Here is an 81,381-nt window from a genome sequence, read left to right as displayed (position 1 = left end):
CAAAACCCCGTGTCCGGGATCCTCGCTCGGAGGCGTTCATTTCGTTGTGTCTTAACTCTTTCAGCCGTTCAAGTCCCTGTCAAATTGACCGGACCTGCACAACCTGCGGGAATTAAGCGCCGCCCCCGTTCGGAGACAACCCCTCTAACTTACCAGCCCTTCAGAGTGGACGCGAACATCCACAAGGTTGGTCAGTGTCTGGAGGTGGCCCCCGAGTGAGATCGGCGATCAACGCCGCTCTCGTGGGACTGCTGAACTCTATGTACGCCTCCCGGAACCGTCAAATCGGCGGTGCTCCCGCCGGGTACGGGTAGGTAGGGGGCGTGCCAGATCAACCCGTCCCCAGGGCGCTCATCATCATGGTGGGAATCGCCGCCGCGGTGGTCGCCCTCTTCGGAATCCGCGAGGTCGCCTCGATCGTGGGCCCCGTCGTGCTGGCGCTCGTGCTCGTCATCGCCGTCTCGCCGGTGCGCACGTGGCTGGCCGCCAGGGGGGCGCCCACGTGGCTGCAGGTCGCCGTGCCCTTCCTCATCGTCGTGCTGGCGCTGCTGGGCATGGTCGGCATCCTGACGATCTCGATAACCCAGCTCGTCTCTCTGCTGCCGGCGTACGCCGCCCAGTTCGACCGGCTCCTCGCCGACACGCTGGCCTGGGCCGCCGCGCACGGCGTCAGCAACGACGTGCTCGACAAAATGCTGCAGGCGTTCGACGCGGGGTCGATTCTCGGCTTGGCGCAGAGCCTGCTCGGCAGCCTGATCGGCGTTCTTTCCGCGCTCTTCCTCATCATCGTGCTGCTGCTGGCGATGTGTCTCGACGCGCCGGTGACATCGAAGGTCCTGACGACCGGTGAAGGGTATCGGCCGCAGCTGGTGACGGCGCTGGCCACGTTCGCGCACAAGACGCGGCGCTATCTGATCGTCTCGACCGTCTTCGGGCTGATCTGCGCGACCCTCGACGTGCTCGCCCTGTCGGTGCTGGACGTGCCGCTGCCGCTGCTCTGGGGTGTGCTGGCGCTCATCGCCAACTACATCCCGAACATCGGCTTCGTCATCGGGCTGGTGCCGCCGGCCATGCTCGCCCTGCTGGACGGCGGCGTGCAGACGATGGTGCTGGTCATCGTCGCCTACAGCGTCATCAACGTGGTGGTGCAGTCGTTCATCCTGCCCAAGTTCCTCGGGGACGCGGTGGGGCTCTCGACCACGATGACGTTCCTGTCGCTGATCGTGTGGACGTTCGTGCTGGGGCCGCTGGGTGCGATCCTCGCCATCCCGCTGAGCCTGCTGACCCGGGCGTTGCTGATCGACAGCGATCCGCGCGCCAGGTGGGCGCAGAGCCTCGTGTCAGGCGGACCGTCCCGCAGGTGAGAGCAGTCTGCGCATGGACCCGCCGCTCAGCCGCCTGACGTCGTGGGACAGGTGGCTCTGGTCGGCATAACCGGCCGTGACGGCCGCCTGCGCCAGCGGGACGCCGGCGCGGGCCAGGCCGAGTGCGCGCTGGAAACGCACGATGCGCTGAAGGGTCTTCGGCGCGTAGCCGAAGGAGGCCAGGCTGCGGCGGTGGAGCTGGCGCTCGCTGAAGCCCAGCTGCCAGGCCACCTCCGCGACCGTGCGGCCCTCGCGGAGCGCCCCCGTGATGGCGGCACCGGCGGGGTCGGCGCCCGTGGTGGCGGCCAGCCGCCGCCTCACCTCGGTGCGCATGGCGGCCGGCCGCGCGCCGACTCGCGGGGCGGCCTCCTCGATGCGCTCGGCCGGGAAGGGCAGGTCGGACAGGGGGACGCGCCGGTCACGCAGCTCGTGGAGCGGCACGCCGAAGAAGTCGCCCACCGCGCCGGGACGGAACCGCACACCCGTGAACGTGTCGCCCGCCGCCATGGACGTCGGCATGGGCCCGGTGTCGGGGCCCGCCACGAACAGCCCGCGGGGGCCCCAGATGAGGTCGACGCAGGCGTCGGGCACGACGAGCTGGATCTGCTCCGTCTCGCTGACCAGGTGCCACACGCAGGCGACACGGCCGGCGAGATCGGGGTCGGGAGGCCGTTCCGCGTACATGCCCCCAACGTACGCGGCCTCACCGACAGAACGGCCTCACCCCTTCAGCCGTCCGTACGCGCGCAGCGTCTTCAGCCGATGGACGGTGATGTAGCCGCCCCATTCGTGCGCCACCAGCGGCGTCCACATCAGCCAGTTGCCGTTCCATCCGCCTTCCTCGGACTGGGCGGCGGCGAGCGCGTCGAGGTGGGTGTCGAGGACGTCGTGCGTGAACAGCGGCAGCCGCAACGGCTCCGGCGCGAAGTCCAGCGGGAAGTGCGCCTCCCCCGTGGCGTGGGGGTCGAGGGCGACCGTCGCGAGGATGGCCTCCTTGATCCGGGCGAACTCGGCCTCCGCCCTGTCCCGGTCGGGCACCAGGTTGAGGAAGGGCACGACGGCGCGGGCTTCGTACGGATTCGTCTCGTCGATCTCGGCGATCCGCGACCAGCAGAACGCGGTCGCGGCGGCGAGCCACGGGTGGGTGCTGCCGTGCTTGTGGAGCAGCGCGGCGATCGACGCGGTGGGCACGAGACTTCCTGGAGGGTCGTCGGCCGTTTCCCACCACGGGGCTCTCGGCGTGTTCCTGACCGACGGCAGCACGAACGGCACACCGCCGTCCTCGGCGCTGACCTGGGCGAGGTAGTCGCAGGCCGCGGGCACCATCGGGGAGTCGAAGGCGTCGAGTTCGTCGAGGATCCAGAAAGCCACCTCGACCGGCTCGGGCTGGCTGCCCTGGCCCCTCAGATCGGGCTCCAGCGCGTTGCCGAAGCCGCCGTCGGCGTTCTGGTAGCAGCGCAGCACGTCGAGCACCCGCTCACGTGGTCCGTCGCCGAACAGCGCCTCGAAACGCAGTCGGTCGATCAGCCTGGCGTTCAGGTCCAGGTAGCGTCGTGCGCGGTCGAGCATGTCCATCTCGGCTGGTCCTTCAGGGGTGGGACGTCAATCGTCACGGCGAAGCTATCCAGGGTGAGGGCGGGAGTCTTGTCGTAATCGGACACGGGCCCGCGCGGGAGCGACGGCGGCACGCCTGTTTCACGAAGAGGACCGGGCGCGCGCGGTGAACGGCACCACGCGGGCGCCGATGACCGTTGGTTGCACACGCTCCAAGCTGGTCCGGCCCTCGCCGGCGCGGCCGATTAAATGTTTTGCCCGGTCGACGGGGGTCGGCTTAGGGTCGGCCTCATGTCATGCATGTTCACCTGCCAGGTTTTCATCCGCATCCGCCACGGCCGGGCTCTGGCCCGCTAGCGGACGCGAGCACCTGACGCTGGGCGTCCGCGCGCGTGCCCAGGGCCCTTCGAGCAACCCGTTGTCTCGAGGACCCGGAAGGGCAGTGCTGTGGCGCAGAATTACGCGCACGGAAACTATTCACACACTCAGAAGAAGGCCAGGAACAGCGGTGGCGGCCGCACACCCGTGGATCGGGCGCGGCGCACGCTCTCGCAGAACTTCCTGGTCGACCGGCATGCCGTCGACCTGATGGTCAAGGCCGCCGGCCCGGAAGGGCTGGTGCTGGAGCCCGGCCCCGGCGAGGGCGCGCTCACCCTGGCGCTGGCCGAGGCGGGCGCCCAGGTGGTCGGCTACGAAGTCGATCCCCGGCTGGCCGGGCGGCTGGCCTCGCGCACCCGCAGCGACCCGCGGATCGACATCGTCAGGCGCGACTTCACCACCGTGAGGGCGCCGCGGGAGCCGTTCGCGGTCGTGGGGAACATCCCCTACTCGATCACGTCGAAGATCGTCGACTGGTGCCTGCGGGCACCGGCCCTGACCTCGGCGACGCTGCTCACGCAGCGGGAGTACGCCCGCAAGCGCGCGGGCGGCTACGGCCGCTGGAGCCTGGTCACGGTGGAGTCGTGGCCGTGGTTCAGCTGGAAGCTCGGCGACACGATCGGCAGGGAGAGCTTCCGGCCCGTCCCGTCGGTCGACTCGGCGATCCTGCGCATCCAGCGCAGGCCCGAGCCGCTCGTGGGCGGCGGCCGCTCCTACCAGGAGCTGGTCGAGGTGGGGTTCGGCGGCGTGGGCGGATCGGTGCGCGCGTCGCTGAAGGCGAGGTATGACGGGGTGGACACCGCGCTGGCGGCGGCCGGCGTGTCCCGCGACGCCGTCGTGGGACACGTGCACCCCGACCAGTGGATCACGTTGTGGGGGCGCCTATGCCGGTGACGTGATCCTCGAGTCGTCAGAACACCCCTGAGACGGAACCGGTCCCGGGGCTGTCGCCACGCGGCGGCGGCCCCAGGGCATGGCCAGGGCCAGGATCGGCAGCAGCAGGATCGAGGCCCGCGACCAGTCGGCGTGCTGCAGCCACCACCCGTTGAAGTCGAACTGCGTCATGTAGAGGTAGCCGTAGCCGGCCCAGAGCGAGGCGCCGATGATGGCCGGCCAGGCGAACCTCGTGGGCCTGGCGACCAGGAACGGCATGAACCACATGAGGTATTGGGCGCCGAGCCGGGGCGTCATGACCATGAAGACCAGCAGCACGGCGATCGTCATGTCGACCGGGTCGGCCCGCCGCCAGTAGAGCACGGCGGCGACGACGCTCACGTAGATCAGCTTCGTGCCGAACGAGGCCAGGTCGGGCCGGAGCGCCCACTGCCCCTCGGTCAGCCACGGCGTCCAGCCCCATTCGCCGACGATGGGCCGGATGTCCTGGATGGTGTGGATGACCGCCGGGATCTGGTCGAGCGACGTGCCCGCGAAGACCGGCAGCGTCACCAGGAAGAAGACGGGCACCAGCCCGGTCGCGAACAGGGCGGCGACGCGGGCGCGCAGATGGGGCAGGAGCAGCAGCATTCCGGGGATCAGCCAGATGGGCCAGCTCTTGGCGCACAGCGCCAGGCCCATGAGCAGCCCCGCCAGCGCGCCCCGCCTGAGGTCGGCGCGGTCGTCCTCGCCCGGCAGCAGCGAGCGGTGCAGCATGCCGCCGCGGCCGATCACCCGCGGGACGGAGGCCCGGACGCCGTGCGCGGCCAGGCCCGCGCGCACCCGCGCGACCACGTCGGTGGTCATCCCGGGGCGCTCGGGCGCGCCCGGCCCTCTGGCCACCACGAACGCGGCGACGCCGAACACCAGCGCGACCGGCTCGACCTGGCCGTGGATGCAGGCGACCATCAGGGCGAGCGGGTTGAGCGCGTACTGGAAGGCCCGCAGCGACGCCCTGGGGCCGCCGGCCAGCTTGGCCACCAGCGGGATGAGCACGATGTCGGCGACCACGGTGACCAGGCGCCCGGCGTATTCCCACGGGATGCCGAGCCACAGCAGGATGCCGTACGCGTAGGGGATCGTCGGCAGGAAGTGCCAGCCGCCCTCGCTGGCCAGCACCGGGTCCTCGCCCCGCAGCACGGCCTCGCCAGCGGGCTTGAAGCTCTCCACGAAGTCGACGGGCTGCCACGAATCGATCGCCGACGTGTACATGATCAGCACGCGTACGGCGATGCCCACGGCAACGGCGACGAGGAGCGGCGGCCGCCAGTCGCGCCACTGGGCGACGAGGGCGAGCACGACACCGGAGACGAGGACGATGCCTGTGAGAACTGCGTAATCCATGGCGGGATATAGCCTGCCGCACCCGGAGCGCAGCCGCCACCAGGGGTTCCGATTCTTATCCCCGACATGCCGACACGTATAGCGATACGGCATCACTCTTTGTGTTGAACTCTTCGCATGGGGGGATCGCAGGTCAACCAGGCACTGGTCAGGCTCTATTTCGAGGTGAGGAACGGGCTGCGCGACCCGGTCGCGGCCTGGGCGAAACTCACAGCCAATTCACAGGAGTACCAGCAGGCCAGGGGTGAGCGGCGGGTGCCGCTCGACGACGCGACGGCCGCCGAGCTGGTGGCGGCGGCGATCGTGCACACCGCCGACGAGCACGGGCCCGAGCGGGTGGCCGCGCTGGCCAGCTCCCCGCTGGCGCGTCTCGTCGGCCGGCTCGGCGGTGCGGTGCTGACCGAGCACCCGTGCGCCCCCGAGCAGGTGCTGGGGCCGCGCTTCGCCGGTCCGTCACGCGCCGAGGACTGGGCGCGGGCGGCATACGTGCTGCTGTGGGGCGAGAACAACCGGCTCGTACGCTCGGCGGACACGCCCTGGGTGATCGCCGGCCGCTACAAGGGCCAGAAGGTGGTCGCGATCGGCACGCATCCGACGCGGTTGTCCGACGAGACGCTGGTCGTGCGGCCCGGCACGGACGGCGCGCTGGCCATGGCCATGGGACACGTGCTGCTCAAGGAGTTCTTCCTCGACCGCACGCCGTTCGCCGGGCAGGCGATGGAGCACACCGATCTGCCGCTCCTGGTGCGACTGCGGGATCGCGAAGAGGCGTACGTGCCGGCCGGGCTGACGGGCGGCGCCTGCGACCGGCTCAGCGTGTACGGCGGCGAGGCGGTGGAAGTGCTGCTGCCGCGCTTCGACGACGGCCCGGGGGTGCTGCGGCGCGGCGTGCCCGTGCTGCGCGACGGCGGCGACCTGGTGACGACCGTGTTCGACCTGCTGCTGGCCGTCTACGGGGTGGCCAGGCCCCGGTTGCCGGGCGTGTGGCCGCGCGGCTACGACGACCGGGCGGAACCGTACACGCCGGCCTGGCAGGAGGCCTGCACCGGGGTGGCCGCGTCGCGGACGGTGAAGATCGCGCGGGAGCTGGGCGTGACGGCGGAGAAGACGGGCGGCGAGTGCGTGATCGTGCCCGGGCGGCTGGAGACGCCGCACGCCGACACCGCCTACCGGGCGATGCTGGCGCTGCTGGTGCTCACCGGGTGCGGTGGCGGCTGGGCGCAGGCGGGCGGTGCGGGGGTTCCGCTGGTGCCGTACCTGTGCCTGCACGCCTGCGGCGAGGACCGCTCCGACGTGGGGGCGCTGAGCTGGGCGCTGGCCGATGGGTTGTTCGCGCACAAGACGTCGCGCTCGGTGCTGCTGGAGGCGGTGCGCGACGGCTGGCCGATGGCCCCGCCGCCGCGCGTGCTCGCCCTGCCGCGCCCGATCTATCCGCTGCCTCCCGACGTCGACCTGCTCATCGGGCCTGACGACCACTGCGACCTGTCCGCGCCGGACACGGAACTCGTGGTGGCGGCCGTGACGAGGATGATCGGCCGGATCGACCCCGCCAGGCCCGGCCGGGTGCCGCCAGCCGGGCGGATGCGGCTGCTGGTGGACCACGCCTGGATGCACGAGTACGGCGAGGCCCTGCCCACTTACCGGCCGCCCGGCCTCGGCGTCCCGCTCAAGCCCACCCAGCTCGTCCGCGTCAGGTGAGCCCGTCCAGGTACGCCCGGTGGCTCCGGGAGAACTCGAACCCGTTGTGCCGGCCCCAGTTGATCGACCAGGCCATCAGGCCCCGCAGCCCCGGATAGACGCCGCGCGGCCGGTACGTCCCGCAGCCGGCGCCCGTGGCCAGGCAGCCGGGGCCAGCGTGGTGAGTCCCAGGACGAGCGCGGCCGTCGCCGCTCGGAGATTCATGACGTTCCTCCTGGCCCGGCCCGCCCCGGTGGAGGGGCGGGCCGGATTCGCGCGGGGTCAGAAGCCGGCGGTGGTTCTGGTGAACTCCCATTCGGACTGGGCGATGCCGCTGCAGTTGGAGGTCACGCCGCCACCCGGGCAGGGCCGGTCACGGTTGACCGCCCAGTACGCGAGCCTGGTCAGGCCCTTGGACCTGGCCCAGTCGCGGATCTGTGTCCAGGTGCCGGGCGAGGTCAGCTCCTGCTGGTCGGACAGGCCGTTCATGCCGGAGATGCCCATGTGCGCGTACGCCTGGGCGTCGGACCAGCCGTACGCGTTCTTGAGCACGTTCTTCAGGCCCTCGGACGCGTTGACGGTGTCCTGGTAGATGTTGGGGCTGCCGAAGTCGAAGGGCATGATCGTGAAGTTGTCGATCGGCACGCCGAGGGCCCTGGCCTGGTTGACGAGGCGGACGCCGTGGGCGTTCGGGCCGGTCCTGGTGGTGCCGAAGGTGACGACGATCTTGACGTTCGGGTTGTTCCGCCTGACGATCTTGAGGCCGTTCAGGATGCGGTCCTGGACGGTGTAGTTCTCGAACTCGTCGGTGTTCTCGATGTCGAAGTCGACGACGGCCGGGCCGACCGCGTTGATGACCTGCTGCACCGCGCCCGCGAACGCCTGCGGCGAGGAGCAGTTGGGGCCGAGCTTGTTGCCCTGCCAGCCGCCGAAGGAGATCTGGACGCTGCCGCCCTTCGACTTGATCGTGTTGATCGCCTGCTGGTCGGCGCCGCCGGTCAGCGGGCGCTGCCCGTCCCACGCCGGGGTGCAGCCGCCACTGGACAGGATGAATGCCATCGTGAACGACTTCACGCCGGTGGCGTCCATGACGGCGCCCGGGTTGGGCGGGTTGCCCCAGCCCATGTAGAGGTAGGGGGCGCCGGGCATCTTGCTGGGGTTGTTACCGGTGCAGCCTGACGTGGTGGCGGTGGCGTCGCGGCCGGCCGACTCGCCCGCCGCGTTGTACGCCTTCACGGTGTAGGTGTGGGTCGTGCACGAGCCGAGCCCCGAGATGGTGGCGCTGGTGCCGGTGACCTGGGCGCGCCGGGTCGAGCCCTCGTACACGCGGTAGCCCGTCACGGTGCCGCCGGCGGCGCCCCAGCGCAGCGTGATGCTGGAGTTGGTGACCGACGTGCTCACCGTGCCCGGCGCGCCGGGGGCTCCGGGGCCGGGATCGCCGCCGGAGGTGGGCTTCCAGAGCGCCGGCACGGCGGGGGGCTCCCAGCCGGTCTGTGAGGTGTGGCCCTGCAGGCAGACGTAGTCGACGCCGTTGTAGGTGACGACCGCGCCGGTGGCGTACGCGGTTCCCGGGGCCCAGGCGGCGGCCATGTGCCGCACCGTGCCGGTGGCGTGGGCGGCGGGCCCGCTGGTGGCCAGGCCGGTCAGGGCGAGGGCGACTCCGGTCGCTAACGCAAGAATTTTGCGACGAAATTTCATGACATTCCCTGAAGGTGAGGCTTGACGGTCTTGGAGAAGGACCAGTTGTTGCTCGCGTCCCAGTTGATGGACCACGTCATCGCGCCCCTGATGTCCGGGTAGGCGCGCGGCGGCACGAAGGTCCCGCAGCCGGTCCGCTTGGCCAGGCAGTCGAGCGCCCTGGTGACGACCGAGGGGGACACGACACCGCCGTTCGCGGCGCCCGGCCCGGCCGGCAGGCCCAGCGCCACCTGGTCCGGACGGAGCCCGTTCTCGAGCTGGATGCAGGCCAGCGCGGTGATGAAGTCGACCGTGCCCTGCGAGTACGCGAAGGCCTGGTCGCAGCCGAGCATCGAGCCGGAGTTGTAGAACTGCGTGTGGACGACGGTGAGGATGTCCTTGATGGACAGGGCGAGCTTGAAGTACTCCATCCCGGTCGACTGCATGTCGATGGTCTGCGGGGCCATGGTGATGATCAGCCCGGAACCGGCCTTGGCGCGCAGCGATCTCAGCGCCTGACCCATGTAGGTGGCGTTGAGACCGTTCTCCAAGTCGATGTCCACGCCGTCGAAGCCGTAGCTCCGCATCAGCGCGTACACCGAGTCGGCGAACCGCGTGGCGGCCGCGGCGCTCGCGACCTGCACGCGCCCGGCCTCGCCGCCGACCGACAGGATCACCTTCTTACCGCGCTGCTGTAGCGCCTGGACGTCCGCCCTGAACTGGGCGTCGGTGTAGCCGCCCAGCGCCGTGGCCAGTTCGGGGTCGACCCCGAACACGACCTCGCCCGGGGTGGCGGTGGCCTCGCCGAACGCCACCGCGATCAGGTCGTACTCGTCGGGCACGGCCGACAGCTTGAGCTCGACGGCGGGATTGACGAAGTTGTGCCAGTAGCCGGTGAGGAAGTGCCTGGGCAGCGTGCCGCTCTGGCAGCCGGCCGTGGTGAAGCCGAAGGGATCACCGGCGGGGCCGTCGCCCGAGGCGTCCGTCGCGGTGATCGTGACCGTGTGCGAGGAGCAGGGGTCCAGGCCGGTGAGGGTGTGCGAGGTGCCGGTGACGGTGACGGCCGCCGCGCCGTCGAGCCGGACCTTGTAGCCGGTGGCGCCGGGGACGGCGCTCCAGCTCAGCGCGGCGCTGGTCGCGGTGGCGGAGGTCAGCCTGATGCCGCCGACCTTGCCGAGCCCGCCGGGGTCCTCACCGGAGTCGCCGCAGGGAGCGCCGTTCAGTGTGCAGCCGGAGACGCCGGGGAAGTTGCCCGGGCTGCCGTTGAAGCCGAAGCTCACGCTCGCCCCTGCGGCCAGCGGCGACGCCCAGGACGGGGTGGTGAACGTGTAGTGCTGTCCGCTCCTCGACATGACCGCGTCCCACGCGGACGGGATGGAGAAGCCTGCCGGGACGTCGAACTGGACGTTCCAGCCGTTCATGGGGGTGGAGGTGCCGTTGGTGACGGTGACCTTGCCCTCGAAACCCGAGCCCCAGTCGGAGACCTTGACGAAGGTCGCGGTGGCGGAGGCGGCGTGGGCGGGCGGGGCGGTCAGGCTGAGTGCGAGGGTCGCGAGCGCCAGGAGAATCGGCCGAAGTCTCACGGTTCTTCCTTGGGGGGTGTGCGTGCCGTACGCCTTGCGCCGGGGGGTGAGAGCGCAAGGCGTACGGCACGGCCCGTGGGGGAGGTGGCACGGGCGTTGGAGGTGTCAGCGCGGACCGGTGGTGTCCATCTTTTAGGAAACTTTCCTAAGCATTCGCGGCGATCGTAACCTTGACTCCGGAGCCTTACAAGACCCAAACAACGTCCCCGCCACCTGCGGGTGGGGCAAACCAGGCGATATCGTGATGTGTCACCAGCAAGCGTTCGCGGAGGGCAGTCCGCATGTTCTTCGGCATCACCGATTTCTGGGCCTACGTCATCGGCGCCTTCCTGATCATTCTGCTGCCGGGCCCGAACTCGCTGTACGTGCTCAGCCTCGCCGCCCGCCGCGGTGTCCGGCAGGGTTACCGGGCCGCCGCGGGCGTGTTCGTCGGCGACACCGTGCTGATGGTCCTGGCGGCTGCCGGCGCCGCGTCCCTGCTCCGCTCCACCCCGCTGCTCTTCACGATCGTCAAGTACGCGGGCGCCGGCTACCTGGCCTGGATCGGCTTCCAGATGATCCGCGGCGCGGTGCGGGCCTGGCGGGCCGGGCCTGACGGGGACGCCGCCACGCGACCCCAGGAGGAGCGGGAACGCCGCCTTCGCCCGTTCCGCAAGGCCCTGGGCATCAGCCTGCTCAACCCGAAGGCGATCCTGTTCTTCGTCTCGTTCTTCATCCAGTTCGTGGACCCCGCCTATCCGGCCCCCGCGCTGTCGTTCGCCATCCTGGGCGCGATCATCCAGGTGTTCAGCGTGCTCTACCTGACGGCCCTGATCTTCGGCGGCACGTTCCTGGCCGGCCAGTTCCGCCGGCACAGGAGGCTCGGCGCGGGGCTGACCTCGGGGGTCGGCGTCGTCTTCGTCGGGTTCGGCGCGAAGCTCGCCACCGCGTCACTCGGATGAGAGCCGGGTTCAATACCCAGCCGATTCCGTATGGAACAGCGGGAACGTGCCGAAGGAGGCCGTCGCATCAGCCGGCCTCGGGTACGGTAGGCCACCGGCCCGCTTCCCGGGACGGCGCTGATGACGCTCTGGTTACCACGAGCGGTCCATCTGGAGCGCCTGGTCCTGCGGGGCCCCGGTAGTCGCTGATCGTCGGCCCATCTGCGGAGCAGCCTTGAATCACCCTCAGGTCACCCTTCCACGCCTCACGGCGCTCGCCCGGCAGGCGGCACCCCAGCTGCTCGAAAGCGTGGTGGCGCCGCTGGTGGTGTTCTACCTGGCCATGGTCGTCCTCGGATTCCAGTGGGCGCTCGTCATGACCGTCGCCTGGGTCTATTTCGGGGTGGCGTGGCGGCTGGTCAGGCGGATCAGGGTGCCCGCGACCATGTATCTGGCGGCGTTCGCGATCACCATCCGCGCGATCGTGGCCTTCTGGACCGGCACCTGGGTGTGGTTCTTCATCCAGCCGGAGATGGGCACCATCTGCATCAGCATGGTCTTCCTCGCGTCCGTGCGGCTGAACAGGCCGCTCGTGCAGAAGCTCACGCTCGACTACATCCACCTGCCGTCGGCGGTGCTCAAGCACGAGCGGGTGCGCAGGTTCTTCGCCCGGATCACGCTGCTGTGGGCGTTCGTGCTGCTGATGAACTCGTCTCTGAGCATCTGCCTGGCCGTCTACGAATATGTCGCGGGCTCGCTCGGCTCGTACATGGTGCTGCGGACGTCAGCGGTGGCCGTGATAAGCGGCCTGGCGATCACCATCTCGATCGTCGCCTTCAAGCGGCTCCTCAAGAGGCTGCACGTCGCCCACGCCTGACCGCTCGGCCAGCACGTACGCCCCGCTCATCCCCATGACCAGCCCGGTCAGCATGCCGAACAGCTCCACGAGGCCGACCGCTCCCGAGCCCCCGCCGGCGAGCGGCCCTCCGACGGAGCTGACGATCATCGTGTAGAGGCCCCAGCCGAACAACGAGCCGGAGCCGAGCCAGACCGGCACGAGCAGTCGCCAGAACGGGATGTCCCCGCGCCGCCGGACGACGGCCACGAACGCGACGGCCCCGGCGAGAGCGAGCAGCGCCTTGAACCCGTCCATGACGACCGCCACGGCGGGCGCGCCGAACGTCCACGACAGGCGCACCCCGGCGACCGCCGTGGTGACCAGCAGCGCTCCCCAGGCCACGACCCTCTGGAACGACTCGGCAGGGCCGGCGAAGGCGTGTCGGAGCCGGGCAGTGAAGATCGCGGGCCACCGGTCGCGGGCGTAGAGGACGAAGGTCGTCATCAGGCCGATGCCCTGCCCGACGAAACCGCCGTAGACCATCATGTAGACCCACGCCTCGATGGCGCCGCCGCTGAACACCGCGATCCCGTCGGTCGCCACCAGGACCGGCGCCGTGACGGTCACCACCGACAGCAGTCCCGTGCCCACCCACAGCGGCAGCAGCACGAGCCAGGCCGGCAGCCGCATGCCCCAGCGCGTGGTGAAGGCCACCGCCAGCAGCAGCCCGACGGCGTCCATGCCGAAGGTCATGGCGTTGAGCCCGACCATCGCCGAGTCGTTCATCAGCTCCGGCTCGGTGACCCCGACGGAGCTCCCGGTCAGCCAGAGGATCTTCAGCGTGAGGTACGGGAGCATCGCGGCGACCGTCACGATCGCCGCGGTGACGCGGCCTATCGCCGGTCCCTGTTCAGTGGTCATGGATCGAGCGTCGCGCGGCGGGCCGTTCGTCACCTCCCGAGCGGCGGGGATCCCCCTCCCCCGCGTGGGGGAGGGTCACAGCCAGTTCGTAGCCACCGCCCTCGCCCATCGGGCCCGCGGTGAGGGCGCCGCCGGCCAGCCGTACGCGCTCGCGCAGGCCCGCCAGCCCGAGACCGCCGGGCTGCGCGGTGGGCCGGGAGCGCGGCGGCCCATTGCGTACGGTGACGCGCTCCGGCGAGACCTCGACCTGGACGGCCGCCCCCGGCGCGTGCTTGGCGGCGTTGGTGATCCCTTCCTGGACCACCGCGCGTGCCAGGCCGGGCACCGGCCCGTGGATCAGGTCGAGGCCGACCGTCATGCCGGAGTCCCTGGCCCGGTGTACGAGCTCGGCCACGTCCTCGTCCGCGGGTGTCAGCGGCGGCGCGTCGGCCTCCTCCCGCAGCAGCCCGATGATCTGGCGCAGCCGCTCGGTGGCGTCGGCGGCGGCGACCCGCAACTCGCCTGCGGCCCTGACCCCGGCGGGGCCCAGCCCGGGAGCCAGCTCCAGCCCGGCCGCCCTGACCGCGATCAGCGCCAGGTCGTGGCCGAGCGAGTCGTGCATGTCGCGGGCGATCCTGGCCCGCTCGCGCAGCCTGGCCTGGGCCTCGACCGACAGCCTGGCCACCCGCCGCTGCTGGAGCAGCCTCCTCCTGAGCAGCCCGAGCAGGTAGGGCACCAGGTAGGTGCCGATGAGCGCGGTGGTCATGGAGACCCACAGGGCCAGGTCACCGCCCCTGGCCAGGATGACGCCCACGCCCACGATCGTGACCAGGCAGAACGCCGCCGGCGCGGGCCACGCCCTGGTCATGCGCCGCCCGGTGAGGTAGGCGTACCACACGATGAAGGGCGACGTGGGCAGCAACGGGAGGATCTTCACGTTGCGCCGGGGCAGCAGCCAGCTCAGGTCAACGGTCGCGAATCCCTCGGTGAACTGCCACGGCCCGAGCGGCAGCAGCAGCACCAGGGCGGCCAGCGGCCAGCGCCGGCCGACCAGCACGGCCGCGGCGGCGAGCACCAACCTGGGCACAGTGATCATCGCGAACCCCGCGGGGTCCAGGAACGGGTCGGGCCCCATGGCGGACACGAAGACGCTGAGAACGGCCCACAGCAGCAGGTCGTAGACCAGCTTGCGGCGGGTCTCGCGGCGGAGCGGGCGCAGGTGCTTCACGGCGTCGACGTTATCCGCCGCGTGCCGGCCGGCGCCCTCCCCGGACGGCAGGTGACACCCCTGACGAAAGTCAGGGTGGGGCTCGGGTCACCGCCGGAGTAGAGCTAACCCCACCGTGAAAGCGCCTATCTGCACTGGTGTCCGAGAAGACCGATCCGGGTTGGATCGATGGTGTCATCGGAAGGTCGCACCGCGACCCTGACGAAAGTAGGGGGCGGTGTGTGCCGATCGTCCGATGTGCCGTGACCTGCGGAGTTTCTAGCTTCATGGGGTACAGGCCCTGACCCGTATCGGGGATGGGCCCGCGTTCGACCGGGGGCATCCCCGATGTTCCCCACGGTCCAGCGCCGACACGCTATGTGAGTGCCCTGACGATCGGAGCCCCTGTTATGTCGCACGCCATTCTCGACCTGGTCCAGCAGGCCATGGCGTCACCATGGTTGTACGCCGTGCTCTTCGGCCTGGCGTTGCTCGACGGGTTCTTCCCCATCGTGCCCGCCGAGACGTCGGTGATCACCGCCGGGGTGTTCGCGGCGTCCGGCGAGACGAACCTGGCGCTGGTGATCATCGTCGCGGCTCTGGGCGCCTTCGCGGGCGACCACATCTCCTACCTGATCGGGAAGACGTCAGGCGGGAGGCTGCGGAACAAGAAGGCGTTCGTCTGGGCGCGCGGCGCCCTGGAAGAGCGGGGCGGGCTCGTGCTCGTCGTGGCCAGGTACATCCCCGGCGGGCGCACCGCGACCACGCTGACCATGGGCGCGGTCCGGCACCCGCTGCGCTCGTTCACCTTCTTCGACACGATCGCGGCGATCTCGTGGGCGGTGTACTCCGGCCTGATCGGCTTCTTCGGCGGGATGGCGTTCGAGAACGACCCCATCAAGGGCCTGCTGCTCGGGCTGGGCATCGCGGTGTCCGTCACCGCGGCCGTCGAGATCGTGCGGTGGATCAGGAAGCGCCGCGCCATCCAGCCTTCCCCTGAACGTCTTCCCACGGACACACCCGTTTGACCCTGCCCGGCGACCATCCGTCTGAAAGGAGTGCGCATGACTGTGCTGGCCGCGGTGATAGCCCTGGTCGGTTCGCTGTTCTTCGCGCTCGGAGCCGCCCTCCAGCAGTTCGAGGCGGTCGGCACCGCCAAGCCCGGGCTGCTCGCGCTGCTGCGCAGGCCGCGCTGGCTGATCGGCGGCGTCTCCATTCTCGCGGGTGGTGGCCTGCACATCGTCGCGCTCGGGCTGGGCCCCCTGACCATCGTCCAGCCGATGGGCGTGGCCAGCCTGCTGTTCGCCCTGCCGATCGCCGCCACGCTGCACGGCCGCAGGCCGTCACGCAAGGAACTGGCGGCGGCCGGCGTGGTGGCGGCCGGGCTGATCGGCCTGGTCCTGCTCGTTCCCGAGTCGCACGGCCCCACCTACCTCAGCCCGACGGGCGTGCTCACGCTCCTGGGTGTGGCCGGCGTCGCCGCTGTCCTGTTGTGGGCCGGTTCGCGGGCGGTCTCGCCGGCGGGCCGGGCGGCGCTGCTGGCGACCAGCTCGGGCGTCCTGTACGGCGCCACCGCCACGCTCGTGCGCGTGCTGGTGGACGGCGCGTGGAACTGGTGGTACCTGCTGGCGCTGCCGATCCCCGCCCTGCTCGCGCTGATGATGCTCCAGCGCGCCTACGCCGTCGGGCACTTCGGCGTCTCGTTCGCCTCGCTGCAGATCGCCGACCCGCTGACCGCGGTGGCGTTCGGCGCGCTGCTGCTCGGCGAGCCGCTGCCGACAGGAGTCCTCCCGGTCGCGGCCGCCGCGCTCACCGCCGCCGGCACCGTCGCCCTGGCACGGACCAGCCCGCTGGAGGCACACCGCGACCTTGCCTGATCTGTCCCGTACGTTTCACCGGCCCTCCCCTGGCCTCTCATCATCGGAGTCACTCGCATGGCCATGCCCCTGCACACCGTCACCGAGCAGCCGGCCCTCGCCCCGGCCGCCGAACGCCCCCGCCGGATCCTGATCTCGAGCGACACCTACCCGCCCGACGTCAACGGCGCCGCCTACTTCACCCACCGCCTCGCCACCGGCCTGGCCGCGCGCGGCAACGAGGTGCACGTGGTCTGCCAGTCGGAGGTGGGCCCCGCCAGCGCCGACGTGGAGGACGGCGTGGTGGTCCACCGGCTGCGCTCCGCGCCGCTGCTGGTCCACCCCACGATGCGGGTCACCGTGCCGACCAGGCTCGACCGCCTGATCGCCTCGATCGCCCCCGACGTGCTGCACACGCAGGGCCACTTCGTGGTGGGCCGGGCCGCCATCGCCGCCGCCCGCCGCGCGGGCGTGCCCGTGGTCGCCACCAACCACTTCATGCCCGACAACCTCTTCCAGTTCGGCCACATCCCCGAGCGGCTGCGGGCCAAGGCGGGCAAGCTGGCCTGGAGCGACTTCAGCCGGATCTTCAACCGCGCCGACCACATCACCACGCCCACCCCGCTGGCCGCCCAGCTCCTGTCCGAGCAGGGCTTCGGCCGCGAGGTGGAGCCGGTCTCCTGCGGCATCGACCTGGCCAGGTTCCGCCCGCACTCCGAGCCCAAGGCGTGGGCGCGCAAGATGTTCGACCTCCCCGACCGGCCCACCGTCATGTTCGTCGGCCGCCTGGACGAGGAGAAGCGCATCGACGAGATCGTACGCGCGCTGCCGATCGTGCTGAACGACACCGACGCGCAGGCGGTGCTGGTCGGCCGGGGCAACCAGCGCATGGAGCTGGAGCGGCTGGCCAAGCGCATCGGCGTGGGCGATCGGGTGTTCTTCCTCGGCTTCGTGCCCGACGAGATCATGCCCCAGGCGTACGCGTCCGCCGACGTGTTCGCCATGCCGGGCATCGCCGAGCTGCAGAGCATCGCCACGCTGGAGGCCATGGCCACCGGGCTGCCCGTGGTGGCCGCCGACGCGATGGCGCTGCCGCACCTGGTGGACGGCAACGGCTACTTGTTCCAGCCGGGTGACGTGGCCACGCTGGCCAGGCACCTGACGAGCATCCTCACCGACGACGGCCTGCGCGCCAGGCTCGGCAAGGCCAGCCGCGAGCTGGCGCTCACCCACGACGACCAGACGTCGCTGGCCCGGTTCGAGACGATCTATGACGAGGTGGCGCGATGACCCGAAAGCAGACCGTGTGGGGCACCGTCATCGGCACGGTGGTGTCCTTCTGCGCCCTCGCCTACGCGGAGATCGCCTTGCCCGTGCAGCCGCTGATCAGCGACTACGCGCTGGTCTCCGGCGGGCTGGCGCCCGTGCTGATCGGGATGCTGGCACTCGCGGGGGCGTGCCTGAGTCTCGCGTACGGGCTGGCGGCCGCGGAGCCGGCGCGCACCGCGGCCACCCGTGTCCTGCTGCTGGCCGGGGCGGCGGGGCTGATGATGAGCGCGATCTTCCCCACCGACCCCGGGTCGTCGCAGATCGGCACGCTCTCCGGGGAGATCCACCGCTGGGCGGCGGCCGTGGTCTTCACCTCGCTGCCGGTCGCCGGCTGGAGCCTGGCCAGGGGCCGCGCGGCGGCGCCCGGCTGGAACGCGGTCAAGGCCCTGAGCGTGACCTCCGCACTGTCGCTGGCGTTCTACCTGGCGGCGCACCCGGCCTCCATCACCTCGCCGCTGATCGACGGCGCCGCCTACTACGGGCTGCTGGAGCGGGGGCTCGTGGTGGCCGAGATGCTGCTCATCGTGGTGATGGCGCTGGCCTTCGCCGGAAGGCGGAGCGCCGCCAGGACCGCTGGGCAGACCGCTGGGCCCGCGAGCCCCGCCGAGGCCGGGCCGCCGGAGCGCCAGGAACGGCTGGCCGCCTGACGGCATGCTTCGAGCGCCGGCGAAACGATCCCGTTCTAGCGTGACGGCATGCTCATCACCCGTCATGCCGAGGCCCGTGCCGTGCTCGACGACGCCGCGTACGTGCCGCCTCCCGTACGCCAGGACGGCGCGGAGGGGACGCTCGCCTGGCTGCGCGCCCGCGTGTCGCGCTTCAGCACCGGCGAGATCCACGCCGGGCGACGCCGCGTCCTGGTCGAGCTGCTGGCCGGGCTGGAGCCCGCCGAGCTGAGGCGGGCGGCCGCCGCCATGACCGAGGAGCGGGACGGCGACTGGCGGGGCGTCCCCACGGCCGTGCTCGCGTCCGCGCTCGGCGTCGAGGACACCGCCGCCGTACCCGCCGCGGCGTCCGGCTACCTGTCCGGTGAGCAGACCCCGCAGGCCGACGCCGCCGTCGCGCGGTTGCTCACACTGGCCGGCGTTCCCGTGATCACCCTGCTGCTGCAGGGCCACGCCGCCACGGTAGGGCTGATCGAGAACGCGCTCCGGCACGCCGGGCCCGGCGACGACCCCGAGGCGGTGCTGGACGAGACGCTCAGGCGGGACCCGCCGCTCAGGGCCACCCGCAGGCTCGACACGAGGACCGGTGAGACGGTGACGATCGATGTGGTGGCCGCCAACCGCGACTCCGACGTGTTCGCCGACGCCGAGCGGTTCGACCCCGCCCGCGGCCCGAGCCCGCACCTGACCTTCGGCTCCGGCATCCGCCCCTGCCCCGCGCCCGGCCATGCCCTCGCACTCGCCGCCGGTGTGCTCGACGCGCTGCTCGCGACATCCCGGCCGCCGCGCCCGCGATAATCGGGGTATGCGCTTCCAGATCCTCGGGCCCACCGCTGTGCTGGGCGAGGACGGCGAGCAGGTCGCGCTCGGGGGTCCCCGCGTGCGCGCCCTGCTGACCCTGCTCGCCCTGCACGCCGGCCGCATCGTCGGCGCGGAGCAACTCGTGGCCGGCATGTACGGCCCCCGGCCTCCCGAGGGCGAGGCCAACGCGCTGCAGTCGCAGGTGTCCCGGCTGCGCAGGGCGCTGGGCCGGAATCTGGTGGAGTTCCATCCGGCCGGATACCGGCTGGTGGCCGATCCGCAGGACGTCGACGCGTGCAGGTTCGAGCAGCTGGCGCGGGCGGGCGGGCAGGCCCTGGCCGGCGGCGACCCCGAGCGGGCGGCGGCGCTGCTGCGCGAGGCGCTGAACCTGTGGCGCGGCACCCCGCTCGCCGACGCTCCGCACGCGGTGGCCGCCGCGACGGCGCTGGAGGAGCTGCGCCTGTCGGCCACGGAAGACCGGGTGCAGGCCGACCTCGACCTGGGCAGGCATCGCGAGCTGGTCGCCGAGCTGAGCCGGCTCGCCGCCGCCCACCCGCTGCGCGAGCGGCTGCGGGCCCAGCTCATGCGCGCGCTCTACGGCAGCGGCCGCCAGGCGGAGGCGCTGGCCGCCTACGACGAGGCCAGGAAGTTGCTGGACGACGAGCTGGGCGTCGAGCCGGGAGCCGAGCTGGCCGCCGCGCATCTGGCCGTGCTCAGGGCCGACCCGGCGCTCGGGGCCTCGGCCGCCCCCGCGGCCGGGCAGAGCTCGCGGCAGGGGCTGCGCGCCCAGCTCACCAGCTTCGTCGGCCGCGCCGACGAGCTCCGGCAGGTGGCGGCGAGACTACGCGAGCACCGGCTCGTCACGCTGATCGGGCCGGGCGGCGCGGGCAAGACGCGCCTCGCGATCGAGGTGGCCGGCCAGGAGGCGGGAGACGTGTGCTTCGTGCCGCTCGCGCAGGTCTCCGACGGGGCCGACGTTCCGGCGGCCGTCCTCGCCGCGCTCGACATCCGCGACGCCGTGACGCACGCCTCCGACCGTCCCGCCGTGGACCCCGCCGCCAGGCTCGTCACCGCGCTGGCCGGCCGCAGGCTGCTGCTGGTCCTCGACAACTGCGAGCACCTCATCGCGGCCGCCGCCGAGCTGACGGACCTGCTGCTGGCCTCCGCCCCCTCGCTGCGGGTGCTGGTGACCGGGCGGGAGGCGCTCGGCATCACCGGCGAGTCGATCCTGCCGGTCGCGCCGCTGCGGTTGCCTCCGCCGGAATCGGGCGACCCGCTCAGCTATCCCGCCGTCCGGCTGTTCGCCGACCGCGCCGCCGCCGTGGCGCCCGGCTTCGCCGTCGACGCGGGCAACGCCGCCCAGGTGGCGAGCATCTGCCGGGCTCTCGACGGGTTACCGCTGGCCATTGAGCTGGCCGCGGCGCGGCTGCGCACACTCCCGCTGGCCGACATCGCCGCGCGGCTCGACGACCGGTTCCGGCTGCTGACCCGGGGCAGCCGCACGGCGCTGCCCCGGCACCAGACGCTGCGCGCGGTCGTCGCGTGGAGCTGGGACCTGCTCGACGAGGACGAGCAGCGGCTGGCCAGGAGACTGACCGTGTTCGTGGGCGGCGCGCGGCCCGCGGCGGCCGAGCGGGTGTGCGGGCTGCCGGAGGAGGTGCTGTTCTCGCTCGCGGAGAAGTCGCTGGTGCAGGTGGTCGACGGGCGCTACCGCATGCTCGACACGATCCGGGCGTACTGCGCCGAGAGGCTGGCCGAGTCCGGCGAGGTCGAGGCGATCCGCGACGCGCACGCCGGCTACTGCCTCGACCTCGTCATGGAGGCCGACCCGTGGCTGCGCACGAGCGAGCAGCTGGAGTGGCTTGCCAAGCTCGACGAGGAGAGCGACGACGTCAACGCCGCCGTGCGCTGGACCACCGAGGCAGGGCGGCTGGAGGTCGCGTTGCGGCTGCTGGCCCACAGCGCCTGCTACTGGTGGATGCGCGGTCACCGCGCCACCAGCGCCGACCTGGCCGCCGGGCTGCTGGCGGCGCTCGGCCCGCGGCGCCCGCCCGACCTGGACGAGGAATACGTCATGTGCGTGCTCGTCACGGCCTGGGCGGGAGGCGCGGACGACGAGCTGCGCGAGCGGATGGCCGAGGTGCGCCGGCTGGTGCGCTGGGACCACATGCCGGTGCGGGTCGAGTTCATGATGTTGCTGCTGTCCATGTTCACCGGGCCTCCCGGCGACTTCCAGGATGCCTTCGACGAGATCAGACGGATCGTGCGGGACCTGCCGCCCTGGCAGCAGGCGCTGTCCTACGGCGGCGCCGCCTTCGTCCTGCAGGCCCTCGACAGGCCCGAGGAGGCGCTGGCCCACTTCGAGCAGAGCCTGGCCTCGTTCAAGGCCATCGGCGAGCGCTGGGGCATGACGCTCGTGTTGTCCGGGCTCTGCGAGTTCCACTACGAGCGCGGCGACTACGACACCGCGTACACGCTGGCCGACGAGTCCCTGGCGATGGCGCGCGAGCTGGGCGCCACGACCGAGATCGCCGAGGGCCTGTGCCGCCGCGGCGACGCGCTGATCTGCAGGCAGGCCACGGACTCCGCGCAGGCCGACTACGTGCTCGCGGCCGATCTGTCGCGCAGGAACGGTTCCATGGAGACCCTCGCGTGGGCGCACCTGGGCCTCGGCGAGGTGGCGCTGCGCCGCGGCGACCTCGACGAGGCGCAGGCGCTGCTCACCCAGGCGCGGGCCGAATGCCCCGACGGCTGGTACAGCGCCGAGGCCACCCGCATGCGCATCGCGGCCGGGCTGAGCGAGATCAGCCGGTTGGTCAGCGAGCGGTAGGCCGGCCGTCAGCCGCTTCCGCGACCGTGAGCGGCATGACGAACAAATGGGCCGCGCTGGCGATCGCCTGCCTGGCCACACTCCTGCTCTCCCTCGACCTGACCGTCCTGCACCTGGCGCTTCCGCGCCTGGTGGCCGACCTGGGCGCCACATCCACGCAGTTGTTGTGGATCGGCGACATGTACGGCTTCGCGCTGGCCGGCCTGCTCGTCACCATGGGCAACCTCGGCGACCGCATCGGCCGCAAGCGCCTGCTGCTGATCGGCGCGGCCGCGTTCGGCGCCGCCTCCGTGGTCACCGCGTACGCCCCCACCCCCGAGCTGCTGATCGCGGCCAGGGCGCTGCTGGGCGTCGCCGGGGCGACGATCATGCCGTCCACGCTGTCGATCATCCGCAACGTGTTCACCGAGCCCGGCGAGCGGACCGCGGCCATCGGCGTCTGGAGCGGGATGAGCGCCGCGGGCTTCGCGATCGGCCCGGTCGTCGGCGGCGTGCTGCTCGACCACTTCTGGTGGGGCTCGGTGTTCCTGATCAACGTACCGATCATGCTGCTGGTGCTGGTGGGCGGCGCCCTGGTGCTGCCCGAGTCGCGCAACCCGGACGCGGGCCGGCTCGACCTGCCCAGCGTCGTCCTGTCCTTCAGCGGCGTCGTGACGGCCATCTACGCCGTCAAGGAGGCCGCGAACAAGGGGCTCGGCCACGCCGACGTGGCGGCCGCGGGCGTGGCCGGGGTGCTGCTGCTGGCGGTGTTCGTGTGGCGGCAGACGCGGCTGGCCGAACCGCTGATCGACGTGCGGCTCTTCCGCAGGAGGGCGTTCAGCGCGTCCATCGCCACGAACCTGCTGGCGATCTTCGCGATGTCGGCGATGATGCTGATGTTCGCGTGGTACCTGCAGCTCGTGCTCGGCTGGTCGCCGCTGCAGGCGGGGCTGGCCCAGCTGCCCGGCGGCCTGGCGGGCGCCGTCGGCGGGGTGCTGGCCGCCAAGCTGATCAACCTTATCGGCCGCAACGGCGTGGTCGCGCTCGGCCTGGCCATGAACGCGGGCTCGTTCCTCTACTACGCCACCCTCGGCACCGAGCTGAACTACCTCACCCTGCTGCCCGTCATGGTGATCGGCGGCATGGGCGTCGGGTTCGCGTTCACGGTGAACAACGACAACGTGCTGGCCACCGCGCCCAGGAGCCGGGCGGGGGCGGCGTCGGCGGTGTCGGAGACGGCGTTCGAGCTGGGCGGGGCGCTCGGCATCGCGATCCTGGGCACGGTGCTGACCAGCGCCTACCGGGCGAACCTGGAACTGCCCGCCGGGGTGGACGGCGCGGCCGCGCGGGAGTCGATCGCCGGGGCGATGCAAACGGCCGCCGGCCTGCCCGCCGGCCAGGCGGGCCAGCTCGTGCGCGCCGCGCAGGAGGCGTTCCTTGCGGGTGTGCATGTGACGTCGCTGGTCACGGCGGCGCTGCTGGCCGTGGTCGCGGGGCTGGCGCTGGCAGGGCTGCGCGGGGTTCCGAAGGAGATCCCGGAGGAGCTCCTCACCAGCCGGACGTGAGGCGTTCAGGGGATGGGGTTGGTGGGGCAGGGGCGGGTGTAGGTCGGGGAGAGGCTGTCGAGGCGGGCGCCGATCGTACGGGCCACCCGCTCGATGGTCTGGACGCCCGCGCCGTGGCCGGGTTGCTGGTCGGTCTGGACCGACAGCAGCAGGTCGCGGCCTGGGCCCTGGATGCGGCCGTAGCTGGTGACGGCCCACGTGTTGTGGATGAACGGGCGCGGGGTCCAGCCGTTCTTCAGTGCCACCCGGTCACCGGGCCGGGCCGCGGCGCTGACGCCCCACGCCTGCATCTTGTGCACCCGGCTCATCAGCCCCAGCAACAGCCGGCGGTCGGAGGCGCGCAGCCCTTTGCCGCCGCCGACCAGGACGTCCAGCAGGCGGATGCGGTCGGCGGGGCTGGTGGTGGTGCCGCCCCAGTAGATGCCGGGCCCCGGTGTGGTCTCCCGCATCCCCATTCGCCGGTAGAAGGTGCTCATGACGCCGCCCCCGCCGACCCGCGACCAGAGCGCGTCCGCCGCCTTGTTGTCGCTCTCCGTGATCATGCGTTCCGCCAGGTCGCGGTCTCCCTCGGTGAGGCCGCTCGCGTGGCGGCGCTGGAGCAGCGCGGCGAGGATGTCCACCTTGGCGCCGCTGGCGGTGATGAGGTCGTGCCGGTGCTCCCCCTGGCCGAGGGTGACCCCGCTGACCAGGTCGTGCGCGCCGTACACGATGCGGCCTGGGCGGGTGCGCAGGTAGCGGGAGAGGTCGTGTTCGAGGCGCTGGCGGGCCGCGCGCGCGGCTCGTTTGTCAGGAAATTTCATAACGCACCGCGCCACCTTGACCGGCGCCTTGGCGGTGGCCCGCACCGCGACGGGCACGGTCGGCGCCCGCTCGGGGCCGCACGCCGCCACGAGCGCCAGGCCCACCCAGGCCGCCCACTTTGCACGCATGCGCAACCCCCGTCGCGTTATCAGGGGTTACGGGATTCATGCCCGATTTGGCGGCTTCATCCCTCGCATGCGGTTCTTTCCTGGACAGACCTTCAGCACCTCCTTGCCGAGCGGTCAGAGATGCCTCTCCAGGAAGGCGGCCGTCGCGTCCACGGCCTGGGTGACGTACGGCTCCTGGTCATAGAGGTCGGTGTGCTGCTTGGCGTCCACCCAGACGAGCTCCTTCGGCTCGTCGAGCCGTTTGTACGCCTCCTCGGCACCCTCCGGCGAGCAGAACCGGTCGACGACCCCGTGCACGATCAGCGCCGGTTTCGGGGACAGGAAGTCGGCCCCCATCATGTTGTCCATCGTGATCAGCTCGCGCACGCTCGCCCTGGTCACCTCGTTCGTCCAGTGGGGCGAGGCGCCGCGCTCGGAGCCGTAGTAGGCGTACGGCTCGTCGCCCGGCATCGCGGCCTCGGCGCTCTCGGCGACGGCGGGCATGTACGCGACGGGCCCGCCCTGGTCCTGCTGCTCCAGCACCTCCGTGAGCGAGCCCAGCACGGCCGGGTAGTCCATGCCCGTCCGCATGGCGTAGGGGTTGTTGTACGCCCCGGCGATGCCAGCGAAAATCCGCACCCGGGGATCGAAAGCAGCAAATTTCAGGGCATATCCGCCGCCCAGGCAGATCCCCACCACCCCGATCCGCTCCGGGTCCACCTCCGGCCGCGACCGCACCATCGACACCGCCGCCCGCAGGTCGTGCAGCTTGCCCTGCGGATCCTCGTGCCGGCGCGGCTCCCCGCCGGACTCGCCCCAGTTGCGGTGGTCGAAGGACAGCGTGACGTAGCCCCGCTCCGCCAGCCGGGCCGCGTACAGCCCGGTGACCTGGTCGCGCACCCCGGTGAACGGACCCGTGAACACCAGCCCGGGACGCGGCCCTCCGCCCTCCGGCACCCGCAGGTCACCGACCAGGGTGAGGCCGTCCACGACGAATTGTGCTCTCATACGCCCAAGTCTGCGCTATGAGTCGAACCCCAGCCCCATCCGGTCGAGCGCCCGCAACCACAGGTTGCGCCTGCCCTCGTGCTGGTCGGCCCGCGCGATCGACCACCGGGTGAACTGGATCACCCCCGACCGCACCGGCTCGGGCGGGAACGGGATCGGCTTCTCCTTCACCATCCGCAGCTCGGTGCGCTCGGTGCGCTCGCCCGACAGCAGGTCGAGCATGACGTTCGCGCCGAACCTGGTGGCGCCGACCCCCATGCCGGTGAAGCCGGCCGCGTAGGCCAGCCGGCCTCCGTGGGCCTGCCCGTAGAAGGCGCTGAACCGGCTGCACGTGTCGATCACGCCGCCCCACCGGTGGCTGAACCGCACGTTCGCGAGCTGCGGGAACGTTGCGTAGAAGTGTTCGGCGAGCTTGACGAACGTCGCGTCGCGCTGGTCGTACTCCTGCTTGACCAGGCCGCCGTTGTAGTAGACGGCGTCGTAGCCGCCCCACAGGATGCGGTTGTCGTCGGTCAGCCGGTAGTAGTGGAACTGGTTGCCCGAGTCGCCGACGCCCTGCCGGTTGCTCCAGCCCACCTCGGCCAGCTGGGCCGCCGTCAGCGGCTCGGTCATCAGCACGTAGTCGTAGACCGGCACCACGAAGTGCCGCAACCGCCGCAGCAGCGGCGGGAACACGCCGGTGCCCAGGGCCACGTGGCGCGCGGCCGCCGTGCCGTACGGCGTGCGCAGGGTGATCGTGGTGCCGTCGTCGTGCAGCGAGCGCACCGGGCTGCGCTCGTGGACGCGTACACCGAGCCGCAGGCACGCGTCCCGCAGCCCCCACGCCAGCCGCGCGGGGTCGACCATGGCGCAACCGCTGCGCTCCCACAGCCCGCCCAGGTAGGTCGGCGAGTCGAGCTCGGCCCGCACCTGATCCCGGTCGAGCGGCACGTAGTCGAGGCCCAGCTCGTCGATCAGCTCGAGGTGCTCGTTCAGCCCGTCGAGCTGCCACGGCTCGGTGGCCACGTGCAGCTCGCCGGTGCGCTCGAACGAGCAGTCGATGCGGTAGCGCCACAGTGTGCGCTCGATCTCGTCGAGGTTGGCCACGCCCATGCGCTCCAGCCGGTCGATCTCCTCGGGCCACCGTTCGAGCCCGTTGGCCAGGCCGTGGGTGAGCGTGGCCATGCAGAACCCGCCGTTGCGGCCGGAGGCCGCCCAGCCGATCCTGCGCCCTTCGAGCAGGACGACGTCCAGCGACGGGTCGCGTTCTTTGGCCATCAGGGCCGTCCACAGGCCGGAGAAGCCGCCGCCGACGACGACCAGGTCGGCGCTGCTGTGGCCGGCCAGCCGCGGGGCCGGCTCGGGTCGGGCCGGGCTGTCCAGCCAGTACGGCCCGCGCTCCGCGTCAGCCAGCGCCTTCAGCGGATCCACACTCCCACATCCCTACGATCGAGCCGTGAGGCCGAAGGGTCAGGCGCGCCGCCTGGCCACCACCGCGTTGGCCACGGCGATCAGCACCCCGACGCCGAAGATCAGCGTACCCATGACGTTGACCTGTGGCGGGATGCCGGTCTTCACCGCGCCGACGATCCACAGCGGGAAGGTGACGGTCGAGCCGTTGACGAAGCTCGTCACCACGTAGTCGTCGATCGACAGCGCGAACGACAACATCGCGCCCGCCGTCACCGCGGGCATGATCGACGGCAGCGTCACCTGCCGGAACGTCCCCCAGGCGGTGGCACCGAGGTCTCTGGCGGCCTCCTCCAGCGACGGGTCGAGCGTGACGATCCGCGCCCGCACGGTCACCACCACGAAGGACAACGAGAACAGCACGTGCGAGACGATGATCGTGTTCGCGTCGCGCGGCACGTTGCCCGAGACGAACAACGACAGCAGCGACGCCCCCATGACCAGCTCGGGCGTGGAGATGGCGGCGAAGACCAGGAAGTTCGTGACGCCCTTGCCGTGGAAGCGGTGGCGGCCGAGCGCGAGCCCGAGCATGGTGCCGAGCACGACCGTGATGACGGTGCTGACCAGGGCGATGACCAGGGAGTTGCGCAGCGCCACGGTCAGATCGGAGATCTCGAACAGCTCGGCGTACCACCTGAGGGTGAAGCCCTGCCAGCTGGTGTTGGACTTGCTCTGCTTGTCGTTGAACCCGAACAGGATCATCACGGCGATCGGCGCCGACAGCCACACGATGACGAGCCACGTGTACGCGTGCAGCAGCCGGTCCCCGAGCCTGCCCCGCTCGCCGCTCCTCATCGGGCCGCCGCCTCGAGCACGTTCTCCGTACCGAGGGCCCTGGCGTAGGCGAAGATCCCCACCAGCAGGACCGCCATCAGCGTGAACGACAGCGCGGCGGCGGTCGGGTAGTTGAGGTTCACCAGATATTCGGTCTGGATGTTGTTGCCGATCATGGTGTTGCCCGTGCCGCCCAGGATCTGCGCGTTGATCGGGTCGGCCGTGGCCGGCACGAACGTCATGAGCACCCCGGCGAACACCCCGGGCAAGGACAGCGGCAGCACGACCCGGCGGAAGGCGCCCGCCCGCGTCGCGTACAGGTCCTGGGCCGCCTCCACCACCCGCGGGTCCACCCGCTCCAGCGCCACGTAGATGGGCAGGATCATGAACGGCAGGAAGTTGTAGGTCAGCCCGCCCACCACGGCGAGCGTCGTCGCGAGCACGTGGAAGCCCTCGGGCAGCAGCCCCCAGTCCTTCAGCGTGCCGAAGAGGATGCCGTTGTCGGCCAGCAGGAAGTTCCACGAGATCGTCCGCAGCACGAACGACACGAAGAACGGCAGCAGCAGGAGGAAGAGGTACACGGACTTGCGGGTGCCGCCCCTGAAGGCGATCCAGTAGGCCACGGGATAGCCGATCAGCAGCATGGCCACAGTCGCGAGCCCGCCGTACACCAGCGAGCGGAGCAGCTGGGTGCTGTACCTGCCGAGCGCGTCCCCGTAGGTGGAGACGTTGAAGGTCATGGCGTAGCCGTCATAGGCGTTGCCGGTCTGCAGCGAGACCGACGCCATCGCGACCATGGGCACGACCAGGAAGATGGCCAGCCACATCCAGCTCGGCAGCGCGAGGAGGTAGGGGGTGAGCCGCCGCATCGTCACGCTCTCCCGGGTCCGGCGGCGCACGGCAGGTGACGGGTCATCGTGCCTACGCCTGGGTGATCGACTGGAAGATCGGGTTGAACACCTGCTCCTGCTGGGTGGTCAGGGTGGTGTACGTGCGCAGCTTGGCGTAGTCGGCTTCGCTCGGGAACATGAGCGGGCTGTCGACCATGTCGTTGAGCGCCTTCTTGTCCTTGCCCTCGGCCGTCTTGGCCCGCTGTCTGAACAGGTCCTGGACGGCCGGGACGGGCGTGACGAACTGGATGAACTCATCGAGTTCGGCGGCCACGGCGGGCTGGTAGAGGTAGTCCATCAGCATGAGCGCGTCGAGGGGGTTGGCCGCGCCCTTGGGGATGAGCATGTTGTCGGTCCAGATCGTGCCGCCCTCCTCGGGCACCACGAAGGCGACGGGCTCGCCGGCGAGCTGGCGCTGGAAGACGTCGCCCGACCAGGCCATGGTCACCCAGACATCGCCCTTCGCCACGGCATCGATATACCCTTGATCATAATATTTCCGCACAAGTCCGGCATCGCGCTGTGCCTTGAGCTTCTCCCCGGCCTTCTTCCAGTCCGCCTCCGTCGACTTCTCCGGGTCGACGCCCACCGCGAACATGCCGAAGTTGCCGATCTCCTGAGCGTCGTTCATCATCCCGATCCGCCCCTTGTACCGGGGATCGAACAACGCCTCGATGCTGGTGATCTCCTCTTTGACATGGTCGGTGTTGTACGCGATCCCGGTCACGCCCGACGCGTACGGGATCGTGAACTTGTTGCCCGGGTCGTAGGAGCGCTCCTTGAACTTCTGGCCCGCGTTGGCCTGGAAGTTCGGCAGCCGCGCGTGGTCGAGCGGCACCGCGTAGCCGAGCTGCAGCATGTGCTGGAGCTGGACGCCGTTGGTCATGACGACGATGTCGTAGCCCAGCGACTGGCCGGCGCGCAGCACGGGATCGGCCTTGCCGAAGAACTCGGCGTTCTCCTGGATGACCTCCTTGTACTCGTACGCGATGCCGGTGTCCTTCGTGAACCGCTCGAGCGGGCCCTTGTCCTCCGGCATGTACTCCGGCCAGTTGGCGAAGACGACCTTGCCGTTCTTGGTCTGCTTCGCCCAGAAGTCCTGGACGGCGTCCGCCTTGGGCGGTGCGACCTTCTGCCCCTGCACGCCGCAGGCGGCGAGGGCGAGCCCGGCGGCCGAGTAGCCGGCGAGCCGGAAGACGTCACGTCTGGTGCGGGATGAGCGCAGTGGGGGGTGCATGAGGCGCTGTCAACTTCCAATCACGTACGAGTGCTGCGCCCGCCACGACAGCCAGACGGAGTCTCCCCGCTCCGCCGTCGCCACCGCGTCATGCGCGTTCTGCTGGAAAACGGTGATGTCCGTCCCGTCCGCGAGGCTCACGGAATAGCTGGTGTAGGTGCCCAGGTAGACGACCTCGGCGACGGTCCCGCGCACCCCGCTCACCTCCGGCCCCGGGTCCTCCGCCCCGATGGTGATCTTCTCGGGGCGTACGGTCACCGTCACCTCGCCGTCGTGACCGGGCACCAGCACCCGGCCGCCGCCGACCTCCACCTCGCCGCCGGTCGCGGTGCCCGCGAGCAGGTTGGAGGTGCCGATGAAGCCCGCGACGAACGCGGTCGCGGGTCGTTCGTAGATCTCGCGCGGCCTGGCGAGCTGCTCGACCAGGCCGTCGTTCATGACGGCGATGCGGTCGCTCATGGTCAGCGCCTCGTTCTGGTCGTGCGTCACGTACACGAACGTGATGCCGACCTCGCGCTGGATGCGCTTGAGCTCGATCTGCATGGCCTGGCGTAATTTAAGGTCGAGCGCGCCGAGCGGCTCGTCGAGCAGCAGCGCCCGCGGCCGGTTGACCAGGGCCCTGGCCAGCGCCACGCGCTGCTGCTGGCCACCGGACATCTCGCGCGGCCGGCGTTTCTCCCTGCCGGCCAGGTCGACGATCTCCAGCATCTCGCCGACTCGCAGCCTGATCTCCTCCTGCGGCGTCCTGCGCTGTTTCAGGCCGAACGCCACGTTGTCCCAGACGCTCATGTGCGGGAAGAGCGCGTAGGACTGGAAGACCATGTTGACGTCGCGCTTGTTCGGCGGGACGTCCGTGACGTCCTTGCCGTGCAGCTTCACCAGGCCCTTCGTGGGCGCCTCGAACCCGGCGACCATCCTCATGGTCGTGGTCTTGCCGCAGCCGGACGGGCCGAGGAGGGAGAAGAACTCCCCCTCGGCGATGTCCAGCGTCACGCCTTTGACCGCCTGGACGACCTCGCCATGCGAGAGGTACTCCTTGACGACGTCCTCTAGCTCGATTGCCGATAGCCCGGTCATGTCCAGGTTTCGCCCCTGCTGCTATTCGCCGATGTAGTGCATGACGTGCTTGACCCTGGTGTAGTCGTGCAGGCCGAACACCGACAGATCCTTGCCGTATCCGGAATGCTTGAAGCCGCCGTGCGGCATCTCCGAGATGAACGGGATGTGCGTGTTCACCCAGACCGTGCCGAAGTCCAGCCGGTTGGACATCCGCATGGCACGGCCGTGGTCGGAGGTCCAGACAGAGCCGCTCAGGCCATATCTGACGTCGTTGGCCTTGGCCAGCGCGTCGGCCTCGTCGGTGAACGTCTGCACGGTGATCACGGGGCCGAAGACCTCGTTCTGCACGATCTCGTCGTCCTGCCTGAGCCCGTCGACGACCGTGGGGGCGAAGAAGTAGCCCTTGTCGCCGACGCGCTTGCCGCCGGTGAGGATCGTGGCGTGCGCGGGGAGCCTGTCGATGAAGCCCTGCACCCTGGCCAGCTGGTTCTCGTTGTTGAGCGGCCCGTACAGCGCGTCCTCGGTGTCCAGGTCGCCGGTCACGGTGCCGGCGGCGGCCTCGCTCAGCGCGGCCACGAACGCGTCGTGCACGCTCTCCTGCACCAGCACCCGGCAGGCGGCGGTGCAGTCCTGGCCGGCGTTGTAGAGGCCGGCCTCGGCGATGCCGGCGGCGGCCGCGCGCAGGTCCTTCACGTCCTCGAAGACCACGACCGGCGCCTTGCCGCCGAGCTCCAGATGCACCCGCTTGAGGTCGTCGGCGGCGCTCCTGGCCACCGACATGCCCGCGCCGACCGAGCCGGTGATGGCCACCATCGAGGCGGCCGGATGGCTCACCACGAGGGCGCCCGTCTCGCGGTCGCCGGTGACGACGTTGAAGACGCCTGCGGGCAGCACCGAGCCGAGGATCTCGGCGAGCTTGAGCGTGGCGACCGGGGTGGTGTCGGACGGCTTGAGCACGACCGTGTTGCCGGCCGCGAGCGCGGGGGCGATCTTCCAGACCGCCATCATCACCGGATAGTTCCACGGCGTGACCTGCCCGACCACGCCGATCGGCTCGTGCCTGATGACGCTGGTGTGCTCGGCGAGGAACTCACCGGCCGTGGGGCCCTCCAGCGTGCGGGCCGCGCCCGCGAAGAACCGGAAGTGGTCGGCGGCGACCGGGGTCTCGTCCTCGGCCATGCGGGCGCGCGGCTTGCCGGTGTCGCGGCACTCGGCCTCGTTGATCTCGTCGGCCCGCGCCTCGATCGCGTCGGCGACCTTCAGCAGCAGGTTGGCCCGGTCACCCGGGGTGGTCCTGCCCCACGACTCGAACGCGGCGGCCGCGGCGGCGAACGCCGCGTCGACGTCGTCCTGCCCGGAGACCGGGGCCTGAACGTAGGCCTCGCCCGTGCACGGGTCGATGATGTCGGAGAACCGGCCGCTCTTGGCGTCCACGAGCTCGCCGTTGACATAGTTCTGCAGACGGGTCGTCATGCGCCCTCCTTCGTCGGTCGCCAGACCCAGGTGCTCTGTCTATGGATGACCTCGGCAAGCTCGGTCATGAAAGACCTCCTCGTGAGGTGGCTGAGCTGCCCGCGACTCTTACAGAGCGGTCGCAGCGAAACAAGGGATTTCGTGGTGAATATATCAAATTGCTACGAATTCGCTTGACAGTCGACCGGGAACTGACACCATGTCGCACCAGGACGGCATCCCAGCGGGAACGCCCCCGCCATGCCGGACCGCTAGGAGGAACCACATCCGATGACCACGCCGCCGCGCGTACGCCGCTCCGCTTCCCGCTCAGGGCCCGTGGTGCTCGACGACCTGTCCAAGCAGATCATCGAGCAGTTGCAGGCCGACGGGCGCATGCCGTACGCGGCGATCGGGAAGGCGGTCGGGCTCTCCGAGGCGGCGGTGCGCCAGCGCGTCCAGCGGCTGCAGGACGCCGGCGTCATGCAGATCGTCGCCGTCACCGACCCTCTCACCCTGGGCTTTCCCCGCCAGGCCATGATCGGTGTCACCTGCGAGGGCGACCTGGAGTCGGTGGCCGACGAGCTCGCGGCGATCGAGGAGATCGACTACGTGGTGCTCACGGCCGGTTCGTTCGACGTGATCGTGGAGGTCGTGTGCGAGGGCGACGGGCACCTGCTGGAGATCCTCAGCAAGATCCGCGCCATCCCCGCCGTACGCGCCACCGAATCGTTCGTCTACCTGAAACTACGCAAGCAGACCTACTCCTGGGGCACCCGCTGACCGACCCGGCGGCGGGCTCCCGCGGGGCTCACCCGAAGACCTGCTCCGCACAGTCGGCCGTGAGCGCCCGCTGGAACCACTCCTCCAGCACCGCCGTGTCCATGCACGACGTGATCCGCTCCCGCACCTCCGCAGACACCTCGATGCCCCGCGCCTCAAGGAGCATCTGCAGCATCTTCGCCCCCTCTTCCGCCTGGCCTTTGGCCTGGCCTTTGGCGAGGAGGCTCTCGGCGAACTCCCCCTGGTACGGATGTGTCAGCATAGCCATAAGGTTCCCCCATTCCTTCTGGGCGACGCCAGTCAGAGAGACGTAGATGTACTGACCGTATCGCCCGGCCAGCTTCTGATCGATTTTGCTGAGGGCCGCGTCCAACGTGCTCAGGATTTCTTTGATCAACGGGTCCTGGGACTTGGTGACGGCGGAGATGACGGCCAGACCGATGTTGCCCAGCGCCTCGGCCACGTCGGTGATGAGCGGGGTGTTGTCGGGCCCGATCACCAGTGGATTGAGCACGAGTCCCGGATGGCCGGTCTCTATGGGCTTGGCCGCCCAGCGTGCTATCTGGCGATCGGGGCAGATGACGGTCAGGACGACCCGGCACTTCTCACGCGCCCGGAAGTTGGCGATGTATTCCAGCCACGAATAGTGCTTGTCGTCGTCCTGGCCACGCTGCGTCTCGATGATGACGCCGAGCTTGTCGCCATCCTCGCCGTAGAGGAGGGCGCCATCGGCCCGGCAGACCGCAGGAACGGCTTCGGACAGGTCGGGCGAGGCCAGCCTGGCCTCGCCCGTCTCGGGTATCCGTAGATCGAACAGCGCGCGCAGCCCCTGCGCGGTGTGCCCGAGATCGAGGGTGACGAGCTTGGTCAGCCCTTCGTGTTGGGGAGTGATCACGGGCACGACATTACTATATGTGTTCTAAATATTACCGAGAGTTGACGAGATGGATCGTGGCGATCTCCCAGGGCTTCAGTGGCAGGCGGAGGGTGCCGTCCGTGACCGGGAGGGGGTCGCCGGGGCGGCCGCGCAGGTCGGCGTGCGTGGCCTCGGTGAAGTCGCCGATGATCACGGCCTCCGTGTCCCCGGGCGTGAGGGCGACCACCCGCAGTTCGTGCCGGCCGTCCCGGTCGCGCAGGGAGGTCATCGTCACGCCCTTGCCCGTCACCGTCAGGCCCGCCGCCGGTGCGGGCAGGGGGAGGTCGCGCGCGCCCTGGCCGGGCGCCACCAGCAGGTCGTGGCGGAAGGCCTCCGCGTGGGGCACGACCTCTTCCCACGACTCGTGGTACGGCATCAGCGCCAGGCTCACCTTGCGCACCCCGCGCGACTGCGCCGCAGGGGTCGGAAGCTGAGGGCCCGCCGGTTCGGGGCGGAGGGGGTTGCGGTTGCGTGACAGGTAGCCGACCGAACGCAGCAGGGTGAGGGCCAGCTCGGAGCCGTCCACGACCTCATATTCCGTCACGTGTTCCAGCAGCGCCGCCACGCCGCCCGCGGCCACCCAGGAGGAGGCGGGGAAGGTGGGCAGCGGGGTCTCGCCGCAGCCTCCCTCCGAGGTCAGCGCGCGGGTGGTCACCGCGAACTGCCCTTCCGCGTACGACTCCGTGGCCCGCTCCGGTAGCGGCACGTGCAGGCGCACCCGGTGGTCGGCGCAGCGGTTGTCGAACTCGACGTCGAGCCGGACGAAGGGCTCGCCCGCGCGCAGTTCGACGCGGGTGGTGACGACGACGTCCTCGGCAGCGGGCGTCCGCGCGATGGCGGGGAGCTCCGGGGCGCCGTCGATGGCGCCGCCGGCAGCCGGCCACCGGTATGTGCGGCGCACGTCCACCATGGCCACCAGTGGGCCTGAGGCGATCAGCTCGGTCTCGACCGACACCGGCTCGTCCACGATCAGGTCGGCCGGAGGGGGCGCGTAGTTGTAGGTGTCGCCGACGTCCCCGCCGTCCACGATACGGCCGGCGCCCGTGACCGTCGTGCCGTCCTGGCCGACCAGCGTGAGCGTGCCGTCGCGGGCGATCGTGACGCGCAGCAGGCCGTTGTCCAGCACCTCCTCGTCGCCGCGCACCGGCAGGGTGGCCGAGTCGGAGCTGAGCCAGCAGGACGGGTCGTGCTCGGAGGGCAGGCTGCTCTCCCGCGCGGGCGGGCCGAACACCTGCTCGCGCAGCGCGGGCCGGACGCTCGTGTGGCCCAGCGGCGGGACCTCCACCAGGGCCGCGACCGTGCGCCGGGGCTCGGCGACGATGCGGACCCGCGTCACGCCGTCGAGTGCGCCGCGCAGGTCGTCGACGTCGAAGACCTCCTGCGTCTCGCGGGCCACTGTGAACGTCAGCGTGCCGTCCTCGACCGACCAGGACGTGATGTGCTGGCCGTACAGCTCGGTGCCGTGGACGAAGCTCAGCGCGGTGGCCGGGTCCATCTCGTCGTCCAGGAGCAGCGTGGCCGCGTGTTCCAGCGGCTGGACGGGCACGGCCGCGCCCGAGGGGTCCACCAGCGGGTGGTGGCCGGCCACGTCCACCACGACCACGCCCCGCCTGGGGGCGGGCGTCGGGTTGACGACGAGCACGCCGTCGGACGGCACCACGCCGGCCAGCCGGGCGGTCACCATGTCGCGCACGGCCTGCCCGAGGTGCTCGGCCTCGGCGATGCGCGCGGCGACCTGCTGGGCGGTGTCGTCGACGCCGCATCCGGTCACGGAGTCGTGACCGCTGGCGTCCACCAGCCGCCACCAGGCCATGTCGAGGAAACGCCCGGGCCACTCCTCGCCCCAGAGCGTGGCCAGCGGCTCGGCGTAGCGCTCGACCATCCGCTCGGCGCGGCCCATGGCCTGCTTGACGTGGGCGCGGACGGAGATCACGCCGGGCAGGATGTTGGCGCGCGCGTGCGAGCGCAGCTCGCCGCGCACCTCGGGCAGGCCGTCCACCTCACCCGAATAAGCCCCTATATATCCGGACAAGGTGTCCATGCGGGCGCCGATCGCCGCCACCATCTCCGGCAACCCTCGCACGGGCGCGGAGTGGTCGGTGCCGTACATCGCCAGCAGCGAGCCCTCGGGCCCGTGCCACTCGCGCATCGTCCTCGAGAACGCGGCCGCCCGTTCCTTCAGTCCCGCCGGGTCGTGGAACAGATGGGCCCCGTTGCCGTAGCCGCCGGCGGGCAGGTACTGCGTGCGCAGCGCCGTGCCGTCGGGCGCGACCCAGGCGAAGGCGTCGGTGGTCACCGAGGACGGCACCCCGCGGTAGACGCAGGCGTGCAGCAGCCCCGCCCGGCGCAGGATCTGCGGCATCTGCGCCGCGTGCCCGAACATGTCGGGCAGGTAGCCGACCGGCATGGCCCCGCCGAGCTTGTCGGCCCTGGCCATGCCGAGTTCGAGGTTGCGGACGATGTTCTCCCCCGAGCACAGGAACTCGTCGAGCAGGATCTGCCACGGCCCCACCGCCAGGCGCCCCGACTCGACCAGCGCGGCCACCCGGTCGCGGTTCTCCGGGCGCACCTCCAGGTAGTCGTCCACGCAGGCGAGCTGCCCGTCGAGGGTGAAGTGGTAGGCGGGCTCGCGCTCCATCGTGTCGAGCACCTCGTCGAGCAGCGCCACGAGGCGCAGCCTGAAGCGCTGGAACGGTTCGTACCACTCCCGGTCCCAGTGCGTGTGCGGTACGACCACGATCTCCGTGCTCACGCTGCCTCCCCTCCCATGGGCAGTCCATGTTGTACGGCGTAGCGGGCGGCGATCCGCTGGGCCGTCACGATGTCCTCGAGCGCGCCGCCCGCGTCGGTGAGCGGCGGCTCACCATCGTTCACGAAAGCATGGAAGGCGGCCAGTTGTACTTCGAACGCCTCGGTCACCTCGCGCCAATGGGTGCGGCTCTCGCCGCCCTCGCCGCTCCCGTCGCCGGAGACGACGGTGAGCGTGGTGGGGGCGTTCAACAGGTAGGGCGCGGGGAAGACCAGCTCCAGCGAGCCTTTGTCGTGGTGGATGGCCACGGTCTCGCGGTAGGCGGGGTAGTCCTCCAGGTAGTGCCAGCGGATCTGGAACCGGCCGCGGGCGGGCAGCGGGCCGGAGATCTCGATGGATCCGGGTGCGGGACCCCACGTCTCGACGTGCGAGATCTCGGTGGGCGACCCGGTGAAGCGCCTCAAGAGCGACAAGTCGTGGCATATGGAGCCGAGCGCCACTCCGTACAGGTTTCGCACCGGCTCCGGCGCCGACTCACCCAGCGCCCGCGAGACGAGGTCGCTCTCGGCGGCCCGCAGCGAGGCGAGCAGCCCGGGATCCACGTCACGGGCCTGCGTCAGGTTGGCGAAGGCGAGCTGCGACTCCCCGCTCGGGTGCAGCACGACCACCTCGACCGACCTGATCGCCTCGGGCCCGCCCAGCTCCGCCAGCAGCTTCTCGGCCCTGCGCACCGCCGGGTCGTACTGCTTCATGTAGCCGACCATCAGCCGACCCTCGGGCAGCGCCGCCACCTCGGCCCTGGTCAGGGCGAGCGGCTTCTCGCACAGCACGGCGTAACCGGCGCCCAGCGCCTGCCGCACGGCCTCGCCGTGCGAGCCGGACGCCAGCATGACGACGGCGTCGAAACCGCCGTCGGCCAGCATCTCCTCCAGCGCGGTGTACCGCCTGGCGGCACCCAGCCGGTCGCCGACCGCGTCGGCCAGCGTCCGCGACAGGTCGCAGACGGCGCTCACCTCGAACAGGTCACGCCGCCTCGACAACAACGGCACGTAGACCGCCTGGGTGACGGCCCCGCATCCCACCAGAGCGATTCTCACCTGTGTCAAAGTCCCAGTTCCCTCAGTCTCTGGCGGTTGGCGGCCTGGTCGGCGATGTTCTGGGCGACCGAGCGGCGGCCCGGCAGCGTGTCCTGCTCGACGATGACCCAGCCCTCGTAGCCGATCTCGTCGAGCGCCGCGATCACGCCGGGCAGGTCCAGCTCGCCCTCGCCGAGGGAGGAGAACCCGCCGCGGCCCATGAGCTCGCGCAGGTCGACGCCGTCGTCCAGGGCTTCGGCGAGGATCTTGGTGTCGCCGTCCTTGATGTGCACGTGGCCGACCCGGCCGGCCCACTCGCGCAGCTTCGTCACCGGGTCTCCCCCGCCCAGCAGCAGGTGGCCGGTGTCGAGGCAGAGCTCCACGTCGGTCAGCTCCAGCAGCCGCTCCACGTCGTCGGGGGTCTCGACGTACGTGCCGAGGTGAGGGTGGAAGGCGGGCTCGAACCCGCGCTCACGGCACCGGCCGACCGCCTCCTGCACGCGGGCGGCGTACCCGGGCCACTCGGAGGACGGCAGCCCTGGAACGCTCCCACCAGGGCGGGCGAACCTCTCGGGCGAGCCGGAGCACCCCAGCGTGGGCCGCGGCGCCAGTTGCTCGGGCGCGGGCGGCGCGGCGGCGAACACGTCGAGCGTCCTCTCCAGCGCGGTCAGGCCCTTGCGGAACTCCTCGGCGTCGTTGTAGCGCAGGTCGGCCCAGCCGCCGGCGAGCAGCATGCCGTCGAGCCGTTCCGCCAGGTCGTGGGTGCTGCCCAGGTAACCCACCGGGCCCAGATCGATGCCCTCGTAACCGGCCTCGGACAGCGCGCCGACCATTTCCCCGGCGTTCAGCGGCGGGGGCGCGTCGCTCAGCTCGAACACCCCGAAACTCACCGGCGCGTTGGCGACCTTCCGCACTCGCGTGCTCATGACCTCACTCCGTTCGTCGGCACGTTCACTCGCATAGCGCCATCACCTCGTTCTCGTACGTTTCCAGCCGGTGGCGGCCGCCGGACGCGGGCAGGAGCGTACGGTCACCGCGGACGACCCGCCGCCGCCCGTCGGGGGCCACCAGCACCAGGCCGTCGGCGTCAAGCGCGAGCAGCTCGTCGCCCAGTCTGAGCAGCAGCGGCCCGTCGGGACCGGCGGAGACGGCGGTGCGCCCGGCGCGCACGCCGTCGAGCACCGTGGTGGTGTCCTCGGCCAGCACCCACGTCGTCGGGGCGCCGGGCAGGCCGTCGGAACCGTGGCGGTGGAAGTCGCTGCCGCCGATCACGGTCAGGTCGTGGCGCCAGGCGTCGGCCCAGGCCAGCGGCGCGCCCCAGCGGCGGTCCCACCAGCCGGAGTGCCACACTTCGGCGATCGCGGGCCGGCGTTCGATCGGCAGCAGCCAGGCGCAGTCGCCGCCGAGCGGATGGTTGACGGACATCAGCCCGCCCGCGCGCTCGGCGTGCTCGGCCCAGGAGTCCGCGGGCCGCCGGAAGTCCACCCAGCCGACGTCGCCGAACACGTTCGCGTGGCCCCGGTCGGTGGTGACCTCCTGGCCGGGGATGAGCGTGATCTCCCGGTCGATCTTGGCCAGCCAGGGGTGGTGGCTGACGGTGTTGTGGTCGGTGACGGCCAGGAAGTCGAGCCCTCTGCCGTGGGCGAGCTCGGCCAGCTCGGGAATGCTGAGCCCGCCGTCGCTGTGCAGGGTGTGGGCGTGGAAGTCGCCCGCGAACCACCGCAGCCCGCCGGCGTCGGGGATGGCGCGCCGCGCCGGGCGCTCGCCGTGCGGCGGCTCCGCCATGACCGGCTCCGGTGGCGCGACAGTCGCGGTGGTGATCTCCAGCGTGTAGTCGAGGCCCTGCGGCGGGATGCGGTGCAGCCGCAGCCACACGTGCCACGTGCCCGGCTCGGGCTCGCCCGGCAGGTAGCCGGGGGTCGCCCAGTCCTCGCTGATCGTGTACGTGTCACGCGCGCCGCCCGACCAGCCGCGGAACCCGGCGGGCGAGCCGCACCCCAGGTCGATGACGCCCTGCGACCTGTCGTACGCCAGCCGCACGGTCACGGCGGCCGTGCCCGCGCCCACCTCGAAGGGCACCTCGCGCAGGATCTGCTCCAGCCTGTCGTCCAGGCTCCAGCGGCCTTCGATGATCACACCAGCTCACCGTCCCGGTAGACAAGGGCCCGGTCGCGGCGGGGCAGCGCGTGGCCGTCGTCGCCGACGGCGGGCTCGCTGCCCTCGGGCACGACGGCCTGCACCAGCACGTCGTTGACGTCCAGGGTCACCAGGTGGGACGCGCCCAGGTTCTCCACGATGGCCACCTTCCCGCTCAGCGCGCCCTCGGCGGGCCCGGCCGAGTAGGCCATGTACTCCGGCCGCACGCCGTAGACGATCTTCTCCCCGTCGGTCAGCCGCCCCTCGGCGGCGACGGGGACCGCCACCTTGCAGCCCGCGACCTCCAGCGTGTCACCTCGTACGGCGCCATCCAGCAGGTTCATCGGCGTCGAGCCGATGAACCCCGCCACGAACGTGTTGGCCGGCCGCTGGAACACCTCGGCCGGGGTGCCGATCTGCCGGATGTGCCCGTTCTCCATGACGGCCATCCGGTCGGCCATGGCCAGCGCCTCGGCCTGGTCGTGGGTGACGAAGACGGTGGTGACGCCCAGCTCGCGCTGGAGCTTCTTGAGGAACGTCCGGGCTTCGAGCCGCAGGCGGGCGTCGAGGTTGGACAGCGGCTCGTCGAACAGGAACGCCTGCGCCTGCGTGGCCATCACCCTGGCCAGCGCGACCCGCTGCTGCTGGCCGCCCGACAACTGCCCGGGCCGGCGGTCCATGAGGTGGTCGAGGCCGAGCCGCGCGCCGACCTCCTCCGCCTTCTCGCGGCGCGCGCCCTTGGCGACCTTCTTGATCCGCAGCGGGTAGGCGATGTTGTCCGTGACGTCCATGTGCGGGAACAGCGCGTAGTCCTGGAAGACCATCGCGACGTCGCGGCCGCCCGGCTGCACCCCGGTCACGTCGCGGTCGCCGATGACCACGGCGCCGCCGGTGGCCGTCTCCAGGCCCGCGATCGTGCGCAGCAGGGTCGTCTTGCCGCAGCCGGAAGGGCCGAGCAGGGCGAAGAACTCGCCGTCGGGGATGTCGAGGTCGAGCGAGTCGAGCGCTTTCACCCCGCCGGGATAGACCTTGGTCAGCCCGCGTAGTTCGATGGCGGCCATTAACGCTTGATCCCTCCGTGGAAGCGGAAGCCGTACTTTTTGCTGACGAACAGGTACATGAGCACCACGGGAATCGAGTAGAGCAGGCCGAACGTGGACAACATGCTGAGGTTGGCCTGGCCGCCCTCGGTGTAGAGCGTGTACGTGATCACCGCGGCCGGCTGCTTCTCGACGTCGCTCAGCAGCAGGTACGGCATCAGGAAGTTCCCCCACACGTTGGCCAGCGACCACACCCCGATCGTCGCCAGCCCGGGACGTACCACCGGGACGACCACGTGCCGGACGATCTGCAGCGGCGAGGCCCCGAAGACCCGCGCCGACTCCTCGTAGGACTTCGGCGTGGAGTCCATGAAGTCCTTGAGCATGAAGATCGCCGCGGGCAGCAACCCGCCGGTCAGGATGAGGATCAGCCCGAGCTGCGAGTCGATCAGGTTCAGCTCGACCGCGAGCTGGAACAGCGGCACCATGGCCGCCGTGCCCGTGATGATCGACGACAGCAGCAGCAGCGCGTAGAGCAGGGCGTCCCGGCCGGGCAGCCGCACCCGGCTCAGCGCGTACGCGGCCAGCGCGGCGAGCAGCACGACCAGCACGGCGGTGCCGACGGACAGGATGAGGGAGTTGTAGAGCGACGGCAGCGCGTACGGGTGCTCGACGACCGCCTGGAAGTTGTCCCAGGTGAAGTCGGGCACCTTGACCTCGTACGACGGGTCGGAGGTGAACGGCGCGGTCACCAGCCACAACAGCGGGATGGTGAAGAAGGCCAGCAGCACCGCGATGAGCGTGCAGAAGCCGATCCGGCCCAGGACGAAGCGCGTCATTTCTTGCTCCGGAGCAGCCGCAGGTAGAACACCGCGACGACCAGGTTGATCAGCAGGATGATCGTGGACACGGCGGCGCCGTAGCCCAGCTCGCCGCTCTGCAGCGCGACCTTGTACACGTGCACGGCCAGCACCTCGGAGCGGCCGTCGGGGCCGCCGGCGGTGATGAGGAACGGGGAGAAGTCGTTGAACGTCCACAGGCTGATGAGCAGCAGGTTCGTCAGGATGTGGCCCCGGATGTGCGGGAAGACGACGTCCCTGAGCTGCTGCCAGCCGGTGGCCCCGGCCAGGCGGGCGCTCTCCAGGTGGGAGGGCGGCACGTTGCCGAGCGCGGCGCCGTACAACATCATCGAGAACGCGGTGCCGCGCCAGGTGTTGAAGATGATGATCGACAACATCGGGTGGTCGAGCAGCCACGGGAATCCGGGGATGCCGAGCAGCGCGTTGAGCGTGCCGCCGTCGCGGTCGAGCAGCGCCACCCACAGGAACGACACGACGGCGCTCGGCAGGATCCAGGCCAGGATGACCAGGCCCTCGACCAGCCGCTTGAGCGGTCCGGCACGGTCACGCAACATCCAGGCGATCGAGAAGCCGAGCACGACCTGGCCGATGACGGCCGAGCCGAGCACGAACTGCGCGGTCAGCCAGGTCGAGTTCCAGAACGTGGGGTTGGATGCCGCGTCGAGGAGGTTGGCGAGCCCGACGAACTGCGGCTCGGCCGCGGCGGCGCCGGTCAGGCGGTAGTTGGTGAGCCCCAGGTAGAGCACCCAGAGCGCGGGGAACACGAGGAAGGCGGCGATGAGCAGCAGGGCGGGGGCGACGAACGCCCCTGCCCGCAGGTTGCCCAGGCCCGCCGCGTCAGAGCTGTAGCCGCGGCGGGTCCGCTCGTCTTCCTTGACGACCTCAGGAGGCGATGTTGCCTGCGCCACCGACGATTCCTTCGAGTTTCTTCTGGTAGTCGGCCGCCGCCTGGTCGGGCGCGGTGCCACCGACCACGGCCGCGGTGGCCTCCTGCAGCGCCGCCGACACCTGCGGGTAGACGGCGACCGGCGGACGGTAGGCGGTCACCGGCAGCACCTTCTCGGAGATGAAGGTGAGCAGCGGCTCGCCGGCGAGGATCTCCTTGTTGACGTCGGTGCGCGGGGTGACGCGTACGTTGCCGTCCTTGGTCTCCTCCTTCAGCGCCTCGGGCGAGAGCGTGAAGGTCAGCAGCTCGAAGGCCTCCTTCGGGTGCTCGCTGTTGGGGTTGACCGTGCGCAGGGCGCCGCCTGACATGCTGACGAAGTCCTGGCCGCGCAGGCCCTTGCCGGGCTCCATCGCGGGGATCATGGCGTAGCCGACGACCTGGTCACGGTCGTCCATCTTCGCCACGCCGTCCTTGGGGTTGACGACGCCCCGCCAGAAGTAGTCGCCCTCCATCAGGATGCCGACCTTGCCCTCGGCGAACTGCTGGAACGACTTGTCGCGGCCCTTGGCCTCCTGCTGGAGCTTGGGGTCGCCGAGGCCGCCGCCGTAGATCTTCTGGTAGAGGCCGAGCGCGTCCTTCATCGCCTGGGAGGCGCCCGTCCACTTGCCGTCCTGCTGCACCTCGCCGCCCGCGCCGGCGAGCAGCGGCAGCACGCCCTGCATCGAGGTGGCCTCGCCCATGGCGGTGCCGGCGTTGATCTGGATCGGCACGGGCACGCCGGCGGACTTCAGCTTCGTGCCCGCGTCGATGATCTCCTGCCAGCTCTTCGGCTGCCAGTCGGCGGGGAGCCCGGCCTTCTGGAAGAGCGTCTTGTTGAAGTAGAGCACCCGGCCGTCGGTGCCGACCGGCAGGGCGTACTTCTTGCCGTTGAACTCGGCCATGCCCTGGACGGCCTCGGGGATCTGCGACCAGCCGTCCCAGCTGTCGGCCTCCGGCCCGACCAGCTCCGGCAGCGGCTTGATGTAGCCCGCCTCGGCGAACTCGCCGGCCCAGATGCCGTCGATGTCCATGACGTCCGCGCCCTTGCCTGACTTGAGGTCGAGGGAGAGCTTGGTCTTGTACTGTTCGTCGTCGACTCCGCTGGGGACGAACTTGACCGTGACGTCCTTTCCCTTCGCCTTCTGGGCGGCCTCGAACTTGGGGATCACCCAGTCCTCGATGAAGGTCGCTCCGGCGGCGTTCTTGCCGCCCTTGATGGCGTTCTGGGTGATCGTCAGCTCGATGGCCTCACCCTCGCCTCCGCCGGACGACTGGCCGCACGCGGCGAGCCCCAGCCCGGCCGCGGCGAGGACCGCGACCACTCCCAGCGACCGTTTCCGCTCTGCCATGCAAACCCTCCGACATGTCCTTAGGGGAGGAAGCCATGGGCCAATATGTCATGACATGCATATGACGTAAAGGCCCGCCCAAATCGCCGGGCCACGCTTCCGGAGGTGCCCGTACGCTGCGCCTTTGCCCGAAGGAGAGGATCAGCCGCGAGGATGGGCACATCAGGCAACATAGCGGACATCCGAATGTCATGACAATATGCCATAGTGTCGAAAGAAGCCTCACCCTGGAGGTGCGTCAGGTGCAGACCCCGCTCCCCGCGACAGGCCGCCCGCCCGGGCCCGCCGTGCACGACCTGATCACGATCGGCCGCTGCGGCGTCGACGTCTACCCGCTGCAGACCGGCGTCGGGCTGGCCGACGTGGAGACCTTCGGCAAGTTCCTCGGCGGCAGCCCGACGAACGTCGCCGTGGCCGCGGCGCGCCACGGGCTGCGCCCGGCCGTGATCACCGCCGTGGGAGCCGATCCCTTCGGGGACTTCGTCCGGCGGGCGATCCGCGGCTTCGGGGTCGACGACGCCTACGTGAGCACCATCGAGGGCCCGCCCACACCCGTCACGTTCTGCGAGATCTTCCCTCCCGACCACTTCCCGATCTACTTCTACCGCGGCGAGCATCCGCCCGACCTGCGCATCTTCCCCGACCTCCTCGACCTCGACGCCATCGCGGCCACCAGCCTGTTCTGGTTCTCGCTGACCGGCCTGAGCAAGGAGCCCAGCGCCGCGGCCCACGCCGCCGCCCTGTCGGCGCGCACCACGGGCTGGACGGTGTTCGACCTCGACTACCGGCCCAGCCTGTGGCCGTCGCGGGAGGCGGCGTACGAGGCGGCGAGCCGGGCGCTGCCGCACACGAACGTCGCGGTCGGCAACCTCGACGAGGTGGAGACCGCGGTCGGCGTACGCGACCCGGAGGCCGCGGCGCAGGCGCTGCTGGACGCCGGGGTGAAGGTCGCCATCGTGAAAATGGGCCCGGAAGGGGTTTTCGCCCGCACCGCCGAGGAGAGCGTCCTGGTGGAGCCCGTGGAGGTGAAGGTGGTCAACGGCATCGGAGCCGGCGACGCGTTCGGCGGCGCCCTCTGCCTCGGCCTGCTGCGCGGCTGGCCGCTGGAGCACACGATCCGCTTCGCCAACGCCGCAGGCGCCTTCGTGGCCGCCCGCCTGGCCTGCGCCGACGCCATGCCGGCGACGGCGGACGTGGAGGACCTGCTGAACGGCACCGAGAACGGGGATCGCTCTTGAGCGACATCACGCTGCCCAGGGCCGCCGGATACGCGCGGCTCACCCACATCCGCGCCACCAAGCCGGAGGAGATCGCCGAGGCGGCGGCCCGGCGGCAGCGACGCGGCCTGCCCCGCGAGGGCGAGCGGCTGCTCATCATCGCCGCCGACCACCCCGCCAGGGGGGCGCTGGCCGTACGCGACCGCCCGCTGGCCATGGCCGGCCGCGCCGACCTGCTCGGCCGCCTCCAGACAGCGCTGGCCAGGCCGGGCGTCGACGGCATCCTGGCCGCTCCCGACGTGCTGGAGGACCTGCTCCTGCTGGGGGCGCTGGAGGGCAAGCTGGCCTTCGGCTCCATGAACAGGGGCGGCCTGCAGGGCTCGGTGTTCGAGCTGGACGACCGCTTCACCGGCTTCGACGCCGCGGCGATCGACACGATGCGCCTCGACGGCGGCAAGATGCTCTGCCGCATCGACCCCGGCGACCACGCGACCGTGACGACGCTGGAATCGTGCGCCCGCGCGGTCACCGACCTGGCCCGCAGGCGCCTGGTCGCCATGGTGGAGCCGTTCTGGTCGCTGCGCTCGGAGACGGGCGCCGTCCGCAACGACCTGTCGCCCGACGCCGTGATCCGCGCGATCAGCGTCGCCCAGGCGCTCGGCGTGACCTCGGCCTACACCTGGCTCAAGATCCCCGCAGTGGCGGAGATGGAGCGGGTGATGGCGGCCACCACGCTGCCCGCCCTGCTGCTCGGCGGCGACCCACCGGACATCGACGCCGCCTACGCCGACTGGGACCGCGCACTCGGCCTGCCGGGCGTGCGGGGACTCGTCGTCGGGCGCGCTCTGCTCTACCCTCCGGACGACGACGTAGCAACCGCCGTGGACGGCGCCGCCGCCCTGGTTCGAGAGGCCCGCACATGACATACCTTCCGTACGGCAAGTCCGCCAACGGCCCCTGGGCGGTGGAGGTCACCCCGTCCCTGGCCGGATGGACCTATTCGGGCCTGCGCGTCGCGAACCTGGCCGACGCCACGGTCTCGTTCGACACGGGCGAGGAGGAGATGCTCGTGCTCCCCCTGTCAGGCTCGTGCACGGTCGCCCTCACCCCATCCGCCTCCCCGCCGCCCGGCACGCACGGGCCCGATGCGGTGACGTACGAGCTGGCCGGGCGTTCCTCCGTGTTCGACGGCCCGTCCGACTTCGTCTACCTTCCGATCGGCGCCCACGTGACCCTCAGGGGCGACGGGCGCATCGCGCTGCCCTCGGCCCGCGCCACCCGCGCGCTGGAGCCCCGCCACGTGCCCGCCGCCGACGTCTCCGTGGAGATCAGGGGCGCGGGCCAGGCCAGCCGCCAGGTGAACAACTTCTGCGCCCCTGACGCCTTCGACTGCGACAAGCTCATGGCCGTCGAAGTGCTCACCCCCGGCGGGAACTGGTCGTCCTACCCGCCGCACAAGCACGACACCCCCAACCCGGGTGAGGCAGTGCTGGAGGAGATCTACTACTTCGAGGTCGCCGGCCGGGGCCTCGGCTACCAGCGCGTCTACTCCTCGGAACGCGGCCAGATCGACACCCTGGCCGAGGTCTCGTCCGGCGACGTCGTGCTGGTCCCGTACGGCTACCACGGGCCCTCCATGGCCGCGCCCGGCTATGACCTCTACTATCTGAACGTCCTGGCAGGCCCGGCGGAGCAGCGCTCGATGGCGTTCTGCGACGACCCCGGCCACGCCTGGATCCGCTCGTCGTGGGACTCCCAGCCCATCGACCCGAGACTTCCGTTCGGGAGGACACATGACTGAGCTTGTCGAGGTCTCCTCAAGGCCGGCGAAGGAGGTCTCATGACGACCCGGCTGACCGTGGCGCAGGCCGTGGTGCGGTTCCTAGCGCAGCAGTGGAGCGAGCGCGACGGCGTGGAGCGGCGGTTCTTCGGCGGCTGCGCCGGCATCTTCGGCCACGGCAACGTCGCCGGCCTCGGCCAGGCGCTGGCCACCTCCGCCGACGACCTGCCCTATTTCCTGACCCGCAACGAGCAGGCGATGGTGCACACCGCCGCCGCCTACGCGCGCGCCGCCAACCGGCTGACGACCCTGGCCTGCACCAGCTCGATCGGCCCCGGCGCGACCAACATGGTCACCGGCGCGGCCGGCGCGACGATCAACCGGCTGCCCGTGCTGCTGCTGCCCGGCGACATCTTCTCCACCCGCGTGGCGAGCCCGGTGCTACAGGAGCTGGAGGACACGCGCTCCTACGACATCTCGGTCAACGACTGTTTCAAGCCGGTCTCCCGCTTCTGGGACCGGATCAACCGCCCCGAGCAGCTCCCCTCCGCGCTGCTGGCCGCCATGCGGGTGCTCACCGACCCCGCCGAGACCGGCGCGGTGACGCTGGCGCTGCCGCAGGACGTCCAGGCGGAGGCGTTCGACTGGCCGGACGAGCTGTTCGCCCGCCGCGTGTGGCACATCCCCCGGCCGCGCCCCGAGCGCGCCGCCCTCGCCAGGGCGGCCGAGCTGATCACCTCGGCCGAGCGCCCGCTGATCGTCGCGGGCGGCGGGGCGATCTACAGCGAGGCCACGGACGAGTTGCGCGCCTTCGCCGAGGCGCACGGCATCCCGGTCGCCGAGACCCAGGCGGGCAAGGGCGCGCTCCCCCACGGCCATCCCCTCGCGATGGGCGCCATCGGCGCCACGGGCACCACGGCCGCCAACACCCTGGCCCGCGAGGCCGACGTGATCATCGGCGTGGGCACCCGCTACAGCGACTTCACCACCGCCTCCCGGACGATCTTCGCTCCCGGCGCGCGGTTCGTGAACGTCAACATCACCGGCTTCGACGCCGCCAAGCTGTCCGGCCTGCAACTGGTCGCCGACGCCCGCGAGGCCCTGGCCGACCTGGGCCAGGCGTGCGCGGGATGGAGCACCCCACCCGCCTACCGCGCCCAGGCCGCCGAGCTCACCCGTGCCTGGGACGCCGCCGTCGACGCGGCGTACGCGCTGGAGGGCTCGCCGCTGCCGCAGTCGGCGGTGATCGGCGCGGTCAACGCGGCGGCCGGCGACGACGGCGTGGTCGTGTGCGCGGCCGGATCCATGCCCGGCGACCTGCACAAACTCTGGCGGCCCAGCGGCCCGGGCAGCTACCACGTCGAGTACGGCTACTCCTGCATGGGCTACGAGATCGCGGGCGGCCTGGGCGTCAAGATGGCGGCGCCCGAGCGCGAGGTGTTCGTGCTCGTGGGCGACGGCTCCTACCTCATGATGGCTCAGGAACTGGTCACGGCCGTCTCCGAGGGCATCAAGCTGATCGTCGTCCTGGTCGACAACTCCGGTTTCGCCTCCATCGGCCGCCTGTCCGAGAGCGTCGGCGCCGAGCGGCTCGGCACCTCCTACGCCCGTCGCGACGGCGACCCGCTCCCCGTCGACCTGGCCGCCAACGCGGCCAGCCTCGGTGCCTCGGTGCTGTGCCCCGAATCGGTCGCCGACCTGCGCAAGGCGCTCGACGCGGCCCGGTCGGCGACGGAGACCACCGTGATCCACGTACGCACCGACCGGATGGCGGACGACGCACCCTCGTCGGAGGCCTGGTGGGATGTGCCCGTGGCGCAGGTGGCGACGACGAGCGCCACCTACGCCGCGCGGGAGGCGTACGAGTCCGGCAAGCGCTCCCAGCGCCCGCACCTCGCCCCGCCGACCTGACCTGGGTTGCCCCCGATCTTCCGAGGGAAGGCCTCTGACCAGGCACGATCGGGGAGTGGGGCATGGGGCCGTGGCGGTTGCTCGGGTGGTTCGCGGTCATCGCGGTGGCCCTGTTCTGCCTGTACCACGTGCGTACGGTGGTCATCTCCATCATCATCGGCGTGTTCCTGACCGCGCTGCTGCTGCCCCCGGCCCGCCGGCTCAGGTCATGGGGGCTCAACAGGGCGGCGGCCACCGCGGTCACGTTCGTCGGCGGGCTGGTGCTGGCGGGTGCGCTGATCGCGCTGCTGGTGCCGCCCACCGTCGCCAGCGTGACGGAGCTGCGCACCAGCGTCGACCAGGTGCTGCGCGACCTGCACCGCCTCGTCGCCGCCGTCGGGCTCGACGACCAGCGGCTCCTCGGCCAGGCCAGGGACTACCTGTCGGGGCAGGGCAGGCAGATCACCACAGGGGCGCTGGCCGGGGTCAGGACGGTCGGTGAGATCGTCGTCGGAGCCGTGCTGGCCGTCATCCTGTCGGTCTACTTCGTGCACGGCGGCGACCGGCTCTTCCGCTGGTTCGTGGACCTCGCACCCGCCTCCGCCAGGACCCGCCTGACCAGCACCGGCGGCCTGATCTTCTCCGTGATCGGCCGCTACATCCGCGGGGTGGCGATCGTGGGCGCGGTCGACGGCTTCTTCATCGGGCTCGCGCTGTGGATCCTCGGGGTGCCGCTCGCGCTGCCGCTGGCGGTGCTGACGTTCGTGGGGGCGTTCCTGCCGGTGGTGGGGGCGTTCATGGCGGGGCTGCTGGCCGCGGTGGTGGCGCTCGTGGCCAAGGGCTGGCTGGTGGCGCTGATCGTGGTCGCGGTGACCGTGGCCGTGCAGCAGATCGAGGGGCATGTCCTGGCGCCGCAGATCTACGGCAAGGCCCTCGACCTGCCCGGCGCCGTCATCCTGGTCGCCATCACGGTGGGCAGCGTGATCGCGGGCATCACCGGCGCGTTCCTGGCCGCCCCCGTGACCTCCGTGATCGTCGCCCTGCTGCAGAGCAGGGGGAAGGCGTTCAAAGAGCCAGCTCCAGCTCCAGGTAGTGCCTGATCGGGATGCCGTCGGACTCCGCGGGGATGGCCGGCTTGAGCTCGCGCGCCTCGTCCGCCGCGTTGCGGTGCAGGGCGACGAGGTCGAAGCCGTAACGCTGGTAGAAGCGCAGGGCACGCGTGTTGTCGTTCGTGGTGATCAGTGTGAGCCGCGCCATCCCGCGTTCGGACGCGAGGGCGCGTACGGCGTCGAGCAGGGCCCGGCCGGCCCCCTGCCCGGGCAGCACGGCGTCCACCGTGACGATCTCGACGAACCCGTCACGGTCGAAGTAGGTGAGCACGCCCGCCACCTCGCCACCGCTCTCCGCGACGAAGCCGGGCAGCTCGACCGCGTCCACCAGCTCGCCGCGACCCAGCGCGATCACGGTGGTGCCGCCCCAGCTCTCGCTGAGCACGCGGGCCACTGCCTTGGTGTCGTCAGGGCCGATGGGCCGCACCGATATCGCCATGAACGTCATTATGAGTCATGAGGCACCGCCTGCCTGGAGAGCGCCTAGTTACGCTGGTCGAGGACTTCGGCGATGTCGGCAAGGAAGGAGTCGACGTCCGCGATCAGGTAGCCGGACCGGAACATCACGGTGGAGAACGTGGCCTCCCGCACCTCCTTCGCCGTGAGCGGATAGTCGGTCGTGCCGCGCAGGGTGGCCACGATCCGGTCGAGGAAGGCGTCGATCTCGTCCTCGTTGTAGCCGGTGCCCATGCGTGCGGGACGGAAGGCCACCCGCTCGACGCGGGCGGCCTGGGTCTCGAACCATTCCTCCCGCAACATCTCGCTGGTGGGCTCGGCCATGGCCAGGCGTACGGGCCGCTTGGCCTGCGTCTCCAGCGCCACCACGAACGCTTCGAGCGCGAAGTCGACGGCGGTCTCCTGGTAGCCGCCGCGTTTGGTGCGGAACGTCGCGCCGCGCACCTCGTCGGCGGTGACGGGCTCCATGGTGTGCGAGCCCCTGCCGAGGGTCGACTCGATCCGCCCGATCAGGGCGTCGACTTCGGCGGGGTCATAGCCTGAACGCATGCCCATGACCCGCGGAAAGCGGTTCAAGCCTTACTCCTCTGAGATGGCGCCGGGACCTCTATTTTGACATTTCCCGCGTGTTCACTGATGCGGTCTTTTATCACGACGATGCGCCCCCGCCTATACCGTTACAGCACCATGCGTCTCTCCCACGTGTCCTTCCGCTACCGGCGGCGCGATGCACTGATCATCGAAGACGCCGACGCCGAGCTCTCCCCCGGCGACGTGATCGAGCTGACCGGGGTGAACGGAGCCGGCAAGTCGACCCTGCTCCGCCTCCTCGCGGGCCTGGCCCGGCCGAGCGCCGGCACGATCACCGGCCGCCCGGCGGTCGTCGGCTTCGCCCCTGACCGTTTCCCCACGGGCCAGCCTTTCACGGTGACGCACTACCTGCGGCACATGTCACGGGTGCGCGGCGGCGCCCGCTGGGAGCCGTGGGCTGAGCGCCTGGCCATGGGCCACCTGCTCGGTCTCCCGCTGGGAGAGCTGTCGAAGGGCAGCGCGCACAAGGTGGGGCTGGTCCAGGCGCTGATGGCCGAGCCGGGGCTGCTGATCCTCGACGAGCCGTTCGCCGGGCTCGACGCCGACACGCGCGCGGCGCTGCCCGCGATCGCGGCCGAGGTGGCGGCCGGGGGCGGCATCGTCATCGCCAGCGACCACCAGGGCGGTCTGAGAGCCCTGCCCGGTGTCCGCAACTGGTCGGTGGTCGCCGGCCGGCTCAAAGAGAGCACGTCGCACGCCCCACCCGCAGTCGGCCAGGTCGCCACTACCGGGCAGGACGCCGCGGCCGCGCGACACTCAGGATCCTTCGCCGGCCCGGCCGAGCCAAGGCACGCGACCGTGGAGGTGAGGCTGCCGGCCGCCGACGTCCAGCGGTTCGTGGCCAGGATGCGCGCTGAGGGTTACCAGGCCCGCGAGATCGAGGAGAGCCGATGATCGCCCTGGTCGCCTTCCGCCTGGCCGCCTACGTCCGGTCCCACCGCGTCTACCAGGCGCTCCTGCTCGCCCTGGCCCTGCTCGCGATCCTCTACGGCAGCCGCGCCCCGGAGGGCGAGGAGACGTCCGTGCTCACCGACGGCGCCGTGCTGATCGTCGCGGTGCTGGCCTGGGCGGCCAGGAGCCTGCTCGACACCGAGCCCGACCGGCAGCGCGAGATGTCGGCGATCCAGGCGGGCGGCCGGGGCAGGGAGGTGGCCGCGGGACTGATCGCGGCCTTCGCGGCGTGTGCCGGGCTCGCCGCGATCGCCTTGGGCTGGGCCCTGCTGCTCGGCGTGAGCGCCACCCCGCCGCCCGGCGTGCTGGTCGCCGTGATCGCGCTGTATGCCCTGGCCGCGCTGGCCGGAACGGCGCTGGGCGCGCTCACCAGCCGGGCGATCGTGCGCTCCCCCGCCGTCTCGATCATCGTGCTGCTGCTCGGAATCCTGGCGACGCTGCTGCTCAGCGCCTCGCCCTTCTACTGGCTGACCGTGCCGCTGATCCCCTGGATGCGGGCCGCGAACGCCGGCGACCTGCTCGGCCGTTTCCCCGAACTGGCCGCCCTCTCCCTGGCCTGGTGCCTGGTCGGCCTGGCCGGCTATGCCTGGCGCCGCCTCAGGAGGAGCTAGGTGGCCGCCGGCATGTTCCTGGAACCGGTGCCCAACGTGCCTGCGCTCACTCGGCGGCGGCGAGCTGCCCGCACGCGCCGTCGATCTCACGCCCGCGGGTGTCGCGGACCGTCACGGGCACGCCGTGGAACTGCAGCCGTCGTACGAAGGCCCGCTCGTCCTCGGGCCGCGACGCCGTCCACTTGGAGCCCGGCGTGGGGTTGAGCGGGATCAGGTTGACGTGCACCAGTTTGTTCTTCACCAGCTTGCCGAGCAGGTCAGCCCGCCACTCCTGGTCGTTGATGTCCTTGATCAGGGCGTATTCGATCGAGACCCGCCGCTTGGTCCTGGCCGCGTACGCCCACGCCGCGTCGAGGACCTCGGCCACCTTCCACCGCGTGTTGATCGGCACGAGGGTGTCGCGCAACTCGTCGTCGGGGGCATGCAGCGACAGCGCCAGCGTGACCGGCAGCCCTTCGTCTGCGAGCTTGCCGATGGCGGGCACCAGCCCCACCGTGGAGACGGTGACGCCGCGCGCGGAGATGCCGAGGCCGTGCGGCGCGGGCTCCACCAGCCGCCGCACCGCGCCGATCACCTGCTTGTAGTTGGCCAGCGGCTCGCCCATGCCCATGAACACGACGTTGCTCACCCGGCCGGGGCCGCCCGGCACCTCGCCGGCGGCCAGCGCCCGAGCGCCGGAGACCACCTGCTCGACGATCTCGGCGGTGGACATGTTGCGGGTCAGGCCCGCCTGGCCGGTGGCGCAGAACGGACAGTTCATGCCGCAACCGGCCTGCGACGACACGCACATCGTCACCCGGTCGGGATAGCGCATCAGCACCGACTCGACCAGCGCGCCGTCGAACAGCCGCCACAACGTCTTACGGGTCGTGCCGCCGTCGGTGGCCATCTCCCTGACCGGCGTGAGCAGCTCGGGCAGCAGCGCGGACAGCTTCTCGCGGGACGCGGCCGGCAGATCGGTCATCGAGCCGACGTCGGTGGTCAGGCGCTCGAAGTAGTGGCGCGAGAGCTGGTCGGCACGGAACGCCTTCTCGCCCAGCTCGGTGACCGCGGCCCGCCGATCGGCCATCGACAGGTCGGCCAGGTGCCGTGCGGGCTTGGCTCGCCGGGGCGCGACGAAGGTGAGCTGGCCTGGGGGCTGGGACACGTTGCCGCCTTTGCTTGAGGGGTTGTCGGCCAGGGTAATGAACGTTGGGATAGGAGGTGGCATTCCTGGTGTTGGTTGGGCTCGCGTCGCGGTTGCCGCCCGATCTACAGTCATCTCGTATGGCGATTTTCCGGGCGGCAGCCGGCAAGGGTGGCGCCGAGGTCGTCCTCGCCGCGGGCAATCCGTACGGCAGCCGGACGCTCGTGGTCGAGCGTGATGAGGACTCCTCGGTAGCTTACCTGTGCTCGCCCGACGGCACGGTGCACGGCGCCGTGTGGCTGGCCAACCACCGCCCCGCCCCGCCCGTGGTCGACCTGGCCAGGATCAACGCCGGCCTGCCGCCGCTGATGCCGAGGGCCGGCACGCTGCACCCCGAGGGCCGCCGGCCGCTCGGGCAGCTCAGCGCGCTGTGGTTCGAGGAGGGCGACGGCGTGGCCCTCTACGAGGACGACGACCTGCTGGCGGTCATCCCCGGCTGGGCCGACATGAACCGGGGCATGCCCGGCTACGCGCGCGACGCGGTGGGCGAGTCGCCGTTCGCGTGGGCGCTGTCGGAGGCGCTCGAAGGTTTGCGGCCGCGCATCTCCAACGCCGAGTCCTACTGGCGCTGGCGGCACGGCGAGGGTTCGTGGCCGTCGTTCCAGCAGTTCGTGATGGGCCATCTGGACCGCGCGCTCGGCCCGGCAGGCCGATACTGGGACGCCGGCGGCGAGCGGCCGCCGACCGTGGGCATCACCGAGCGCCCGCCGCACCGCGATCGCGACTTCACCGTCTTGTCGACGGTCGGCATGAGCTGCCAGCGCATGCCCACGGTGGAGCAGTGGATCGACAAGCCGGGCGCGTACGCCAGGATCGAGCTGGCCGTGGCCACCCGGGAGGACCCGAAGGACGCGGCGCTGCTGCTGGTGTGGTTGTCGCAATATCCGTGGCATTCGGTCACGTGGCTGGGCCACGGGCACACGGCGAAGTGGTATCACGAGCCCGCGACGTTCCCGCTGGGGCCGCAGTATTCGGGGGTGCTGATGATGCACAGCCCACCCCACATGCCTGACATGTCGGGGTTCGCGTTCGGGGGCGAGGCCGTACGGTGGCTCTGGCTGACCCCCGTCACGGCGCAGGCGCTGGAGACGCACCGCTAGAAGAACAACGTCATCAGCAGCCAGGCCGGCACCAGCACCGTCACCAGCGAGTCGAGCCGGTCCATCAGACCGCCGTGGCCGGGCAGGATCGTGCCCAGGTCCTTGATGCCGAGATCCCGTTTGATCATCGATTCGATCAGATCGCCCGCGGTCGCCAGCACCGCCGCGAGCCCGCCGATCAGCGCTCCCTGCCAGAGCTCGCCGCCGAGCAGCCACGTCACCAGCCAGCCGCCGACCGCCACGCACGCGACGAGCGACCCGGCGAAGCCCTCCCAGGTCTTCTTGGGGCTGATCACCGTCATCTGGTGGCGGCCGAACAACACCCCGGCGACGTAGCCGCCGATGTCGCTGGCGATGGTCACCGCGATGAAGATCAACACCCGGTGGTCGCCGTCGTCCGGCTTGAGCAGCAGCGGCACGAACGCGGCAAGCAGGCAGGGGTAGAAGAGCGTGAACACCGACGCGGAGGCGTCGCGTACGTAGCCGTCGGTGCCGTCACCGAACATCCGCCAGATCAGCAGGACGAGCGCGAACACGGCGAACGCGGCCAGTAACCAGACCGAACCGCCCCAATAGGCCGCCACCTGCATGGCCACCAGCCCGGCGAGCACGGGCGCGACCGGCACCTTGATGTCACGGGTCGCGAACGCCCTGATCAGCTCCACCGTGCCGACGCCGACGGCGCCCGCGACCACCACGAGGAACAGCTCTTTGACCGTGTAGAGGGTGCCGAGGACCAGCGCGCCCAGCACGACGCCCACCGCGATCGCGGCAGGCAGGTTTCTGCCGGTACGGCTGCCGCCGCTCGAGCTGGTGCCAGCCGTACTTTTTTCCACAGAGTTCTCCAAAGCCGCGGCCCCCGCCCTCTGGGCGAGGGCCGCAGAGTGCATGCCCGCTGCCTTCGCTCCGGCGGGCAGAGGCCCACCGGAGGCGGCCCGCCGCCGGGCGCGCCGCTCAGACTTCGAGCAGTTCGGCTTCCTTGACCTTGAGCAGCTCGTCGATCTTCGCAACGTGCTTCTGGGTGATGTCGTCGAGCTCCTTCTCGGCCCGCCTGACCTCGTCCTCGCCCGCCTCGCCATCCTTCATCATCTTGTCGAGGACCTCCTTGGCGGACCGGCGGATGTTGCGCACCGACACCTTGGCGTGCTCGCCCTTGTTCCTGGCGACCTTGATGTATTCCTTGCGGCGCTCCTCGGACAGCTCCGGGAACGTCACGCGGATCACCTGTCCGTCGTCGGTCGGGTTGACACCGAGGTCGGAGTCGCGGATGGCCCTCTCGATCGCGGGCATGGAACTCTTGTCGTAGGGCTGGATGAGCACCATGCGCGCCTCGGGCACGTGGAACGACGCCAGCTGCTGGATCGGCGTCGGCGTGCCGTAATATTCGGCGTTGATCTTGTTGAACATCGAAGGGGTGACCCGGCCCGTACGGATGCTCGCGAAGTCCTCCTTCGCGACAGACACGGCCTTGTCCATTTTGTCCTCGGCTTCGAGGAGGGTTTCGTCGATCACAGCGGCTCCCTGTCTTCTAGCTGGCGGTGTCGGGCTCGCTCGCTCATTTGCCTGCGGGACTGACCAGCGTGCCGATCTTCTCACCGCGGACGGCGCGCAGGATGTTGCCCTCGCCCATGAGGTCGAAGACCACGATCGGCAGATCGTTGTCCTTGCACAGGCTGATCGCGGTGGCGTCCATGACCGCGAGGTCGCGGAGCAGCACCTCGCCGTAGTCAAGGTGGTCGAATCTGACCGCATCCGGATTCTTGCGGGGATCGGAATCGTAGATCCCGTCCACCTGTGTGCCCTTGAGCAGCGCCTCGGCGCCGATCTCGAGGGCCCGCTGGGACGCCGCGGTGTCGGTGGAGAAGAAGGGCGACCCGAGCCCGGCGCCGAAGATGACCACGCGCCCCTTCTCGAGATGCCTGATCGCGCGGCGCGGCAGGAACGGCTCGGCCACCTGCTGCATGGTGATGGCCGTCTGCACGCGTGTCTCCACGCCCCGCCGTTCGAGGAAGTCCTGCAGGGCCAGGCAGTTGATGACCGTGCCGAGCATGCCCATGTAGTCGGCCCTGGCCCGGTCGATGCCTCCTTGCGAGAGGGTGGCGCCGCGGAACATGTTGCCGCCGCCGACCACGACCGCGACCTGCACACCCTCCTGAACCGCCTCGGCGATCGAGTCGGCCAGGTGGTCGACGATCACCGGGTCGATGCCCAGCGGCTCGCTGCCGGCGAACGCCTCGCCCGACAACTTCAGCATCACCCGTTTCCACCGCAGCGGGTTTGGCGGGTGTGGAGACGAGGAAGCCGCCGTCCGCGGGGATTCGTGGGCTGGCTCCCGGTGTTCCTGCACGGCGGCGGCCTCCTTCGTTCGGCGGTTCGTTGAGCTGGCGGCTTGCCTAAGCCTAAGCCTGACCGACCTTGAAACGGACAAAGCCGAGGACCTCGACGCCGTTGTCCTCGGCGTACTTGCCCACGCTCTTCTTGCCGTCCTTGACGAAGGTCTGCTGGAGGAGGGTGAAGTCTTTGTACCAGCCGTTGACGCGACCCTCGACGATCTTGCCGATCGCGGCCTCGGGCTTGCCCTCCTCGCGGGTCATCTCTTCGAAGAGCTTGCGCTCCTTCTCGACGACCTCGGCGGGCACGGAGGCCGCCTTGAGGTATTGCGGGGCCATCGCCGCGGCGTGCTGGGCGACGTCCTTGGCGACCTCGGCGTTGGGCTTGTCGAGCTGGACCAGCACGCCGACCGCGGGCGGCAGCGCCGGGTCGGTGCGGTGCATGTAGGCGCCGACGTAGCCGCCCTCCAGCACCGCGAACCGGCGGATCTCGATCTTCTCGCCGAGCGCGGCGTTGGCGGTGTCGAGGTGGTCCTTGACGGTCTTGCCGTCGAACGAGGACTCCAGCAGCGCCGGCACGTCGGCGGGCCTGGTCTCGAGGATGTGCGCCACGACCTGGGCGGCCAGTTCCTGGAAGCGCTCGCCCTTCGCCACGAAGTCGGTCTCGCAGTTGAGCTCTAGGAGCGCGGCGGCGGAGTCGCCGTCCTGCTTGAGCGCGACGAGGCCGTTGGAGGCGGTGCGCGCCTCGCGCTTGCCCACGTCCTTGGCGCCCTTGAGGCGCAGCAGCTCGATGGCGCGGTCGAAGTCGCCGCCGGACTCCTCGAGCGCCTTCTTGCAGTCCATCATGCCGGCAGCGGTGATCTCGCGAAGCCGCTTGACGTCGGCCATGTTCACGGAAGCCATTGCTCTTATTCCTTGTGAAATTTCGTCGTCGTGGATCGGGCGGGCGCCGTGATCGGCGGCCCACCCCGGGGTCGGCACGGCTGGCGCGTGCCGTACAGGAACTCTGCCTCGCTCGGGGGCGCGCACCGGCCCGGCCCTACTGCTGCCTCGCCCCGGTATGCTGCCCAGCCTCGCCGCGGCCTATCACCTGTGCGGGCTCGGCTTCGCCAGGCCGGGACGCGTCCCCGTCGGCGGGGACGCGTCCCTCGATCAGCTGTCAGGACTGCTGCTCGGGCTTGTCCTCGGCGGTGGCCTCGGTCGCGGGAGCGGTCTCGGCGGGAGCCTCGGCCGCGGGAGCGGTCTCGGCGGGAGCCTCGGCCGCAGCGACCGGCTCGGCGGGAGCGGCCTCGGCCGGGGCCGCGGGAGCGGCGGCGTCCGCCTCGCCCGCCGGACGCTCGCCGGTGCCCTGCTCGATGAGCTCGCGCTCCCACTCGGCCAGCGGCTCGGCGGCGGCCGGCTTCTCGTCACCGCGGGCGGCGCCGGAGCGGGCCATCAGACCGGCGGCGACACCGTCGGCGACGACCCGGGTCAGCAGCCCGACGGCGCGGATGGCGTCGTCGTTGCCCGGGATCGGGTAGTCGACCTCGTCGGGGTCGCAGTTGGTGTCGAGGATCGCGACGACAGGGATGCCGAGCTTCTTGGCCTCGCTGATCGCGATGTGCTCCTTCTTGGTGTCGACGACCCACACCGCGCTGGGCACGCGGCCCATGTCACGGATGCCGCCGAGCGTGCGCTCGAGCTTGTCCTTCTCGCGCCGGCGCATGAGGAGCTCCTTCTTGGTGAGCCCCGAGGCGGCGACGTTGTCGAAGTCGAGCTCCTCGAGCTCCTTCAGGCGCTGCAGCCTCTTGTGCACGGTGGAGAAGTTGGTGAGCATGCCGCCCAGCCAGCGCTGGTTGACGTAGGGCATGCCGACCCGGGCCGCCTGCTCGGAGATGGCCTCCTGAGCCTGCTTCTTCGTGCCGATGAACAGGATCGTGCCGCCGTGGGCGACGGTCTCCTTCACGAAGTCGTAGGCGCGGTCGATGTAGGACAGCGACTTCTGCAGGTCGATGATGTAAATGCCGTTGCGCTCGGTGAAGATGAAGCGCTTCATCTTCGGGTTCCAGCGCCGGGTCTGGTGACCGAAGTGAACGCCGCTCTCGAGCAGCTGTCGCATGGTGACGACGGGGGCCATGTGCTGGTCCTCCAGGTCTGGGCGCCCTGCGGATGGGCGCGATTCTCGGTTGTGACGCGACAGCGCGTGTCTGCCGCCCTGATGCCCCGAAACCGCTCCAGCCGGGCGCCTGGCCCGGACCGATGGCGCGGTCCGCAATGAGGCATGCGAAGTCGGCCTGTGCCACAGGCCACCGGAAAGTCTACCTCCCATGCCGCCTCAGGCTGACCGCATGTGGTCAAACGGCACGGGTCAGCCCGGTTCCGCCTTCAGGTAGGCCAGTACCGCCATGACCCGGCGGTTGTGGTCGTCGCTCGGCGGCAGTCCGAGCTTGGCGAAGATGTTGTTGGTGTGCTTGGCGATGGCCTTGTCCGTGACGAGCAGGAGGGCGGCGATCGCGGCGTTCGACAGGCCCTCGGCCATGAGCGCGAGCACCTCGCGCTCCCTGGGGGTCAGACGGCCCAGCGGTTCGTCGCGCTTCCTGCGGGTGAGCAACTGGCCGATCACCTCGGAGTCCATCGCCGTGCCTCCGGCCGCCACCCTGCGCACCGCCTCGACGAACTGCTCGACGTCGCCGATCCGGTCCTTCAGCAGGTAGCCGACCGCACCCGCCTGGTCGGACAGCAGCTCACGGGCGTAGAGCTGCTCGACGTACTGCGACAGGATCAGCACCGGCAGCCCCGGCCGGCGCCTGCGGGCCTCCAGCGCGACGCGCAGCCCTTCGTCGGTCAGGGTCGGCGGCAGCCGTACGTCGACCACGGCGACGTCGGGCCGGTGGCGAGTCAGCGCGCTGAGCAACATCGGCCCGTTGCCGACCGCCTCGACCACCTCGAACCCGGACGCCGACAGCAGGCGCACGAGCCCGTCCCTCAGGAGGGCGAGATCTTCTGCGATGACAACGCGCACGGTATCTCCACGATGAATTCGGTCGGCCCGCCGGCCGGGCTGCGGACGTCGAGCGTCCCGTCGAACGCCGACAGCCGGCGCCTGATGCCGTCGATGCCGGTGCCGCCCGGGTCGGCGCGGCCCCTCCCGTCGTCGCCCACGACCAGCCGCAGGACGCCTTTCGAGTGGCACAGCCGCACCCACGCGCGGTGGGCGCCGCTGTGCTTGGCCGCGTTCGTCAGGGCCTCGGCGGCGGCGAAGTAGACCGCGGACTCGACGGGCGCCTCCGGCCGGGAGGGCAGGTCGATGTCGACGTCCACCGTGAGGGGGACGTGCAGCGCGGCGGCCTCGAGTGCGCCGGCCAGGCCCCGGTCGGCCAGCACGGGAGGGTGGATGCCGTTCACCAGGTCGCGCAGGTCGGCCAGGGCCTGCCCGGCCGACTCCCACGCCTCCCCCACCAGCTCGCGAACCTGACCGGGATCGCTCGCCCGCCTGGCCAGGCCGAGGTTCATGCGCACCGAGACCAGCCTGGCCTGCGCGCCGTCGTGCAGGTCGCGTTCGATCCTGCGCAGCTCGGCCGCCTGCGCGCTCACCGCCGCGGCCCTCGACTCGGTCAGCTGCCTGACCCGGTCCGTGTCGCCGGGGCACAACAACAGCTCCGCCAGCCGCGCCTGCGTCCTGTGCAGGAGCGGGACGGCGGCCAGCGCGACGGCGACGATGGCGACGATCGCCAGCGACAGGGCGACCGTGAGCTGGGTGCTCGGCCGCACCGTCTGCAGCTTCCAGAGGACGGCGTCGGCCGACAGCACCCCGCCGACGACCAGCACGCCGCCGGGGCCGGTCACGGCCTGCACCGCGAGCCAGGCCGTCTCGCGGGCGTGAGCGCCCTCCCGCGACTCGCGTGCTCGAGCGTCCACCGGCGCCGCCGGCTCGTGGCCGAGCGCGCGGGCCGCCCAGGCCAGCTGGAACGTCGCCAGCGCGTGGACCATCGACCGCACCCCGGCCAGCGGGCGCACGCCGAGCCCGCCGATCGGGACCAGCGCCGCGCACCCGGCGAGCAGCAGGAGGAGCGCCCATGCCGCCACGCCGGCGGCGGCGTTCAGCAGCAGGCCGGCCACGGGCTCGGCCATGCGGCGCATCATGCTCACCCGAGCAGTCTGCCCGCTCCGCACGACCGGCGCGGTAGACCTGGGCCCACCATCATGGGTGGCGAAATTCCCCCGGCCCGGGGGACACAGGGCGCGCCTGACGGCGGCACGGCCCTTGTGGGCGGACGCCCGTACGTCTCCTTCCGCCGTCCCCTGCGCGAGGTCGGCGCGCTCCTGGACGCGGGCGCGGTGCACGGCGGGCGTACCGCCGCCATGCACCTGCGCTGCCTGGCCCGCAGCAACCGCATCGGACACGAGCGCGTCGGCGAGGTGCTGGAGCAGGTGGGCCTGGCCGAGGTCGCCGACCGGCGGATCGCCGGGTTCTCGCTGGGCATGCGGCAGCGGCTCGGCATCGCGGGGCGCGGTCATCCGTTCCGCCGCCGGGACCCTGGTCACGCTGATCGTGGTCCTGTTCGTGCTGCCGATCATGGCCCAGGCGCTGCCGGACCCGGCGGGGGCGCGGACCGCTCGCCCATTCCCGTACGAGGATGCCGGCACCACCTGCGCGCCTCCTCCCTCGTCGTGATCCTCGGCCCGGCGAGGTCGTCAGGACGCGTCGTGATCCTCGGCGGGCCGGTGAGGTCGTCAGGGCGCGTCGTGGTCCTCGGTGGGCAGGCCAGGGGCCACCCGCTTCGCGACCGGGAACAGGCTGATCTGGGCCTCGGCGATTCTGGCCCCGCTCGGAGCGTCCTCCTGATCGCGGAAGCGGGCGACGTACGGCTCGATCAGCTTCATGATCTCCTCGTTGAGCCGGCCGAGTTCCTGGGCGTCGACCCTGATCCTGGTGCGGCTGAAACCGCTCGCGTAGCGCCACTCCTCCGTGTCGTTGTCGAGGTTGGCCCAGCTGCGTTCCGCCTCCTCGTGGGCCTCCTTGTTGAACAGCGCTATCAACGACTTCTTCGCCTCGCGCACGTCCGGCGGGTCGCTGGGACTGACACCCACGCCGATCGGGGTGTCCACGACCTTCCACAATCGTTCCCTGCCGTCGCCGCGGGGCGGAGCGTCCTCGACGAAACCGTATTTGGCGAGCATGCGCAGGTGATAGCTGGCGGCGCTGGGCGTGATGCCCGCGTTCTCGGCCACCTCGGTGGCGGTGGCGCTGCCCTCGTCGGCCAGTTGGGTGAGGATCGCCAGCCGCGCCGAATGGGCCAGCGCTCGCATCGCCTTCGGATCGCTGAGCCAACCAGGTTCCCGCGTCATGTGCCCACGGTACCTCTGCCCGTGAATATCTGAAAGGTTGCCTTCACAACTCTGAAGGATTAACTTCACATCTATGAAGGGAACCTTTCACACCCGGCGTGACCGTCGTGCCCTCGAGCGCCCAGCCGGCGGACCGCCCGGCGCGGACAGCCCGGCCACCGGGTCCGGATCTCCTCCTCGTCCGTCCGGGCCCCATCTCGAAGCCGCCGCTCCTCTGCGCAAGCAGCACGACTACCGCCTGCTCTGGACGGCCAGGACGGTCTCGATCACCGGATCAGAGGTGTCCAAGCTGGCCATCCCCCTGACCGCGGTGACCCTGCTGACCGCATCGCCCTCACAGATGGGCCTGCTGACCGCTGCCGCCTCGGTGCCCGCCCTGCTGTTCGGGCTGCAGTCAGGGGCGATCGCCGACCGGCTCACGCGGCACCGTCCCCTGATGATCGCTTGCGAGCTCGTCTCCTGCGCGGCCGCCGTCACCGTGCCGGTGGCCTGGCTACTGGGCGTGCTGAACGTCGCCTGGCTGATCATCGTGGCCCTCGTGATCGGCATGGCTGGAGTGCTGTTCAAAGCCGCGAACTTCCCCCATCTGGCGGCCGTCGTCCCCTCCGAGCAGCGCACCGAGGCGATGGCCGGCCTGCAGGCGTCCTACTCGGTGGCCTCCGTGAGCGGACCAGGACTGGCCGGGCTCCTGGTACAGGTGCTCACGGCACCGCTGGCCGTCCTGGCAGAGGCGCTGTCGTTCCTGGCCTCGGCCCTGCTGCTGCGCTCCATCCGCACCCCGGAGCGGAACGAACCGGCCGCCTCCCGGGGGATGTGGCGCGACGTCAAGGAAGGACTGAAGGTCAGCGTCACCCACCCGGTCCTGCGCGCACTGCTCGGCGCGGGCGTCACGATCAACTTCTTCGCGATGGCGTTCACGGCCGTCCACATGCTCTACATGGTGAACACCCTCGGCATCCCCAAAGGGTTGATCGGTGTCCTCATCGCGTTGAGCGGGGCGGGTGGCCTGCTGGGCGCCTGGCTCACGGCCCGCCTGTCCAAACGCTACAGCGAGAGCCGGGTCCTGCTCGCCGCTGTTCTCTTCTTCCCCTCGGAGATCCTCGCGGTGGGACTGCTGACCGGCCCGCTGTGGTGGAAACTGTCGGTCCTGGCCGTGACGGGCACGCTCACGGGCGGCATCGTGGTGGCCTACGCCACCTGCATGGGTGCGATCACCCTGAGCGAAACCACCGCCGAGTTGCGCGGCCGGGTCAACGCCACCATGACGTTCGCGGTGCAGGGTGTCCTCGCCCTCGGCGGTCTGCTCGGAGGCCTTCTCGCGGAGGCGATCGGGCTGCGTGCGGTCATCCTGGTCTGCGCCGCGGGGATCGCCCTGAGCACCCTGTGGATCTGGACGTCTCCGCTGCGTCCGCGCCGTACCAGGTTCTCGGCGTCGGGCGAGCCAGGCGCCGACCCAGCGCTCACCTCGTCACTGAACGACCTCCTCAACTCCAATCCGCGGATCTACTGAACGACCCGCCAAGCAGCGTGGTCGCGCACCTCAGGTCGGCACCAGCTTGTGGACAACCCAGCGTCCTCCACAGAACGGCGTTCACCGCCCCTCCGCCAGGGCGCCGTGACCGAAAATCGCGCCATGAACGCCCACCCACCGACCCGCCGTCACCCGCAGTCCCCCCACACCGGCCCAACGACCCTCACCACCCGCAGGGCTTTCACAACCGCCGCCTCCACCACGGCCCAGACAGCCCCCACCACCACCCGCACCGCCTTGACGGCCGTCGTTTTCGTGGCCACCGTCCTCGCTGTCCCAGCGCCCGCAGCGGCAAGAGCCTCACCGCCTACATGGCGCTGGCCGCTGGACGGCCGCCCTCGCGTCATCCGCCGTTTCGCTCCGCCCCCAGAGCCCTGGCTGGCCGGTCACCGCGGTGTCGACCTGGCCGCCCCGGCAGCCGCCCCGGTGCTGGCGGCAGGCGCGGGCACGGTCCGGTTCGCCGGTCCCGTCGGAGGAAGGGGCGTGGTCACGGTCGAGCACGCAGGCGGCCTGCGCACGACGTACGTACCGGTCACGTCATCGGTGACACAGGGCCAGTCCGTCGAGCAGGGAGCCAAGCTGGGCGTGCTCGAGTCATCGACCGATCACTGCCAGGAGCCGTGCCTCCATTGGGGTCTCCTCCACGACACCCGCTACCTCGACCCTCTCCTCCTCCTGGGCCACGCCCCCATCCGCCTTCTCCCGTTCTGGCAGGCGGACTCCACGGCAAGCCCTGAATCCCCAGGCCACCGCGGTTCCCCGCCACCGTCAGACGTCCCCACTCCGCCGCCACCGCCGGCACGTTCAGTCACCGCTGCTCCACCACAGGCAAGATCGGCCTCGATCCCCTTTCGACCAGCGCCCGCCGCGGCAGCAACCGCCGCACCCCTTCCACAGGCGCTCACAGCTAACTGGACCACCGCATTCGGTCCACCCGTGCTCACAGCAAGCTGGACAACCGCATCCAGTCCGAACACACCCGCAGCAAGCTGGCCCACTGCCAGTCCACCGGCGACGTTCGCCACCGCTCCTGCCGCGCGACCGGTCCACAAGGCACTGCCATCCACCACGCCCTCGCCGTATCTGACGCGTTCGGCTTCAGCCACCCCACTCGTGAGCGCGATCGCCCTGGGCGCGCTCCTGGGCGGGTTCCTTCTCCTCGGCCTCGCCACGACCGTGCGCCGACGCCTGCGTTCCCGCCCCCGCCCCCGCCGACACGCCGCGCCACAGGGCCGCCACCGCAAGCAGCACCGCAGGAGAGGCGCCCGCGACCGCCGGCCGCACTGCGGTTGACCACGGACGACCGATGACCGGCACGGCCCTTATCCACAACCTCCCAGTAACCCACCCAGCCATCCCCAGAACCCCGTTCGGCCGACCTCGGTCCACCCCCCATCCACGAGAGTCGGTGCCCGACAGCCAGACGGAGGTGGCACATGCCCGCAAACAAGAGACTCGACCTCGGCAGGCAGGGCGAGCAGCTAGCCGTGACCTATCTGGAGGCACAAGGGATGAAAGTGATCGAGCGTAACTGGCGCTGCCGTCACGGCGAGATCGACGTCATCGCCGAAGAAGGCCCCAGCCTGATCGTGGCCGAGGTCAAGACACGATCGGGCACGTCCCACGGCACAGCCCTGGAGGGCGTGAGCCGGGCCAAGCTGGCCCGGCTCCACATGCTGGCGGCGAAATGGCTGGCCACGCAGCAACGCACCTTCGACACCGTGCGCGTGGACGTGATCGCTATCGAGCGCTTCGCCGGCGATTTCGCGCTGCGCCACGTGCGGGGGGCGATCTGATGGCCGTTGCCCGCACCCGCAGCGTGGCCGTCGTCGGAGTCGCCGGGCGCACCGTCGAGGTCGAGGCCGACGTGGGCAACGGACTCGCGGGCATCCATCTCATCGGCCTTCCCGACACCGCGCTCAGCGAGGCTCGCGACCGAGTCAGGTCGGCGGTCGTCAACAGCAGCTATCCCTGGCCCGATGCCCGCATCATTGTCAGTCTCTTCCCTGCCAGCCTGCCCAAACGCGGGTCCCAGTTCGATCTGGCCATAGCCGTGGCGATCCTGGGCGCGGCGGGAGTGATCCCTGCTGAGCGCATCGCGGAGCCGTTCTTCCTGGGTGAGCTCGGCCTCGACGGGCGCATCAGACCCGTGCGCGGCGTTCTCCCCTCGGTGCTCGGCGCCGCCGGACACGGTGGCGCCACGGTCGTCGTGCCGGCCGCCAACTCGGCCGAGGCGGCCCTGGTGCCCGACGTCAAGGTCGTTCCCATGTCCGGCCTGCGCCAGTTGGTCGAGTGGCTGCGCACCGGCGACGACCCGCCCGAGGCCCGGACCGGCGACATCGTGGAGCCTCAGAGGTCCGCCCCCGTCCCCGCAGTCGACCTGTCCGACGTCGTGGGCCAGCCGGTGGCCCGCCGAGCCCTCGAAGTGTGCGCGGCAGGCGGCCACAACCTGTGGATGCTCGGCCCACCCGGCACCGGCAAAACCCTGCTGGCCGAACGCCTCCCCACCCTCCTGCCGGATCTGGAGCTCGATCATGCCCTGGAGGTCACCGCCATCCATTCCGTCGCGGGTGTGCTGCCGCCCGAATCACCCATGATGAGCAGGCCGCCGTTCGTCGCCCCGCACCACACGGCGACGTCCGCCGCGATCATCGGCGGCGGCAGCACGGTCGTGCGCCCGGGGGCGGTCTCCCTCGCTCACAGGGGCCTGCTGTTCATGGACGAGGCTCCCGAGTTTCCCCGCCATGTCCTCGACTCCCTGCGGCAACCGTTGGAGTCCGGCCGGGTGACGGTGTCCAGATCCGCGGGATCGGTCACGTTCCCGGCCCGGTTCATGCTGGTCCTGGCCGCGAACCCCTGTCCCTGCGCCCAGGCCGACGACAAGAGCGAGACGTGCAGATGTTCCCCCACCACCAGACGCCGCTACCTCGGCAGGCTCTCAGGCCCGCTCCTTGACCGCATAGACATGAAGGTCACGGTCGTCCGCTCGTCAAGGCGCGAGCTCCTGGCCGACCGCCAGTTCGTGGAGACCAGCAAGACGGTGGCCGAACGCGTCCTGGTGGCGCGTGACCGAGCCGCCAAGCGCCTGGCCGGCACCCCCTGGCGCACCAACGCCGAGATCCCCTCCTCCATGCTGTATGCCGACTACCGTCCGGGGGAGGCGGCCATGCGGCCCATGACGTCCTGCCTCGACTCCGGCATCCTCACCGCACGCGGCCTCGACCGGGTGGTCCGGATCGCCTGGACCCTCGCCGATCTGGCAGGCAAGGACCGCCCGGAGGAGGACGAAACCACCGGCGCCCTCAGTTTCTGGCTGGGAGTCACGTCGTGACACCGCCCAATCTTCACAACGCCTTGGCCGTCCCGTCGTCCGTCCCACTCCACGAAGGCACCGTCAGCCCCATGCCATCCACTCCTGCCGCCCCAGCGACCACGACGCCCCAGCCCTCTGCCTCCCATCCACCCATTCAGCCCACCCAGCAGTTCCACATCCAGGACACGAGTGGCCCGACCTCTCCCGTCCAGGAGCCCCCCGCTACGCCGGCTCCTCGCACGCCGGACGCCCGGCCCTCGCAAAACTTTCACCCCACCGGGGACGGTGAGGGGGCCACGGTCGCCGTGACCCGACGATCAGGACGGCAGGAGACAGACGAGCTGGTGGCCAGGGCTGCTCTCATGCGCGCCGCTGACGTGGGCGACCCGGTCATGGGCCGCCTCGTCGCCCAGTACGGCGCATCAGAGGCGGCGGCAGCGATCCGCGCACGCGCCTTGCCACCCGACTTCGCCGCGCGAGAGGCCCAGCACGGGCGCCCGCCTGACCTGACCCGCCGGCTGAACGCCTGGTACGCCCGCCTGGCGACCGCCAAGCCCGCAGCCGACCTGGAAGCAGGCGAGAAGGCCGGAGCCAGGCTGATCATTCCCGGCAGCCCGGAATGGCCTACTCAGCTGGACCAGCTGGGGCCGAGCCGTCCCCTCGGGCTGTGGTTGCACGGCACGGCCGACCTCCGCTTCGCGTGCCTCAAGTCCGTCGCCGTGGTCGGCGCCCGCGCCGCCACGTCATACGGTTCGCACATCGCGGCCCAGTTCGGTGTCGGTCTCAGCGAATCAGGCTGGACGGTCGTGTCGGGTGGCGCCCACGGCGTGGACGGGGCGGCCCACAAGGGAGCCCTGGCGTCGGATGCGCCGACGGTGGCCGTTCTGGCCTGCGGCGTGGACGTCTGCTATCCGAGCAGTCACGACACCCTGTTCGCGGCCGTCAGGGAGCGGGGGGTCGTGATCAGCGAGTGCCCACCGGGCGTCCATCCCACCCGGGCACGCTTCCTCATCAGAAACCGCCTGATCGCCGCCCTGTCGAGAGGCACCGTGGTGGTGGAGGCGGCCTTGCGTAGCGGCGCGCTCAATACGGCCGCCCATGCCCTGTCCCTCAACAGGCATCTGGGGGCCGTGCCTGGCCCGATCACTTCGAGCATGTCGGCCGGCTGTCACCGGCTTCTTCGGGAGCGCAAAGCGGTATGCGTGACGACCCCGGAGGAGATGATCGACCTCGTCGGCGTGATAGGCGACGACCTGGCCCCGCAGAGCCGGGTGGCCGCCGTTTCCAGGGACAAACTCAACGACTCCACCAAGAGGGTGCTGGACGCGGTCCCTGCCCGAGGCGGCGCCGGCCCAGCTTCCATAGCGGTTGCTGCGGGAGTCAGCCTGGATGCGACTTTGAGCGCGCTGGGCGGCCTGGCAGCCGCAGGCTACATAGAACGCGCCGCCAACGGCTGGCGCCTGCGCAAGCCGGCAACGAGCTATCGCAAGGCTCCCGAATCAACCGCCCTACGACCCCCACTCACCGCGGAAGCCGCCGATCAGGCAGATGATCCTCCGTTTCCGGACGACCTGCCCGCCCCCTACCAAGCGGCGGAGAGGAGGGACGCCTGACGTCTCACGGTCCGCCTGACACGCACCGCGTCACCGGACGGCGGGCGGACATGGTGACGGCCATCGCGTGATCCTTGGAGGGCCTGCTTCAAGACCGTAGAAGAGCACCGCGATGGCCGCACACCACAGTCTGGCGTGTGTGCACCGGAAGGCGAAGAGGACCGCGCACCAGTGACTCCTACTTTTTGCTGACATAGTTGCGGATCATGACAATCGATTGTTGAGGTTGCCTCCCGGCGCATGAGGCGATGATGCGGGCCTTACGAAGCTCGCACCGACGACGGCAAAGGGAGCCGTCACCGCTACGCGGACACGGCCGGCGGGACGAAGAAACGACGGGATGATCGCGGGGTCCACGATGACCACAGACGCCGGTAAGGACGGACAGCGCGCCCAACCGGATGACGCGGACATGAGCGACACATACGCTCGGCACCGCGACATGACCGACACGAAAGAGGATGGTGACGTGGAAGACATGGCCCGGACGGACGGTGATGCGGCGGTGAGCAGCGACGAAGTGCTGGCGGACTTCGGCCGGTATCTGCGGCTTGAGCGTGATCTGTCACCGCACACGGTCCGGGCTTACCTGACCGACATCACCTCTTTGCTCGATCACCTGGGCGGGCACCTCGACAGCCTGGACATCGGAGCTCTCAGGGGGTGGCTGGCCGGCCAGCATGAGGCGGGAAAAGCGCGGGCAACGCTGGCGCGCCGGACCGCCTGTGCCCGCACCTTCACCGCCTACTGCCATCGTCGCGGCTGGCTGTCCACGGACCCAGGTTTGCTGCTTGGCACCGCCAGGACGCCCCGGTCGCTGCCGTCCGTGCTCGACCAGGAGCAGGCCCAGGCCGTGATGGACGTCCCCGCCACCGCGGAGCCGAAAGAACTGCGCGATCAGGCGTTGCTGGAGCTGTTGTACGCCACGGGTGTGCGGGTGAGCGAGTTGTGCGCACTGGACGTCGATGATGTCGACCGTGACCGGCACGTCATCACGGTTCTGGGCAAGGGGCGTAAGGAGCGTTCGGTGCCGTTCGGGCTGCCCGCTCTCCGAGCGCTGGACAGATGGTGTATTCACGGACGGCCGCTGTGGGCCCGGGCCAGGTCGGGGCCCGCGCTCTTTCTCGGAGTGCGCGGGGGCCGCATCGACGCGGGCACCGTCCGGCGGGTGGTGCACGCGCGACTGGCCCAGGTCGATGGGGCGCCGGACATGGGGCCGCACGGTCTCCGGCACACTGCGGCGACGCACCTGCTGGAGGGCGGTGCGGACCTGCGTAGCGTTCAGGAGTTGCTCGGGCACGCGTCGCTGAACACCACGCAGATCTACACCCACGTCTCTATCGAGCGTTTGCGGGCGGCCTACCGGCAGGCACATCCCAGGGCCTGAGTGGGCTTGCCGGCGTAACACCGGCAGGCTCCTAGACCTCTCACCCTCACCGCGCGGTCACCCGGAGAAGCCCTCCTTGGGCATCTCCAGGTCTGCTTTGGCCAGTTCTTCGACGTTGACGTCCTTGAACGTGACGACGCGTACGTTCTTCACGAATCGGGCGGGCCGGTACATGTCCCACACCCAAGCGTCCTGCATCTTCACGTCGAAGAAGACGTCGCCGTTCTCCGCAGTGCGGACATCGAGATCGACCGAGTTGGTCAGATAGAACCGCCGCTCAGTCTCCACCACGTATGTAAACAAACCGACGACATCGCGGTATTCGCGGTAAAGCTGCAGCTCCATCTCGGTTTCGTACTTTTCGAGATCCTCTGCGCTCATCGCGGTCCTCCTGTCGTACCGGTCCCCCGGTTCGCCTGGTCAGGCAACCCCGGCCCCCATTTCATTTTCACCCATCCCCCTCGCCACCGTGACGAAGGAGTAACGGTGATCAGGACACGGACCATGCGTTTCCAGCGCCAGCCGGTGTCCTGGTGTGACATACCCCTTGTGCTCGGCGAAGCCGTACTGCGGGAAGCGCTCGTCCAGCGCGACCATCAGGCGATCCCTCGTCACCTTGGCCACGATCGACGCGGCCGCCACGCACGCGGCCACCTGATCCCCCTTCCAGACGGCGAGCGACGGCGCGGGCAACCCGGGCACCGGGAAACCGTCCGTCAGGATGTACTCAGGGTCACAGGACAACTGTGCGACAGCACGCCGCATTCCCGAAACGTTGCATTTGTGGAGACCTTTGGCGTCGATCTCCCCGGGCGGGATGATGACGATGCCGACGTGGGCGACGCGCAAGATCGCGTCGTAGAGCCGTTCGCGCACCGCCGGAGCGAGCAGTTTCGAGTCGCCCAGGCCGTCGACCGGCTTGCGCAGGATGACGGCCGCGACCACGAGCGGCCCCGCGCACGCGCCACGGCCGGCCTCGTCGACACCCGCGATGGGGGTGAGGCCGCGGCGGGCGAGCGCCCGTTCGTAGGCGTAGAGTCCGGAATCTCGCCGGACGACGCTGGGGCGAGGGCGGAACGCAACTGTCATGACAGAGGCAGCGTACGCCTCATTCGCCGCAAACCGCGACCGGAAGCCGATCTACTTGACCTTGTCGAAAGCCTCGGGCTGAGAGAAGAGATAGCCCCGCGACAGCGGCCAATAGCGCACCACGGCCTTGCCGATCACCGCGTCTTCCGAGATGAACCCGCCACCCGGCTCCTCCATGTGCGCCCGGGAGTCGGCCGAGGCGCTGCGGTGGTCGCCCATCAGCCAGAGCTTGCCGGCCGGCACCTTGACGTCGAACTTATCGCCGGAAGCGTAATCGTCCGGGTAAAGGTAGGAGGACTCGTCAAGCGGCTTGCCGTTGATGGTGATGCGCTTGTCGGCGTCGCAACACTTGACGCGGTCGCCGCCGACCCCGATGACGCGCTTGATGGTGTCTTCGCCGTTCCAGCCCTTGAACACCACGATGTCGCCGCGCTCGGGCTTGCCAGAAAGCTTGTTGACGAAGATCCGGTCGTCAAGCTGCAGGGTGTTCTCCATCGACACGGACGGGATGTAGAACGACCCGACCACGAAGGCCTGCAGCAGCAGCGCGATGCCGACCCCCAGAACGAGCAGCAGCACCGTCTCGCGGAAGCTGCCCTTCTTTTTCTTCTCTTTGCCCACGCCCTCCGCCTTCTTGGTGACGGCCATCAGCGCTTCCTCCGCAGCCGGCGCCGAACCAGGACCAAGGGTACGGCCAGCCCGAACCCGGCGACCAGCGGTACGGATCCGCCGAACGCGTGGAGCGCGGGTTGGGCGAACGTCTCGGGAATGTCTATCGAGGAGGCACGGTCGAACGGCCACACGATCACGAACGCCCGTCCGATGACCTGGCCCACCGGAATGGAGCCGCCGCCCGCGTCGCCGCTGTGGGCGCGGGAGTCGAGCGACACCGAGCGGTGGTCGCCCATCACCCACAGCCGCTCGGGCGGCACCTTGACGTCGAAGAACTTGTCAGAGGGCACGTTGCCTGGATAGAGGTAGCTCTCCTCGTTGATGGGCGTGCCGTTGACCGTGATGCGGCCTTTGGAGTCGCAGCACTTGACGTGGTCGCCGCCGATGCCGATGACCCGCTTGATGTAGTCCTTCTCGCCGGGGATGACACCGAACGCCGTGCCGACCCAGCGGAAGAACGCCGCGACAGGGTTGGACGGCTCCTCCATCTGGAACTCGCCGTCCCAGGAGTCGACACCCGAGAAGACCACCACGTCGCCGCGCTCGATGTCGCGCGTGTGGTAGACGAGCTTGTTGACGAGAACCCTGTCGTTGGTCAGCAGGGTGTTTTCCATCGACTCCGACGGAATGTAGAAGGCCTGGACCACAAAGGTTTTGATGATCAGGGCCAGCACCAGAGCGACAACGACAAGAACAGGAAGCTCTTTCCAGAACGACCCCTTCTTCTCCTTTTTTCCGCCCTTAGCCGGCTTCTGAGTCTCTTCGGCGACCACGTCCACCTCGTCCTCGACAGGGCGGCGCGCAGCGCCGTGCTCCTGGCTCTCGCTAGTCATCGCTGACGAGCCTAGATGATGTCCCGGCTCGACAAGCCTGGACCGACGTTACACCCACGCACGAGTCGCTCCACATAAAGGAAACGGCCCCGTAAAGCCGAAAGGCCCGCGCCGTAGCGCGGACCTCGGAAAGAGCAGGACCTACTTCGCGGGCGTCGTCTCGCGCTTCTCGCGGATGCGGGCGGCCTTACCGCGCAGGTCACGCATGTAGTAGAGCTTCGCGCGACGCACGTCGCCGCGGGAGACGAGCACGATCTTCTCGATGACGGGGCTGTGCACAGGGAAGGTGCGCTCGACGCCGACGCCATAGCTGACCTTGCGAACGGTGAAGGTCTCGCGGGCGCCGCTGCCCTGCCTGCGCAGCACGAAGCCCTTGAAGACCTGGACGCGGGAGCGGTTGCCTTCGACGACGCGTACGTGAACCTCGAGCGTGTCACCGGGGCGGAAATCCGGCACGTCGCTGCGCAGGGTCGCCTTCTCGAGCTCCTGGATCTTCGTGTGCATGAGAGCTGTCCTCAAGTCCTCGTGAGCACGCGGAGGTCCACCCGGCCATGGCTCGTGGCGGACACGCCTGCTGATGTGATGAAACCCAGGACCGTTTCCCGGGCATGACAGACCAACCACAACAGGTTGGCAGCGATTCAGTTTGCCATATCTTCCGGCTCGACGCGAAACGACAGCTCCTCGAGAAGTCTCCTGTCGTGCTTGTCGAGCGTCTCGGGGTCGAGCTCCGCCGCGAGTTCAGGCCGGTTTCGTACGGTACGGCGCAGCGCCTCGTCCCGCCGCCATCTCGCGATTTTTCCGTGATGTCCGGACAGCAACACGTCGGGCACCTCGCGCCCCCGCCAGACGGGAGGCTTGGTGTAGACAGGCCCCTCGACGAGGTTGCGCATGGCCCCGGGGGCGAAGGAGTCGTCGACGGCCGACTGTGCGTTGCCGAGCACGCCCGGCAGCAGCCTGCCGACGGCCTCCACCATGACCAGCACCGCCACCTCGCCGCCGGCCAGCACGTAGTCGCCGATGCCGACCTCGTCGACCCGCAGCCGCTCGGAGTATTCCTCCACGACGCGCGAGTCGATCCCCTCGTAACGCCCGCACGCGAACAGCAGCCACGGCTCGGCCGCCAGCTCCTGCGCGAGCTCCTGGGTGAACGGCCGCCCGCTCGGGGTCGGCACGACCATCCGCGGCGCGCCGTCACCGATCACGGAGTCGATGGCCTCGCCCCACACCTCGGGTTTCATGACCATGCCGGGACCCCCGCCGTAAGGGGTGTCGTCCACGGACTTGTGCACGTCGTGGGCCCAGTCGCGGAGCTGGTGCACGCGCACGTCGAGCGTGCCGCGCTCGCGCGCCTTGCCGATCAGCGAGACGTCGAGCGGCGCGAAGTATTCGGGGAAGATCGAGACGATGTCGATCCGCATCACAGCAGGCCCTCCGGCGGATCGACGACCAGCCGTCCGGCCTCCACGTCGACCACGGGCACGAGGGCCTTGACGAACGGGATCAGCGCGTCGTCGGCACCGCGGCGGCGCACGACCAGGAGGTCCTGGCCGTGATGGAGCACATCGGTGATCTCGCCCACGGGCTCACCAGAAGCGGTCTCGACCGCCAGGCCGATGAGCTGGTGGTCGTGGAACTCGTCGGGATCGTCGGGCGGCGGCACCTGGCCGGAGTCGATGACCAGCATGGTGTTGCGCAGATCTTCGGCCGCGTCACGGCCGGCGACCCCGGCGAACGACACCAGCAGCAGGCCCTTGTGCCAGCGGCGGCTCTCGACGACGAGCGGCCCCTTGCCGGCCGGGTCGGTGGCGATCGACGTGCCGGGGGCGAAACGCAGCTCGGGATCGTCGGTGCGCACCTCCACGGTCACCTCACCGCGTACGCCGTGCGGACGGCCTATCCGGCCGACGACCAACTGCACGTGAATTCGCCCTTTCTCAACGCGAGCGCCCCCATCGGAGAGACCGATGAGGGCGCGCAAACCTGACGCTAACGGACTACTTCGTGCAGATCGAGCAGATCGACTCGCACGTACTTCCCGTCGGCCAGGGCGTTCACGACCGTGCGCAGCGCCTTGGCGGTGCGCCCGCCGCGTCCGATGACCTTCCCCAGGTCCTCGGGGTGCACCCGGACCTCCAGGACGCGCCCGCTGCGGATGCGGCGTGCGCGGACCCGGACATCGTCTGGATGTTCGACGATGCCCTTGACGAGGTGCTCGAGAGCCTCCTCGAGCACGTCAGGCCTCGCCCTCGGCCTGGGTCTCGGCGGGGGCCTCGGCCTCTTCCTTCTTCTTGGCCTTCTTCGGCGGCGTGGTGGCGGCCGTGCCGGTGTCGCCACCGGACAGCGCCTCCTTGGCCGCGGCCTCGTAAAGGGCGTGACGGTCAGGCGCGGGCTCGGCGACCTTGAGAGGCTCGGGGGCGGGCTCGCCCTTGAACTTCTGCCAGTCGCCGGTGAGCTTGAGGAGCTTGAGCACCGGCTCGGTCGGCTGCGCGCCGACACCCAGCCAGTAGGCCGCACGCTCAGCGTTGATCACGATGCGCGAAGGGTTTTCCTTCGGGTGGTAAAGACCGATCTCCTCGATCGCCCGGCCGTCACGCTTGGTGCGGCTGTCGGCGACGACGATGCGGTATTGAGCGTTGCGGATCATGCCGAGCCGCTTGAGCTTGATCTTGACTGCCACGGGTGTGGTCTCTCCTGCATTCGCATGTGGGTGAACGGCGCCTCGCCGAGTGGGGCACGACGGGACGACGCTCCAGGGACAGGCGTGTCCTGCGGGAGGTGAGAGGGCACCCGCCTGGTCACGATGTTCCAACATGTCATTCTGCCAGACCGACGACACTGCCCACGACCGTCGGCGGCACGCCGCCGCAAAGGGTCGGCAAGCTCCCGGCCTCCCTTCCGTTACGCCCCGTCGGCCCGGGTATGCCCCCATCCCGCGCCCTTCACCACACCTTCATTCCGAGCGAACAACGGCGGACGGCCCGGGCAACGAGCGAAGCCCGGACAGGTGGCAGGTGCACCGGTCGACGCGGTGGGTGGCGAGACGGGCGGCCAGGCCCGGCCGTTGTGATCACCGGTCCTGGCCGGAGGCGTGATGACGACCGACCTGGTACGTGGTGACCGGCCTCCGGAGGTGTAGCGAGCGGGCCGGGCGAAGGTGTGGTGATGGGCCCGCCGGGCCCGGGTGGTGGGTGGGCGCCGGCGGGAGCGGGGTTATTTCTGGCCGGGGAGCCGGAGCTTGGAGGGGTCGAAGCCGGGCGGCAACTCCACCCCCGGGGGCAGTTTGCCGCCGAGGTTGCCGAGCACGCCGCCCTGCTTGGGCTCTGTGGGCGTCTCGGTGGAGGGCTTGCCCATGGCGGCCTTGCGCGGGTCGCCGCTGACGCGCCGCCCCTTCTTGGCCTTCTTCTGGGACTTGCCTCCCTTGCCGCGGCCGCCCCCGCCCGGCATGCCGGGCAGGCCCATGCCGCCGGCCATCCGCTTCATCATCTTCTGGGCCTCGAAGAAGCGGGTCACGAGGTTGTTGACGGCGCTGACGGTGACGCCGGAGCCGGTGGCGATGCGGGCGCGGCGGGAACCGTTGATGATCTTGGGGTCCTGGCGCTCGGCCGGGGTCATCGAGCGGATGATGGCCGCGATGCGGTCGAGGTCGCGGTCGTCGATGGAGTTGATCTGGTCGCGCATCTGCCCCATGCCGGGCATCATGCCGAGCAGGTTTTTGATCGGCCCCATCTTCTGGACCATCTGCATCTGCTCGAGGAAGTCTTCGAGCGTGAAGCTCTCGCCCGAGGTGAGCTTGCCCGCCATCTTGGCGGCCTGCTCCTCGTCGAACGTCTTCTGGGCCTGCTCGATCAGGGTGAGGATGTCACCCATGTCGAGGATGCGGGAGGCCATCCGGTCGGGGTGGAAGGCGTCGAAGTCTTCCAGCTTCTCGCCCGTGGAGGCGAACATGATGGGCCGGCCGGTGATGTGCCTGACCGAGAGCGCCGCGCCGCCGCGGGCGTCGCCGTCGAGCTTGGTCAGCACGACGCCGTCGAAGCCGACGCCTTCCATGAACGCCTGCGCCGTCGTGACGGCGTCCTGGCCGATCATGGCGTCGACCACGAACAGGACCTCGTCGGGCTGGACCGCGTCGCGGATGTCGGCGGCCTGGCGCATCATCTCCTGGTCGATGCCGAGCCGGCCCGCGGTGTCGATGATGACGATGTCGTGCTGCAGGCGCCTGGCCTCGTCGATGGAGGTGCGGGCGACGCCGATCGGGTCGCCGACGCCGTTGCCTGGCTCGGGCGCGTAGACGGCGACCTCGGCGCGCTCGCCCACGACCTGGAGCTGCTGGACGGCGTTGGGGCGCTGGAGGTCGGCCGCGACCAGCATGGGCGCGTGCCCCTGCTCGCGCAGCCATCGGGCCAGCTTGCCCGCCAGGGTGGTCTTGCCCGCGCCCTGGAGGCCGGCGAGCATGATGATGGTCGGGGGCGTCTTGGCGAAACGGAGCCTGCGGGTCTCACCGCCGAGGATCCCGATCAGCTCGTCATTGACGATCTTGACGACCTGCTGCGCCGGGTTCAGCGCCTGGGAGACCTCTGCGCCGCGGGCGCGCTCTTTGACCTGGGCGACGAACGCCTTGACCACAGGGAGGGCGACGTCGGCCTCGAGCAGCGCGATGCGGATCTCACGGGTGGTGGCGTCGATGTCGGCATCGGACAGCCGCCCCTTGGATCGGAGGGAGGAGAAGACCGATGTCAACCGGTCGGATAGCGTCTCGAACACGTGGTTGGCCAGTCCTCGAAGCGAAGGTACGTCTAAGCGTCCAGCCTAGCCGCTCTGCTAGCCGCTCCAGCCGGGCACGGCCATCCGAACCGTGAGCGCGTGTTCGACCAGGTTGATCAGCGTGGCCTTCACGGAGTCCTTCGACCTGGCGTCCAGGCGCACCATCGGGATGTGCGGGGCCAGGGTCAGGGCGTCGCGGACCTCGGCGTCGCTGTGGGCGTACTGGCCGTCCCAGCCGTTCACTCCGACGATGAACGGCAGTTGCGCCTCTTCGAAGTAGTCGATGGCGGGGAAACTGTCGGCCAGCCGTCGCGTGTCGACCAGCACCACCGCGCCGATCGCCCCGCGCACCAGGTCGTCCCACATGAACCAGAACCGATGTTGCCCGGGCGTCCCGAACAGATAAAGGATCAGGTCACGGTCGAGGGAGACCCGGCCGAAGTCCATCGCCACGGTCGTCGTCGACTTCAACGGCGTCATGCCCAGATCGTCGATGCCCTTGGAGGCATCCGTCATGACGGCCTCCGTGGTCAACGGCATGATCTCCGACACCGCGCCGACGAACGTCGTCTTGCCCACCCCGAAGCCCCCGGCGACGACGATCTTCGTCGAGGTCAAGCCCGGGCTAGAGCCTGCGAAGTCCACTGAGCACCCTTTCCAGCAGGTTGACGTCCGGCCTACCCTCATCCAGCTGCGGCTGATGCACCCGGACCAGGCCCTCGGCCGCCATGTCAGCGATCAGAACACGCACCACGCCGAGCGGCATCCGCAGCAACGCCGAGACCTCGGCCACCGATCTGACCTGGAGGCACAGCTGGCTGATGGCTTTGTACTCGGGCGTGATGTGCGAGAACTCCCGGTGCTCGGCCGTGGCCGAGGAGACCAGGGCCTCCATCGCCAGCTTGACCCTGGGCGCGGTCCGCCCGCCCGTGACGGCGTAGGGCCGCACCGGCGAGGCGGGATCGGAGCTGGGGGGCTGTGGAGGAGGTGGGGGCTCCCAGCTGCCGCTGTTGTGAGAGTTCCAGCCGCCGCTGTTGGAGTTCCAGCTGCCGCTGTTCCATCGGGGGTCTGTCACCTACATCACCTGGTCTGGCTGGCGCGCAACTCCGCACGCACAGCCGGAGTCAGCACCTGACCGGCGCGATCCACCATCAGCGTCATCTGGTACGCCACCAACCCCATGTCACAGTCCGGAGCCGCCAGCACCGCCAGACACGAACCATCACTGATCGACATGATCAGCATCAACCCACGCTGCATCTCCACGATCGTCTGATTGACCGCACCCCCCTCGAACACCCGCGCCGCACCCTGCGTCAAACTCACCAGACCCGACGCGATCGCCGCCAGCTGATCCGCCCGATCAGCCGGAAACCCCGACGACGCCGCAAGCGGCAACCCGTCAGACGAAACGACCACCGCGTGCGCGACCCCGGGGACGGAGTTGACGAAATCGGTGATTAACCAATCCACCCCGCGTGCCGACTGGCTCAGGTCACTCATGACCGCTCATCCCTGCTTTCAACACTCCTGGGGCCGGAGGGATACGTCCTGCCCTCGCTGATGTCATCACGTGCCGCCCGGAACCCCTGCTGGAAGCTGGAGAGCCGGCTGCGCACCCGCTCCGGCGAGACCGCGGGCATCGGCGCGACGCCCTTCGGCGCGGAGACTGTGTCGGCGGAGCCGGGCACCAGGTTGGCCTTGGGCACCCGCTTGGGCAGCCCGGCGGCCGTGGCGCCGTCGCGTACGGGCTCGACGACGGCTTCGGCGGCGCTCCAGCCGGCGTCGGCCTTGGCGGAGCCCCAGGTGGCGCCGCTGTCAGGACCGTGTTCGAACCAGGCCGACTCGACCGAGGCGAAGATCGGCAGATATTCGTCCCCGGCGGAGGCCGGCTTCACGGCGGGCATCGGGCCTGTCGCGGCGGCCTCGGTCTCGGGGAAGTCGTACCTTCCCGCGTCGGGGTCCGGTCTGCCGGCGTTCGCCCGGTCGCCGGTGGGCCGCTGCGGCAGCGGGTTGCTGCTGCTCATCCAGTTGCCGGGCGGGCTCGCGGGATTACGGGAGGGGACCCAGACGTCGGCGGTGTCGTAACCGCCGCCGTTGTTGCGCGGATCGGAGGGCCAGCCGGAGTCCATGCTCCCCCGAGGGGAGAAGGAGGAGGGCTGCGAGGAGAACGGCGGTTGCGACGGGAACGACGGCTCTGAGGGGAACGACGGGTGCCCGGGCCCCGGCTGGTAGCTTCCGCCCGCGCCCCACTGGGGGGCAGGCGGCTGCGCCGCGGGCTGGCGGGCGCCGAAGCTCTCGTCGAACGAGATGCTGTCCTGCTGGCCCATGCCGTTGTTCGCGGGGGTCGGGCCGTAGGCGGGGGCCTGCGAGCCCAGGAGCGCTTCCGGCATGAGGACCATGGCGGTCAGCCCGCCGGAGCCGTGCGGGCGCAGCTGCACCCGGATGCCGTGGCGGTGCGCCAGGCGAGCGACCACGAACAGGCCCATGCGCCGCGACACCGACACGTCCACGGTGGGGGCTTCCAGGAGGCGATCGTTGGCCTGGGTCAGTTCGTCGGGGGTCATCCCGATGCCGGAGTCGGTGATCGACAACATCACGCCGCCCCCGTCGATCCTGCTGCCCGACACCGTCACCCGCGTCTCACGCGGCGAGAACGACAGGGCGTTCTCCACCAGCTCCGCGATCAGGTGGATGACGTCGTTGACCGCCTGACCGGCCACCGACACCCCGTCGGGCACCTGCAACACGACCCGCTCGTAGTTCTCCACCTCCGACAGGGAGGCCCGGGCGACGTCGACCAGCTTGACGGGTTTGCTCCAGCGGCGTGGCGGGTCCTGCCCCGCCAGCACCAGCAGGTTCTCACTGTTACGCCGCATACGCGTGGCCAGGTGATCCAGCTTAAACAGGTTCCCGAGCCGCTGCTCGTCCTGCTCACCCTGCTCCAGACCGTCGATCAACGTGATCTGCCGCTCCACCAGCGTCTGACTACGCCGCGACAGGTTCACGAACATCGCGTTCACGTTGCTCCGCAGCCGCGCCTCCTCGCCCGCCAGCCGCACCGCCTCACGGTGCACCTCGTCGAACGCCCGCGCGACCTCACCGATCTCGTCGTTGGAGGCGACGCCGATCGGGGTCACGGGCCCGATCGAGTCTTCGCCACTCTCGCGCAACTGCTTGACGGTCTCCGGCAGGCGGCGGCCGGCGATGAACAGCGCTTCCCTGCGCAGCCTGCGCAGGGGGCCGCTCAGCGAGCGGGCCATGAAGACGGTGACCAGCAGCACGAGGAGGAGCAGAGCTGCGATCACGCCACCGACGATCACGGCGTTCTGCTGCTCCGCGCCTTCCAGGGTGCGGCTGCGCAGCACGATGGAGTCGGCCGTCTGCTGCTCGACGGAGCGCATCCCGTCGATGGTCTCGCTGATGGCGTCGAACCACGCCTTGCCGTCGCGGGTGAGGCCGAGCCTGCGGTCGCGCAGGGGCAGGCCGTCGTCCTGCAGGAGCAGGGCTCGGGCCAGCAGGACCTCGGCGCGGTCCACGGACCGGCCGCTGACGGAGTCGTCGTAAGCCTGGCGGAGCTGGAGGGAGACCTGCGACTTGAAGGTGGCGAGCTCGCTGT

76 protein-coding genes and 1 pseudogene (1 of these 77 cut by a window edge) are annotated in these 81,381 nt (G+C 70.4%); 27 read left to right on the top strand and 50 right to left on the bottom strand.

The window, feature by feature from the left end:
- Positions 1–323 precede the first annotated feature (323 nt).
- Positions 324–1,364, top strand: coding sequence for an AI-2E family transporter (locus tag ABGB01_RS31175; protein WP_347777076.1), 1,041 nt, complete (start codon positions 324–326; stop codon positions 1,362–1,364).
- On the opposite strand, the gene ABGB01_RS31170 is transcribed toward ABGB01_RS31175, so the two are convergent.
- Together ABGB01_RS31170 and ABGB01_RS31165 are read right to left on the bottom strand one after the other, a co-directional pair.
- Complete coding sequence (locus ABGB01_RS31170; RefSeq protein WP_347777075.1) at positions 1,341–2,048, bottom strand: DUF6597 domain-containing transcriptional factor; 708 nt, start codon at positions 2,046–2,048, stop codon at positions 1,341–1,343. The genes ABGB01_RS31175 and ABGB01_RS31170 overlap by 24 nt on opposite strands.
- Positions 2,049–2,084: 36 nt before the next feature.
- The gene (locus tag ABGB01_RS31165; RefSeq protein WP_347777074.1) at positions 2,085–2,939 is read right to left on the bottom strand and encodes a hypothetical protein; all 855 of its coding nucleotides are present in this window, start codon (positions 2,937–2,939) and stop codon (positions 2,085–2,087) included.
- A gap of 426 nt (positions 2,940–3,365) precedes the next feature.
- Here ABGB01_RS31165 and erm point away from each other — a divergent pair, with 426 nt between their 5' ends.
- Complete coding sequence (erm, locus tag ABGB01_RS31160; RefSeq protein WP_347777073.1) at positions 3,366–4,190, top strand: 23S ribosomal RNA methyltransferase Erm; 825 nt, start codon at positions 3,366–3,368, stop codon at positions 4,188–4,190.
- Here the strand turns inward: erm and ABGB01_RS31155 are convergent.
- Positions 4,179–5,573, bottom strand: a complete 1,395-nt coding sequence (locus ABGB01_RS31155; protein ID WP_347777072.1) for a hypothetical protein — start codon at positions 5,571–5,573, stop codon at positions 4,179–4,181. The genes erm and ABGB01_RS31155 overlap by 12 nt on opposite strands.
- A 117-nt stretch (positions 5,574–5,690) precedes the next feature.
- Here ABGB01_RS31155 and ABGB01_RS31150 point away from each other — a divergent pair, with 117 nt between their 5' ends.
- Entirely contained in the window at positions 5,691–7,271 is a 1,581-nt protein-coding gene (locus tag ABGB01_RS31150) for a molybdopterin-dependent oxidoreductase (RefSeq protein ID WP_347777071.1), read from the top strand.
- Between the two features lie 261 nt (positions 7,272–7,532).
- Here ABGB01_RS31150 and ABGB01_RS31145 read toward each other — a convergent pair whose 3' ends face one another.
- Together ABGB01_RS31145 and ABGB01_RS31140 are read right to left on the bottom strand one after the other, a co-directional pair.
- Positions 7,533–8,948 (bottom strand): carbohydrate-binding protein, encoded by a 1,416-nt coding sequence (locus tag ABGB01_RS31145; protein WP_347777070.1) that lies wholly within the window; start codon positions 8,946–8,948, stop codon positions 7,533–7,535.
- Positions 8,945–10,510, bottom strand: coding sequence for a cellulose binding domain-containing protein (locus ABGB01_RS31140; protein WP_347777069.1), 1,566 nt, complete (start codon positions 10,508–10,510; stop codon positions 8,945–8,947). Before ABGB01_RS31140 ends, ABGB01_RS31145 begins: the two co-directional genes overlap by 4 nt.
- A 281-nt stretch (positions 10,511–10,791) precedes the next feature.
- On the opposite strand from ABGB01_RS31140, the gene leuE reads away from it, so the two are divergent.
- Entirely contained in the window at positions 10,792–11,451 is a 660-nt protein-coding gene (leuE, locus tag ABGB01_RS31135) for a leucine efflux protein LeuE (protein WP_347777068.1), read from the top strand.
- A gap of 214 nt (positions 11,452–11,665) precedes the next feature.
- Positions 11,666–12,307: a VC0807 family protein gene (locus tag ABGB01_RS31130; RefSeq protein WP_347621968.1), complete on the top strand. Its 642-nt coding sequence runs from the start codon at positions 11,666–11,668 to the stop codon at positions 12,305–12,307.
- On the opposite strand, the gene ABGB01_RS31125 is transcribed toward ABGB01_RS31130, so the two are convergent.
- Positions 12,215–13,189, bottom strand: a complete 975-nt coding sequence (locus tag ABGB01_RS31125; protein ID WP_347777067.1) for a hypothetical protein — start codon at positions 13,187–13,189, stop codon at positions 12,215–12,217. The genes ABGB01_RS31130 and ABGB01_RS31125 overlap by 93 nt on opposite strands.
- Complete coding sequence (locus ABGB01_RS31120) at positions 13,179–14,396, bottom strand: histidine kinase (protein ID WP_347777066.1); 1,218 nt, start codon at positions 14,394–14,396, stop codon at positions 13,179–13,181. The genes ABGB01_RS31125 and ABGB01_RS31120 overlap by 11 nt, the downstream gene beginning before the upstream one ends.
- A 389-nt stretch (positions 14,397–14,785) precedes the next feature.
- Here ABGB01_RS31120 and ABGB01_RS31115 point away from each other — a divergent pair, with 389 nt between their 5' ends.
- The 7 genes from ABGB01_RS31115 (at position 14,786) to ABGB01_RS31085 (ending at position 23,400) form a co-directional block, all read left to right on the top strand.
- On the top strand, positions 14,786–15,403 hold the full coding sequence (locus ABGB01_RS31115; RefSeq protein ID WP_347777065.1) for a DedA family protein: 618 nt from the start codon (positions 14,786–14,788) through the stop codon (positions 15,401–15,403).
- 36 nt (positions 15,404–15,439) lie between these two features.
- Positions 15,440–16,252 (top strand): DMT family transporter, encoded by an 813-nt coding sequence (locus tag ABGB01_RS31110; RefSeq protein WP_347777064.1) that lies wholly within the window; start codon positions 15,440–15,442, stop codon positions 16,250–16,252.
- Positions 16,253–16,315: 63 nt separating this feature from the next.
- Positions 16,316–17,521, top strand: a complete 1,206-nt coding sequence (locus ABGB01_RS31105; RefSeq protein WP_347777080.1) for a glycosyltransferase — start codon at positions 16,316–16,318, stop codon at positions 17,519–17,521.
- Positions 17,518–18,207, top strand: a complete 690-nt coding sequence (locus tag ABGB01_RS31100) for a DUF998 domain-containing protein (protein WP_347777063.1) — start codon at positions 17,518–17,520, stop codon at positions 18,205–18,207. The genes ABGB01_RS31105 and ABGB01_RS31100 overlap by 4 nt, the downstream gene beginning before the upstream one ends.
- Positions 18,208–18,255: 48 nt before the next feature.
- Positions 18,256–19,023, top strand: coding sequence for a cytochrome P450 (locus ABGB01_RS31095; RefSeq protein WP_347777062.1), 768 nt, complete (start codon positions 18,256–18,258; stop codon positions 19,021–19,023).
- Between the two features lie 7 nt (positions 19,024–19,030).
- Positions 19,031–21,856 carry a BTAD domain-containing putative transcriptional regulator gene (locus ABGB01_RS31090; RefSeq protein WP_347777061.1) on the top strand — a complete coding sequence of 942 codons (2,826 nt, stop codon included), beginning with the start codon at positions 19,031–19,033 and terminating at the stop codon, positions 21,854–21,856.
- Positions 21,857–21,891: 35 nt separating this feature from the next.
- On the top strand, positions 21,892–23,400 hold the full coding sequence (locus ABGB01_RS31085; RefSeq protein WP_347777060.1) for an MFS transporter: 1,509 nt from the start codon (positions 21,892–21,894) through the stop codon (positions 23,398–23,400).
- A 5-nt stretch (positions 23,401–23,405) separates the two neighbouring features.
- Here the strand turns inward: ABGB01_RS31085 and ABGB01_RS31080 are convergent, their stop codons facing one another.
- The 8 genes from ABGB01_RS31080 to ABGB01_RS31045 form a co-directional block, all read right to left on the bottom strand.
- Positions 23,406–24,329, bottom strand: a complete 924-nt coding sequence (locus ABGB01_RS31080; protein ID WP_347777059.1) for a serine hydrolase — start codon at positions 24,327–24,329, stop codon at positions 23,406–23,408.
- A gap of 114 nt (positions 24,330–24,443) precedes the next feature.
- Positions 24,444–25,316, bottom strand: coding sequence for an alpha/beta hydrolase (locus ABGB01_RS31075; protein ID WP_347777058.1), 873 nt, complete (start codon positions 25,314–25,316; stop codon positions 24,444–24,446).
- A 15-nt stretch (positions 25,317–25,331) separates the two neighbouring features.
- Positions 25,332–26,726, bottom strand: a complete 1,395-nt coding sequence (locus tag ABGB01_RS31070) for an FAD-dependent oxidoreductase (RefSeq protein WP_347777057.1) — start codon at positions 26,724–26,726, stop codon at positions 25,332–25,334.
- 39 nt (positions 26,727–26,765) lie between these two features.
- Positions 26,766–27,560, bottom strand: a complete 795-nt coding sequence (locus tag ABGB01_RS31065; protein WP_347777056.1) for an ABC transporter permease — start codon at positions 27,558–27,560, stop codon at positions 26,766–26,768.
- The gene (locus ABGB01_RS31060) at positions 27,557–28,408 is read right to left on the bottom strand and encodes an ABC transporter permease (RefSeq protein ID WP_347621992.1); all 852 of its coding nucleotides are present in this window, start codon (positions 28,406–28,408) and stop codon (positions 27,557–27,559) included. The genes ABGB01_RS31065 and ABGB01_RS31060 overlap by 4 nt, the downstream gene beginning before the upstream one ends.
- Positions 28,409–28,460: 52 nt before the next feature.
- Positions 28,461–29,666 carry a spermidine/putrescine ABC transporter substrate-binding protein gene (locus tag ABGB01_RS31055; RefSeq protein WP_347777055.1) on the bottom strand — a complete coding sequence of 402 codons (1,206 nt, stop codon included), beginning with the start codon at positions 29,664–29,666 and terminating at the stop codon, positions 28,461–28,463.
- A 9-nt stretch (positions 29,667–29,675) separates the two neighbouring features.
- Complete coding sequence (locus tag ABGB01_RS31050) at positions 29,676–30,743, bottom strand: ABC transporter ATP-binding protein (protein WP_347777054.1); 1,068 nt, start codon at positions 30,741–30,743, stop codon at positions 29,676–29,678.
- A 21-nt stretch (positions 30,744–30,764) separates the two neighbouring features.
- Positions 30,765–32,198, bottom strand: coding sequence for a gamma-aminobutyraldehyde dehydrogenase (locus ABGB01_RS31045; protein ID WP_347777053.1), 1,434 nt, complete (start codon positions 32,196–32,198; stop codon positions 30,765–30,767).
- A gap of 270 nt (positions 32,199–32,468) precedes the next feature.
- On the opposite strand from ABGB01_RS31045, the gene ABGB01_RS31040 reads away from it, so the two are divergent.
- Positions 32,469–32,960, top strand: coding sequence for an Lrp/AsnC family transcriptional regulator (locus ABGB01_RS31040; RefSeq protein ID WP_132597601.1), 492 nt, complete (start codon positions 32,469–32,471; stop codon positions 32,958–32,960).
- A 28-nt stretch (positions 32,961–32,988) separates the two neighbouring features.
- Here ABGB01_RS31040 and ABGB01_RS31035 read toward each other — a convergent pair whose 3' ends face one another.
- From ABGB01_RS31035 to ABGB01_RS30995, 9 genes are read right to left on the bottom strand one after another with little or no spacing between them, the layout of a single operon-like run.
- Entirely contained in the window at positions 32,989–33,861 is an 873-nt protein-coding gene (locus ABGB01_RS31035; RefSeq protein WP_347777052.1) for a hypothetical protein, read from the bottom strand.
- A 25-nt stretch (positions 33,862–33,886) separates the two neighbouring features.
- Entirely contained in the window at positions 33,887–36,628 is a 2,742-nt protein-coding gene (locus tag ABGB01_RS31030) for an alpha-mannosidase (protein WP_347777051.1), read from the bottom strand.
- On the bottom strand, positions 36,625–37,722 hold the full coding sequence (locus tag ABGB01_RS31025; RefSeq protein ID WP_347777050.1) for a Gfo/Idh/MocA family oxidoreductase: 1,098 nt from the start codon (positions 37,720–37,722) through the stop codon (positions 36,625–36,627). Before ABGB01_RS31025 ends, ABGB01_RS31030 begins: the two co-directional genes overlap by 4 nt.
- Positions 37,723–37,727: 5 nt before the next feature.
- The gene (locus ABGB01_RS31020) at positions 37,728–38,627 is read right to left on the bottom strand and encodes a TIM barrel protein (protein ID WP_347777049.1); all 900 of its coding nucleotides are present in this window, start codon (positions 38,625–38,627) and stop codon (positions 37,728–37,730) included.
- 25 nt (positions 38,628–38,652) lie between these two features.
- Positions 38,653–39,837, bottom strand: a complete 1,185-nt coding sequence (locus ABGB01_RS31015; RefSeq protein ID WP_347777048.1) for a CehA/McbA family metallohydrolase — start codon at positions 39,835–39,837, stop codon at positions 38,653–38,655.
- Entirely contained in the window at positions 39,834–40,898 is a 1,065-nt protein-coding gene (locus ABGB01_RS31010; protein ID WP_347777047.1) for an ABC transporter ATP-binding protein, read from the bottom strand. Before ABGB01_RS31010 ends, ABGB01_RS31015 begins: the two co-directional genes overlap by 4 nt.
- Positions 40,898–41,716 carry a carbohydrate ABC transporter permease gene (locus tag ABGB01_RS31005; RefSeq protein WP_132631655.1) on the bottom strand — a complete coding sequence of 273 codons (819 nt, stop codon included), beginning with the start codon at positions 41,714–41,716 and terminating at the stop codon, positions 40,898–40,900. The genes ABGB01_RS31010 and ABGB01_RS31005 overlap by 1 nt, the downstream gene beginning before the upstream one ends.
- Complete coding sequence (locus ABGB01_RS31000; protein WP_347777046.1) at positions 41,713–42,645, bottom strand: sugar ABC transporter permease; 933 nt, start codon at positions 42,643–42,645, stop codon at positions 41,713–41,715. Before ABGB01_RS31000 ends, ABGB01_RS31005 begins: the two co-directional genes overlap by 4 nt.
- Positions 42,620–44,011 carry an extracellular solute-binding protein gene (locus tag ABGB01_RS30995; RefSeq protein ID WP_347777045.1) on the bottom strand — a complete coding sequence of 464 codons (1,392 nt, stop codon included), beginning with the start codon at positions 44,009–44,011 and terminating at the stop codon, positions 42,620–42,622. The genes ABGB01_RS31000 and ABGB01_RS30995 overlap by 26 nt, the downstream gene beginning before the upstream one ends.
- 242 nt (positions 44,012–44,253) lie before the next feature.
- On the opposite strand from ABGB01_RS30995, the gene iolC reads away from it, so the two are divergent.
- From iolC to ABGB01_RS30970, 5 genes are all read left to right on the top strand, one after another.
- Positions 44,254–45,249: a 5-dehydro-2-deoxygluconokinase gene (iolC, locus tag ABGB01_RS30990; RefSeq protein WP_347777044.1), complete on the top strand. Its 996-nt coding sequence runs from the start codon at positions 44,254–44,256 to the stop codon at positions 45,247–45,249.
- 5 nt (positions 45,250–45,254) lie between these two features.
- Complete coding sequence (locus ABGB01_RS30985) at positions 45,255–46,151, top strand: deoxyribose-phosphate aldolase (protein WP_347777079.1); 897 nt, start codon at positions 45,255–45,257, stop codon at positions 46,149–46,151.
- On the top strand, positions 46,148–47,029 hold the full coding sequence (iolB, locus tag ABGB01_RS30980) for a 5-deoxy-glucuronate isomerase (protein ID WP_347777043.1): 882 nt from the start codon (positions 46,148–46,150) through the stop codon (positions 47,027–47,029). Before ABGB01_RS30985 ends, iolB begins: the two co-directional genes overlap by 4 nt.
- Positions 47,030–47,068: 39 nt before the next feature.
- A complete protein-coding gene (gene iolD, locus ABGB01_RS30975; protein ID WP_347777042.1) occupies positions 47,069–48,919 on the top strand; it encodes a 3D-(3,5/4)-trihydroxycyclohexane-1,2-dione acylhydrolase (decyclizing) in 1,851 nt (616 codons plus the stop codon).
- Positions 48,920–48,981: 62 nt separating this feature from the next.
- Positions 48,982–49,998 (top strand): AI-2E family transporter, encoded by a 1,017-nt coding sequence (locus ABGB01_RS30970; protein WP_347777041.1) that lies wholly within the window; start codon positions 48,982–48,984, stop codon positions 49,996–49,998.
- Here ABGB01_RS30970 and ABGB01_RS30965 read toward each other — a convergent pair.
- Together ABGB01_RS30965 and ABGB01_RS30960 are read right to left on the bottom strand one after the other, a co-directional pair.
- Positions 49,964–50,446, bottom strand: coding sequence for a GNAT family N-acetyltransferase (locus ABGB01_RS30965; RefSeq protein WP_347777040.1), 483 nt, complete (start codon positions 50,444–50,446; stop codon positions 49,964–49,966). The genes ABGB01_RS30970 and ABGB01_RS30965 overlap by 35 nt on opposite strands.
- A 44-nt stretch (positions 50,447–50,490) precedes the next feature.
- The gene (locus ABGB01_RS30960; protein WP_347777039.1) at positions 50,491–51,039 is read right to left on the bottom strand and encodes a DivIVA domain-containing protein; all 549 of its coding nucleotides are present in this window, start codon (positions 51,037–51,039) and stop codon (positions 50,491–50,493) included.
- A gap of 111 nt (positions 51,040–51,150) precedes the next feature.
- Between ABGB01_RS30960 and ABGB01_RS30955 the strand changes: the two genes are divergently transcribed.
- Both ABGB01_RS30955 and ABGB01_RS30950 read left to right on the top strand, forming a co-directional pair.
- Positions 51,151–51,948 carry an ATP-binding cassette domain-containing protein gene (locus ABGB01_RS30955; protein WP_347777038.1) on the top strand — a complete coding sequence of 266 codons (798 nt, stop codon included), beginning with the start codon at positions 51,151–51,153 and terminating at the stop codon, positions 51,946–51,948.
- Positions 51,945–52,616, top strand: coding sequence for a hypothetical protein (locus ABGB01_RS30950; RefSeq protein ID WP_347777037.1), 672 nt, complete (start codon positions 51,945–51,947; stop codon positions 52,614–52,616). Before ABGB01_RS30955 ends, ABGB01_RS30950 begins: the two co-directional genes overlap by 4 nt.
- Positions 52,617–52,662: 46 nt before the next feature.
- Here ABGB01_RS30950 and rlmN read toward each other — a convergent pair whose 3' ends face one another.
- Positions 52,663–53,763, bottom strand: coding sequence for a 23S rRNA (adenine(2503)-C(2))-methyltransferase RlmN (rlmN, locus tag ABGB01_RS30945; protein WP_347621931.1), 1,101 nt, complete (start codon positions 53,761–53,763; stop codon positions 52,663–52,665).
- A 119-nt stretch (positions 53,764–53,882) separates the two neighbouring features.
- Between rlmN and ABGB01_RS30940 the strand changes: the two genes are divergently transcribed.
- A complete protein-coding gene (locus ABGB01_RS30940) occupies positions 53,883–54,902 on the top strand; it encodes a suppressor of fused domain protein (RefSeq protein ID WP_347777036.1) in 1,020 nt (339 codons plus the stop codon).
- Here the strand turns inward: ABGB01_RS30940 and ABGB01_RS30935 are convergent.
- The 7 genes from ABGB01_RS30935 to ABGB01_RS30905 all read right to left on the bottom strand — a co-directional run bounded on the left by ABGB01_RS30935 (position 54,899) and on the right by ABGB01_RS30905 (position 61,555).
- Positions 54,899–55,738 carry a phosphatidate cytidylyltransferase gene (locus ABGB01_RS30935; protein WP_347777035.1) on the bottom strand — a complete coding sequence of 280 codons (840 nt, stop codon included), beginning with the start codon at positions 55,736–55,738 and terminating at the stop codon, positions 54,899–54,901. The two genes, ABGB01_RS30940 and ABGB01_RS30935, sit on opposite strands and share 4 nt — an antisense overlap.
- 118 nt (positions 55,739–55,856) lie before the next feature.
- On the bottom strand, positions 55,857–56,414 hold the full coding sequence (frr, locus tag ABGB01_RS30930) for a ribosome recycling factor (protein ID WP_347621928.1): 558 nt from the start codon (positions 56,412–56,414) through the stop codon (positions 55,857–55,859).
- A 43-nt stretch (positions 56,415–56,457) separates the two neighbouring features.
- Positions 56,458–57,156 carry a UMP kinase gene (gene pyrH, locus ABGB01_RS30925; RefSeq protein WP_220447049.1) on the bottom strand — a complete coding sequence of 233 codons (699 nt, stop codon included), beginning with the start codon at positions 57,154–57,156 and terminating at the stop codon, positions 56,458–56,460.
- 145 nt (positions 57,157–57,301) lie between these two features.
- A complete protein-coding gene (gene tsf, locus ABGB01_RS30920) occupies positions 57,302–58,135 on the bottom strand; it encodes a translation elongation factor Ts (RefSeq protein ID WP_347777034.1) in 834 nt (277 codons plus the stop codon).
- A gap of 256 nt (positions 58,136–58,391) precedes the next feature.
- Positions 58,392–59,348 carry a 30S ribosomal protein S2 gene (gene rpsB, locus ABGB01_RS30915; protein WP_347777033.1) on the bottom strand — a complete coding sequence of 319 codons (957 nt, stop codon included), beginning with the start codon at positions 59,346–59,348 and terminating at the stop codon, positions 58,392–58,394.
- Positions 59,349–59,579: 231 nt separating this feature from the next.
- Positions 59,580–60,233: a response regulator transcription factor gene (locus tag ABGB01_RS30910; protein ID WP_347777032.1), complete on the bottom strand. Its 654-nt coding sequence runs from the start codon at positions 60,231–60,233 to the stop codon at positions 59,580–59,582.
- On the bottom strand, positions 60,197–61,555 hold the full coding sequence (locus ABGB01_RS30905) for a histidine kinase (RefSeq protein WP_347777078.1): 1,359 nt from the start codon (positions 61,553–61,555) through the stop codon (positions 60,197–60,199). Before ABGB01_RS30905 ends, ABGB01_RS30910 begins: the two co-directional genes overlap by 37 nt.
- On the opposite strand from ABGB01_RS30905, the pseudogene ABGB01_RS30900 reads away from it, so the two are divergent.
- Positions 61,466–61,717, top strand: a pseudogene (locus ABGB01_RS30900) (ABC transporter ATP-binding protein); the annotation flags it as partial. The gene ABGB01_RS30905 and the pseudogene ABGB01_RS30900 sit on opposite strands and share 90 nt — an antisense overlap.
- A 228-nt stretch (positions 61,718–61,945) precedes the next feature.
- On the opposite strand, the gene ABGB01_RS30895 reads toward ABGB01_RS30900, so the two are convergent.
- Positions 61,946–62,560: a winged helix-turn-helix domain-containing protein gene (locus ABGB01_RS30895; RefSeq protein WP_347777031.1), complete on the bottom strand. Its 615-nt coding sequence runs from the start codon at positions 62,558–62,560 to the stop codon at positions 61,946–61,948.
- Between the two features lie 73 nt (positions 62,561–62,633).
- On the opposite strand from ABGB01_RS30895, the gene ABGB01_RS30890 reads away from it, so the two are divergent.
- Positions 62,634–64,070 carry an MFS transporter gene (locus ABGB01_RS30890; RefSeq protein WP_347777030.1) on the top strand — a complete coding sequence of 479 codons (1,437 nt, stop codon included), beginning with the start codon at positions 62,634–62,636 and terminating at the stop codon, positions 64,068–64,070.
- A gap of 1,119 nt (positions 64,071–65,189) precedes the next feature.
- Here ABGB01_RS30890 and ABGB01_RS30885 read toward each other — a convergent pair.
- Entirely contained in the window at positions 65,190–65,342 is a 153-nt protein-coding gene (locus ABGB01_RS30885; protein WP_347777029.1) for a hypothetical protein, read from the bottom strand.
- Between the two features lie 185 nt (positions 65,343–65,527).
- Between ABGB01_RS30885 and ABGB01_RS30880 the strand changes: the two genes are divergently transcribed.
- The 4 genes from ABGB01_RS30880 to ABGB01_RS30865 all read left to right on the top strand — a co-directional run bounded on the left by ABGB01_RS30880 (position 65,528) and on the right by ABGB01_RS30865 (position 70,404).
- Positions 65,528–65,887, top strand: a complete 360-nt coding sequence (locus tag ABGB01_RS30880; RefSeq protein ID WP_347777028.1) for a YraN family protein — start codon at positions 65,528–65,530, stop codon at positions 65,885–65,887.
- Entirely contained in the window at positions 65,887–67,422 is a 1,536-nt protein-coding gene (locus ABGB01_RS30875) for a YifB family Mg chelatase-like AAA ATPase (protein ID WP_347777027.1), read from the top strand. Before ABGB01_RS30880 ends, ABGB01_RS30875 begins: the two co-directional genes overlap by 1 nt.
- A 344-nt stretch (positions 67,423–67,766) precedes the next feature.
- Positions 67,767–69,017 carry a DNA-processing protein DprA gene (gene dprA, locus ABGB01_RS30870; RefSeq protein WP_347777026.1) on the top strand — a complete coding sequence of 417 codons (1,251 nt, stop codon included), beginning with the start codon at positions 67,767–67,769 and terminating at the stop codon, positions 69,015–69,017.
- Between the two features lie 505 nt (positions 69,018–69,522).
- Positions 69,523–70,404 (top strand): tyrosine recombinase XerC, encoded by an 882-nt coding sequence (locus ABGB01_RS30865; protein ID WP_347777025.1) that lies wholly within the window; start codon positions 69,523–69,525, stop codon positions 70,402–70,404.
- A gap of 57 nt (positions 70,405–70,461) precedes the next feature.
- On the opposite strand, the gene ABGB01_RS30860 is transcribed toward ABGB01_RS30865, so the two are convergent.
- The 14 genes from ABGB01_RS30860 to ABGB01_RS30795 form a co-directional block, all read right to left on the bottom strand.
- Complete coding sequence (locus tag ABGB01_RS30860) at positions 70,462–70,785, bottom strand: DUF2469 domain-containing protein (RefSeq protein ID WP_026215037.1); 324 nt, start codon at positions 70,783–70,785, stop codon at positions 70,462–70,464.
- 39 nt (positions 70,786–70,824) lie between these two features.
- Positions 70,825–71,493, bottom strand: a complete 669-nt coding sequence (locus tag ABGB01_RS30855) for a ribonuclease HII (protein ID WP_347777024.1) — start codon at positions 71,491–71,493, stop codon at positions 70,825–70,827.
- Between the two features lie 51 nt (positions 71,494–71,544).
- Positions 71,545–72,141: a signal peptidase I gene (gene lepB / locus ABGB01_RS30850; protein ID WP_347621916.1), complete on the bottom strand. Its 597-nt coding sequence runs from the start codon at positions 72,139–72,141 to the stop codon at positions 71,545–71,547.
- Positions 72,141–72,998: a signal peptidase I gene (gene lepB / locus ABGB01_RS30845; protein ID WP_347777023.1), complete on the bottom strand. Its 858-nt coding sequence runs from the start codon at positions 72,996–72,998 to the stop codon at positions 72,141–72,143. The genes lepB (ABGB01_RS30850) and lepB (ABGB01_RS30845) overlap by 1 nt, the downstream gene beginning before the upstream one ends.
- Positions 72,999–73,139: 141 nt before the next feature.
- The gene (rplS, locus tag ABGB01_RS30840) at positions 73,140–73,502 is read right to left on the bottom strand and encodes a 50S ribosomal protein L19 (RefSeq protein ID WP_347777022.1); all 363 of its coding nucleotides are present in this window, start codon (positions 73,500–73,502) and stop codon (positions 73,140–73,142) included.
- Positions 73,503–73,639: 137 nt separating this feature from the next.
- Positions 73,640–74,419 carry a tRNA (guanosine(37)-N1)-methyltransferase TrmD gene (gene trmD / locus ABGB01_RS30835; protein ID WP_347777021.1) on the bottom strand — a complete coding sequence of 260 codons (780 nt, stop codon included), beginning with the start codon at positions 74,417–74,419 and terminating at the stop codon, positions 73,640–73,642.
- Positions 74,419–74,919, bottom strand: a complete 501-nt coding sequence (rimM, locus tag ABGB01_RS30830) for a ribosome maturation factor RimM (protein ID WP_347777020.1) — start codon at positions 74,917–74,919, stop codon at positions 74,419–74,421. The genes trmD and rimM overlap by 1 nt, the downstream gene beginning before the upstream one ends.
- Before the next feature lie 68 nt (positions 74,920–74,987).
- A complete protein-coding gene (locus ABGB01_RS30825; RefSeq protein WP_132335352.1) occupies positions 74,988–75,233 on the bottom strand; it encodes an RNA-binding protein in 246 nt (81 codons plus the stop codon).
- Between the two features lies 1 nt (position 75,234).
- The gene (gene rpsP, locus ABGB01_RS30820) at positions 75,235–75,678 is read right to left on the bottom strand and encodes a 30S ribosomal protein S16 (RefSeq protein ID WP_132601374.1); all 444 of its coding nucleotides are present in this window, start codon (positions 75,676–75,678) and stop codon (positions 75,235–75,237) included.
- A 533-nt stretch (positions 75,679–76,211) separates the two neighbouring features.
- Positions 76,212–77,762 (bottom strand): signal recognition particle protein, encoded by a 1,551-nt coding sequence (ffh, locus tag ABGB01_RS30815; RefSeq protein ID WP_347777019.1) that lies wholly within the window; start codon positions 77,760–77,762, stop codon positions 76,212–76,214.
- Positions 77,763–77,819: 57 nt separating this feature from the next.
- Positions 77,820–78,380: an ATP/GTP-binding protein gene (locus ABGB01_RS30810; protein ID WP_347621909.1), complete on the bottom strand. Its 561-nt coding sequence runs from the start codon at positions 78,378–78,380 to the stop codon at positions 77,820–77,822.
- Positions 78,381–78,387: 7 nt separating this feature from the next.
- On the bottom strand, positions 78,388–78,711 hold the full coding sequence (locus tag ABGB01_RS30805; RefSeq protein WP_347621989.1) for a DUF742 domain-containing protein: 324 nt from the start codon (positions 78,709–78,711) through the stop codon (positions 78,388–78,390).
- Between the two features lie 131 nt (positions 78,712–78,842).
- On the bottom strand, positions 78,843–79,265 hold the full coding sequence (locus ABGB01_RS30800) for a roadblock/LC7 domain-containing protein (protein ID WP_132515580.1): 423 nt from the start codon (positions 79,263–79,265) through the stop codon (positions 78,843–78,845).
- Positions 79,262–81,381, bottom strand: partial view of a nitrate- and nitrite sensing domain-containing protein gene (locus tag ABGB01_RS30795; protein ID WP_347777018.1) — the 3' portion only. Its footprint extends 715 nt past the window's final position; only the last 2,120 of its 2,835 coding nucleotides appear in the window; the start codon falls outside the window, past its right edge — the gene reads right to left on this strand; the stop codon is at positions 79,262–79,264. Before ABGB01_RS30795 ends, ABGB01_RS30800 begins: the two co-directional genes overlap by 4 nt.

The organism is Nonomuraea sp. B5E05, from assembly GCF_039880665.1.
Taxonomy (GTDB): domain Bacteria; phylum Actinomycetota; class Actinomycetes; order Streptosporangiales; family Streptosporangiaceae; genus Nonomuraea.
Note: the sequence above shows the minus strand (reverse complement) of the source record. Positions and strands in the feature narration are given on the sequence as shown.

What these genes read in the sequence shown, in the direction of transcription:
- ABGB01_RS31170 (WP_347777075.1), bottom strand. Translation starts at nt 2,048, where the DNA reads ATGTACGCGGAACGGCCTCCCGACCCCGATCTCGCCGGCCGTGTCGCC.
- ABGB01_RS31165 (WP_347777074.1), bottom strand. Translation starts at nt 2,939, where the DNA reads ATGGACATGCTCGACCGCGCACGACGCTACCTGGACCTGAACGCCAGG.
- ABGB01_RS31155 (WP_347777072.1), bottom strand. Translation starts at nt 5,573, where the DNA reads ATGGATTACGCAGTTCTCACAGGCATCGTCCTCGTCTCCGGTGTCGTG.
- ABGB01_RS31150 (WP_347777071.1), top strand. Translation starts at nt 5,691, where the DNA reads ATGGGGGGATCGCAGGTCAACCAGGCACTGGTCAGGCTCTATTTCGAG.
- ABGB01_RS31145 (WP_347777070.1), bottom strand. Translation starts at nt 8,948, where the DNA reads ATGAAATTTCGTCGCAAAATTCTTGCGTTAGCGACCGGAGTCGCCCTC.
- leuE (WP_347777068.1), top strand. Translation starts at nt 10,792, where the DNA reads ATGTTCTTCGGCATCACCGATTTCTGGGCCTACGTCATCGGCGCCTTC.
- ABGB01_RS31125 (WP_347777067.1), bottom strand. Translation starts at nt 13,189, where the DNA reads ATGACCACTGAACAGGGACCGGCGATAGGCCGCGTCACCGCGGCGATC.
- ABGB01_RS31115 (WP_347777065.1), top strand. Translation starts at nt 14,786, where the DNA reads ATGTCGCACGCCATTCTCGACCTGGTCCAGCAGGCCATGGCGTCACCA.
- ABGB01_RS31110 (WP_347777064.1), top strand. Translation starts at nt 15,440, where the DNA reads ATGACTGTGCTGGCCGCGGTGATAGCCCTGGTCGGTTCGCTGTTCTTC.
- ABGB01_RS31105 (WP_347777080.1), top strand. Translation starts at nt 16,316, where the DNA reads ATGCCCCTGCACACCGTCACCGAGCAGCCGGCCCTCGCCCCGGCCGCC.
- ABGB01_RS31100 (WP_347777063.1), top strand. Translation starts at nt 17,518, where the DNA reads ATGACCCGAAAGCAGACCGTGTGGGGCACCGTCATCGGCACGGTGGTG.
- ABGB01_RS31095 (WP_347777062.1), top strand. Translation starts at nt 18,256, where the DNA reads ATGCTCATCACCCGTCATGCCGAGGCCCGTGCCGTGCTCGACGACGCC.
- ABGB01_RS31090 (WP_347777061.1), top strand. Translation starts at nt 19,031, where the DNA reads ATGCGCTTCCAGATCCTCGGGCCCACCGCTGTGCTGGGCGAGGACGGC.
- ABGB01_RS31085 (WP_347777060.1), top strand. Translation starts at nt 21,892, where the DNA reads ATGACGAACAAATGGGCCGCGCTGGCGATCGCCTGCCTGGCCACACTC.
- ABGB01_RS31080 (WP_347777059.1), bottom strand. Translation starts at nt 24,329, where the DNA reads ATGCGTGCAAAGTGGGCGGCCTGGGTGGGCCTGGCGCTCGTGGCGGCG.
- ABGB01_RS31075 (WP_347777058.1), bottom strand. Translation starts at nt 25,316, where the DNA reads ATGAGAGCACAATTCGTCGTGGACGGCCTCACCCTGGTCGGTGACCTG.
- ABGB01_RS31065 (WP_347777056.1), bottom strand. Translation starts at nt 27,560, where the DNA reads ATGAGGAGCGGCGAGCGGGGCAGGCTCGGGGACCGGCTGCTGCACGCG.
- ABGB01_RS31060 (WP_347621992.1), bottom strand. Translation starts at nt 28,408, where the DNA reads ATGCGGCGGCTCACCCCCTACCTCCTCGCGCTGCCGAGCTGGATGTGG.
- ABGB01_RS31055 (WP_347777055.1), bottom strand. Translation starts at nt 29,666, where the DNA reads ATGCACCCCCCACTGCGCTCATCCCGCACCAGACGTGACGTCTTCCGG.
- ABGB01_RS31050 (WP_347777054.1), bottom strand. Translation starts at nt 30,743, where the DNA reads ATGACCGGGCTATCGGCAATCGAGCTAGAGGACGTCGTCAAGGAGTAC.
- ABGB01_RS31045 (WP_347777053.1), bottom strand. Translation starts at nt 32,198, where the DNA reads ATGACGACCCGTCTGCAGAACTATGTCAACGGCGAGCTCGTGGACGCC.
- ABGB01_RS31040 (WP_132597601.1), top strand. Translation starts at nt 32,469, where the DNA reads ATGACCACGCCGCCGCGCGTACGCCGCTCCGCTTCCCGCTCAGGGCCC.
- ABGB01_RS31020 (WP_347777049.1), bottom strand. Translation starts at nt 38,627, where the DNA reads ATGAGCACGCGAGTGCGGAAGGTCGCCAACGCGCCGGTGAGTTTCGGG.
- ABGB01_RS31010 (WP_347777047.1), bottom strand. Translation starts at nt 40,898, where the DNA reads ATGGCCGCCATCGAACTACGCGGGCTGACCAAGGTCTATCCCGGCGGG.
- ABGB01_RS31005 (WP_132631655.1), bottom strand. Translation starts at nt 41,716, where the DNA reads ATGACGCGCTTCGTCCTGGGCCGGATCGGCTTCTGCACGCTCATCGCG.
- ABGB01_RS30995 (WP_347777045.1), bottom strand. Translation starts at nt 44,011, where the DNA reads ATGGCAGAGCGGAAACGGTCGCTGGGAGTGGTCGCGGTCCTCGCCGCG.
- iolB (WP_347777043.1), top strand. Translation starts at nt 46,148, where the DNA reads ATGACATACCTTCCGTACGGCAAGTCCGCCAACGGCCCCTGGGCGGTG.
- iolD (WP_347777042.1), top strand. Translation starts at nt 47,069, where the DNA reads ATGACGACCCGGCTGACCGTGGCGCAGGCCGTGGTGCGGTTCCTAGCG.
- ABGB01_RS30970 (WP_347777041.1), top strand. Translation starts at nt 48,982, where the DNA reads ATGGGGCCGTGGCGGTTGCTCGGGTGGTTCGCGGTCATCGCGGTGGCC.
- ABGB01_RS30965 (WP_347777040.1), bottom strand. Translation starts at nt 50,446, where the DNA reads ATGGCGATATCGGTGCGGCCCATCGGCCCTGACGACACCAAGGCAGTG.
- ABGB01_RS30955 (WP_347777038.1), top strand. Translation starts at nt 51,151, where the DNA reads ATGCGTCTCTCCCACGTGTCCTTCCGCTACCGGCGGCGCGATGCACTG.
- ABGB01_RS30950 (WP_347777037.1), top strand. Translation starts at nt 51,945, where the DNA reads ATGATCGCCCTGGTCGCCTTCCGCCTGGCCGCCTACGTCCGGTCCCAC.
- ABGB01_RS30940 (WP_347777036.1), top strand. Translation starts at nt 53,883, where the DNA reads ATGGCGATTTTCCGGGCGGCAGCCGGCAAGGGTGGCGCCGAGGTCGTC.
- pyrH (WP_220447049.1), bottom strand. Translation starts at nt 57,156, where the DNA reads ATGCTGAAGTTGTCGGGCGAGGCGTTCGCCGGCAGCGAGCCGCTGGGC.
- tsf (WP_347777034.1), bottom strand. Translation starts at nt 58,135, where the DNA reads ATGGCTTCCGTGAACATGGCCGACGTCAAGCGGCTTCGCGAGATCACC.
- rpsB (WP_347777033.1), bottom strand. Translation starts at nt 59,348, where the DNA reads ATGGCCCCCGTCGTCACCATGCGACAGCTGCTCGAGAGCGGCGTTCAC.
- ABGB01_RS30895 (WP_347777031.1), bottom strand. Translation starts at nt 62,560, where the DNA reads ATGACGCGGGAACCTGGTTGGCTCAGCGATCCGAAGGCGATGCGAGCG.
- ABGB01_RS30890 (WP_347777030.1), top strand. Translation starts at nt 62,634, where the DNA reads ATGAAGGGAACCTTTCACACCCGGCGTGACCGTCGTGCCCTCGAGCGC.
- ABGB01_RS30880 (WP_347777028.1), top strand. Translation starts at nt 65,528, where the DNA reads ATGCCCGCAAACAAGAGACTCGACCTCGGCAGGCAGGGCGAGCAGCTA.
- ABGB01_RS30875 (WP_347777027.1), top strand. Translation starts at nt 65,887, where the DNA reads ATGGCCGTTGCCCGCACCCGCAGCGTGGCCGTCGTCGGAGTCGCCGGG.
- dprA (WP_347777026.1), top strand. Translation starts at nt 67,767, where the DNA reads ATGCGCGCCGCTGACGTGGGCGACCCGGTCATGGGCCGCCTCGTCGCC.
- ABGB01_RS30860 (WP_026215037.1), bottom strand. Translation starts at nt 70,785, where the DNA reads ATGAGCGCAGAGGATCTCGAAAAGTACGAAACCGAGATGGAGCTGCAG.
- ABGB01_RS30855 (WP_347777024.1), bottom strand. Translation starts at nt 71,493, where the DNA reads ATGACAGTTGCGTTCCGCCCTCGCCCCAGCGTCGTCCGGCGAGATTCC.
- lepB (WP_347621916.1), bottom strand. Translation starts at nt 72,141, where the DNA reads ATGGCCGTCACCAAGAAGGCGGAGGGCGTGGGCAAAGAGAAGAAAAAG.
- lepB (WP_347777023.1), bottom strand. Translation starts at nt 72,998, where the DNA reads ATGACTAGCGAGAGCCAGGAGCACGGCGCTGCGCGCCGCCCTGTCGAG.
- rplS (WP_347777022.1), bottom strand. Translation starts at nt 73,502, where the DNA reads ATGCACACGAAGATCCAGGAGCTCGAGAAGGCGACCCTGCGCAGCGAC.
- trmD (WP_347777021.1), bottom strand. Translation starts at nt 74,419, where the DNA reads ATGCGGATCGACATCGTCTCGATCTTCCCCGAATACTTCGCGCCGCTC.
- ABGB01_RS30800 (WP_132515580.1), bottom strand. Translation starts at nt 79,265, where the DNA reads ATGAGTGACCTGAGCCAGTCGGCACGCGGGGTGGATTGGTTAATCACC.